100 protein-coding genes, 10 pseudogenes and 2 other annotated features (1 of these 112 running past the window's edge) are annotated in these 115343 nt (G+C 49.4%); of the genes and pseudogenes, 85 read left to right on the top strand and 25 right to left on the bottom strand.

What is annotated here, in order from left to right:
• Positions 1 to 713 precede the first annotated feature (713 nt).
• Complete coding sequence (locus tag O9H85_RS22625) at positions 714 to 2147, top strand: DHA2 family efflux MFS transporter permease subunit (RefSeq protein WP_269883694.1); 1434 nt, start codon at positions 714 to 716, stop codon at positions 2145 to 2147.
• Between the two features lie 199 nt (positions 2148 to 2346).
• On the opposite strand, the gene O9H85_RS22630 is transcribed toward O9H85_RS22625, so the two are convergent.
• Positions 2347 to 3417, bottom strand: coding sequence for a bifunctional 3-deoxy-7-phosphoheptulonate synthase/chorismate mutase (locus O9H85_RS22630; RefSeq protein WP_269883695.1), 1071 nt, complete (start codon positions 3415 to 3417; stop codon positions 2347 to 2349).
• 738 nt (positions 3418 to 4155) lie between these two features.
• Between O9H85_RS22630 and O9H85_RS22635 the strand changes: the two genes are divergently transcribed.
• Positions 4156 to 5892, top strand: a complete 1737-nt coding sequence (locus O9H85_RS22635; protein WP_269883696.1) for an ABC transporter ATP-binding protein — start codon at positions 4156 to 4158, stop codon at positions 5890 to 5892.
• A 116-nt stretch (positions 5893 to 6008) separates the two neighbouring features.
• Here the strand turns inward: O9H85_RS22635 and O9H85_RS22640 are convergent, their stop codons facing one another.
• Genes O9H85_RS22640 through O9H85_RS22650 form a run of 3 tightly spaced genes read right to left on the bottom strand, consistent with a single transcriptional unit; the run spans position 6009 to position 8298 of the window.
• Positions 6009 to 7211, bottom strand: coding sequence for an enolase C-terminal domain-like protein (locus O9H85_RS22640; RefSeq protein ID WP_269883697.1), 1203 nt, complete (start codon positions 7209 to 7211; stop codon positions 6009 to 6011).
• Between the two features lie 4 nt (positions 7212 to 7215).
• Complete coding sequence (locus O9H85_RS22645) at positions 7216 to 8046, bottom strand: SDR family NAD(P)-dependent oxidoreductase (RefSeq protein WP_269883699.1); 831 nt, start codon at positions 8044 to 8046, stop codon at positions 7216 to 7218.
• A 48-nt stretch (positions 8047 to 8094) separates the two neighbouring features.
• Complete coding sequence (locus O9H85_RS22650; protein WP_269883700.1) at positions 8095 to 8298, bottom strand: hypothetical protein; 204 nt, start codon at positions 8296 to 8298, stop codon at positions 8095 to 8097.
• 359 nt (positions 8299 to 8657) lie between these two features.
• On the opposite strand from O9H85_RS22650, the gene O9H85_RS22655 reads away from it, so the two are divergent.
• From O9H85_RS22655 to O9H85_RS37865, 4 genes and pseudogenes are all read left to right on the top strand, one after another.
• Positions 8658 to 10832, top strand: a complete 2175-nt coding sequence (locus tag O9H85_RS22655; protein ID WP_269883701.1) for an S-layer homology domain-containing protein — start codon at positions 8658 to 8660, stop codon at positions 10830 to 10832.
• Between the two features lie 417 nt (positions 10833 to 11249).
• Positions 11250 to 11654, top strand: coding sequence for an NUDIX hydrolase (locus O9H85_RS22660; protein WP_269883702.1), 405 nt, complete (start codon positions 11250 to 11252; stop codon positions 11652 to 11654).
• 974 nt (positions 11655 to 12628) lie between these two features.
• Entirely contained in the window at positions 12629 to 12775 is a 147-nt protein-coding gene (locus O9H85_RS37860) for a maltose acetyltransferase domain-containing protein (protein WP_409348185.1), read from the top strand.
• Positions 12776 to 12969: 194 nt separating this feature from the next.
• Positions 12970 to 13120, top strand: a pseudogene (locus tag O9H85_RS37865) (DapH/DapD/GlmU-related protein); the annotation flags it as partial.
• 178 nt (positions 13121 to 13298) lie between these two features.
• Here the strand turns inward: O9H85_RS37865 and O9H85_RS22670 are convergent.
• Positions 13299 to 13586: a DeoR/GlpR family DNA-binding transcription regulator gene (locus O9H85_RS22670; RefSeq protein WP_269883703.1), complete on the bottom strand. Its 288-nt coding sequence runs from the start codon at positions 13584 to 13586 to the stop codon at positions 13299 to 13301.
• A gap of 474 nt (positions 13587 to 14060) precedes the next feature.
• Here O9H85_RS22670 and O9H85_RS22675 point away from each other — a divergent pair, with 474 nt between their 5' ends.
• The 3 genes from O9H85_RS22675 (at position 14061) to O9H85_RS22685 (ending at position 17077) form a co-directional block, all read left to right on the top strand.
• Positions 14061 to 14972 (top strand): IS1595 family transposase, encoded by a 912-nt coding sequence (locus tag O9H85_RS22675; RefSeq protein WP_269883704.1) that lies wholly within the window; start codon positions 14061 to 14063, stop codon positions 14970 to 14972.
• Between the two features lie 84 nt (positions 14973 to 15056).
• A complete protein-coding gene (locus O9H85_RS22680; RefSeq protein WP_269883705.1) occupies positions 15057 to 16577 on the top strand; it encodes an NAD(P)H-hydrate dehydratase in 1521 nt (506 codons plus the stop codon).
• Positions 16578 to 16594: 17 nt separating this feature from the next.
• Positions 16595 to 17077, top strand: a complete 483-nt coding sequence (locus O9H85_RS22685) for a low molecular weight protein-tyrosine-phosphatase (RefSeq protein ID WP_269883706.1) — start codon at positions 16595 to 16597, stop codon at positions 17075 to 17077.
• A 51-nt stretch (positions 17078 to 17128) separates the two neighbouring features.
• On the opposite strand, the gene xerS is transcribed toward O9H85_RS22685, so the two are convergent.
• Positions 17129 to 18208 carry a tyrosine recombinase XerS gene (gene xerS / locus O9H85_RS22690; RefSeq protein WP_269883707.1) on the bottom strand — a complete coding sequence of 360 codons (1080 nt, stop codon included), beginning with the start codon at positions 18206 to 18208 and terminating at the stop codon, positions 17129 to 17131.
• 174 nt (positions 18209 to 18382) lie between these two features.
• Here xerS and O9H85_RS22695 point away from each other — a divergent pair, with 174 nt between their 5' ends.
• Positions 18383 to 18562: a hypothetical protein gene (locus O9H85_RS22695; RefSeq protein ID WP_269883708.1), complete on the top strand. Its 180-nt coding sequence runs from the start codon at positions 18383 to 18385 to the stop codon at positions 18560 to 18562.
• A gap of 786 nt (positions 18563 to 19348) precedes the next feature.
• Here O9H85_RS22695 and helD read toward each other — a convergent pair.
• Together helD and O9H85_RS22705 are read right to left on the bottom strand one after the other, a co-directional pair.
• Positions 19349 to 21718 carry an RNA polymerase recycling motor HelD gene (gene helD, locus O9H85_RS22700; RefSeq protein ID WP_269883709.1) on the bottom strand — a complete coding sequence of 790 codons (2370 nt, stop codon included), beginning with the start codon at positions 21716 to 21718 and terminating at the stop codon, positions 19349 to 19351.
• A 517-nt stretch (positions 21719 to 22235) separates the two neighbouring features.
• On the bottom strand, positions 22236 to 22376 hold the full coding sequence (locus tag O9H85_RS22705) for a hypothetical protein (RefSeq protein ID WP_269883710.1): 141 nt from the start codon (positions 22374 to 22376) through the stop codon (positions 22236 to 22238).
• Between the two features lie 64 nt (positions 22377 to 22440).
• Here O9H85_RS22705 and O9H85_RS22710 point away from each other — a divergent pair, with 64 nt between their 5' ends.
• From O9H85_RS22710 to O9H85_RS22775, 14 genes and pseudogenes are all read left to right on the top strand, one after another.
• Positions 22441 to 22944, top strand: a complete 504-nt coding sequence (locus tag O9H85_RS22710; protein ID WP_269883711.1) for a MarR family winged helix-turn-helix transcriptional regulator — start codon at positions 22441 to 22443, stop codon at positions 22942 to 22944.
• A 7-nt stretch (positions 22945 to 22951) separates the two neighbouring features.
• Positions 22952 to 23176 (top strand) — a binding site (T-box leader).
• A 53-nt stretch (positions 23177 to 23229) separates the two neighbouring features.
• A complete protein-coding gene (tyrS, locus tag O9H85_RS22715; protein WP_269883712.1) occupies positions 23230 to 24477 on the top strand; it encodes a tyrosine--tRNA ligase in 1248 nt (415 codons plus the stop codon).
• Positions 24478 to 24759: 282 nt separating this feature from the next.
• Positions 24760 to 26076: an extracellular solute-binding protein gene (locus O9H85_RS22720; protein WP_269883713.1), complete on the top strand. Its 1317-nt coding sequence runs from the start codon at positions 24760 to 24762 to the stop codon at positions 26074 to 26076.
• 44 nt (positions 26077 to 26120) lie between these two features.
• Complete coding sequence (locus O9H85_RS22725; RefSeq protein WP_269883714.1) at positions 26121 to 26918, top strand: sugar phosphate isomerase/epimerase family protein; 798 nt, start codon at positions 26121 to 26123, stop codon at positions 26916 to 26918.
• A 17-nt stretch (positions 26919 to 26935) separates the two neighbouring features.
• The gene (locus O9H85_RS22730; RefSeq protein WP_269883715.1) at positions 26936 to 28063 is read left to right on the top strand and encodes a Gfo/Idh/MocA family protein; all 1128 of its coding nucleotides are present in this window, start codon (positions 26936 to 26938) and stop codon (positions 28061 to 28063) included.
• 24 nt (positions 28064 to 28087) lie between these two features.
• Complete coding sequence (locus O9H85_RS22735; RefSeq protein WP_269883716.1) at positions 28088 to 28960, top strand: carbohydrate ABC transporter permease; 873 nt, start codon at positions 28088 to 28090, stop codon at positions 28958 to 28960.
• Between the two features lie 25 nt (positions 28961 to 28985).
• Complete coding sequence (locus tag O9H85_RS22740) at positions 28986 to 29813, top strand: carbohydrate ABC transporter permease (protein ID WP_269883717.1); 828 nt, start codon at positions 28986 to 28988, stop codon at positions 29811 to 29813.
• 88 nt (positions 29814 to 29901) lie between these two features.
• Positions 29902 to 31695, top strand: a complete 1794-nt coding sequence (locus tag O9H85_RS22745; protein WP_269883718.1) for a sensor histidine kinase — start codon at positions 29902 to 29904, stop codon at positions 31693 to 31695.
• The gene (locus tag O9H85_RS22750; protein WP_269883719.1) at positions 31692 to 33299 is read left to right on the top strand and encodes a response regulator transcription factor; all 1608 of its coding nucleotides are present in this window, start codon (positions 31692 to 31694) and stop codon (positions 33297 to 33299) included. The genes O9H85_RS22745 and O9H85_RS22750 overlap by 4 nt, the downstream gene beginning before the upstream one ends.
• A gap of 7 nt (positions 33300 to 33306) precedes the next feature.
• Positions 33307 to 34509 carry an MFS transporter gene (locus tag O9H85_RS22755; RefSeq protein ID WP_269883720.1) on the top strand — a complete coding sequence of 401 codons (1203 nt, stop codon included), beginning with the start codon at positions 33307 to 33309 and terminating at the stop codon, positions 34507 to 34509.
• A 29-nt stretch (positions 34510 to 34538) separates the two neighbouring features.
• Positions 34539 to 35609, top strand: a complete 1071-nt coding sequence (locus tag O9H85_RS22760) for a Gfo/Idh/MocA family protein (RefSeq protein WP_269883721.1) — start codon at positions 34539 to 34541, stop codon at positions 35607 to 35609.
• A gap of 21 nt (positions 35610 to 35630) precedes the next feature.
• Positions 35631 to 36506 (top strand): sugar phosphate isomerase/epimerase family protein, encoded by an 876-nt coding sequence (locus tag O9H85_RS22765; protein WP_269883722.1) that lies wholly within the window; start codon positions 35631 to 35633, stop codon positions 36504 to 36506.
• Positions 36507 to 36533: 27 nt separating this feature from the next.
• Positions 36534 to 37379, top strand: a complete 846-nt coding sequence (locus O9H85_RS22770) for a sugar phosphate isomerase/epimerase family protein (RefSeq protein ID WP_269883723.1) — start codon at positions 36534 to 36536, stop codon at positions 37377 to 37379.
• A gap of 328 nt (positions 37380 to 37707) precedes the next feature.
• Positions 37708 to 38826, top strand: a pseudogene (locus O9H85_RS22775) (aspartate aminotransferase family protein).
• Between the two features lie 54 nt (positions 38827 to 38880).
• Here the strand turns inward: O9H85_RS22775 and O9H85_RS22780 are convergent.
• From O9H85_RS22780 to O9H85_RS22790, 3 genes and pseudogenes are all read right to left on the bottom strand, one after another.
• Positions 38881 to 39499: pseudogene (locus O9H85_RS22780) on the bottom strand (LysE/ArgO family amino acid transporter).
• Between the two features lie 99 nt (positions 39500 to 39598).
• Positions 39599 to 40091 (bottom strand): annotated as a pseudogene (locus tag O9H85_RS22785) (dihydrofolate reductase).
• A gap of 273 nt (positions 40092 to 40364) precedes the next feature.
• On the bottom strand, positions 40365 to 41621 hold the full coding sequence (locus O9H85_RS22790) for a glycosyl hydrolase family 18 protein (protein WP_269883724.1): 1257 nt from the start codon (positions 41619 to 41621) through the stop codon (positions 40365 to 40367).
• A 288-nt stretch (positions 41622 to 41909) separates the two neighbouring features.
• Between O9H85_RS22790 and O9H85_RS22795 the strand changes: the two genes are divergently transcribed.
• The 19 genes from O9H85_RS22795 to O9H85_RS22885 all read left to right on the top strand — a co-directional run bounded on the left by O9H85_RS22795 (position 41910) and on the right by O9H85_RS22885 (position 57317).
• Positions 41910 to 42758, top strand: a complete 849-nt coding sequence (locus O9H85_RS22795; RefSeq protein ID WP_269883725.1) for a PHP domain-containing protein — start codon at positions 41910 to 41912, stop codon at positions 42756 to 42758.
• A 4-nt stretch (positions 42759 to 42762) separates the two neighbouring features.
• Complete coding sequence (locus O9H85_RS22800; RefSeq protein ID WP_269883726.1) at positions 42763 to 43395, top strand: DapH/DapD/GlmU-related protein; 633 nt, start codon at positions 42763 to 42765, stop codon at positions 43393 to 43395.
• A 23-nt stretch (positions 43396 to 43418) separates the two neighbouring features.
• Positions 43419 to 44120, top strand: coding sequence for a GntR family transcriptional regulator (locus O9H85_RS22805; RefSeq protein WP_269883727.1), 702 nt, complete (start codon positions 43419 to 43421; stop codon positions 44118 to 44120).
• An 11-nt stretch (positions 44121 to 44131) separates the two neighbouring features.
• Positions 44132 to 44557: a phosphonate C-P lyase system protein PhnG gene (phnG, locus tag O9H85_RS22810; protein ID WP_269883728.1), complete on the top strand. Its 426-nt coding sequence runs from the start codon at positions 44132 to 44134 to the stop codon at positions 44555 to 44557.
• A 14-nt stretch (positions 44558 to 44571) separates the two neighbouring features.
• Entirely contained in the window at positions 44572 to 45174 is a 603-nt protein-coding gene (gene phnH / locus O9H85_RS22815) for a phosphonate C-P lyase system protein PhnH (protein WP_269883729.1), read from the top strand.
• Positions 45175 to 46341: a carbon-phosphorus lyase complex subunit PhnI gene (locus tag O9H85_RS22820; RefSeq protein ID WP_269883730.1), complete on the top strand. Its 1167-nt coding sequence runs from the start codon at positions 45175 to 45177 to the stop codon at positions 46339 to 46341.
• A 5-nt stretch (positions 46342 to 46346) separates the two neighbouring features.
• A complete protein-coding gene (locus O9H85_RS22825; protein ID WP_269883731.1) occupies positions 46347 to 47189 on the top strand; it encodes an alpha-D-ribose 1-methylphosphonate 5-phosphate C-P-lyase PhnJ in 843 nt (280 codons plus the stop codon).
• A 15-nt stretch (positions 47190 to 47204) separates the two neighbouring features.
• Positions 47205 to 48050 carry an ATP-binding cassette domain-containing protein gene (locus O9H85_RS22830; RefSeq protein WP_269883732.1) on the top strand — a complete coding sequence of 282 codons (846 nt, stop codon included), beginning with the start codon at positions 47205 to 47207 and terminating at the stop codon, positions 48048 to 48050.
• Positions 48051 to 48074: 24 nt separating this feature from the next.
• A complete protein-coding gene (gene phnM, locus O9H85_RS22835) occupies positions 48075 to 49256 on the top strand; it encodes a phosphonate metabolism protein PhnM (RefSeq protein WP_269883733.1) in 1182 nt (393 codons plus the stop codon).
• A 13-nt stretch (positions 49257 to 49269) separates the two neighbouring features.
• The gene (locus O9H85_RS22840) at positions 49270 to 50025 is read left to right on the top strand and encodes a phosphonate C-P lyase system protein PhnL (protein ID WP_269883734.1); all 756 of its coding nucleotides are present in this window, start codon (positions 49270 to 49272) and stop codon (positions 50023 to 50025) included.
• A 59-nt stretch (positions 50026 to 50084) separates the two neighbouring features.
• Positions 50085 to 51146, top strand: a complete 1062-nt coding sequence (locus O9H85_RS22845; protein ID WP_269883735.1) for a PhnD/SsuA/transferrin family substrate-binding protein — start codon at positions 50085 to 50087, stop codon at positions 51144 to 51146.
• Positions 51147 to 51187: 41 nt separating this feature from the next.
• Positions 51188 to 51976, top strand: a complete 789-nt coding sequence (phnC, locus tag O9H85_RS22850; RefSeq protein WP_269883736.1) for a phosphonate ABC transporter ATP-binding protein — start codon at positions 51188 to 51190, stop codon at positions 51974 to 51976.
• Positions 51966 to 52751, top strand: a complete 786-nt coding sequence (locus O9H85_RS22855; protein ID WP_269883737.1) for a PhnE/PtxC family ABC transporter permease — start codon at positions 51966 to 51968, stop codon at positions 52749 to 52751. Before phnC ends, O9H85_RS22855 begins: the two co-directional genes overlap by 11 nt.
• 1 nt (position 52752) lies before the next feature.
• A complete protein-coding gene (locus O9H85_RS22860) occupies positions 52753 to 53622 on the top strand; it encodes a PhnE/PtxC family ABC transporter permease (RefSeq protein ID WP_269883738.1) in 870 nt (289 codons plus the stop codon).
• A gap of 315 nt (positions 53623 to 53937) precedes the next feature.
• Positions 53938 to 54360 (top strand): VOC family protein, encoded by a 423-nt coding sequence (locus O9H85_RS22865; protein ID WP_269883739.1) that lies wholly within the window; start codon positions 53938 to 53940, stop codon positions 54358 to 54360.
• Positions 54361 to 54715: 355 nt separating this feature from the next.
• Complete coding sequence (locus O9H85_RS22870) at positions 54716 to 55045, top strand: ArsR/SmtB family transcription factor (protein WP_269883740.1); 330 nt, start codon at positions 54716 to 54718, stop codon at positions 55043 to 55045.
• Positions 55046 to 55064: 19 nt separating this feature from the next.
• A complete protein-coding gene (locus O9H85_RS22875) occupies positions 55065 to 55574 on the top strand; it encodes an SRPBCC domain-containing protein (RefSeq protein ID WP_269883741.1) in 510 nt (169 codons plus the stop codon).
• Between the two features lie 215 nt (positions 55575 to 55789).
• The gene (locus O9H85_RS22880; RefSeq protein WP_269883742.1) at positions 55790 to 56227 is read left to right on the top strand and encodes a DoxX family protein; all 438 of its coding nucleotides are present in this window, start codon (positions 55790 to 55792) and stop codon (positions 56225 to 56227) included.
• Between the two features lie 124 nt (positions 56228 to 56351).
• On the top strand, positions 56352 to 57317 hold the full coding sequence (locus tag O9H85_RS22885; RefSeq protein ID WP_269883743.1) for an alkaline phosphatase family protein: 966 nt from the start codon (positions 56352 to 56354) through the stop codon (positions 57315 to 57317).
• A 39-nt stretch (positions 57318 to 57356) separates the two neighbouring features.
• Here the strand turns inward: O9H85_RS22885 and O9H85_RS22890 are convergent, their stop codons facing one another.
• On the bottom strand, positions 57357 to 57551 hold the full coding sequence (locus O9H85_RS22890) for a hypothetical protein (RefSeq protein WP_269883744.1): 195 nt from the start codon (positions 57549 to 57551) through the stop codon (positions 57357 to 57359).
• 323 nt (positions 57552 to 57874) lie between these two features.
• Here O9H85_RS22890 and O9H85_RS22895 point away from each other — a divergent pair, with 323 nt between their 5' ends.
• The gene (locus O9H85_RS22895) at positions 57875 to 59203 is read left to right on the top strand and encodes an ABC transporter substrate-binding protein (protein ID WP_269883745.1); all 1329 of its coding nucleotides are present in this window, start codon (positions 57875 to 57877) and stop codon (positions 59201 to 59203) included.
• A gap of 25 nt (positions 59204 to 59228) precedes the next feature.
• Here the strand turns inward: O9H85_RS22895 and O9H85_RS22900 are convergent, their stop codons facing one another.
• Positions 59229 to 60152 (bottom strand): AEC family transporter, encoded by a 924-nt coding sequence (locus O9H85_RS22900; RefSeq protein WP_269883746.1) that lies wholly within the window; start codon positions 60150 to 60152, stop codon positions 59229 to 59231.
• Between the two features lie 334 nt (positions 60153 to 60486).
• On the opposite strand from O9H85_RS22900, the gene O9H85_RS37870 reads away from it, so the two are divergent.
• The 4 genes from O9H85_RS37870 to O9H85_RS22915 all read left to right on the top strand — a co-directional run bounded on the left by O9H85_RS37870 (position 60487) and on the right by O9H85_RS22915 (position 64591).
• The gene (locus O9H85_RS37870; protein ID WP_409348186.1) at positions 60487 to 61011 is read left to right on the top strand and encodes a CBO0543 family protein; all 525 of its coding nucleotides are present in this window, start codon (positions 60487 to 60489) and stop codon (positions 61009 to 61011) included.
• Between the two features lie 310 nt (positions 61012 to 61321).
• Positions 61322 to 62623, top strand: coding sequence for an ABC transporter substrate-binding protein (locus tag O9H85_RS22905; RefSeq protein ID WP_269883747.1), 1302 nt, complete (start codon positions 61322 to 61324; stop codon positions 62621 to 62623).
• Positions 62624 to 62738: 115 nt separating this feature from the next.
• Positions 62739 to 63731, top strand: a complete 993-nt coding sequence (locus O9H85_RS22910) for a Gfo/Idh/MocA family protein (protein ID WP_269883748.1) — start codon at positions 62739 to 62741, stop codon at positions 63729 to 63731.
• Positions 63728 to 64591 carry a sugar phosphate isomerase/epimerase family protein gene (locus O9H85_RS22915; RefSeq protein ID WP_269883749.1) on the top strand — a complete coding sequence of 288 codons (864 nt, stop codon included), beginning with the start codon at positions 63728 to 63730 and terminating at the stop codon, positions 64589 to 64591. Before O9H85_RS22910 ends, O9H85_RS22915 begins: the two co-directional genes overlap by 4 nt.
• 157 nt (positions 64592 to 64748) lie before the next feature.
• Here the strand turns inward: O9H85_RS22915 and O9H85_RS22920 are convergent.
• The 3 genes and pseudogenes from O9H85_RS22920 to O9H85_RS22930 all read right to left on the bottom strand — a co-directional run.
• Positions 64749 to 64999, bottom strand: a pseudogene (locus tag O9H85_RS22920) (VOC family protein); the annotation flags it as partial.
• A complete protein-coding gene (locus O9H85_RS22925) occupies positions 64999 to 65499 on the bottom strand; it encodes a DinB family protein (protein WP_269883750.1) in 501 nt (166 codons plus the stop codon). The gene O9H85_RS22925 and the pseudogene O9H85_RS22920, both read right to left, overlap by 1 nt.
• 153 nt (positions 65500 to 65652) lie before the next feature.
• Positions 65653 to 65925, bottom strand: a pseudogene (locus tag O9H85_RS22930) (IS1595 family transposase); the annotation flags it as partial.
• A 151-nt stretch (positions 65926 to 66076) separates the two neighbouring features.
• Between O9H85_RS22930 and O9H85_RS22935 the strand changes: the two are divergent.
• Positions 66077 to 66439, top strand: coding sequence for a hypothetical protein (locus O9H85_RS22935; RefSeq protein WP_269883751.1), 363 nt, complete (start codon positions 66077 to 66079; stop codon positions 66437 to 66439).
• A 34-nt stretch (positions 66440 to 66473) separates the two neighbouring features.
• Positions 66474 to 66848 carry a hypothetical protein gene (locus O9H85_RS22940; protein ID WP_269883752.1) on the top strand — a complete coding sequence of 125 codons (375 nt, stop codon included), beginning with the start codon at positions 66474 to 66476 and terminating at the stop codon, positions 66846 to 66848.
• A 168-nt stretch (positions 66849 to 67016) separates the two neighbouring features.
• Here the strand turns inward: O9H85_RS22940 and O9H85_RS22945 are convergent, their stop codons facing one another.
• The gene (locus tag O9H85_RS22945) at positions 67017 to 68243 is read right to left on the bottom strand and encodes an acyltransferase (protein WP_269883858.1); all 1227 of its coding nucleotides are present in this window, start codon (positions 68241 to 68243) and stop codon (positions 67017 to 67019) included.
• 168 nt (positions 68244 to 68411) lie between these two features.
• Positions 68412 to 68665: a binding site (T-box leader), on the top strand.
• A 72-nt stretch (positions 68666 to 68737) separates the two neighbouring features.
• On the opposite strand from O9H85_RS22945, the gene O9H85_RS22950 reads away from it, so the two are divergent.
• From O9H85_RS22950 to rpoN, 11 genes are all read left to right on the top strand, one after another.
• Positions 68738 to 70417: a glutamine--tRNA ligase/YqeY domain fusion protein gene (locus O9H85_RS22950; RefSeq protein WP_269883753.1), complete on the top strand. Its 1680-nt coding sequence runs from the start codon at positions 68738 to 68740 to the stop codon at positions 70415 to 70417.
• Between the two features lie 126 nt (positions 70418 to 70543).
• On the top strand, positions 70544 to 70726 hold the full coding sequence (locus O9H85_RS22955; protein ID WP_269883754.1) for a hypothetical protein: 183 nt from the start codon (positions 70544 to 70546) through the stop codon (positions 70724 to 70726).
• A gap of 317 nt (positions 70727 to 71043) precedes the next feature.
• Entirely contained in the window at positions 71044 to 72006 is a 963-nt protein-coding gene (locus O9H85_RS22960) for an ABC transporter ATP-binding protein (RefSeq protein ID WP_269883755.1), read from the top strand.
• A 22-nt stretch (positions 72007 to 72028) separates the two neighbouring features.
• Positions 72029 to 72985 carry an ABC transporter ATP-binding protein gene (locus O9H85_RS22965; RefSeq protein ID WP_269883756.1) on the top strand — a complete coding sequence of 319 codons (957 nt, stop codon included), beginning with the start codon at positions 72029 to 72031 and terminating at the stop codon, positions 72983 to 72985.
• Positions 72986 to 73016: 31 nt separating this feature from the next.
• The gene (locus tag O9H85_RS22970) at positions 73017 to 74288 is read left to right on the top strand and encodes an ABC transporter substrate-binding protein (protein ID WP_269883757.1); all 1272 of its coding nucleotides are present in this window, start codon (positions 73017 to 73019) and stop codon (positions 74286 to 74288) included.
• Positions 74289 to 74305: 17 nt separating this feature from the next.
• A complete protein-coding gene (locus tag O9H85_RS22975; RefSeq protein WP_269883758.1) occupies positions 74306 to 74695 on the top strand; it encodes a periplasmic substrate-binding domain-containing protein in 390 nt (129 codons plus the stop codon).
• Positions 74696 to 74710: 15 nt separating this feature from the next.
• Positions 74711 to 75676 (top strand): ABC transporter permease, encoded by a 966-nt coding sequence (locus tag O9H85_RS22980; RefSeq protein ID WP_269883759.1) that lies wholly within the window; start codon positions 74711 to 74713, stop codon positions 75674 to 75676.
• A gap of 10 nt (positions 75677 to 75686) precedes the next feature.
• Positions 75687 to 76562, top strand: a complete 876-nt coding sequence (gene opp4C / locus O9H85_RS22985) for an oligopeptide ABC transporter permease (RefSeq protein ID WP_269883760.1) — start codon at positions 75687 to 75689, stop codon at positions 76560 to 76562.
• A 36-nt stretch (positions 76563 to 76598) separates the two neighbouring features.
• Complete coding sequence (gene pepF / locus O9H85_RS22990; protein ID WP_269883761.1) at positions 76599 to 78398, top strand: oligoendopeptidase F; 1800 nt, start codon at positions 76599 to 76601, stop codon at positions 78396 to 78398.
• A gap of 120 nt (positions 78399 to 78518) precedes the next feature.
• Positions 78519 to 79784 carry a M20/M25/M40 family metallo-hydrolase gene (locus O9H85_RS22995; RefSeq protein WP_269883763.1) on the top strand — a complete coding sequence of 422 codons (1266 nt, stop codon included), beginning with the start codon at positions 78519 to 78521 and terminating at the stop codon, positions 79782 to 79784.
• 81 nt (positions 79785 to 79865) lie between these two features.
• A complete protein-coding gene (rpoN, locus tag O9H85_RS23000; RefSeq protein ID WP_269883764.1) occupies positions 79866 to 81194 on the top strand; it encodes an RNA polymerase factor sigma-54 in 1329 nt (442 codons plus the stop codon).
• A gap of 489 nt (positions 81195 to 81683) precedes the next feature.
• Here rpoN and O9H85_RS23005 read toward each other — a convergent pair whose 3' ends face one another.
• Positions 81684 to 82985 carry a YncE family protein gene (locus O9H85_RS23005; RefSeq protein WP_269883765.1) on the bottom strand — a complete coding sequence of 434 codons (1302 nt, stop codon included), beginning with the start codon at positions 82983 to 82985 and terminating at the stop codon, positions 81684 to 81686.
• A gap of 338 nt (positions 82986 to 83323) precedes the next feature.
• The gene (locus O9H85_RS23010; RefSeq protein WP_269883859.1) at positions 83324 to 85111 is read right to left on the bottom strand and encodes a S9 family peptidase; all 1788 of its coding nucleotides are present in this window, start codon (positions 85109 to 85111) and stop codon (positions 83324 to 83326) included.
• Positions 85112 to 85427: 316 nt separating this feature from the next.
• On the opposite strand from O9H85_RS23010, the gene O9H85_RS23015 reads away from it, so the two are divergent.
• From O9H85_RS23015 to O9H85_RS23075, 13 genes are all read left to right on the top strand, one after another.
• On the top strand, positions 85428 to 86465 hold the full coding sequence (locus O9H85_RS23015) for an asparaginase (RefSeq protein ID WP_269883766.1): 1038 nt from the start codon (positions 85428 to 85430) through the stop codon (positions 86463 to 86465).
• 54 nt (positions 86466 to 86519) lie between these two features.
• Positions 86520 to 88220: a peptide-binding protein gene (locus tag O9H85_RS23020; protein WP_269883767.1), complete on the top strand. Its 1701-nt coding sequence runs from the start codon at positions 86520 to 86522 to the stop codon at positions 88218 to 88220.
• Positions 88201 to 89073, top strand: coding sequence for a succinylglutamate desuccinylase/aspartoacylase family protein (locus O9H85_RS23025; protein WP_269883768.1), 873 nt, complete (start codon positions 88201 to 88203; stop codon positions 89071 to 89073). Before O9H85_RS23020 ends, O9H85_RS23025 begins: the two co-directional genes overlap by 20 nt.
• A 74-nt stretch (positions 89074 to 89147) precedes the next feature.
• Positions 89148 to 90314, top strand: a complete 1167-nt coding sequence (iadA, locus tag O9H85_RS23030; RefSeq protein WP_269883769.1) for a beta-aspartyl-peptidase — start codon at positions 89148 to 89150, stop codon at positions 90312 to 90314.
• Between the two features lie 109 nt (positions 90315 to 90423).
• The gene (locus tag O9H85_RS23035; protein ID WP_269883770.1) at positions 90424 to 92496 is read left to right on the top strand and encodes a sigma-54 interaction domain-containing protein; all 2073 of its coding nucleotides are present in this window, start codon (positions 90424 to 90426) and stop codon (positions 92494 to 92496) included.
• 235 nt (positions 92497 to 92731) lie between these two features.
• Positions 92732 to 93016 (top strand): VOC family protein, encoded by a 285-nt coding sequence (locus O9H85_RS23040; protein ID WP_333474245.1) that lies wholly within the window; start codon positions 92732 to 92734, stop codon positions 93014 to 93016.
• Between the two features lie 163 nt (positions 93017 to 93179).
• A complete protein-coding gene (locus O9H85_RS23045; protein WP_269883771.1) occupies positions 93180 to 93599 on the top strand; it encodes a GNAT family N-acetyltransferase in 420 nt (139 codons plus the stop codon).
• A 253-nt stretch (positions 93600 to 93852) separates the two neighbouring features.
• Positions 93853 to 94848: a mandelate racemase/muconate lactonizing enzyme family protein gene (locus O9H85_RS23050; RefSeq protein WP_269883772.1), complete on the top strand. Its 996-nt coding sequence runs from the start codon at positions 93853 to 93855 to the stop codon at positions 94846 to 94848.
• Positions 94849 to 95228: 380 nt separating this feature from the next.
• The gene (locus O9H85_RS23055; RefSeq protein ID WP_269883773.1) at positions 95229 to 95921 is read left to right on the top strand and encodes a GntR family transcriptional regulator; all 693 of its coding nucleotides are present in this window, start codon (positions 95229 to 95231) and stop codon (positions 95919 to 95921) included.
• Between the two features lie 50 nt (positions 95922 to 95971).
• Positions 95972 to 97072, top strand: coding sequence for a mandelate racemase/muconate lactonizing enzyme family protein (locus O9H85_RS23060; protein WP_269883774.1), 1101 nt, complete (start codon positions 95972 to 95974; stop codon positions 97070 to 97072).
• Positions 97073 to 97243: 171 nt separating this feature from the next.
• On the top strand, positions 97244 to 98059 hold the full coding sequence (locus tag O9H85_RS23065) for an ABC transporter permease (RefSeq protein ID WP_409348188.1): 816 nt from the start codon (positions 97244 to 97246) through the stop codon (positions 98057 to 98059).
• Between the two features lie 18 nt (positions 98060 to 98077).
• On the top strand, positions 98078 to 98968 hold the full coding sequence (locus O9H85_RS23070; protein WP_269883775.1) for a carbohydrate ABC transporter permease: 891 nt from the start codon (positions 98078 to 98080) through the stop codon (positions 98966 to 98968).
• A 17-nt stretch (positions 98969 to 98985) separates the two neighbouring features.
• Positions 98986 to 100638 (top strand): ABC transporter substrate-binding protein, encoded by a 1653-nt coding sequence (locus O9H85_RS23075; RefSeq protein WP_269883776.1) that lies wholly within the window; start codon positions 98986 to 98988, stop codon positions 100636 to 100638.
• Between the two features lie 99 nt (positions 100639 to 100737).
• Here the strand turns inward: O9H85_RS23075 and O9H85_RS23080 are convergent, their stop codons facing one another.
• Positions 100738 to 101613 carry a helix-turn-helix domain-containing protein gene (locus tag O9H85_RS23080; RefSeq protein ID WP_269883777.1) on the bottom strand — a complete coding sequence of 292 codons (876 nt, stop codon included), beginning with the start codon at positions 101611 to 101613 and terminating at the stop codon, positions 100738 to 100740.
• Positions 101614 to 101850: 237 nt separating this feature from the next.
• On the opposite strand from O9H85_RS23080, the gene O9H85_RS23085 reads away from it, so the two are divergent.
• Entirely contained in the window at positions 101851 to 103407 is a 1557-nt protein-coding gene (locus O9H85_RS23085) for a HEAT repeat domain-containing protein (RefSeq protein ID WP_269883778.1), read from the top strand.
• Between the two features lie 191 nt (positions 103408 to 103598).
• Here O9H85_RS23085 and alr read toward each other — a convergent pair whose 3' ends face one another.
• A complete protein-coding gene (gene alr / locus O9H85_RS23090; RefSeq protein WP_269883779.1) occupies positions 103599 to 104807 on the bottom strand; it encodes an alanine racemase in 1209 nt (402 codons plus the stop codon).
• A 76-nt stretch (positions 104808 to 104883) separates the two neighbouring features.
• A complete protein-coding gene (gene ald / locus O9H85_RS23095) occupies positions 104884 to 106014 on the bottom strand; it encodes an alanine dehydrogenase (RefSeq protein ID WP_269883780.1) in 1131 nt (376 codons plus the stop codon).
• A 343-nt stretch (positions 106015 to 106357) separates the two neighbouring features.
• Here ald and O9H85_RS23100 point away from each other — a divergent pair, with 343 nt between their 5' ends.
• Entirely contained in the window at positions 106358 to 107770 is a 1413-nt protein-coding gene (locus O9H85_RS23100) for an amino acid permease (protein WP_269883781.1), read from the top strand.
• On the opposite strand, the gene O9H85_RS23105 is transcribed toward O9H85_RS23100, so the two are convergent.
• Positions 107767 to 108999, bottom strand: coding sequence for a PucR family transcriptional regulator (locus O9H85_RS23105; RefSeq protein WP_269883782.1), 1233 nt, complete (start codon positions 108997 to 108999; stop codon positions 107767 to 107769). The genes O9H85_RS23100 and O9H85_RS23105 overlap by 4 nt on opposite strands.
• Before the next feature lie 434 nt (positions 109000 to 109433).
• Between O9H85_RS23105 and O9H85_RS37500 the strand changes: the two are divergent.
• The 4 genes and pseudogenes from O9H85_RS37500 to O9H85_RS23120 all read left to right on the top strand — a co-directional run.
• A pseudogene (locus O9H85_RS37500) lies at positions 109434 to 109794 on the top strand (radical SAM protein); the annotation flags it as partial.
• Between the two features lie 99 nt (positions 109795 to 109893).
• Complete coding sequence (locus O9H85_RS37505; protein ID WP_333474250.1) at positions 109894 to 110322, top strand: GTP 3',8-cyclase MoaA family protein; 429 nt, start codon at positions 109894 to 109896, stop codon at positions 110320 to 110322.
• Positions 110323 to 110473: 151 nt separating this feature from the next.
• Positions 110474 to 111186: pseudogene (gene ric / locus O9H85_RS23115) on the top strand (iron-sulfur cluster repair di-iron protein).
• Positions 111187 to 111212: 26 nt separating this feature from the next.
• Complete coding sequence (locus O9H85_RS23120; protein ID WP_269883783.1) at positions 111213 to 111764, top strand: hemerythrin domain-containing protein; 552 nt, start codon at positions 111213 to 111215, stop codon at positions 111762 to 111764.
• A 67-nt stretch (positions 111765 to 111831) separates the two neighbouring features.
• On the opposite strand, the gene O9H85_RS23125 is transcribed toward O9H85_RS23120, so the two are convergent.
• Both O9H85_RS23125 and O9H85_RS23130 read right to left on the bottom strand, forming a co-directional pair.
• A complete protein-coding gene (locus O9H85_RS23125; protein ID WP_269883784.1) occupies positions 111832 to 112299 on the bottom strand; it encodes a Crp/Fnr family transcriptional regulator in 468 nt (155 codons plus the stop codon).
• A gap of 52 nt (positions 112300 to 112351) precedes the next feature.
• Positions 112352 to 112528: pseudogene (locus O9H85_RS23130) on the bottom strand (Crp/Fnr family transcriptional regulator); the annotation flags it as partial.
• A 205-nt stretch (positions 112529 to 112733) separates the two neighbouring features.
• Between O9H85_RS23130 and mobA the strand changes: the two are divergent.
• The 5 genes and pseudogenes from mobA to O9H85_RS23155 form a co-directional block, all read left to right on the top strand.
• A complete protein-coding gene (mobA, locus tag O9H85_RS23135) occupies positions 112734 to 113159 on the top strand; it encodes a molybdenum cofactor guanylyltransferase (RefSeq protein ID WP_269883785.1) in 426 nt (141 codons plus the stop codon).
• 244 nt (positions 113160 to 113403) lie between these two features.
• Positions 113404 to 114336 (top strand): molybdopterin molybdotransferase MoeA, encoded by a 933-nt coding sequence (locus O9H85_RS23140; protein ID WP_269883786.1) that lies wholly within the window; start codon positions 113404 to 113406, stop codon positions 114334 to 114336.
• Positions 114337 to 114348: 12 nt separating this feature from the next.
• A complete protein-coding gene (locus O9H85_RS23145) occupies positions 114349 to 114633 on the top strand; it encodes a MoeA family protein (RefSeq protein ID WP_269883787.1) in 285 nt (94 codons plus the stop codon).
• A gap of 16 nt (positions 114634 to 114649) precedes the next feature.
• A complete protein-coding gene (gene mobB / locus O9H85_RS23150) occupies positions 114650 to 115138 on the top strand; it encodes a molybdopterin-guanine dinucleotide biosynthesis protein B (RefSeq protein WP_269883788.1) in 489 nt (162 codons plus the stop codon).
• Positions 115139 to 115160: 22 nt separating this feature from the next.
• Positions 115161 to 115343: pseudogene (locus tag O9H85_RS23155) on the top strand (radical SAM protein); its annotated part runs 375 nt beyond the window's last position; the annotation flags it as partial.

Here is a 115343-nt window from a genome sequence, read left to right on the forward strand (position 1 = left end):
CATGTGAATGACAAAAGAGAAAGCCTTTCTCCCGCGCCTTCGCTTGGGCTACGTCCTCAACCTATGAACATCTTCTTCAGTGGTAATATCTTTCAATATTTCCATCACTGATCGATTAACTGCTTGCCCCTTCGGGGCAATTACAACAAACATTGTGCAAGATTTCACACCTTAAAAATCTAAAAAAACTGTCTTGACATCTTGTAGCACCATAAATGGCAATCTTATTGAATCAAGAATTGACATGGATGTGATGTATTCAGGATGTATTTCCGGGGCTTCCTCTATCGAAGAAGTAAAAACCGGATCTAACGTGCAAAATTACATTGCTTCGGCTGTGACCAAAGCTGCAAAACCATAATCGAACAGTCGAATACGGTCGATGGCCGTAAAAAAGGCTCCTGCAGAAACAGGAGCCTCTCCGCACCAAAAAATTGCCACACATAGGGTACCATCCCTCATTAGCTAATAATTACCCCAAAGAGATAGCGAAGCCGTAGGAAATGTTTATTTAAATAATTATTTATCAGCCTATGAGGTTAATTATGTAATATGCTTTTGTTGGCGATAATCAGGGAAGCGGTCTATCTTACAAATAAATTAGGTTCAATGTATTGACTTTAATAACTGTAAATATTATTGTAACAGATAGGCGGACCCGATTAGATGGTATCGCACATATAGAGATTAGTGGAGAGGGATGTGTTACCGAAATGAAGCAATACAATACTCGGGCCATCATGGCGTCGCTGCTTATATGTGGCTTCGTCGGTATGTTCAGCGAGACGGCCCTTAACATCGCGATCAGTAATTTGATGGATGTATTCCATATTTCGGCCGCGACCGCGCAGTGGTTGACCACAGGATTTTTGCTGACACTCGGCATTCTGATGCCGACGACCGGACTGCTGCTGCAATGGTTTACGACGAGACAGCTGTTTATCGGTTCGGTGATGAGTTCAATTGCCGGCACTCTCATTGCGGCCCTTGCTTTCAAATTCGAAATGCTGATGGTCGCCCGCGTGCTGCAGGCTGCCGGTATGGGTCTCTTGATTCCGCTCATGTTTAATACGATCCTGGTCGTCTACCCGCCGGAGAAGCGGGGGGCGGCTATGGGCTTCGTTGGTCTCGTCATCATGTTTGCGCCGGCTACCGGACCGACTGTGGCGGGTCTCCTGATCGAATATTTGTCGTGGCATTACATCTTCTGGCTCTCGCTTCCGTTCTTGGTCATTGGACTGTTTGTAGGACTGAAGTATTTGGAGAACGTTACGAACGTCACGAAACCGCGCATCGATCTGCAGTCTGTCGCGTTGTCCACAATCGGCTTTGGGGGCCTTGTCTTCGGCTTCAGCAAGGCGGGTGAAGGCGCGGAAGGCTGGACCAGCGCGGTAGTGATCACCTCCATCGTCATCGGGCTCATTGCGCTCACGCTGTTCATACTGCGTCAGATGTTTATGCGTGAGCCGATGATGAACCTGCGAGTCTTCAAGTACCCCATGTTCATCGTGGGACTGCTGCTGGTGCTGTCGTGTATGATGATTATCTTGTCGAGCATGATTATTTTGCCTATGTATCTGCAGAACGGCATGAGATTGTCCGCGTTTACCGCAGGGCTCATGCTGCTGCCGGGGAGCGCGCTGAACGGCCTCCTGTCACCGCGCATGGGGCGTTTATTCGACAGGTATGGGCCGAAGTGGCTAGTTATACCCGGTCTCGTTATCGTCGCTGCGATGTTATGGTTTTTCTCCGGTATTACAACGGCGTCTTCGATTGCGTTCATCGTCGCCCTGCATATCGGCCTCATGGTCGGGATTTCCATGGTGTGGATGCCATCGCAAACGAACGGACTGAACCAGTTGCCGCCGGAGCTGTATCCGCACGGGACGGCAGTCATGAACACGCTGCAGCAGGTCGCAGGTGCGGTCGGCACGGCGATTGCAATCAGCATCCTGACGAAGGGCATGGAGAAATACCTGCATAACTCACCTACACCGAATAATCTGGCCGAAAAAGCCAACGCCATGACCTTCGCCTCTCAGAACGTGTTCATGTTTGCAATGATCGTGACGCTGATCGGTTTGGCGATGGCGTTCTTTATCCGCCGCGTTGTTGTTAAACACGCGGCGATGAATCCGTCGCATTGATTTCTTGAAAGGGAGCCTCCGGGCTCTCTTTTTGCTGCTAGCCAGAAATCTATGTGTCCGCGAAGGCGCTTGAACGTTCTTTCTTATTGAACTAAAGTGCAGTTTAGTGCGTTGTAGGGACAAAGGGGAGGGGCAGTCGCTTTCATATAAGAATGAAAGCGACTGTCTTTTTGCACACATATATCGTATATTAAATGCGTTACAGTAACCCAGATTCTTTAACTCCGGAATAAAAACGGTTGAATTCGTCAATATTAAGCTGCTGTGCAGCATCGGATAGTGCCGTGGCAGGGTCGGGATGTACCTCAACCATAATACCATCAGCACCAGCCGCGAGAGCCGCTTTTGCACAGGGAACAAGTATGTCTTTTCGCCCTGTAGAATGGGTTACATCCACGAGGACAGGCAAATGACTTTCCTGCTTGAGAATTGGTACCGCAGAGATATCCAGAGTGTTGCGTGTCGCCTTTTCATAGGTGCGGATTCCACGTTCAATCAGCATAACCTGGGTGTTCCCGCGGGAAACGATATATTCTGCCGCATGCAAAAACTCATCAATCGTGGCTGCTAGCCCTCGTTTCAGGAGTATTGGTGTGCGAACCTCGCCTGCCGCTTTCAGCAATTCGAAATTCTGCATGTTGCGAGCCCCGATCTGAATAACGTCGATATATTCAGAAGCAAGTTCGATATGTCTCGGGTCTACGATTTCACTAATCGTCTTCAGACCGAATTCGCCTGCAACTTCCTTCAAAATCTTCAGACCTTCGATCCCCAGTCCCTGAAAATCATATGGCGATGTCCTTGGTTTGAACGCGCCTCCGCGCATGACGGATATGCCAGTATCCTTTATAGCTTTCGCCACGAGTCGAACCTGCTTATAGCTTTCGACAGAGCATGGTCCTGCGATCATTAATGGCTTCGATCCTCCTACGGCTACGTCACCTATATGGACGACGGTATCTTCCTTTTGCTTATTACGGCTGACCAGCAGATGTTTCTTATGCTCTGATTCTTGGAGATTCAGAGATGCCTGAAAAATTTGCTTAAACAGATGTTGAATGGTTTTGTCGTCGAACGGTCCCTTATTTGCGGCAACCAGCTCTGACAGCATTTCCTTTTCTCGAACAGGATCGAATTTGGGTGTGCCTTGGTTTTCCTTTACATCTCCGATTTCTTGGACGACGCGTGCCCGATCGGACAGAAGCTCCAAAAGGTGATGATTAATGATGTTCAGTTTGTTTCTTAATTGCTCTAAGCTGGGTGTTGTCATTTAGATCGCTCCTTGTTCCCGTATTTGAAAAACAAAAAGACTCCTGTCCGCAAGGGACGAGGAGCCGTGGTACCACCCTTATTAGAAATGAAGCATACTGAACAGTACGGCTCCATTTCTCACTTTCGTCTCTTTAACGCAGAGAAATACGGGTATGCCTAGCGAGCTCAGAAATTGGGCTTCGTTCAGCAACCGGCTCCGGAGTGAACTTCGGCGGACAGATCCATTCGGGTGCTCTCAGTCGGTCGGCACACCGTCCCTGTCAAGAACCTCGATCCGCTTACTCTCTCCATCATCGCTTTTGACTTAGTTGGATTGTATAGCAATGAAATGTATCTCGCAAGCACATTGTTTAACGCGTATTTGCTTTATTGCGGTGCAACATTTAAACATAAAACTACTGAACTGCCATGAAAGAACGAATTCACTTTCATTTTCTCTGATGCCGCCTTCGTGCGGCATGGATCGCTAACGGGAGACCTGACGTTTTGTAACACGACGATCCGCGTAAGATCAACACTTTCAGTTTTTCCCAAGACAAGTAACATCCTAAGTCGATAAGAAATGATTATAATCAATTGGTAAATTGCCGCTTCGAGGTAAAGGATCTATCATAAACTATATAACGACTGGAGGGGATCAAGATGAAATACTATGCCAACATGTATGCGAATAACCATGGGGTTGAAGAGAACGACAGGAGCCTTATAGGAGGCATTACGGGAGGTATATTATTTCGTGGAGACGTTAAAAAAATTTATAGCTTATTACAAGCCTTATAAAAAAGCATTGTTTGCGGACTTGTTTTTCGCATCGCTGGCTTCGGTGACCGTCCTAATCTATCCCTTGCTGGTGAATCAAATCACACGTAACGCCATAAACGACAAGGGGATCGCTACCGATTTAGTCTTGAAAATGGCCGGCATCTTTTTGTTCCTGATGGTCATCGAATATGTCAGCAATTTCTATACGGACTATTACGGGCATGCGATGGGGGCCCAGATAGAGTCCGATATGCGAAGCGAATTGTTCGGTCATGTTCAAAAGCTGAGCTTCCAATACCACGATAATGCCAGAACAGGCCAGCTGATGTCGCGCATCACAACGGATTTATTCGACATATCGGAGCTTGCACACCACGGGCCGGAAGACGCGATGATTTCCCTGGTGAGAATCATAGGGTCGTTTATTATTTTGGTTAATATTAACGGGCTGCTCGCCCTAACGATCTTCGCAATTCTGCCTTGCATGATTATTTTCGCCTATCATTACAGCATAAAGGTGAAAAACACCCTGAAAAAGAACAAGGAGCATATAGCGGACATCAATGCGCAAATCGAGGACAGCCTATCCGGAATCCGCATAGTCCAATCGTTTGCCAACGAAAAAGTCGAGATGGAGAAATTCAGAAGCAGCAACCGCCGTTTTCTGGAAAGCAGGAAAAACGGTTACCGGGTGGAGGCTTTGTTTTTCAACGGGTTAACCGCGTTTATTTCCTTTATTCTTATTGCTGTCGTTGTCGTAGGTGCCGTTCTGGTCAGCTATAACCGGCTGCAGCTCACCGAGCTGATTACCTTCCTGCTGATCTTAAACACCCTGATCGACCCGGTAAAAAGGCTGGTGAACTTTACCCAGAATTTGCAAAACGGCGCTGCCGGCTTCGAGCGTTTCATGGAAATCTTGGCCGTTCAGCCGGACATTACCGATGTCAAGGACGCTGCTGTAATCAGCCATGCAAAAGGAAGAGTGGAGTTTGAACATGTCGGCTTCCGGTACGCCGGCGAGTTGAATGATGTGTTCAAGAATATTAACTTGACGGTAAGCCCCGGTGAATATGTAGCCCTGGTAGGCTCCTCTGGTGTGGGAAAAACAACTCTTTGCAGCTTAATCCCGCGTTTCTACGAAGCCAGTGAAGGAACGATCCGAATCGATGGAACAGATATAAAAAACATCAAGCTGAAGTCGCTGCGGGAGCATATCGGAATCGTGCAGCAGGAAGTGTATCTCTTTTCCGGCACGATCAAAGAGAACATCATGTACGGGAAACCGGGGGCAACGGATGAAGAAATCATTAGCGCCGCCAAAAAGGCCAATGCGCACGAATTTATCATGGGTCTTCCGGGCGGATATCATGCCTATATCGGACAGCGCGGGGTCAAGCTTTCCGGCGGACAGAAGCAGCGCATCAGCATCGCACGGATCTTTCTGAAAAACCCTTCCATCCTTATACTGGACGAAGCCACCTCCGCCCTGGACAGCGAGAGCGAGAACGCGGTGCAGGAAAGCTTTGAAAGGCTGGCTGAGGACCGCACAAGTTTCGTCATCGCGCACAGGTTGTCCACGATTAAAAAAGCGGACCGCATCATTGTGCTTTCGGAGCAGGGCATTGCAGAGGAAGGCAACCATGCGACATTAATGGAAACGAACGGGATCTACGCGAAGTATTATAAAATGCAGTATAACCAAGCGACATGATAAGCTTATAGGCTCTGGTATTCATGGAAAAGGCAGCAAAGTATGTGAAGACTTTACTGCCTTTCTTCGTGCCCGTGACCCGAAAGCACTGACATTCCAAATTGCGGAAAAGCCGGTTACGGACGGGCCCATGTGCCGTCCGGCGTTCTTGCCAGCGTCCACTCGGGAAGGCGGTTCGTGCAGGGGAATTTGGCTGCTAACGTTTCATCAAGTTCAATCCCCAGACCGGGTTTGTCGTTCAGGTAAGCATAGCCGTTTCTAAGCTCAGGGCAGCCGGGAAACACTTCCCGGATCGTATCGGAAAAGCCGTACCATTCCTGCACTCCGAAGTTGGGAGTACATAAATCAAGATGCAGATTGGCGGCATGCCCAACTGGAGACACGTCCCCCGGTCCATGCCAGGCCGTTCGAACGCCGAAGGCTTCGCACAACGCCGCCAATTTTTTTGCGGGCGTCAAACCTCCGATGGCGCTGATGTGGACGCGGATAAAATCGATCAAGGCCCCGGCGATTAGCGGCGTCCATTCCCTCGGATGGGTGAAGAGCTCGCCCATCGCAAGCGGCGTCGCGCTTTGACTGCGGATCATCCCGAACCAATCGAGCTGTTCCGGCGGGAGCGGGTCTTCGAGAAAAAACAACCGGTATGGCTCCAGCTGCTTCGCTAGCCGCACCGCTTCGATTGGTGAGACACGCTCGTGAATATCGTGTAACAGCTCCGGCCCGAATCCGAGTTTATGGCGAAGATGATCAAACAGACGGGGGATGCCCCGGGCATAAGCATCCGGATCGTAGTAAACTCCGGGAAGCGCATTTTCCGGCGAGTGAACCAAGGCGCCCTTCCCCCCGTATCCGCCCATTTGGCAACGGATATACCGCACTCCCTGCTCCATAAATTTCCGTACGTTATCTTCCACTTCTTGCTCGTCTCTTCCGTCGGCGTGCCGGTAGACGGCTGCCGCTTCGCGGCATTTGCCGCCAAGAAGCTGGTAAACGGGCAGCCCCGTCGCTTTCCCCTTAATGTCCCATAACGCCATGTCGACGCCGGACAATGCGTTGTTAAGAACCGGACCGTTGCGCCAGTAGGAGCTTACCATCGCGGTTTGCCATAGATCCTCAATGCGATGAGCGTCTTTTCCGATCAGAAACGGCTTTAAATATTCTTCAATCGCATTGGCTACCGTCAAATAACGCTGCGTAAAGGTAGCGCACCCCAACCCGTAGAGGCCGGGCTCCGAAGTTTCGATCTTGACGACGACAAGATTGATTCCTTCCGGTGCCGTAAGTATTGTTTTTACATCGCGGATGGTTAAAGTCTCCATATTCTTACTCCTTTTTGTCCGCATTCGCGGGCGGTTTACCCCAGCCATAGCCGGCTTCTTTACGAATATCCTCGGGCATGCCAGGGAGAATCAGACCCCCATCCACCCGGATGGTCGAACCCGTAATATAAGCGGCCTCCTCGGAGACAAGCCACGCAACCGTTTCGCCGATATCGCGGGTGCTCCCCATTCGGCCCAAGGGGATTTTCCGGCCCAGCGCATGATAAAATTCGTTACGGTCGGCGCCTTCCCGTGATGCCGTCGCACCCGGGGCAACGCAGTTGACGCGGATTCCGTAAGGGGCAAGGTCGAGTGCAGCGGATTGCGACGCTCTGCCCAGGGCGGCCTTGGTTCCGCCGTAGCCTGAGTCTCCGGGATAAGCCCGTTCGCCCCGGGTGGAGGTAATGTTTACGATGCTTCCATGAATCTGTCGTTCAATCATATGCTTCGCGGCAGCCTGCATCATAAGCAGGGGAGCCCGGAAGTTGAGGAAGAGCATATAATCCAAATCGGAAGGCTTGAATTCAGTGATACTCCCCATGATCGTCAGTCCTGCGTTATTCACGAGAACGTTAAGCCCGCCAATCTCCCGTACGGCGGTTTCCACCAGCCGGGCAGGTGTATCCCCCTTTGTCAAATCACCTTGAACGGTGCAGCATACCCGGCCGAAGTCCCTCTCGATGGTTCGGGAGACTTCCATAGCCTCTTCTCTTTCAGTGTAGTAGCTGATGGCCAGATCATAACCACGCGAGGCCAGGGTGAACGCAATTCCTTTCCCGATTCCGACGGCAGCTCCCGTAATCAATGCGGTTTTCTCTGCGTTTTGGGCAGTCATACCTTAATACCTCCCGGAACAATTTTTCGTTAACACTTTAGGACTACTTCACGAGACGTCTGACCGCTTGCTGTCCTTGCTTCCGCCAATGCTCGAACCTGATACGATCCAGAACGAAGGGGCGAAGATCCCGTAAATTTGATTGATCAGCAATATGGGAACCGCTATATCCACACTTCCTTCCCGAACCCACGTGAACCGCCAGGCCAGCCTTCGTATCCGTTTTCCCGCCGAGCTGCCAGTCCACATCATCCAATTTATATTCCCTCGACCTAAAGCCTATTCCGCTAATCGCACGGCATCCATAGTTGCTTTCAATGAGCATACATTTTTGGAAAATTCATCTCAGCAAATCAGCCGTCAAGGGTGAATTTGCCGGAGTCGTAGATAGCGTTTGCCGATGATAAAAGCTGGCATGACTCCTTTTGAATGAGCACCTCTTACCGTAGTCCGGCGATTTGAAAGGGCTCATTTTCTTTTTTGCGTCCAATCAAAAAAAGTAAAAAAATGGTTCGATGAATCCCCCCAATTATTGGAAATAGCTCGAATGATTGTAGTATCCGTTCAGTAATACTTATTGCTCTTATTTTTGTTAAAGGGGAGATTTCGGAATGAAGCGCTTTCCCATGAAAAAGCTTGTAATTACCAGCCTGACTGCTGTAATGGTACTAGGTGGCGGCACCAGCGCATTTGCAAAAGATTCGAAGGATTGGAAAGAATCGAGGCAAAACGAGAATGACCACGATAACGGCAACGGCTGGCATGGGCAAAAAGGAAGAGTTGACTTTAAGGATATTCAAGGCAGGGACATGGAATGGGCTTTGCGCTATATTGCCAGCCTGGCGTCAAGAAATATATTTGACGGTTATTCGGACGGCACGTTCCGGCCATACGAAAAGGTGACCCGCATCGAGGCGATTACTGCGGCCGTGCGGTTGATGGGGCTGCGCGACCAGGCGGAATCCGCGGCGGAAATGCAAACCAAATTAAACTTCAAAGATGCGAATCAAGTACCTTCTTGGGCCGTTGGTTACGTATCGGTAGCCTTGAAAAACGATCTGTTCTCCGAATCGGAAACGATGGTTCAACCGAATCAGCCGTCCGACCGTTTATGGGCGACGACGCTGCTTGTCAAAGCGCTTAAGCTGGGAAGCGAAGCAAAGACGAAAATGAACGTGAAGCTGCCGTTCTCCGATGCCGGCAAAATTCCCGCCGGTTCGGTAGGCTATGTGGCTGTGGCCGTGGAGCAAGGGCTTGTCAATGGCTTCGAGGACAACACATTCCGTCCGATGCAGCCGGTTACGCGAGCGGAAATTGCGGCACTGCTCGACCGCGCGGGAGACCAGCTGTCTGATAGCAGCAGCGGACTTGTGGTGGGCACCGTAGCGACGCCGGTGGCCAATAATGTGTTGACCTTGAACAAAGGCGGCCAGATGGTGACGCTGACGCTGGATCCAGGCACATTCATTTACCGCGGAGGCGCGAAAGTGGGGGCATCGGCACTGCAGGTTGGAGATGTCGTAAGAACCCGTTCTTATAATAATGTCGTTATCTTCGTGGAAGTAACAAGCTATGTCGGGACTTGGCCGAACCAACCGACTCAGCCGACACTGCCGTCCGGAGTAAATACCGGCACGCTCACTTCCGTCGTGAACAACAATACGTTCACCGTAACGAACGGAAGTCAAACGGTAAGCTTGCCGCTTAACGCTGATGCGCTCTTTTTCCGCAACGGTACACAGGTGAACTCTTCGGCTCTGCAAATCGGAGATATCGTGAGCACACGCGCTTATAATAATGCGGTCATATATGTTGAAGTGACGCAGCCTGCAGGCAGTACAGGCACGCAACCGACGTACAGCAGACAGGTTACGGGTACAGTCGTTTCCACCGGCAGCAATGTGTTGACACTGGTAAACGGCGGGCAGTTGGAAAGCCTGGCTCTGAACAATGGCGCATTGATCTACCGCAGCGGCTCCAAGGTAAGCTCTTCCTCGCTGCAAGCGGGGGACATCGTGACCACGTATGCATATAACAATATGGTGGCCATCGCCGAAGTGACACGAACGGCCGTTCAACCGAGCACCACGAACGGGACGATTACGGGAACCGTCGCGGTGCCTTCCTACGGCAATGCTCTTATCGTTACAAGCGGAAGCCAGAATATCAGCCTAAATTTAGACTCGAATGCATTTATTTTCCGCGCCGGCGGGCAAAGCGGTCCGGGAGCGCTGCAGCCGGGAGACGTAATCACCGTCCGCTACTATAACAACAGCGTGATTTACGCAGAAGTGACGCAGTTGGCGGGTGGCTCGACCTCTCAACCTGCAGTCAGCGAGACGACTGGAACTTTGCTGACTACCCTGGGCAATAACACGCTGACGATACTTAACGGCGGTCAAACATCGACGCTGACGCTGTATACGAATGTATTTATTTTGCGGAACGGCGTAAAAGTGAACGCATCCGATCTGCAGATCGGAGATATCATTAATATCCGTTCGTACAATAATGCCGTTATTTTCGTTGAAGTGACGCAGAACGGCAGCAATTCCAATCAAAGCTTCACGGTGGTCGGGACATTCAGCAGCAAGACGCTGAACAGTCAAGGTCAGCTTTACACCATATCCATTAATCAGACGAATATGAACGGAACGACGCAGACAATTGTGTACAGCGTGGCGCCCTCGGTGACGATCTATGGAGACGCTTCGAGACTTGTCGCAAACCAACAAGTAGTCCTGCAAGGAACAGGCCAAACGGTGACGAAGATTTATATTCAATGAAATAGACCGGTTAAAACCGTAAGACAGAAACGTCCCTGAACATTTGATTCAGGGGCGTTTTTTTGATTAGTTGATAAAAATTTATAAGTTTTCGTAGCTCATAGCTTCGCATCAACTTTGGTAAACGCGCTGGTCCTTGTAAGACAAGGCGTAGCCGTTTATCCTGGTAGGCACTGAGGAGTTGCGCTTGTATGAAGTAACGGGTACGAGAGCGCAAAATACACCACGACAAGGCTGCCTCGAATGATCGGCACCCTTTGTTAACGGGCAGAATACGTGGTGGATCGTTGGAGGGTATAAGTAATTTATCATTAAAGTGTTGGCAATTATATACAGGTTTACATGGTAAAATTCATTAGGAGTCGTTCAGATTTATTGTTTTAAGGCATCTGAGATGGAAAAAGGGAGGACGATGAGGTGGTTCCAAAACATTTTGTTTCTGCGGCAGCAATTGTGCTTAATGAGCGTAACGAAATACTATTAATAAAAGGTCCTAGTCGAGGTTGGGAAATGCCAGGGGGGGTGGTTGAAGAAGGTGAATCATTGAAAGATGCAGCGGTCAGGGAAACAAAGGAAGAGAGCGGTATAGATATTGAGGTGACAAAATTTTGCGGAGTTTTTCAAAATGTAAGTGAGTCTATTTGTAACACTTTATTTTTAGGCAGACCAATCGGAGGAGAATTAACAACGACCCCTGAGTCTTTAGAAGTAGGATTTTTTCCAATCGAAGTAGCATTAGAGATGGTGACTTGGAAAAATTTCAGGCAAAGAATAGAGTTTTGTTTAAATGCAGAACTTCAGCCATTTTATGTTGAATTTTGACTATGTCATTCCGCTAACAGGTAACGTTAGGATAGTTATCACAGGATGGATTACCCAACCTCCCGGTATAAGCGAATTTAATACTAGTACTTCACAAGACGGCGGAGTAACATTCGGAATTGAAACCAAGGTTACACCGGTCGTTGTTGTACCTTCGCCGCTGCCTGGATACCAATTCAGGTGCCTGACTTACCCCTCCTTGGCAGGGGACATCTCAAACGCACCCGCGACGCGATGAAATGTATACGCCGTATGGCAAGACTTTCGGAAAGGTTATTCCGATATCTTTCTCTCGATCTCTACTAATTTTGGCGTAGACTGGAGTGCGCCTATGCCTATTGCAAACAGTCCGGTGGGATCACAGAACTTTTTCCCGGCAATTACCGTTTCCCCTTCGGATGGAGCCTTGTTTGTTTCCTATTACACCAATCGGGTAAATCCACCTAAGATTGACGTTTTTCTTGCTACATCCAGGGATGGCGGAAAAACATTTACAAACACTCGCATGACGACAACCTCGTTTAGTGTCGCAGGCCTTACTTTAATTGGGGACTACATTGGAAATGCGGTTGTCCCTCAGACAGACCGTCTTGTATGTGTTTGGACGGACACTCGGACAGGAACCGAAAACATCTGGTTTAGCGATAACCAATAAACTCCTGCAAGGCTCCTTGTAACCAGAGAGGAGCCCCAATCCGTCAAGTCACGTATTGCAGTTAATCCAAGTTGATCGGCTAGCGTCGCACGGTGTCCAAAAACTACCCTAACTGCCGACTTGATAAGAAAAATATAGCTTTTAAAAATAACAAGGAGCAGCTGCCGGTCTGCTCCTTATTTTCATTAAGGGATATTTCGAATACCAAAATATCCGGTATAAAGGTTAAAATTGAATAAGGAAAAGATAAAAGGGACAATAGGTGTAAAGGCACGTAGTAATAATTGAGAAAGAACTCTTGTACGAAAGGAATATCCTTGTGCAAACAAAAACCGAAAAAGAAAAGATGTTAAGCGGTGAGCTTTACCAGGCGGCCGATCCAGAGCTGGTGAAGGATCGTTTGAACGCACGCCGATTGACGCGACTGTTCAATCAGTCACTTGAAACAGAAAATGAACAAGAATAGAGCTCCTAAGGGAGTTGTTCGGCTCCACGGGAAATAATTATTACATCGAGCCGTCGTTCCGCTGCGATTATGGCTATAAAATTCGTATAGGCGACAACTGCTTCCTGGCTCCAGGCGTTCATATCTATACCGCGACTCATCCCTTAGAGGCTCAAGCTAGAATCTCAGGAGCGGAATTCGGCAAGTCGGTTACGATCGGCCACAACGTATGGATTGGTGGACGGGCGGCTATCAACCCCGGAGTAAAGATTAGGCAATAACGCGGTTATTGCTTCCGGATCGGTTGTTACAAAGGATGTCCCTGATAACGTGGTTGTAGGTGGTAACCCAGCTAAGGTCATCAAGCAAATTGATAATGGCTAGGCAAAAGAGGGTTGAGTCAATATGACCGCTTGTTAATGGAACAAGAATTCAATAACAACTCTACAGGGCTGCCGCGGGATCGATCGGCAGCATCACTATGCTAACGGGCAGGATAATTTGAGGATCATGTTCTTTAAGAGAAATTTGGTTTCATAGAGACTCAAATATTCCTCCTAGAAGTTCTAACCACTGTTCTTCCTAGTGCAGCAACTTCCGGAGTAGTAGTACTTATACCATTTTTCGAGATACCGCCTCCTGCAACAAAGCAAATGTCTATGGTGAACTGTTGAAGGAACTCGTTAGCTAGTGCATCTGTAATGTTACCGGTGCTTTTCACTTTGCCACCTACGAGGTAAACGTCTAGAGACTCCCGATCCTTTAAAGTGTCCGCAACTTTAATTGAGTTTGTTACAACGGTAAAGGATACATCAGGAAGAAACTTCAACATGCCATAGTGAATTCCATAACTTCCTATAAATACTGAACTAATCCATAAAAAGGATATTTTATGAAGTTCACGAATACAAATAATTTAACTGCTTAAAAATCTTAAGAATCGAGGATTCACACTCAATGAAGAAATTATTATTGAGTTATTTTCCTTTTTTATACAAATTGAGAGTCCAGCAACTTATATTGAAGAGACATTTTAAGAATCTAAATCCCAAAATAAAATATGCTTCTAAGAGACATTTTAAGAATCTAAATCCCAAAATAAAATATGCTTCTAATAGAAAGCCTGTTGAGTTTGGTTTTGTTTGTAAGAAGCATAAATCCGTTTTAAGAAGAGTCCTAGCTAATTCAGATCCAATATTACAAGAAAATAAAATAATTTGATTCTCCAGTTAGCTCAGGAACCTCTATAAATAAGAACTAATGTTTGGTATAATGATGTCAAACGCATGTTCGGGAGTGAGTGTTCATGGCTAAGCAGGAGTCTATCAGCCTGATTCAATTTCAAAAGATGTTTAAAACCGAAGCAGACTGCCATCAGCATTTGTTTAAGATGAAATGGCCCGAAGGATATCACTGTCCAAAGTGCAATCATACGAAAGCTTACGAAATCAAGACTCGCAAAATGCCTCTGTATGAGTGCGCGAGCTGCGAACACCAAACGACCGTGATTGCTGGTACCATCTTCGAAAAAACAAGAACGGACTTACTCAAATGGTTTTGGGCCATTTACTTGATCGCCCACGACAAGCGCGGCGTCTCGGCAACACAACTGTCTGAAGAACTGGAGATCGCCTATCAGACCGCCTGGACGATTGAACATAAAATTCGCAAGGCGATGAGTGAACGCGATGCTTCCTACACCCTAGCCGGCATTGTCGAACTAGACGAAGGTTTTTTCGGAGCGCCCACGGAAGGCGGGAAACGCGGGCGCGGAACGGAACAAACACCCGTGCTGGTCGCCTTATCACTAGACAAGAAGGGCTGCCCGAAATACCTGAAAATGCAAGTCATACCTGATGTCAAAGGTACTACACTTGTTGATTTTGCTCAAAAATATATTGAAGAAGGGGCTACGATCGCCAGCGATCGCTATCGCTCCTATAAAGCCTTAGCAAAGGAAGGCTTTCAACATGTAGCGAAGAAATACGACTTAGCTGAAAATCCGGATCACCTGAAGTGGCTTCACACCGTCATCTCCAACGCGAAAGCTTTTATTGGAGGAACCTTTCACGGCTTAGATCCTAAGCATCTTCAAGCTTATCTTGACGAATTCTGTTACCGATTTAACCGCCGCGAATTTAAAAGCGAGTTGTTCAATCGACTCGTACAATGCTGTATCTCGACTACCACGATTACCTATCCTGAGCTAGTTGGATAATCAAAAAAAAATATAATAACATAAAATATATTATGTAAACTAATGTTCGCCGCATACGAAGTATCCTTGAAAGGAGGTCCACCGATGTATGTTGTAACCGCTGAAGAGATGCGGGAGCTGGATCGCTTGACCATCGAGCAGATCGGCATTCCTTCTCTTGTACTGATGGAGAATGCCGGCCGCGCGGTAGCCGAAGAAGTCTTCCGGGCAGCCGGTACGGGAAGAACGCGTTGGGGCGTTCTTGTAGGGAAGGGCAATAACGGCGCCGATGGCGTTGTGGCGGCGAGACATTTGCAGGATGCAGGGTATGACGTACAGCTGCTCTATGTTGAAGATCCGTCGTTATGGAAGGGTGAATCGGCTGTCCAACGGGACATTGCGGTACATTATCCATTGCGGTCGGAAGTTTATGTGCCCGGAGCCGTGGATTGGAGCCGGTTCGACGGCTTGATCGACGCGCTTCTGGGAACAGGCAGCCGCGGCGCGCCGCGCGGACCTTATGCTGCCATCATCGAAGAGGCCAATGCCAGCGGGCTGCCCATTGCGGCGGTCGATATTCCGAGCGGCCTGAATGCGAATACCGGTTCGCTGAACAAGCCCTGCATTCATGCGTTTCTAACAGTGGCGCTCGCATTCACCAAGCGGGGATTGGAGCAGTTTCCCGGCGCGGAAGCGGCGGGGCAGGTGATTGTACGCAGGATCGGGATCCCGGGCGGCCTGGCGGACAAGCTTGGGGTAAGCACTTTCACTCTAACTGCGGAAGAAATGGATGAGAAACAAGGACTGGACGCATTTCGCAAACGGCGGTCGGACAGCCACAAAGGCAGCTTCGGCCATCTGCTGATTGCGGCAGGCAGCCGGACGATGAGCGGGGCGGGTGTTCTCTGTACTCGTGCGGCGATTCATGGGGGCTGCGGACTCGTCACGTGGGCGCTGCCCGACCGGATTTCGGGCCCGCTGACAGGCCTCGTGCCGGAAGCGATGCTTCAGCCGATGGAGGACAATGGGCATGGCGGATGGAGCGCGGTTGCAGCAGAGCAGCTGATTCCGTTAACCGAAGGCAAAGAAGCTATGGTGCTGGGGCCGGGTATGGGACGGTGGGACGGGGACACGCTATGGATGAGAGCGGTATGGGATCAAACCGATGTTCCGCTGGTCGTGGACGCCGACGGACTGAACATGATGGCTTCCTCCGGGACTAAGCCATGGCCGACCCGCAAAGCGCCCGTTATCTTGACGCCGCATCCCGGGGAGATGGCCAGGCTGGCAGGACTTACGACTGCGGAGGTGCAAGCCGACCGAATCGGACTAGTCCGTGCTTTCGCGGCGGAACGAGGAGTAACGCTTGTGCTCAAAGGAGCAAGAACCGTGATCGCTACGCCGGACGGGAAAGTATATATCAACCGGACCGGTAATTCCGGAATGGCCAAGGGCGGTTCTGGAGACGTACTGGCCGGCTTGATCGGCAGCTTGCTCGCTCAAGGGCTGCACCCGGAGCAAGCCGCGGTCATCGGCGTATTCCTGCACGGACAAGCGGGGGACCGGGCAGCGGCTGACAAGCCTTCATACGCGCTTACGGCCTCCGACCTTATTACTTACCTATAAAGGAGAATTGACTCAACATGATTCGCGTATTATTCGTATGCTTGGGCAACATCTGCCGCTCGCCGATGGCGGAAGCGATCTTCCGTCAGCAGGTGAAGGAGGCGGGTCTCGAAGATCAAATTCAAACCGATTCGGCCGGAACAGGCGACTGGCATGTCGGGAAGCCTCCTCACGAGGGAACGCGGAAGCTGCTCATGCAAAAAAACATCGATGCCGGCGGTCTTCTGGCGAGACAGCTCCACATCGATGACTTTGGTAAATTCGACTATATTGTCGCCATGGACGACAGCAACTACACGAGCATCGCGCAATTGTTCGAGAGGCATGGCAAGGGCAAACATCCACGTCTTGTAAAGATGCTGTTTTTCCACCCGACGCAATCGAACGGCGACGTTCCCGACCCTTATTACACCGGCAATTTCGAGGAAGTGTATGAGCTGCTGGACGCAAGCTGCAGGGAATTTTTGGAGCAAATCCGAAAGGATAATACACTACGTTAATAATTAATCACATTAATCAATAATATGGTTAATTATTAATGGATTCATTTATTATTCCTTCTTATGATCAATGGCTTGGGCCATCGTTTTGTCCGTCAAATGAGCATAAATTTGCGTCGTTTCCGGAGAGGCATGGCCCAGCTGCTCCTGCGTTTTGTACAAATCGTTCCGCAAATAATAATCCGTAGCGAACGAATGCCTCAATTTATGTACGGATAAATAAGGCTTGCCGAACCGTTTGGCGTACTTGACGACCATTTCTTGAATGGTGCGCTTGGTCATTCGCTCTCCCTCTTTTTTGCCGTTGGCAATGGCGACGAAGAGGGCTTTTTCCCTTTTGGCCGGTCGGTATCGAAGCGGTCGCAGCTCAAGGTATTGCATCAGATCCTCCACAGCCTCCTCCCGGAAATAAACGGGCGTTTTGAAGGTATCGTCGTTTTTCCCCTTGCGGTATACATACGCCAGCTTCTTCTTCAGATCCAGATCGTCGACATTCATATTATATACTTCCGATACCCGGAGACCGGAATTCAAGATGAAACTTACGATGCACACGTCGCGAACCTTGTTCAGCTCGTAGGAGTACAGCGCCTGCTTGTTCTTGGCTACGTCCACCGGATAGCCCGTCTTGATGTAATGGATGAATTCGCTGATTTCTTCCTCCTGCAGCAGCTTCCCTTCCAGCTTGGCGGCGGAGTCTTTAGGTCTATGGGTGCGTTTGATTTCGACCTTGGCCATGACATTGCGCTTCAGCAGCGGATAAAAGTTCTCGTCCTCCGCAATTTGGCTTAAATAGTGGAATAACGAGCGAAGTGAAGAGAGCTTGCGGGAAATCGTCGTTCGCGTATTGGCATTCTCCTTGCGGGAGGAGAGGTACATTTTAAAGTTGTCGATGCTCTCCATGTGCAGCCGTTCAAGATCCGTTAACGTCACTTCCTTCACCGAACCGGCCTCGGATAGGCCTTCCGCCAGCAGCCAGGATAGGAAGGTATCGTAATCACGGATATATTCCAGCAGGGAGGAGGGGGACAGATCGGGAAGCTTATAGTTAATAAATTGCTCGACATACCAAGGCATCGAGGGCAGCTTCTTTTCCAACTCATTACGGTCTTTTACTTTGATCAGATTCATGCGCTGTTCCTCCGTTCACGTTCAATCAAATCTTTCCAGGTTTACTAAGATGATACCCGGCCCGCGGGCGATAGTAAAGAGCAGGCTCCCATCCGGCATAAAAGCGGAAGATAAGGTCAATCCTAAAGACGATTGACATTCCCATTCGAGTAAAATAAAGAAAGGCGGGTCCTCATGACAAAGAACAAAGACGTCTATAATGATACCTCATACACCGCGGCAGGCATTAATACGCCTCCGGATCAGGAGAATTGCACGGCTACGGATCTCATCAGCGGCGGGGTGGAGCAGATGATGGATGAGTTGGAGCATACCTTCATGGGAGATGACAGCAAGCCGCAGAAGAAAAAATGATATTGAGTTAGCGGAGCGGATAAGTAGTCAACGGGCTAGTTATGTTAACATAATATTATATATGTAAACAAATTAACTTCAAATGCCGTACCCGATCCTGCAATCCTTGACAACCTACCTAATTTTTGATAACATTCTTAATGTATTGTTCAAGCAACCCCATCGGTGCAGCAGCACGACAAGCTTTTATAACCTTTTATGATGATGATAACTGACGATATACAGCATAGAGTTCGGGTAAGTGCGGTTAGTTTCGGATAAGATGAATGTGTCGGGTTATGAAGGCTGCTTGATGATAAGCGGTCTTTTCGTTTTGTATAGCATTGTGAAAAGATCCAGGCCTGGAAGGCCTCGTAATTATATTACCGGATCGAAGCATCCGGAATGCGCGGACAAAGGATATAGATCAGAGAGGCTGCCGCTTATGTCCGGCGGCTGACTGATGGAACCTTAAGAGTGATGGGGATCTATCCGCTTTTTAGGGAATGCGGCTCGAGAAAGAGCCGGAGCGCGTGTCTTTGGAGCACCGCGGCGCAGGTTGGCCCTGCCTTCCCGATCCAGTTTGCGAAGCTTAAGGTAAGCGTCCCGAGCGATACACTCCGGGAGTGATGGTTCGATTCCATCCGCAAGCATACATAGAGCAAGCCATTCCTACCGGAATGGCTTGTTCTTTTGCGTTGATAAGAATTTATAATTTTTCGTAGCTTATAGCTTCGCATCAACCTTGGTAAACGCGCTGGTCCTTGTAAGACAAGGATGGCGTAGCCGTTTATCCTGGGTATTTTGCTATGCGTAAATGGAACGGCCGATCTCTTCCTTCACAAACAACCCAGGGTCCACGACGCGGACAAAAGGGGATAGCTCCCCAACGGCATACAGTCGCAGCCGGTGCATCGCTCTCGTGCAGGCAGTGTAAAACAGCTTCCGCTCGTTTTCCCGCCGATACGTCTTATCGGAGGCGTCGTACAAGAGAACGGCGTCAAATTCGACTCCCTTGGCCAGGTAGGCAGGAATCACGTGAATGCCCCGTTCGAAGGTGGCGGTGTCTTTCGTGATCAGGCGCAGCTCCAAACGCTCCATCAGCGCTTCGTACGCCGCCTGACTCTCCGCCGCCGTCTTGCAAATGATCGCGACCGAATTCATCCCTTCCGCCTGAAGCGCCTGCACATCTTGAACGATTCGATGGATGCGGGCTTCGGCGCTGGAGGCGATCAGGACGACCGGCTTGCCGCCCGTGCGTTGAAACGGCTCGATCGATTGCATGCCGGGGAGCATGGCTTTGGTGAATTCCACAATCTCCAAGGTGGAACGGTAGCTTCGCGTCAGAACGATCGTTTCGGTTTCCTCCTCTCCGAACAACCGGGCCACAGGCGTATCCTCCACCAGCGACGTCGCATGTGCGAAGATCGCTTGGTTGAAATCGCCGAGCACCGTCAGCCGGCTCCGGGGGAACAGCCGCTTGATGAATTCGTATTGGAAAGCCGAGAAATCCTGGGCTTCGTCGATAACCACGTGCCTAACGATTCGGTTCGTCCGGAAGCCTTCGACAAGCTCCTGCAAATACAGGTAAGGCGTAGCGTCCTCATAGGCCAGTGCTTTCCGGCTGAGTCGTTCCAGCGTTTGCGAGCAAACGTCATCCCAATGCTCGGGAACGCCTCCGGGTCCGGCCAATTCCTCAAAGAGCTCTCTGCGTTCGAATAACTGGCCGTACAGGGCCGGGGCGTCGACGAACCGAAGCTGTTTGATCCGGATGCGCAGCGGCTTAAACTGCTCCTGCACGATCATTTTCCGCAGCACCTCTTCTTCATGAACGCTGTCGTTGAACGTGGGATCCTGCTCCTTCAGCCGCTTTCGCGCCCGGTTATATGCTTTCTGATACTGCTCGGTATCCAAATAATCCATTTCCTCCCTAACCCAGTCCGCCTGCCGTTCGACCGCTTCCAGAGCAACAAGCTCGGAGCGAAGCCATTCCTGCAGAAGAATGACGCGATTGGCCAAACGAATGGAGGAGTCGTAGCTGTAAAACTGTTCCTTCATACGATCCTTGGAGATCAGGACTCGGCCGCGGAAGCGCAGATTGCGGAACAGCATGCCTTCTCGTTCCAATGAGGCCTTATAATTCAGGATAACCTGCAAGAATGCGGATGAAGCTTTATATTGAATGCCGCTGACTCGTCCTACGTATCCCGGCTCTTCCTCGGCCGTCAATAAATATTCGATTTGCTCGAACGGATCTTCCAGCTGAAACAGTCGGCTGAGGCGATGCTCCAAATATTCCTGGAACGTCGTTTGCTGCATATTCTCCTCGCCCAGCTCCGGAAGTACGGTCGATACGTAGCTGTTGAACATCGGGTTAGGGGAGAAGAGCACCATCTGGTCCGCCTTCAGCGTTTCCCGGTATTTGTAGAGCAAATAGGCTACCCGCTGGAGTGCGGCGGAAGTCTTGCCGCTGCCGGCGGCGCCCTGTACGATCAGCATCCGGCTGCGGTCGTTCCGGATGATTCGGTTCTGCTCTTTCTGGATCGTAGCCACGATTGTCTTCATTTGGGAATCGCTGCCCTGGCTTAGCACTTGCTGAAGAAGGTCGTCGCCAATCGTCACCCCCGTATCGAATATAAAACGCAGCGAGCCGTCCCGGATGACGAATTGGCGCTTAAGCTCCATCGTTCCTTGAACAAGCCCGCCCGGCGTATCGTATTCGGCGGGGCCCGGCGGATAGTCGTAGTATAAGCTGGCTATCGGAGTGCGCCAATCGTAGATCAAGAAGGTCTCGCCATCGTCCTCCAGGAAAGAGGCCACACCGATATAAACCTTCTCCGTAGGCAAACCGGCTTCTTTAAAATCAATCCGGCCGAAGTAAGGGGAGGGGACCAGCCGCTTCATCCGCTTCAATTGATTCGATAAATGCCGGTGGGTCCGCTCCCGCTCAGACAAGAGATCAGCCTGCTGCTTCATGCTCAAATAAGTCTCGACTGCGTCATCCTCGGTACTAAAGTTGACTGTCACATCATCCCAAAAGTGAGTGCGGATGTCGACGACTTGATCTCTCAACGAGCCTACTGACGGTTCAATGTCCGCAATGCGCTCCTGCAGCTTACGAATGACCAGAGCTATGCGTTCAAGTTCCAAATCACGTTCCTTTGGTGCAATAGACATACCATACCGCTCCTCTTCAAAAGGGATAACGTCTTGAACTTGCGTTTGACAATGGTTCAGGGAAATGATACAATGAAGGTACAAAAGAAATAAGTCGACCCAATTCCTTATTTTTTGAAGGAAGTCGATAATTTCTTCATTTTAGCATTTAGTTACATATAATGCAATTGCAGACCGATCCGTGCGGATCGGTTTTTTTGTGTTGAGCAGGGAGGGCTATTCGCCAAAAAAAAGTTAACATAACATATTATATGTAAACTATGGACAAGGAGTGGGAGCCGCGAACGCAGCTCCCTTGCCGGTAATACATACGATCATTGCGGATCATGCGCATGGATGGTCGATAACTCGGCAATTCAATAATTTTTGATCAGGAACTGAGTGATGTCGTTATTCATTCATGATCCGCAAAGCAACCATCGTTTAGCCGGTAACACGCCCTTAGGGCCGTCCGATCATTTCTCGGGCGGCCTTCGCCCTATGCGGACCCGCATTCAAGGCGGATGAGAGGATGGGGCTAACCGCCCCCGCTTGCCCGATTACGGCTTGCGATGCTTGAGCCGATATCGGTTCGGGTGAAGTTGTCGTAACCGGACAGCTCGGGGACATAAGGAACTTTAAATGACGTGTCGAAAGCTTGCGTTCCCGAATGCTTCATGCTATATTCATTTCATAGCTAACGATTAGTAAGCTAACGAAGCGGGAGGCTGGCAACAACGAAAATGCGCAATCACGACAACCCTCCGACAGGGGAGGAGCTGGATATTCTTCAGCGGCTCTCCAACATCCCGTTAGGACCGCTCAACTTGAGCGCCATCTCTATTGCGACGAACTTATACCGCGCAGGTCAATGCTTGAGGGTGAAGATGGAGCGGGAACGGCTCGCGAGGCATAACTTGTCGTGGACGGCATTCTCCATGCTGTATGATCTATGGATTTGGGGAACGCTGGAAACTAGAGAGCTCGCTATTTCCGCCGGTGTGACGACGGCTACGGTAAGCAATGTGACCAATACGCTGGAACGAAGAGAGCTCTGCGTGAGACGTACGGATCCGAACGACCGCAGGCTCGTTCAGGTGAGCATCACCGAGAAGGGCACCGGCATTATGCAGGAGCTGTATCCGGACTTTCACCGCGGCGAAGTGGAAATCATCGAAGGCTTAAGCGAACGGGAGCAGGAGCTCCTTGCTGAGCTATTAAGAAAAGTGATTCGAAACATGTCTTAAATCCGAATAATAAGCGTTGACGGGAATGAGTAAAGTGGGATCTCCCTGTGACAGAGAGCCGGTGGCAGGTGCGAATCGGTACACAGATCCGCTTGAATTACGTCCCTGAGCTTTCTTTGCGAAACGATGCCGAAGTAGCAAAGAACGGAGCGAACCGTTACATTCGAAGAGCGGAAGAAATCGGATTTCTTCAATTAGGGTGGTACCGCGTGCTGTAAACCACGTCCCTTGTATAGGGGCGTGGTTTTGTTTTTTCTCAAATCTCGAAGCAAAGGGAGGATTACGATGACATCCGTGTTTGACACATTGACGAAGGAGCAGCATAGGGAAGTAAACCGTCAATTTTCTTTATTTTCCATGGGGGCGGCCGTCATTATACCTGAGGAGGAGCTGAAGGCGAAGATTGCTGGCTCCATCCTAACGAACAAGCCGCTGAGAATCAAGCTGGGGCTGGACCCCTCTGCTCCTGACGTCCATCTCGGACATACGGTGGTGCTCAATAAGCTGCGCCAATTCCAGGAGAACGGCCACCTCATTCAATTAATCATCGGCGATTTTACAGGAAGGATCGGGGATCCGACGGGGAAGTCGGCAGCCAGAAAGCAGCTTACGGATGAGGAGGTACGGAGGAATGCCGAAACCTACTTCCGCCAGTTCGGCAAAGTGCTGGATATGAGCAAGGTCGAGCTGCATTACAATTCGAAATGGCTTGCTCCCATGCAGTTTGAGGACATTATCCGGCTGTCCGGACAAATTACGGTTGCCCGATTGATGGAACGGGACGATTTTGAAGCGCGGCTGGCTCAAGGGAAACCGATTTCGCTGCATGAATTTTTTTACCCGCTCATGCAGGGCTACGATTCGGTCGTACTGGAAAGCGATATTGAGCTCGGCGGAACGGATCAGCAGTTCAACATTCTTATGGGGCGGCATTTTCAAGAGAAATTCGGCAAAGAGAAGCAAGTGGCTCTCTTGATGCCGCTGCTGGAGGGACTCGACGGGATAGAGAAAATGTCCAAGTCGAAGAACAATTACATCGGCATCGACGAGCATCCGAACGAGATGTACGGGAAGGCGATGTCGGTGCCGGATGCGCTGATGCACAAGTTTTTTGAGCTGGCAACGAATTTGCCTGCTGACCAACTGCAGAAGCTTAAGCGGGACATGGAGGATGGCGTACTTCATCCCCGGGACGCGAAGATGCTCCTCAGCCGGACGATTGTCGAAATGTACCATGGCGCAGAAGCGGCCGGAATGGCCGAGCATCGGTTCCAATCCATCTTTCAGCAAGGAGCGCTACCGGAGGATATGCCGGAGGTGCGGTGGCCAGGCGGGAAGCCGGTGAGCGTCGTCGAGCTGCTGACGGCCTTGAAGCTGGCCCCTTCCAAGAGCGAGGCGCGGCGGTTGATCCAGCAGGGCGGCGTGAAGCTGAACGGGGCCAAGGTCACCGATACGCAGCTGGAATGCACGATCGGGGAGGAGCTGATCGTGCAAGTGGGCAAGCGCAGCTTCATGAAGCTGAGGGCGGACTAAGGCGTTACCGCCGCCGGGTGAATAGCAAGACCTGTGATCGTGTCACAGGTCTTTTCTCTTTTGGGCCAAGGATGAACGGAGGATGTGGATTGAACGATTTCCTAGAACAGGGAAATTATATGTCCGGTAACATAACATAAATCTCTAAAAATTCGATTCAGATTAAAAATTTGAACTTTATTATATTTCTGTGGGATGGTGAAGCGCATTCATTCGGAGGTATAATAAACATGTGAGATTTGATGTTACAATTGATAACATATGGAAAAGGGGAATGTCCTTGTGAAAAAAGCAGTTCGCACCTCGATGTTAATCACCGCCTCCGCTGCGCTGGTCGCTGCTATGTCCGGATGCGGCAGCGCCGCTCCCGAGCAAGCCAAGAGCCCGAAGGAAACGAAGGGTCCGGTTACACTGACGATGGAATACAACTGGTCAACCCCGAATGTGGACAATCTGCTGTACAAGGAACGAATCAAGAAGTTCGAAGAGCTGAATCCCGACATCAAGATCGAAGCGCAGGACATTCCTTCCGCCCAATACCGGACCAAGCTTCGGACGGAAGCCGCAGGCAACAGCATGCCGGACATGTTCATTCTTTTTCCCGCGATCGAGATGGAGCCGTATATCGCGGCCGATGTGCTGATGCCGATCGACGAGATTATGGATACGTGGAAAGGCATCCTTCCCCAGCAGGCTCTGGCAGGCTACAACGTGGGCGGAAAGCAGTACGCCATCCCTACGAAAATGACGTTCGTCGATATCATTTATTACCATAAGGACCTTCTCGCCAAGGCCGGGTATAACGAGTTCCCGAAAACGTACGCCAGCTTCCTGGATCTGGTGAAGAAATTGAAGGAGTCCGGAGTAACTCCGATGGCCATCGGCAATAAGAATAAATGGCCGATGCAATCGACATTTATGTCGGCGGTTGAGGACCGCGTCACGGGCAGTGACTTCCTGCCTAATGTAAATAAAGGCGAAGCGAAGTTTACCGACCCGGATTATGTCAAATCGCTTAGCGTCATCTCCGATCTGGTCAAGCTGGATGCGTTCAACGCGGACATCAATACGATGGACGAGGTCCAGCAGCAGGATTATTTCCTGCAGAAGAAGGCCGCCATGACGATGACCAGCTCGACCATCGATACGAAATTCCGCGGCGGCAATCCGGATAAAGCGATGGCGGACAATATCGGCATTGCCTTATTCCCGGCTATCGAAGGGGGCAAGGGCGACCCTAGCAAGAGCGCCGGCGTCATCCAGTACGGCATCGGGCTCAGCAAGAGCTTGACCGGGGCGAAGAAGGAGGCCGCACTGAAGTTCCTCAAATATTTCTACGCGCCGGAGCTGTATCAGAATTTGATGGGTAAAGGGATCGTCGTTCCGGCGAAGGTGGAAGCACCGTCCGATACGACCAAGTATTTGAAGGAAATGCTTCAGCTGACGCAAAACGGTTCCGCGCTTGTATTTGACAGCGTGATGCAGCCTACGGTGAAGGATGTCATCGAGAACGGCATTCAAGCGATCACGACGAAGCAGAAGACGGCCGAGCAGCTTGCCAAAGAAATGCAGGATGCCGTCGACAAGACGAAAAAATAACGGTTCCCGCCGGGGAACCGTGATATGCATAGGAGGGCCGGGGCATGAATGTTTCACTTGGAGGGTTTTCCTTTTATCAGCTGCTGAGCGAAAGCGAGATGGATATTTTCGGTTATTTGGAAACTGCGCGTCACCGCTACGGATTGCAGGGGGTCGATCTGTGGAACGGATTTATCGCCGATCGCAGCGTTCCATACTGGACTGTTGCAAACGACGATAAGCTGAGGAAGATTAAACGTTCGCTGGAGGAAAAGGGCTTGACCGTAGCGAATTTCGCCGTGGACCGCGCTCACCTGTGGGACCCGGATCCCTTAGCCCGCGAATCGCTGCATAAGAATGCGCTCGATCATCTGCGGGCAGCCGAGCTGCTCGGCGCCCGGACGGTCAGGATCGATGCGAACCGCGGAGAGGTGGAGGAATCCAGGGAACAGTTCGAGTATACGGTCATGCGGTATAAGGAATACGCGCAGCGGGCTGCGGACGGCGGCTACACCGTCGGTCCCGAGAATCATACGGGTATATCGCTGGACCCGAACTGGTTGAAACGGCTGGCGGAAGCGGTCGATCATCCGGGCTTCGGCATTCTGCTTCACATCGGGCGATGGAAGGAAGGAGCGGCCCAGGGAGACCGGATCGTTGCACCATGGGTGAACCATGTTCACTTCGATGTCCGGGCGATCGGATCGGCGGATGCTGAGGATACTGTCCGGCTGCTGACGGAGAACGGATACGGCGGTCACTGGGCCGTCGAATACAATGCGCCAACCCATCCTTATATTGAAATCGAATGGGCGCTCGCCTCGATGAAACGAATATTAGCCAAGACGATGACGGTGCACTAGACGGGAGGATGAACATTATGGAACGCGTAAGGATCGCGGTGATCGGCACAGGTATCATCGGCAAGGCGCATTTGCAGGAATATGCGGCAATTCCAGGCGCCGAGGTCGTAGCGGTATGCGATATTAACGAGTGGGAAGCGCGCCTGGAGGCTGAAAAATACGGCATTCCCCACATATACACGGATTACAGAGAGCTGCTCGCCCGTGACGACATTGACGCGGTGGATGTATGTCTGCACAACAATTTCCACGCTCCGCTCACCATCGCGGCGCTTCATGCGGGCAAGCACGTCTACTGCGAGAAACCGATCGCCGGCTCGTATTATGACGGCGTGAAGATGCTGGAGGCGGCCCGGGAAACCGGCAGGCTGCTGCATATCCAGCTTGGCACGCTTTACAAGAAGGAAACGAAGGCGGCTAAGGCTTTGATCGACGATGGCCAGCTTGGCCGATTGGTTCACGCCCGATCGAACGGCTTTCGGCGCCGCGGCCGGCCTTATGTGGACGGCTTCGGCACCGTCCATTTTACGAAGAAATCCAGCGCGGGAGGCGGGGCGCTGCTCGACATGGGAGTGTATCACATCGCTCAAATGCTGTATCTGCTGGGAGCGACCGATGTCGATCGGATGATCGGCAAGCTCGTTCAGGCTATGGATATGGATGCAGAGCGGAGGGCGGCCAGCGGCTTTGACGTGGAAGAGCTTGCCCTCGGGTTCGTCACCTTCCGGAGCGGGATGACGCTCGATATTTTCGAAGCTTGGGCGGTTCATCTCGGAAGCGTGGAGGGAAGCTGCATCGTCGGTTCCAAGGGAGGCATCCGCATGCCGGCCTATCACTCGGGAGAGCAAACGTCCGACTTCAGCTACCATACGACCGTAGCGGATCTCGATCTGAACAGCACGGTGGATTTGAACCGGATGGATGTCCGCTTGCACCGGATGAGAACGAATGAGGACGCTTTCGATTCCTCGCAGCAGCATTGGATTGCCGCCCTGCAGGGCCGGGTGGAGCTTCTGCCGACGGCGGAAATTGCACTGGCTACCCTTCTGATCAGCGAGGGGATCTATTTGTCCGACGCGCTGGGCAGGGAAGTGACGGCGGACGAAATTGCAGCCGGCTCCCGATCGCTTGCCGTGCCGATTTAACCTCGAAGAGAAGGGATGCTGCTTATGCATGTATTGAAACGAACCGGATGGACCGTATTACTCGGAATGCTGCCCGCTCTGGTGATTTATATCGGAGTTGCGCTCGTTCCCATCGGTATGTCGTTCTATTATTCTTTCTTCCAGTGGGACGGCTTATCTCCGATGAAATTTCTCGGACTTGATAATTTCGTATCGACCTTAAAGGACGGCGTCTTCTGGAAAGGCGTTCAAAATAATCTGTTCATGATGGCGACCGGCATACTGGGCCAGCTGCCGCTGGGACTCTTCTTCGCCCTGCTGCTGAACCGCTCACTAAGAGGGATCAAGGCTTACCGCTCCATGCTGTTTCTCCCCGTCGTCATCTCCGCCGTTATCGTATCGCTGATTTGGGGGATGGTATTCAAAATCGAGTCGGGTCTCTTGAACGGTCTGCTCGGACTCGCCGGTCTCGGTTCCTGGAAGCAGGATTGGCTAGGGAGCCCGCGGCTCGGAATGCTGTCGGTCAGCATTACCTATATTTGGCAAAACTACGGCTTCTACATGGTGATTTTTTTGGCCGCTCTGCAAAATATATCCGTGGAGCTCAAGGAAGCCGCGGTTATGGACGGCGCGACGGGCTGGAAGCATTTCTGGTATATTACGCTTCCTCTGCTGAAGGAAACGATCTGGGTTACGCTCATCTTTGCCATCAGCAACAGCTTCCGCGTCTTCGACCTGGTCTATGTCATGACGGCAGGGGGGCCGGCGCACAATACCGAGGTCATGACCATCTATATGTACAACAGTGCCTTCCAGAACATGAACTTCGGCTACGGCAGCGCCGTATCCATCCTGATTCTGCTCTTCAGCTTGATCGCCATCTATGCTGCGAACATCCTGACCCGCAGAAGTGCATAAGCGGATAGCGGCGGGAGGAGGAACTATGCAAACCGTAACTTGGAAAAAAACAATTCTTCATATCTTTCTGACAGTGCTATGTCTTGCGAACATCCTTCCGATTCTATGGATGCTTGTCAGCTCCTTCAAATCGGAGGAGGAATTCTCCGTTAATCCGATGGGCTGGCCCAAGCTGTGGGACGCAAGCAATTACACTAAGGCTTGGAAGGTCGCTCATTTGGGCACTTATTTCTGGAACAGTCTATTCGTGACGGTAGGCGCCATCCTGCTGACGGTCTTTCTCGGCGCACTGGCCTCCTATTTCATATCTCGATTCGAATTCCGCCTGTCCAAGTGGGTGTACGGTCTGTTCATCATCGGCATGACCATCCCAATCCATGCGACACTCGTCCCGATTTTCATTCTGATGAAAAAGCTCAGCCTGCTCAATACGCATCTGTCGCTGGTGCTGCCTTATACGGCTTTTCATTTGTCCATTACGATCTTTATCCTGGTCGGCTTTATGAAATCATTCCCGAAGGATATCGAGGAATCGGCCATTATCGACGGCGGCGGGGTGTACCGGATCTTCTGGTCGATCATTCTGCCCATGACGCGTCCCGCGCTGGCAACGGTTGTCATCATTAATTTCATATACAATTGGAATGAATTTTTGTTCGCACTCGTATTGATCAGTAAGACGGGCCTGAAGACGCTGCCGCTGGGACTTGCCAATTTTGCCGGTACGGAGACGAAATTTCAAACGATGCAAATGGCGGCACTGACGATGGCGCTGCTGCCGGTGCTCGCATTCTATCTTTTGCTGGAGAAGCAGCTGGTGCAGGGGATGACGGCAGGGGCCGTGAAAGGGTAGACGGAAGTCAAGACCGAAATTTGCAGTAGATTCTTTCGTGACCTCTCCATTATTATAGAAAGAAACGGCTTACCGGGGAGCGCTCAACATGAAACTAAACCCATTCCGGCTCTACAGCGTAAGTTTGAGAAAAAAATCGATCGGCATCTTTCTCCTGTTGGTAACGCTTCCTTCCTTGCTGGTCGGATCTGCGGTGCTGACGAGGTATGATGCGATCCTGCGTCAGCAGTTCGCCGATTCGATGGAGAAAAATTTGAATACGATCGAGATGAACTTGTACGAGAAAATCAAAGCGGTAGACGACATTACCGATTATATGATTTACCAAAAGGATTTCCGCGATTTCATGCAAACGACGGAGACACCCGCCACGATGGATCAGCTGAATAACGACCGGACGGCGATTGAAGGCTTCGCTGCTTTTCAGCTGATGTCCAAGAGCTATATCAAGTCGATCTCGCTGCTGGGGCAGAGCGGGAACCGGATGCATCTCGGGGAACCGGTCGAAGGACCCGAGCAGCAATGGATCGATCAGGCGAAGGCGAATAAAGGCGGCATCGTCTGGTCGGATTCATACCCGCTTGTCAGCGGCTGGACCGGTCCGAAGCGGGTCGTCTCCCTGTTCCGGATGATCAATTCGTTCGACGATCTGACGAAGTCGGTCGGGATGGTGGTCATTCGTTTGAACGAATCGGAAATATCGGCTCTGCTGTCCGCGGCCGTGCCCGAGGAGCAGGGCTCCATCTTCATCCTGCGGCCGGACGGCAAGGTATTGCTGGACCGGAATACGCAGCGGGTCGGACAGCCTTACCCGGACGCGAAGCTGCTGGGGGCCATCCGGAATTCGCCGGATAAAGTGATCTCGTTCAATACAAACGGATCGTCTTACCTGGTGTTCAACCAGCAGATGAGATTGACGCATTGGAATATCGTGACGATGATTAAGGATGAGACCATCGTAGCGAAGACGAACGCGCTCAAGGTTTCCTTGCAGATTCTTCTGCTGGTGGTAGTGATCTTCGGTCTCGTTGCACTCATCGGCTTCGAGCTGACGATCATACGTCCCATGCTGGAGCTGAAGAAGGAAACGAGCCGGCTGAAGACGGGGGATTTCTCGGCGAGGGTGACGGTCCGCTCCCGCGACGAAATCGGCGAACTGGGCCGTCAGTTTAACAATATGGTGCAGACCATCAAGGATTTGATCGATAACAAATACCGGCTGGAGCTTCGGCAGAAGGAGTCCGAGCTGCGAATCCTGCAGAGCCAGATGGACCCGCATTTCCTATACAATACGCTGGACATGATCCGCTGGACCGCCAGATTGGAGAAAGCGCCGGAGACCAGTCAGCTGATTGAAGCGCTCTCGGGCTTCTTCCGGAGCAGCATGAATCGGGAGAAGCGGTATACCACCTTGGCCGACGAGCTGGAATTCGTCCGCTCTTATCTGAATTTGCAGCAAAAACGGATGGGCGACAAGCTCGCCTTCAGCTTGTTTATGGAGTCCTCCCTTGAAGCCGCCGTAGTGCCGAGACGTTTGATCCAGCCGCTCGTGGAGAACAGCATCAAGCACGGATTCCATCGCAAGCGGAAGGCCCAAATCGCCGTTCGCTGCTATCGGGAAGGGCAATCGGATTTGATCATTGACGTCACGGATACGGGCACCGGCTTCCCTGAGGAGCGTTTGCGGGCGATTCGCCTTGCGCTGGAAGAGAAGAAGAGCGACCCGACGATTATGGGCCATGCCATATTTAACATCCACGAGCTTATCACGATTGTATACGGCAGCGGCTACGGCGTTGACATTCCGATTGAGCTTAACCGTTCGGGCGCATGCGTTCGGCTAAGAATCTCGATCCAATCGATCGGACAGGAGGCCATATGACCATCAATATGCTGATTGTTGACGATGAACCGATCATTTGCCGGGGGCTGAGGGAAACGATTCCTTGGGAAACGATCGGAGTGGAGGTTGTGGGCGAAGCAGGCGACGGAGCCGAGGCGCTTGAGCTGATCGGGCGGCAGAGCGTCGATATCGTATTAACGGACATTCATATGGATGGGATGGACGGCATTGCGCTTTCCAGGGAATTGAAGAAGCGGCTGCCGCAGGTTCGAATTATTATCCTAAGCGGCTATGACCATTTCGAGTACGCACGTCAGGCGATCCGGATCGGCGTGGAGGATTACTTGCTGAAGCCGGTCAATGTCTCCGAGCTCATGGGGATGGTGCAGCGAATCGGCGGGGAAATCGCGAGTGAGGCGGAAGGGCGGAGGAACCGGCAAAGAGAGAGCTGGCTGAACTGGCTGACCCGGCTTCTGCAGGGAGGAGGCGCAATGCCCGATCCGGAGCTGTTGCCGGGCGATTCCGATGAAATGCGTACGTATCAGATTGTGGCAAGCCAGCTTCAGGATTACGCCCTATGGATTCAACATGTTACTGAAGGGGAAAGGCAGTCCGCCCGGAAGGCATGGGAGCAAGAAGTACAGGCTGCGCTGTCGCATTCCAGACAGGAGGCTATCTCGCTGTTTCATCACCCGAACTTGCTGTTAACCTTATGTATTCAGAGGACTCCGGTGCCCCGTTCCAGCTGGGAGGAGGCGCTGAGGGACGTAAAGGGACCGGCGCCGGACGGACACCCTCTCCATTTCGGCGTCTCGCGTGCCTTTCAGCCATTATCCGAGGTTTACGCCTGCTGTGAGGAAGCCGTCTCGCTCGTTCAGCAGAACGCCGTTGCGGAAGGGAAGCTTCTGAGATTCCATGAAGAAGGGCTGAGAGAACATAACCCTGCAATCGCGACGCCTGCGGAATGGGAGAAGCAGCTGGTCAATTTATTATTTAACGGAAGCTACGAGGAATTGGACGAAGTGCTGGGGCGGTTAGCCGGGCACATCCAATCCAACGGATACCTCTTGACGGAAGTCGTCCGGATGTATAAGGAGCTGCGGGTCGTTGTCCTTAGAAGGCTGCGTACGAGCGGCATTGAAGTGTCAGGGGAAATCGACGGCATGCTTACTCGTGACATCGATCAGAATGTGCATAACTGCTACCGGGCGCTCGAGGCACTGATCCGCAGCGAGCTGATGTTACTCTTTTCCTTGATCCATTCCTCCCTCGGGGCGCGGAATCATTGGACGATCGAACGGGTCAAGAAATATATCGATTCCCGGTTCAGCACCGACCTGAAGGCGTCCGATGTAGCGGCCTGGCTGAAGATTACGCCGAATTATTTCAGCATGATTTTCAAGCAGCATTTCGGCAAAGGCTTCGCGGAATATTTGAACGAGGTGCGGATCGAGCACGCCAAAGCTTTCCTAAGCGATACGCACGATCGGGTGTTCGAGATCGCGGATAAGGTTGGGTATAAGGAATACAAATATTTTTGCTCCATCTTCAAGACGTACACCGGCGTTACGCCGACACAGTACCGTAAGCTAGCGGAAGTGAGCCCGGGCTACTCCTTGCTCCCGGCTCGGAAGGGAGGATAGTTGGAACATGGCCCAAAATGCAGCAGCGAAGGGCCAGCGCTTCGGGGCGATGAAGAGTTTCAACTTCTTCGTCTATGGCACCATCGCCATTTACAGCACATTCTTTCCGATCTATCTCCAATCGATCGGCGTATCGAAGCTAGAAATCGGCATGCTGCTCGCCGGCGGTCCGTTCATCGCCGTTCTCTCGAACTCCTTCTGGGGCTATTGGAGCGACCGTTGGAACAACATCAGGCGGGTGTTAATCATCCTGCTTATCGGCAACGGGATCGTGATGCAGACGGTGTTCTTCGTCCATTCCCAAGCAAATCTTTTGGGGCTGATGCTGGCTTTTTTCTTCTTCCAGAGTCCGTTGTTCTCGCAGAGCAACAGCTACATTCTGGATGCGGTTGAACCGGCGGGACGCCGTTTCGGCGAATTCCGCTTATGGGGCTCGTTGGGCTGGGCCATAATGGCCGTGTCCGCCGGACCGGTTCTTGCCGGGCTGGGAATCGGCAAGCTATGGGTCGTCTACGGCAGTATGATGCTCGTGTCTATTGCGTTAGCGTGCAATCTGCCGCGTGCGGATAGGCGTCAACAGGAGGCAGGCCGTCGCGGGAATTATTTGACCATCTTCCGAAACAAACGGTTCATCGCCTTTCTCATTATCGGCGTGTTGATCTCGATTCCTAACGGGATGAACAACACCTTCGTCTCCATTTATATCTCCGATCTCGGAGGGAAGGAAGGGCTGATTGGCCTGTCCGCCTTTCTGACATCGATCTTCGAGATACCGGTGTTTCTGCTATTTGATCGTTTGCTGCCCCGAAATCAGCGCACGATGATTGCCTGTCTTATCGTCGTCAGTCTGCTCTATGCCTTGCGATGGTCGCTGATGTCCTTGGCGACGGGGCCATATGAAATCATCGCGATTCAAATCTTGCATTGCGTTACGTTCGGAGGCTACTACTACATCGGAACGCAGCTTACGAGCAGCCTGATCCCGTGGCGGTATAAAGCATCGGGCCAAGCCCTGTATGCGCTGAGCTGGGGCGGTTTGTCCGGCATCGTTGCCGGCGTCGCCGGCGGCTGGGCATTTCAGCATTTGGGAGCCGCCGCGACGTACCGGATCGGGGCGGCTTTTGCCCTGCTGGGCGGGGCGGGTTTTGCCGCCATGCTCATTTGGATGGTCCGGGTGAAGGAAGCTTCCGGCGTAACGCGCGAAATCTAATAGAAAATATTTCAGGAGGCGAACTGAAAATGAAAAAAGTAAAGATCGGCGTTATTGGCGCAGGCTCGATTTCAAGCATGCATCTGGATGCTTACGCGAGCCATCCGGAGGTTGAGCTGGTTGCCATTTGCGATATGAATCGGACTAGAGCGGAGGAGCAAGCGGCCAAATACGGGATCCCGAACGTATATTCCCAAGCTTCGGAGCTGCTGGCGAACAGCGAGGTCGATGCCGTCAGCATCTGTACCTGGAACAATACGCATGCCGAGTTCAGCATAGCTGCACTTGAAGCCGGCAAGCATGTGCTGTGCGAGAAGCCCTTGTGCCAGACGGTGGAGCAGGCGCTCGAGGTTGAGGCGGCCGTCAAGCGCAGCGGACGCGTATTCCAGGTCGGCTTCGTGCGCCGGTACGGAGAAACGACCCGAATACTGCGCAAATTCATAGATGCCGGCGATTTGGGTGACATTTATTACGCCAAGGCCAGCTACCTTCGCCGTCTCGGCAATCCCGGCGGCTGGTTTGCGGATAAGGAACGCTCCGGAGGAGGTCCGTTGATCGATATCGGCGTTCATGTCATCGACCTGTGCTGGTATTTGATGGGTCGTCCGAAGGTTCGATCCGTATTGGGCAGCACGTATTACAAGCTGGGCAACCGTTCGAACGTCAAGCATTTGTCGTTCTACCAAGCGGCGGACTACGATGCAAGCAAGAACGATGTCGAGGATATGGCGAACGCCTTGATCCGTTTCGAGAATGGGGCGACGCTGATGGTCGATGTCAGCTTTACGCTCCACGCGATCAAGAACGATACGACCATCTCGATCTATGGAACCAAAGGCGGCGCACAGGTAGAGCCGGAACTGCAGATCGCAACGGAAAAGCATGACGTTATGCTGAACCTGCTTCCGCAGGCGGATCGTCTATCCTTCGATTTCGCCTCCGGGTTCCGCAGCGAGATCGCACACTTCGTCAGCTGCTGCCTTGGCCGGGCCGAAACGCTCAGCCCCGTCGAGGACGGCGTAGAGATGATGAAGATACTATGCGGCATTTATGAATCGGCGGCAGCGGGCAAAGAAATCCGCTTCGACGATAACCTTTAACCCATAGAGGAGGCTAAGTATATGAAGCTTACGAATAAGATTGGAGTCATGGTCGACAGCTTCGGTATCGGCGTGAGGGAGGGGCTTCTGAAGGCGCGGGAAGTTGGAGCGGAAGGGGTTCAGATCTACGCCGTTAAGGGGGAGATGGCTCCGGAGGGACTTGATACGGCTGCCCGCCGCGAGCTTCGCAGCCGCATCGAAGGGCTCGGACTTGAAATATCCGCCCTGTGCGGCGATCTTGGCGGCCACGGCTTTCAGGACCGCAAAGCGAACCCGGCGAAGATCGAGAAGTCCAAACGCATCATGGAGCTGGGACTTGAGCTCGGCACGAATATCGTTACGACCCATATCGGCATCGTGCCGGATGATCCGAACAGCGAAATCTACGAAACGATGCAGCAGGCTTGCGAGGAGATGGGGCGATTCGCCATGAGCATGAACGCGTATTTCGCCATTGAGACCGGCCCGGAAACGGCCGCCCATCTTCGTGCGTTCCTGGATAGCTTGAGCACGAACGGCGTATCCGTGAACTTCGATCCGGCCAATATGGTCATGGTGACCGGGGACGACCCGGTGCAAGGCGTCCATCTGCTCAAGGAGTATATTGTCCATACGCATGTAAAGGACGGCATCCGGAACCGGGAGGTGGATCCGCGCTTCGTGTATGGGGCGCTCGGCTTCGATCCGATGGCGCATGAGAAGATTGCCGATCTGGCGGAGAACGGGGAATATTTCAATGAGGTTCCGCTTGGGGAAGGGAAGGTCGATTTCGACCGTTATTTTTCGGCGCTTCAAGATATCGGTTATAAAGGATATTTAACGATCGAGCGAGAGGTCGGTTCGAATCCGGAGTCCGATATCCGCAAGGCTGTGGAATTTATTCGCAATTATCGCTGACGGAAGGCGAACCTTAAGGAGTAACCGATGAGAACGAGCTTAAGCGTATGGAGCTGCCATAAATATTTTTATAATGGAACGTGGAAGAACGCCGATTTCATCCGGTTTGCCGGTCGGGAAACGGATGCGGACGGAATCGAGCTGCTGCACCGTTTCTGGTACCCGGATACGGAGAGCCTGTCGCAGCTGGAGCAAGCGCTGCAGCAGGAATCGTTGGAAGTGGCCTGCGTGGGAGCAAGCAACAACCTTGCCCTGCCGGATGCCGCAAGCCGTCAGGAGCAGCTCCGGCAAATGACCGAATCGGTTGATATCGCTTCGAATTTCGGTGCAAAGATCGTGAGGGTCTTTTCCGGCAACGGTCAGGAAGGAACTTCTTACGATGAAGCGCGCGGCTGGATCGTCGAAGGCTTGAAGGCGGCTGCGGACTATGCCGGCAGCAAAAATGTCGTGCTGTGTCTGGAGAATCACGGCCTGTTTGCTGGCAAATCCGATCAAGTGATGGATCTGATCCGGGACGTCGATTCAGAGGCGCTGCAAAGCACGTTCGACATGGGAAATTTCCTCCTGGTAGACGAACAGCCCCTTGATGCGCTTAGTACTCTGCTGCCGGTCATTCGTCATGTTCATTGCAAGGATTTCGTTAAGGTGGAAGACCATTACCCTGGAGAAAGTTATGTAGCCTTAAGCGGCGGGCGTTTTGCCGGTAAAATCATCGGGGAAGGCAGCGTTCAGGTCAACGAGCTCCTTGCAGGGTTGAATCGTTTCGGTTATGACGGATGGGTGTCCGTCGAATACGAGGGCGAGGAAGAGCAGCGGCATGGATCGATTCGTTCCGTCCGGCAGGTACAGCAGTTTCTGGAGGATTTGCATTGATGGACCGCGTCGTCTGAGTAGTCAAAGTGCCGGGCTTCGTTAACAGCGCTCCCGGCTTCGGCGATCAGCCGTATATTGTGATTCCGAATAAAAACCGGGTATACGAACTAGGAACGGACTGCGATTAGCGCCGTTCCTTTTTATTTATGAAACCTAAGTATTGCCAAACCATTCCACATCCGATAATGTATAAATAAACATTAAAATGTATATTTATTATTTGATTGGGAGTGATGGAATGAACATGCAGTACACGACGGAAACATCTGAGCTTCTGTCCGAAGCAAAAAAGTCTGTATTATTTACAGCAGAACTGCCTTCCGTGGTGATGGAACGCGGGGAAGGCATGTTTTTGTGGGATACGAAAGGGAAACGTTATTTGGATTTTATCGGGGGATGGGCGGTCACCTGTTTGGGGCATTCGCCAACCATCCTCCAAGACGCTTTGCATCAGCAAGCCTCAACCTTGGTTAACTGCAGTCCATCGTTCTTTAATAAACCGATGATCGAATTTGCTTCGCTGCTGACCCAAGTCTCTTGTTATGACCGGGTATTCTTTACAAGCACCGGAGCCGAAGCGAATGAAGGTGCGATTAAGCTGGCCCGAAAACACGGATCGATAAATCTTGGCGGAGCATATGAAATCATTACGGTCATCAACGGCTTCCATGGACGAACGCTTGCCATGATGTCAGCTACCGGAAAGAAGCATTGGGAGAAGCTGTTCGCACCGAAAGTTTCGGGCTTTCGGCATGTCCCTTTGAACGATATCCCGTCCGCCTTGGCTGCCGTCAACCCCAATACATGTGCGATCATGCTGGAGCTCGTCCAGGGCGAGGGCGGGGTTCACGCGGCCGATCCCGAGTATGTATACCAGCTTCGCAAGGCATGCGATGCGCACGGCCTAATGCTGATATTTGACGAGATCCAAACCGGAATCGGAAGGACGGGTAAGCTGTTCGCTTACGAGCATTATGGGATTGAGGCGGATGTCATGACGTTAGGAAAAGGGCTGGGAGGCGGCTTCCCGTTGTCGGCCATGCTGACCAAGGAGCCGTTTAACTTATTCGAACCGGGGGATCAGGGAGGGACGTATTCAGGATAGCCGCTTGCAATGGCGGTAGGACACGCGATCGTACGAGAGGTGCTTCGTCGTAACCTTCCCCTGAATGCTGAAATCCAGGGAAAAGACATGGTGGAAAGGCTGAATCGGATAGCAGACATGTACGGATTAAGCCGAATTCGCGGGATGGGACTGCTGCTTGCCTTTGACCTTCCAACGGACAAAGGAGCTGAGCTCGTCTCCGAATGCTTAAACGAAGGGCTGTTGATAAATTCCCCTCATCCGCGAACGATTCGGCTCATGCCGCCCCTAATTGTTTCAAACCAAGAGATCGATTTGATGTTCAATATTTTGACCGGTGTTATGGATAAAATGTTGAGCTGAGTCATGGTTTGAGGCAGATGCTATGAGCGCTGGAATCCGGACTTCCGCATAGATCTATCCGTTCTTCATCAAAGTGAAGGCAAGATAAAAGGCGGTTCCCCACATCAGGATGGCGGACACCCGATTGAGCAGTGAAATCATACGTCCCGACGCGTCCATTCGGCCGATGGCTCTTCAGGCCCAGGCCAGCTCTGCAAACCATAGCCACGATACGCTGATGCATGCTATGGCAAAAGCGGCCTTATCCCATCCGGCGTACCTTAGAGAGCTCGTGCCGACGACACCGATCGTATCCAGGATCGCGTGAGGATTTAAATAACGAAACGGAAACGGCAAACGAAATTTGCTGTCTCGAAGTCATCTGCGGGGCTGTGTTGCCGGATCTTTGCCCAGCGCTGTTCCAGGTAACCCAGCCCATATAAATCAAGAACAAAATACCTGCGGTCGAAAGCAGCAACTTTACCCAACCGATGCCTAATGTGATGGCGGAAAGTCCATAGACCGCTAAAACAATCAACAGCGTATCACAGACGGCCGCCGTTACAACAACCGGCAGCGCTTTGTAGTAACGGGACTGGGCAGCCCCTTGATTGAAAACAAACAAGTTTTGTACGCCGAGAGGCAATATCAAGCCTAATGCAAGAATAAATCCGTTCAGCACTGCGCCTATCATATTGCGGCGATTTCTCCCTTCGTTGATCTAGAGTCACGGAATTTTTATTCTAATCCGTTTCCAGGATTCGGTCAAGCGAAGGGGGGATCACCATAATAATTACTTATTCCGTTCATATATATGAAAATGGTAAGTATACGGGTTTTCATTATCGGTAATCCCTTTTTGAACAGAAACCTCCGTCCGTCCGTTCATCATCATTGATTTCCGGAAAATAAGTGTCTCCATCGAATTCATATTCAATTTTGGTAATGTACATTTTATCGGCATAAGGTAAGAATAGTTTGTAAATTTGTTCGCCGCCGAATATAAAAATCTCTTCTTCCTGCCGGCAGGACAGTATTGCCTGCTCAGCCGAATGAACAATTTCGCAATGCTCGGCACAATAAGCCGTATCTCTTGTTAAAATAATATTTCGTCTTCCGGGTAATGCCCTGCCAATCGATTCGAAATTTTTTCTTCCTAAAATAATAGGATGGCCCATTGTCGTTTTCCTCACATACTGCCAATCTCTCGGCAATCTCCACGGAAGATCGTTATTTTTACCAATGACTCGGTTAAGATCCATAGCGGCAATTAATGAGATAAGCATGATACAAGCGTCCTCCGTTATTTAACATTGTTAATCTTTCAACCTGTCCAGTCTTCTGTTATTATTCGATGCCGGGTTCTCTCAATCCTTGCCGATGCGGTTAAAATAGCAATCGATACGAAGATGCGTCATCGATATATTGCCATAACAAAATGTTAATAATAAACCAGGGAAAAAATAAGCCTTTTCCCTTACGGGTTTGGTTTCAGTCCAAAAAGCTTGGCTCACACGCCAAGCTTTTTTTGCTTCTTTTTCTGGGTTTTAGCGGTTACATCAAAGGACTTTCTTCACGGTAAAAAAATGGGATACCAAAAAGACGGATTGCGGGAAATTCAGTCCGAGCTGCCAGGCGCCGACACCCCTTAGCTTATAATCTATAAATAATTGAAATTTAGCCGCACGCGCGCGGGCGTCTTCGAACCAAACGATGTGTCTGCGACCGTCCAGATCCCAATAGGAGAAATAAGGCTGCTGGTATTGAATGGAATAAAGAATGGGTACCTCGTACTTCGAAGCCGTTTCGGTAGCCGTCGCTACCGAGACGGCTTTACCGCTAATTACGGAACCGTTAGCTATGGTCCAGTCATACCCATATCTTGGTACGCCAACTATAATTTTATGCGAGCTCATTTTTTGAATGGCATAATCAAGTGTCTTTCGGATTTCATCGATAGGAGCGACTGGACCGGGATCGGAGTGCGCTTCGTGAAAATCGTATGCCATGATGAAAACAAAATCGACGACCGAGCCGATTCCTCCGTAATCGTATCCGCGATATTCATTCTCGGTTCTTTTTACCGGAAGGGCAACCGAAATGTAATAGTCCTCCGGTTTCAATCGTTCACTTAATTGTTTTAAAAAGCCGGTGTACAGATCTCGTTCATCTTCGGATACGCGTTCAAAATCAATATTCACTCCAGCAAAATTTTTGTCCTTCACCAATGTGTATATATTGTTAATGAGCTCATTCCGTAAAGTCGGGGAATTTAGTACTTGTCTAGTTAATTCAGGACTGAACCCGGCCGGAGTCAAGTTTGTAATTGTTGCCAGAGGAGCAACATGGTATTTTCGGGATGCGCGTATTGCCGATTCATCGTTGTCTAATGTGCTTAAGTTTCCTCCCTCGGTTATGTGGTATTCGAATATTCCATAATAAGTGTTATAGGTTGAAAAATTACGGGCCGTTTCTTCCGTCTGTTCCGGTGTTGCAGGAAGCAGATAACTCAAACCTTCTGACGGATATTTGATGCGGGAAGGCAGAACAAGCCTCATTCCGACGGTTAATACGTCACTCTGAAGCCGGTTCGCGCTTCGCAAGGATGGAATTGGTATGAAGCTGATCTGTGAGATCGCGTACAAAGAATCGCCCGGTTGAACAATGTAGTATGAAGCAGGCACAATTAAAGCTTCCCCCGGTACGATCGTCGAATCGGTTAACCCGTTTACGTTCCGGATAGACTCCATGGATACCTGATATTTTGACGAGATGCGAAATAAAGAATCGCCGTATTTAACGGTATAAATGAACATGAGGAAATTGTCCTCCTAAGTGGGGATACTTTATCTTATACCTTATATTCAAAAGGCGGCATGTATAAGAACCGTTTTCTTCGTCGAGCTTCATTTTTCAGGAGGACTACGGCCATAAGCAAACGACTTTAGATAAATCCCCTTACGGCAGACAGTGAGCAGCTGTTTACCGTAAGGGATTTTTTTGCATCCTTACATTATCTTAACATCCATTTTACACTGGGTTAACCCTTGCAACTTGGCATCAAGTTAGACTAGGTCCGAGGTTACGAAGAGGAGGGGATTCCGATGAAAGCGGAATTGCATTGTCATACGAAGCTGTCCGACGGTTCTTTTACGTTTGACGAAATCGTGGATATGGCCATACAGGAAGGTGTCAGCCATCTGGCCGTCACCAATCACGATACGACTCGCGAGCTTGAGGAGATGGTATCCGAGGGGCGTAGCAAGGGAATAGAAGTGATCCCCGGCATTGAAATCTCGGCCTATGATTATAGTCGGAACCGGAGAGTTCACATTCTCGGCTATTATATTGAGCCCGGCAGCTCCGCAATTGAAGCAGTGTGCGCACCGCTATTGGAGCAGCGGCATGAGGGCTGCCGCGTGGCCGTTAACCGGCTGATTGATGCGGGCTATGACATCCGCTGGGAGGATGTATTGAAATACGCCGAAGGCGGCACAGGCGTCTACAAACAGCACATCATGCATGTGCTGATCGACAAGGGCTACACCGCAACCATTTACGGCGATCTGTATAAAAAGCTGTTTTCCCGCGGGCAGAACGGCGAACGTCCCGGGGTGGCGTACATCCCGACGGAATATGTCAAGGCAACCGACGCGATTCAAGCGATTCTGCAGGCGGGCGGCGTTCCGGTATTAGCGCATCCCGGCCAATACAGGAATTTTGAAGCCGTACCGGAGCTTGCTGCATGTGGACTGCAAGGGATTGAAGTTTGGCATCCGCTGCACGGGCCGGACGATGAGGTTCGGGCGCAGGAGCTCGCGCTCCAATTCGATTTGGTGATGACCGGAGGATCGGATTTTCACGGCTTCTATGGAGAGGTCGACGTGAAGCTGGGCAGTAAGAGCCCAGGACTGGCCGCCGTTCAGGCCATTCAAGCGCGCAAAAGGAGCTGAAGCCATGAAGCCTATCGAGCAAACCCAACTTGAGGCGCCGTTATCTCCCGAGCCCAGCATTCACCCAAGCAGCCACATTATGGACAGTTATGCCGGAGAATGGACCTCGATCGGTGCCAATAACAAGCTGATCGAATCCCGAGTCGGGGACTATACTTATACGATGGACGATGTGACGATCAACTACGCCGAGGTAGGTAAGTTTACTTCCATCGCCTCTCACGTCTGCATCAATCCGGTCGATCATCCGATGAACCGTGTTTCGCAGCACCATATGACTTACCGCCGGGCCGCTTACGGGTTTGCCGAGTCGGACGACGAGGAAATTTTCAATTGGCGAAGGGGCAGCCGCGTTTCGATCGGACACGATGTCTGGATCGGGCACGGAGCGATTATCATGAAAGGCGTCCATATCGGAACCGGTGCGGTTGTCGGCTCCGGCTCCATCGTTACGAAAGACGTTGAGCCCTACACCGTCGTGGTCGGAGTCACTGCGAAACCGATCAAGACCCGGTTCTCCCGGGAGATCGCGGACCGGCTGCTGGAGATAGCCTGGTGGGACTGGCCCCGCGAGACACTGCAGGAGCGGTTCCACGAACTGAACGATATTTACGGCTTTATTAAAAAATACGGTTGAATTCGGTGCAGGAGGTGACAGTCATGCCTGAAGAGCTGGATATCATGGATCATCTGATCGCATCCATCCAATCCGGCAAATACGAACCGGACGATAAATTGCCGTCGGAGAATGAGCTGGCGGAACGGTTCAAGGTCCCCCGGATGACGGCCCGCAAAGCTTACGAACGGCTTCAGGAGCTGGGCTATATTTACTCCAAGCAGGGCAAAGGCAGCTTTGTGCGGGACAGGCAGCAGCGCATTCCATTGATGCTGTCCGCCAATGAAAGCTTCAGCCAAAAAATGATCGATCTGGGATATGACTACGAATCCCGGAATATTTTCTGTGATCCGATCGAGTACAACCATAAAATTTATGAGTCGCTGGGCGCACAAGAGGGGGAGCGGGTGTTTAAAGTGGGCCGGCTGCGGATCATCGATAAACAGCCGATCGCTCTGCATATTTCTTACGTAGCGGAATCGAGGTTTCCCGATATCGGCAGTACCGGAAGAGAAATCACTTCGATCTTCCAATATTATATGAGCCGGGACTACCGCCATTTCAAGTCGAGTCAAACCTTGCTCAGTGTGACTTATCCCTCCAAATATGAGCGGGAGCTGCTCTCTTGCTCCGCCCTCATTCCGCTATTGGTTCTGGAAACCGATTGTATGGACGCCGAATCGGACTTAACGCTGGAATACAGCAAAATCTTGTATCGCGCCGACTTTTTTACTTATGTGATCTAGGGAGGCCAGCTATGAAACGTAAACAAAGAACGGAAATCCTCATTAACGGATCCCCAGAAATCGCGGCCGCCTTGGCCGGGGACATCAAGAACCGTTACGAAGTCCATGTGATCGAAGAGCCCAATCACGGGCTGGTCATGGTCAAGGTGAGGGAAACCGCTCAGCAAAGCTTGTTTTACCTGGGCGAAGTGCTCGTGACCGAATGCAAGGTGCAGATTGAGGGAGCTATGGGTGTCGGAATCATCAAGGGCGATGAACCGGAACGGGCCTATCATCTGGCTGTCATCGATGCGACTTATGAAGCCCGGTTGAAAGAAACGGAGGAATGGGCCGGCATCCTCCAAACGGAACACGAGCGGATTGCGGCGGAGCGTGCCGCGATCCATGCCCAGGTACTGCGGACCAAGGTCGATTTTGAAACGATGGACACGGATTGAAAGGAGCGGAACCGATGAAGCTGGATCTGGTTCACGACATACAAAGTGCTTATCGCAAATTGCTCGACTCCCTGTCAAGACCAGGCATGATCTCCGATCTCTCTGTAGAAGCAGAAAAGCTGGAGCCGGACGAAGACAGCCTCTGCCTGCCGGCGACCCTGGTCTTGGCGCAAATGCTATTGGATACCGAGGTCACCTTCAAAGTATTCTCCGAACGGGAAGCCCGCGTCACTCACGGGTTCAGCCGGTTGACCTATGCCCGTGAGGCGGAAGCGGGCGAGGCGGATTTCATCTTTGTTCTGAATGATGCGGCTCCGGGCGATCTGACTCGCGCGCTCGAAGCGGCCAAAATCGGAGATCTGATGGACCCGCACCACTCCGCCATCTTGATTATCGAAACGAATGGCTTAACCGGAGGTTCGAAGCTGCTTTTAACCGGTCCGGGCATCCGGACGACAGCAGGCGCAGAGGTCGTGTCGCAAGAGGATTGGGTCCGGGTGCGGGCGGAGAAAAATGCCGAATACCCGATGGGGCTGGATCTGATCTTTGTGGATGCCGATCACCGCCTCCTCGCGCTGCCGAGAACGACTCAGGTTGCACAAGAGGAGGTCAGGTAGATGGGATACGTTGCAGTCAAGGGCGGTACACGCGCCATTGAAGAATCGCTGAAACGGATTCAATTCGAAAGATTAAAATACGGCAAGGTATTGGACGCCCTGGAAATCGAGGCCGGGCTTAGAGGGCTCGTCGACCAGGTCATGTCCGAAAGCAGCTTGTATAGCGAGCAGCTCGCGGCACTGGCTATCAAGCAGGCGGAAGGCAATCCGGAGGAAGCCGTCTTTCTACTGCGGGCCTACCGGTCCACGCTCCCCCGGAAGCACTACTCGCGTACGGTACATTCCGAGGAGATGCGGGTGGAACGGCGGATTTCCGCATCGTTTAAGGATATCCCCGGCGGGCAAATCCTGGGTGCGTCTACGGATTACTCCCACCGTCTGCTCGATTTCGACCTGATCGATGAAACGGAAGAAACCGCAAGAGAATGGCTGCAGGCCTTCGAACGAGAGGGGCTTACTCTCCAAGCTCTCCAAGGCGTAAACTCGGAATCGGATGGATCGCCCGCATCTGTTAAGACTGAGGAAGCACGGTTTCCGAAAGTTTTGGACTATCTTCGGCAGGAAGGGCTGATCGCAGGCTGTCCCCTCGATCCTGCCGAGCCGGACGATGTGACGCGAACGAGCTTGACCTTTCCCGCGAGCCGGAGTGAGAAGCTCCAAATCTTGACCCGGGGACAGACGGGAGCCGTTACCGCTCTGGCCTATGCCGTAATTCGCGGCTACGGCATGGTCCACCCGACCGTAGGAGAGCTGCGCGTCGGATGGCTTCCCGTTTATGTAAGCTCCCCTCTGCAGCCTGCGGGCGATGAGGATGATGCTTTCTATATCGGGGAAATCCGGGTTACGGAAGTGGAAATGCTGGTCCCCGCGACCGTAGAGAGGGAGAACGGAAGGAAAGAGCTGAATCTTGAGTTCGGCTACGGACTGTGCTATGGGCAGAATGAAACAAAGGCGATCGCCATGAGCATCCTGGACAAAAGCCTGGAACAGGGCGACAAGTCGGTTCCGACACAGAACGAGGAATTCGTCCTATACCATATCGATTCGGTGGAAGCTACGGGGTTCATTTCTCACTTGAAAATGCCGCACTACGTTACCTTCCAATCGAAGCTGAGCGATGTGCGCAAGACAAGGCAAGTCCAAACCGAGGAAAGTGGGGAGGTGTAAATCGTATGCAGATCCAATACAACTTCGCTTTTTTTGATGAAGGGTCCAAAAGAGAGATCCGCCGGGCCACGCTGAAGGCGATTGCGATCCCCGGATATCAGGTTCCGTTCGCTTCAAGGGAGATGCCGATCGGACGCGGCTGGGGAACCGGGGGACTGCAGCTGACCCTCTCCCTGATCGGGAAGACGGACGTGCTCAAAATCATCGACCAAGGGTCCGATGAATCGGTCAATGCGGTCAGCATCAAGAAGCTCATTCACAAGACGACCGGAGTTGAAGCCGTGGACGAGACGGACCGGGCTACCCTCATTCAATCCCGGCACCGCATTCCGGAAATTCCGCTGAAGCAAGGGCAAATCCTGGTTTTGCAAGTTCCGATGCCGGAGCCGCTGCGCATGTACGAATCCAGCGAGCTGGAAACGAAGCGGCTGCATGGGGAAAAAGACTACAGCGGGGCGTGGCTGATGCTGTTCGAGCAGATCATGAAATACCGCAGCGTATCGACCGGAGCCGATCATCCCGTCATGGTTCATGACCGCTACGTCATGGCCCCGAGCCCGATTCCGAAGTTCGACAATCCGAAGATGAATTTCTCGGAAGCGTTGATTCTGCTAGGCGCAGGCCGGGAGAAGAAGATTTACGCCGTTCCGCCCTATACGAAGGTCGTATCCATGGCGTTCGAGGATGTTCCCTTTGAACCGGAGACTTTCCCGAATCAGAGCTGCAGACAATGCGGGGCCCGGGATGTGTTTATGGATGAGCTGTTCGATCCGGCAACGGCCGCCGTTTACTACCAATGCAACGATACGAGCTACTGCCTGACCCGCATGAATCAGCAGTCTTCCTAAAGAGGTGACGTAACGATGGGTACAATGGAAGCCCCGATCTTGACGGTAAACAATCTGAACAAACAATTCGGCAGCGGCTGCGATCAATGCAGCAATCCGGCAGACCGCCGGTTGGATAAAAATTACTGCCCGGCCTGCGGCACCGTTTATTCGTGCCAGAACATTACGTTCGACCTGCATCCCGGCGAAGTGCTGGGAATCGTAGGCGAAAGCGGAAGCGGCAAATCGACGCTGATGAGGTGCCTATACTTCGATCAGGAAGTGACGAGCGGAGAGGCGTACCTGGGGCCCTATAAAGAAGGACGAAGCAACCTGTTCCGGGAATCGTCCCAGCAAAAAAGATACATCCGCAACCACCTGATGGGCAAGGTATATCAGAATCCGGTCTTGGGTCTCAGGATGAATTTCTCCTCGATCGGCAACATCGCGGAGAAAATGATTGCCGCCGGCAACCGGAACGTAGCGGCGATGGAAGCCCGCGGAAGCGAGCTGCTGGAGCGGGTCCATATTCCCGTCTACCGGATGAAGGAAGCTCCGAAGAACTTCTCCGGCGGCATGCAGCAGAGAGTGCAGATCGCCAAGGCGCTGTCCAATCATCCGCCGATCCTTTTGCTGGATGAAGTAACGACCGGGCTCGACTTGTCCGTTCAGGCGAACGTGCTGGATTTGATCAAGCATCTGCAAAGGGAGCTCAGTATCAGCATTCTGCTAGTATCGCACGACCTCGGCGTCATCCGGATGCTGGCGAACCGCACTATGGTCATGCTGGACGGCCGGGTGGTAGAGCAGGGGCTCACGGATCAAATTCTTGAAGACCCCCATCATGCTTATACCCAGCAGCTCGTTCATTCCCTGCTTTAGAAATTCACAATAGGAGGTCGTCCGGTGTATTTAATCACGAACGGCAACATCATTACCGAAGAGACGATTTTGGAAGGCTTTGACCTTCTGATTCAAAATGATCGAATCGCCAAGATTGTATGCAAAGGCGAGCATGTGCCGGATGCGGGCACCGAAGTCATTGATGCGGGAGGGGGATTCATCACCCCGGGCATGATCGATATTCACTCGGATTATATCGAGCATATGACGGCTCCACGGCCCACATCCTTAATCGACTTTCGCCTGAGTTTGCGCGAAACGGAGAAGGAGCTGATCGCTCACGGCATAACGACGATGTATCATTCCTTGTCTATATTCAAATCCATCGACTATAAATACCGTCCGATCCGCGAGCCGGAAAATGTGCGCAAGCTGATCGACCTGATTGATGAGACGCACTCCAGCAAGCATTTGGTCCGTCACCGGTTTCATGCGAGGTTCGAGATCGACAATCTCGATGAGGTTGATAACTTAAAGAGTTACATCGCCGAAGAGAAGGTTCATCTCGTTTCCTTCATGGATCATACTCCCGGACAAGGGCAATACCGGGACCTTGAAGTATACAAGAAAACGATCCGGGGCTACAACGATATTACGGACGAGAACATCGATCTCATTATATCCGAGCACCAGACGAAGCAGAAATTGACCGTGGAGGCGATCCGCGAGATCGCGGAGATGGCCAAAGCCAGAAACATCGCCATCGCTTCCCACGACGACGATTCGCTGGAGAAGGTGGACCTGGTGCAAAGCTTCGGAACCGCCATCAGCGAATTTCCCATCACACTCGAGATCGCACGGAAGGCGAAGGAGAAAGGAATGTTCACGGTCGCCGGAGCGCCCAACGTCATCTTGGGAGGCTCGCACAGCGGGAATTTGTCCGCTGAGGAAGCCGTGAAGGACGGCTGCATCGATATTCTGTGCAGCGACTATTATCCGGCCTCCATGCTCCATGCCGTATTCCAGTTGGCCGGGCCGCGCAGGGAAGACTTGGCGGAGATGTTCAAGCTCGTCACTCTGCACCCTGCCAGGGCCGTGAACATCGACTCAGAGATCGGCTCCATCAGGGAAGGGAAGAAGGCGGATCTCCTGATCATTGAACGGCTCGAGCCCGATCAATTCCCGGTCATTACGGCCGTGATGGTCGACGGCAAGCTCATACAGAAGACGAACTACAGGATCTAACGGGGGTGATGGGATGGAGAACCTGCTGTCGATAGAACATTTGTCCAAATCGTTCACTTTGCACAATTTGAACAAGCACATTAAAGCGGTGGAGGACGTGAATCTGCATCTGAAAGAAGGCGAGTTCGTCGGGATTACCGGGAAGAGCGGAAGCGGCAAGTCCACAGTACTCAAATGTATCTACCGCACGTACCTGCCAGAGTCCGGCAGCATCTGGTACGAGTCGAAGCGGTTCGGCCGTATCGATTTGGCTGCCGCTCCCGAGCGGACAATCATCGAGCTCCGCAAATATGAGATCGGCTATGTGTCCCAATTCTTGAACGTCATGCCGCGCACGACGGCCAAGGAGCTCGTCCGGCATGCCACACTGGAGATGGGGCATGGTGCGGCTTTTGCCGAAGAGGAAACGGTGAAGATGCTGGAGCATTTTGAGCTCGACCGCAGCTTATGGGACAGCTACCCCGCAACCTTCTCGGGCGGCGAGAAGCTTCGGTTGAACATTGCCAGAGCCATGGTCAAGCGCCCGAGACTGCTGCTTCTGGATGAGCCGACGGCAAGCTTGGATCAAGCGTCTAAGGAAAAAGTAAAGGTGTTGATCGAGCAGCTGATGAGTGAGGGCACAACCATGCTCGGTATTTTTCACGACCTCGAGTTTATGCAGAATCTGTGCAGCCGGGAGTATCAAATAAGGGGAGGCAGGATATTTATGAAAGAACCACAAGAAAACATTACAACAACTTCATATTATCCTGACATTCCGTTGATATAGAGCGTGTACATTAAAGGTTGTGGAAATCAATATATTCGAAAATATGGAGGAGTTAAAGTATGAAGAAGTCCTTGGTTCTGATTTCCTTGATCCTTACGCTTGTCACGGCAGGCTGCGGTTCGAAAACAGGCGATGTCCAAAACACTGCCGCACCCGCTAAAGCAAAAACGAAGGATACCATCACGATGGTTTGGTATCCTAACGAATCCGCCGCCGATTTGAAGGATGCGCGTGATGAGATTGGCAAAGTGGTTGAGAAAGCAACGGGCAAGAAAGTCGAACACAAGACGACTACGGATTATATCATTGCCATTGAGGCCATTGCCAACGGAAACGGCGACCTAGCGTTTATGGGAGCTCAAGGTTATATTGAAGCGAATACCAAAAACAAGAAGGTTCAACCGCTTGTCGTCAACAGCGGCGAATCAGGCACTCTGGACGACGCCATCTACTACAGTTGGCTGAATGTAAGAAAAGGGGAGGAAGACGCCTATAAAAGCGGCAATGGCTTCGCTATCGACAACATTGTCGGCAAAAAATTTTCCTTCGTCTCCAATAGCTCCACCTCCGGATTTAAAGTGCCTTCTACCGGGATTGTCAGCTACTTCAGCAAAAAAGACAAATACAAGAGCCTGACGGCCGAGGACCTGCTTCAAGGCGGCAAGGACAAATTCTTCAGTGAAGTGCTGTTCGGAGGCTCGCATCAAGGCTCCGCAGTCAACCTGTTGACCGGCAAAGCCGATGTAGCGGCCTTCTGCGATACTTGTGTCAGCAACTATGTGGAGCTGTCTTCCGGTACGGCCAACAAGCCGGGGGCGGTTTACAAGGTGAAACAAGGCGCAGCCGAGCCGTTCAATACGCTGATCGGCAAAGAATTTTCGCTTATTTCCGTAACGCCGGTTCTGAACGGACCTTTTGCCGTCAATACGGGAACGCTGGGTGCGGAAGATATCAAGAAGCTTAAAGATGCATTCACTTCCGCTGATGTAAAAAACAATGAGAAAATTTTCCTTCCGAAGGGTTCCAAGGCTACCGGCTTGTTCAAGCAAAATACAGGCAAAGAGCAATTCGTGACAGTAGAAGACGCTTGGTTCAATCCGATCCGAGAGCTTTCCAAATAACCAAGCAGACGCAGGACAAAAACAAATTAAGGGAGTTAACCGTGACAACGTTATTGGAATTCAAGCAGGTATCGAAACAATACGGTGCGGATACAAAAGCGTTATCAAATGTTAACTTCGCTGTGAACGAAGGAGAGTTCGTCTCGATCATCGGACCTTCCGGTGCGGGGAAATCGACTCTTCTTCGCTGCATTAACCGCATGATTGACGCAAGCAGCGGAGAGATCATTTTTGATGGCGCCAACGTCATGGATTTTAAGAAACGCGAACTGAAAACACTTCGTACCCGGATCGGCATGATCTTTCAGCATTATAACCTGGTTAACCGGCTGAGCGTCATCGAGAACGTGCTCCACGGCCGGCTCGGCTACAAGTCCACCTTGGCTGGAGCGCTCGGCCTCTACTCCGAGGCAGAGAAGAGGCAGGCTTACGCCATCTTGAAAACTCTCGGCCTGGAAGAGCAGATTTATAAGCGCTGCGACCAGCTTAGCGGCGGTCAAAAGCAGCGGGTCGGCATTGCCCGAGCTCTGGTACAGAATCCTAAAATGCTGCTGTGCGACGAGCCGATTGCATCACTGGATCCGAACGCCTCCAAGATTATTATGGATCATCTGCGCGGCATCTCGAAGTCGATGGGCATCACCGTCGTCGTCAATTTACACCAGGTGGATGTGGCTCTGAAATATTCGGACCGCATCATCGGTGTGAACAAGGGCTCCATCGTGTATGACGGTCCTCCGTCCGGCATCAATCCGGAGCAGCTCCGCAGCATCTACGGCTCTGAGCTGGAAGAGCTGATGATCGAAGCGGGAGGCCAGCATGCCATCTAATTTTTTTGCAAGGAAAAGAATGAATACGCTCGTCTTCTGTGTCTTGCTGGTCGTGTTAACCTTGACCGCCATTACGATAACGGAATATAACGTAGTCAAGGGCTTTACCTCGATACCGAAAGCGGCGGAATGGGCGATCAGCAATTTCTATCCGAACGAAAAAGCGATGAAGAGGTTGCCCGCCATTGCGAACTCGCTGATCGAGACCTTATTGGTTTCCATTGCGGCAACGACGGTCTCCGCCGTATTCGCACTGCTGTTCGCAATCCTGGGCTCCCAGACGACAGGTGTGGGCGGACCGATCAGCGCGGTCAGCCGCTCGGTCGCGACCTTGTTCCGCAACATCGATGTCGCCGCATGGTCGATGATTCTGCTGTTTTCCTTCGGCCAAAATGTGCTGACGGGGTATTTTGCCCTTTTCTTCGGTTCGTTCGGGTTTCTGACTCGAGCATTTATGGAAACGATTGACGAAGTCAGTTCCTCCTCCGTGGAGGCGCTGAGGGCAACGGGCGCGAGCTATTTCGCCATCATTTTTCAATCGGTAATTCCATCCAGCATTCCACAGCTGCTCAGCTGGATCTTGTTCATGGTGGAAACGAACATCCGCCAAGCGACATTGATCGGAATATTGACAGGTACGGGCATCGGCTTCTTGTTCAACTTGTATTACAAGAGCTTGAATTACAGCGCCGCTTCCTTGGTTGTCATCGTCATTGTAGCTGCGATCCTACTGATTGAAACGGCTTCCAACTCTGTGAGGAGGGTGATTTTGTAACATGGAACTCCAAGAATCCGTCAAAGCCGCTTATGACAGAACCGGAGACCAGGTCACGCTTCCCGATAAACCGATCTCGGCGAAGCCCTTAAACAAGGCGTCGATCGTCATCGGGCTCACATTGGCGGTGCTTGTGCTGCTGACCATCTACGGCTTCGCTACCTTCGATTACAAGAATATTAATTTCGCAGGAGCGATTTATTCCACGGCCGTTACCGTAAAAACGATGTTTCTGGAGCCGCACTTCAAGCATTTCACGTTCGGCGAAGCGTTAATGCAGGTGCTGATCACGCTTGGACTGGCGTTCCTGACAACGTTGTTCGGGGCTATCATCGCTCTGTTGCTCGGACTGCTTGCGGCCCGGAATTTATCCTCGAACACGGTTTCGGTCATCATAAAAAGCGGAGTCGCTTTTATTCGAGCCGTTCCAACGGTACTATGGGTACTGATCTTTGCGGTGGCGGCGGGTCTCGGCAGCGTGGCGGCCGTCATCGGCATGACGTTCCACTCCGTCAGTTACTTGGTGAAGGCGTACTCGGAGTCGTTCGAAGAGCTGGATGAGGGCGTTATTGAAGCATTGAAAGCGAGCGGCGCCAATTGGTGGCAGATCGTATTTCAGGCGGTCATCCCGTCGTCGAGTACTTATCTTATTTCGTGGACATTCATGCGCTTCGAAATCAATTTCGCCGTGGCGGTGGCGATGGGAGCGGCAGCCGGCGCAGGCGGCATCGGGTTTGATATGTTTATGGCCAGCTCATTTTATTATGACGTGAGAGAGGTTGGAATCATTACCTACTTCATCCTCTTCTTCGCCATCCTGCTCGAGATTATGGCCACTCGGATTAAAAGGAAGCTGAGAGCAAGGGCGTAAATCATAGTCCAGGAGAAAAGCCGCAGGCGTATGCTTGCGGCTTTTTATCCCCCTGGAATGGGCTCATCTTATGTATCAAATGCCGCATGGCGATTGAACTGGAAGCGAAGAGGAAACTTGGTCGCTAAATAATTAATGATAAAAATATTTAATGTACTAAATAAGATGGGGTTTATATGTGCAAACAGGCATTGCTTGTCATTGACGCCCAGTTCGGTCTCCTCTTGAAGCAGACATCAGCCGCAAGTATAATTAGAGTTTCCTATTGAGATGATATAGAATTGAATTAACATCTTAAATAAAGGAGTTACCCCAATGGCTGTAGATGTTTATTTGAATTTTAACGGAAATTGTCGTGAAGCGGTAGAATATTATGTACAGGTCTTTGGTACGGAAAAACCGAAATGGATGACTTTTGGAGATATGCCTCCTAATCCGGAATTTCCGCTTCCGGAGGAAGCGAAAAACTTGATTATGCATACCCGGCTTGACATTTTTGGCAGCAATGTTATGTTTTCCGATGTTTTCCCCGGTATGCCTTTTGTGATTGGCAATAATATAAGTCTTGCCGTTGTAATCGACAGTAAGGAAGCCTTGGAATCCGCCTTTAACAAGCTAAAAGAGGACGGCAAAGTAGGCATGGAGCTGCAAGAAACCTTTTGGAGCAAATGCTACGGTAATTTGACGGACAAGTTCGGCGTACAGTGGCAATTCAACCTTGGATTGGGAGGATGGTGACAGCTTACGTACGGCGCCCACGGTCGTGAACATGAAAGTGGTATAATGGAATTGAGAGAGACGAACAATAGACCTTAGCCCATAGGCTTCGGTCTATTTGTTTATGCCATAAAATGAGTTAAAGTCTTATTCCGTTAATTATGAACCGTTCGGCCGAGTAGATCGCGGTTTTTCGTTTCAGGAGAAATTTATTTATCAATATTCATTGACAGGAATATTCCTTATACGGTATATTTTAAATGCGAGTACGGTAACTATCTTAAGAAACGAGGTGGTCCCGATATGACTGGAGCTGATAGTAGAGCCCGAGCCGTACCCTATGTAAACACCAGCTCATTAAAGGAACATTGGCACCATGGATATAACGACGTTTAGCGCACTGGCCGAACCGAGCCGCATCCGCATTGTGGAGCTCCTGATCGATGGTCCCTTGACCGTAGGGGATATTGCTGAACAGCTTCAGCTCCGTCAGCCTCAAGCCTCGAAGCATCTGCGTGTCCTGCTGGAGGCCGGTCTGGTCGAGGTTCAGGCCATCGCCAACCGCCGAAGCTATAAGCTCCGATTGGAGCCGTTCCAGGCACTGGACGCATGGCTTGAAACTTATCGCGGCGTTTGGGATGAACGACTCGACGTTTTGGGTAATTACTTGCAGAAGCTGCGTACAAGAGAAAATAATCAAAATTAAATTTCAGGAGGAATATTCAATGTCGAACAAAATGAATGTCAAGGTAGAGGGTCAGGAACTTATCCTAGAGCGTATATTTCATGCGCCGCGCGAGCTTGTATTCAAAGCGTTCTCCGAAGCTGAACATCTGAAGCACTGGTGGGGGCCTCGCGGTTGGACGCTTACGGTTTGCAACGTCGATTTTCGTCCTGGCGGCATCTGGCATTATTGTATGAAGTGCATCGATGAGAACCAAGGGGATTTCTTCGGATTCGAATCTTGGGGCAAAGCCGTTTACGGAGAAATCATTGAGGCGGAGAAGATCGTTTACGTTGATTACTTCTCGGATGCTGAAGGCAATGAAAAGGAAGGGATGCCTTCAGCTCAGGTTACAATGATTTTTGAAGAATACGAAGGCAAGACAAGACTCATAAATCGGGGTCGATACGCTTCCGCCGAAGCGCTCAAAGCTGTGCTGGATATGGGGATGGAGCAAGGAATTTCCGAAACATGGGATCGCCTTGACGAGCATCTGCAATCGATTCAGTAAGTTCTTCATAAGCATTTTACAAAGACACGCGGAACTAAAAGACGTTCAAACAAGAGAGCCCGGTTATGAGGCTTTTTTGTTTTCTATCATCCTGCTGAAGTCATGTCCATGGGCGAGCATAGACATTGGTAACAATAGAGCAATCTAGAAGAAACCCTGCCACCTTGCTTATGTTAATATGGTTTCATCAATAAATTTAAAAAGGCGGGCATCCCATGACGACTAATATTTCGAAAGGCCGGCTTTGGACGGCAAGGATTATGAGCGGCATCATCATTTTATTTATGTTGTTTGACAGTATAATGAAACTGATTAAACCTGCCCCCGTCGTAGAAGGAACCGTGACGCTCGGATATGCAGAGCACCATATTGTGGTGATTGGAATTCTCGGTCTGCTTTCTACTATTCTGTATGCGGTTCCCCGCACATCTTTTTTAGGCGCACTGCTGCTAACCGGTTATTTCGGCGGCGTGGTTGCTACACACGTTCGAATGGATAATCCGCTATTTACTCACATTCTATTTCCGGTCTATCTTGCCGTTTTGACCTGGGGAGGCGTATGGTTGAGGGATGAAAACGTGCGCAGGCTCATTCCATTCCAAAACAACAGGTTGGATAGGCGAGAAAATTCAGAGCAATCAATCGTTAAATAACCGATGTATCCAGGACCGTCCGGGCAACCGAACGGTCCTTTGACTTGAGAAGAGATGAGCACTAATAATGAGAGATTTGGGTAAAATAGTCAATAGTTCAAACTGTAAGGAGGGACCCGGAGCGATGATAAAGAAAAAAAATGTTACGCTCGTTTTCATCATGGTTGGTCTAGCTATTGGGACGTTGGCTTGCGGGACCAATAAAGCTGTACCGCAACAACCGCAGCAGCCAGTCCCTTCAACCGGACAAACGACTAGCTCTCCCGATGAGAATCCTGGAGGAAGCCGTACAGGAACCCCGCCTGCCGCAGTGCCCGCAGAAGGAGACAAACTGATATTTCCCCATATTCCGGTTGACCATATCGTTGTGGTGATTGAAGAAAATCACTCCTACAATCAGATTGTCGGCAACACGCAAGCCCCCTTCCTGCAGTCTTTGATTGGGCGCGGCGCCTTGTTTACGAACGCACACGGGATCGGAAATCCTAGCCAGCCGAACTATTTTGCGTTATTTTCCGGGTCCACGCAGAACGTGAAGGATGATTCCTGCAAAGGACCTTTTTCCGCCGATAATTTGGCGACCGAGCTGATGAAGGCGAATCTCTCTTTCGCCGGATATTCGGAGGGTTTGCCGTCGGCTGGTTTCACGGGATGCTCCTCAGGCGGATACGCCCGAAAGCACAATCCTTGGGCTCAATTCACGAATGTTCCTAAAGAAATGAACAAACCGATGACGGAATTTCCATCCGATTATACAAAGCTGCCTACCGTATCCATCGTTGTGCCTACACTCCAGAATGACATGCACGACGGTACCATCCAGGAAGCGGATAGCTGGTTGAAAAAGTATATGGAAGCTTATGTTTCATGGGCGGATAAGAACCGAAGCCTGTTCATCATTACGTGGGATGAGGATAATTCCAACAAAAATCACATTCCGGTCATTATGGTGGGTCCGATGATCAAGGCGGGCGCTTATCCCGACCCGATCAATCATTATCATGTGCTTCGCACGATCGAGGATTTATATCAACTCCATCCTCTTGGAGAAACCAAGAAGGTGCAGGCGCAGTCTGCGATTTGGAAATAATGAGACATGCCCTCCTATAAGGAAGGGCATGATTTTTTCTTAAGAGAAGGTGTCTTGATTGTTCGCTTCATTTTGTAGCTGACGGGCTCTGGAGAGTTGTTCGTGGGCCGATTGAGTCGCACCGCGATCATTGAGATGCGTTGCTTCATTCAATTCGCTTAAGGCATGGTTAACTGCGTTTTGCGCTTCCGTTGCCGAATTTTGCTCTTGATTATCGGATGGTTGGTTTGGCATGAAATCGTCCTCCTAAGTAAGATTTATTGCTTTCAGCAAGGATAATATGTTCTTAATATTCCAATTTTATACATACCTCAGGCAGCTGAAATGTCGTAAATTTATAATCGCGCTGTCATCTTATCGGATTACAAATATGGTAAATATATGCTAATCTTTTTCTCAAACTAAAGATTTTTTTAAGAGGGAGGAGGCGAGACGATTAATAAAAGCTGCAGGCGTTTTCTTTTTATCCAGAATTGTAAGCGCTTTATATTTTGCTGGAGGCGACTTCCTAATGAACGATCCATTTGAAACCATCAATAAGCAGGGGTGAAATCGACATGGTAAAAACGCATTCGATGTCTTGTATCTGTCTTATCTTAGCTAGCTTAACGCTAACGGCAGGCTGCAGCTCCAGCGGTACTTCTCCGAAAAGCAATACAACATCGGTTTCCAATGAGCCGGTAACGATACGCGTATATAAATATGCTCTCGGCTTTGCGGATTGGGAGTTTGACCGCTATTTCGTTCAAGAAATAAAGAAGAAATATCCGAATATTACGTTGGAATTCGTCAAAGACGGCACGGGAAACGGACCTCAGGATTTATTGACGGCCGGGAACTTTCCCGACATTATATTGACCAGCAATACTTCCATCAATAAATTAATGAACCTGGATGTCATTGAGGATTTGAATGCAATGGTGAAGAAGGACAATTTCGACTTAAGTCAAATCAAGCCCGTTGTTTTGGACTCCTTGAAATTATATTCGGGCAAAGGCGAACTGCTGGCGCTACCCTTCTCCGTGAATATGGCGGCTCTTGCATATAATAAAGATATATTCGATAAATTCGGCGTGCCTTACCCTAAAGATCTCATAACATGGGATGAGGCTATCGATCTCGCGCGAAAATTAACCAGGCAAGCGGACGGCATTCAATATATCGGCTTGGATGTCGATAATCCCGACCGGGTCGGCGGAGGGTTGTCTCTGCAGCTGGTAGATCCGAATACCAAGAAAGCCAGCGTGAATAATGATGCCTGGAAGCGGGTCATGGAGGTGCTTCGGCAGATTTATTCGATTCCGAATTTCGTGAACGGAAACTCTTACCAATATCGGGGAGATTCATTCTTTAAACAGCAAAAGGTCGCGATGATGTCAGAGTGGATCGACAATATTATCGGTCCGGCAGAGGATTTGAATAAGAAGGGTCAGCCCATGAATTGGGACTTCGTCAGCAATCCCAATTTTAAGGAACAACTGGGTACAGGAAGGGAAGTGGATATCCATCTCATGATGGTGTCCAAAACAAGCACGCACAAAGAACAGGCGTTCCAAGTCATGAAACATATGCTCTCAAACGATGTGCAAACCTTGATTACGAGGATGGGCCGGGTTAGCGCATTGAACAATCCGGAGCTGGAGAAGCAATTCGGAGCGGAGCTCGAAAGCTTGAAAGGGAAAAATATCGAAGGGCTGTTTAAAGCCAAGCCGCGTCAGCTTCATATTCCGTCCGAATATGATAAGGACATTGTAAAGGCGAAGCTCTCGAAGGCGGCCAAGGATATGGCGATTTCCGGGAAGGATATCAATACTGCCCTAAGAGAAGCGGAAGATACGGCGAATCAGGCCATTGCAGATGAAGAAGCGAAGAAGGCGGTCAAATAGGTTATTATCATTAGTCCGGCATCCTTTATTTTACTACAGCAATAAGCACAGGCAGTATGATGAACGAAGCCAGTGTTGTCCATAAGATGCATTTGGAAACCAGTTTTGGCGAAGCGTCGAATCTTTCCGCCAAAACTACCGCATTCACCGCGACAGGCATCGAAGACAGTATAAAGAGAACCGAATAGAGGATCCCCTTGATATTTAATAAATATAAACCGAAACATGCGATTAACGGCGATACTAACAAACGGATTGTGACCCCCATCCAAAAACCAGTCTGAACCTTTTGTTCCAACTCCGCATTGTTCACACCTACCATCTGTGCGCCTAGAATCGTTAATACGACAGGAGAGTATGCACCTGCAACCATTGCGACTCCCGTTTGAACGCCAACAGGCAAATGAAGGTTAAAAGTTCGAAGCAGAACAGCCAGTATTGCCGTATAGATAGCGGGAAGCGAGAATACGGATTTCAGGGCATTTTTCACGGAAAACTGTGAACGGGCCGCAAAGTACACTCCTATCGTATTCACGATGATCATTTGGATAACGACATATACCGATGCTTTATCCAAGCCAAGTTTGCCGAAAGCAAGCAAAACAAGCGGCAGTCCATAATTAACGCTGTTCGTTAAGCACGATATCAGAGTGAGACCAGCCGTCTCCGGGGAAGGCAGTTTGAGTATTTTCCCAGATGCTTGGGCTGCTATCCACAATAGGAGCAGATTTAACAGACAGAAGGCAATCGTCATATACACGTCGTCATATGAAATTTCTGCAGTGGTTAAGGTTTCCAAAATGATAGCCGGACTCAAAAAATATAAGTAGAGCATCGTTAAAGCCTTCGTATCCAGATTCCGGTACCGCTTTAGGAGAGCACCCACAATGACAGGGATGGATAGTGGTACAACGACTTGAAACAAGGTAGAGAAAACGGTCTGAATCATAGGAAGAATTCCTTTCTACTCGACACATTTATTTAAAATATAATGCCATTAGAAACGGCTCGTCTAAGATGAATAACCAATAAACATCATAGACACTGCCTATTAAAAAACAAAAACGCGAAATACATACGGAAGGAGCTGCCGCGGCAGCTCCTTTTGATTTTAGTTGATAGGAATTTATAAGTTGTCGTAACTTATAGCTTCGCATCAACCTTGATAAACGCGCTGGTCCTTGTGAGACAAGGACGGCGTAGCCGTTTATCCTGGTTACCAGGTTATTAAATGCAATTTATGGCAAAAATATAAAATTATAACCATTTGCAGAGGTGTTCAAATGCACGTAATCTTACACCTAGTTTTTGTATTGGCTGCTTGGAGGTGGGGGGATTGGAGAAATTGGAGGAAGTATTATTCTACGATCTTGTATTTAATCGTCGTCGATCTGCTTTATAATTTTCTTACTTATAATTATCCGCTTTGGAAGTTTAATCCTGTATCATTTGACAAGTATATTTATTCAAATCACACGTTGATTACACTCGGGATTGATTTTGTTAATTTCCCTGCCATCGTTTTAATGTATCTCGGAAATTTTCCTAAAGGGAAAGTAAAACGACTGTTTTATGTATTAGCATGGGTATCGCTCAATTCAATCATCGAGTTCGCTAGTTTAATCACCATTAAAGGGATATCGCATTATAATGGCTGGAGTCTGTGGTGGTCCCTTGTATTGAATCTTATTTTTTATTTCATGCTGTGGGTGCATTATCTTCGTCCTTTACTTGCATGGGGTATTTCGATTGGGTTATTAGTAATCTTCATTCTTTATTTCGGGGTTCCAATCCAAGCGATGAAGTAACCTTATGTAAAATAAATCCACTTAAGTTCACTCGATTCAAAGAAGGAATTAAACGGGGGGAGACCGGTTTGAGAAGAAACGTATGTCGCGAAATTATATTGAGCTTGTCATTTAATTGGATTTCAAAAAAAGCCATTTTATGGTATGCTCGTTTCAAACTTGGTTGTCTTAAGGGAGGGTCAGGGGATTGTAAATAACCGGTTGAGGTCCGTACACAAAGCATCCGAATGATAAAAGCAGACATTTAACGACAGGATTGTAAGCGCTTACCTAATTTTCTGATTGTATTTATCTGAAGGAGTTGGTGTTGTTGATTAAGAAAGTAACCGTTCTTGCCTCATTAAGTACCCTTGCTTTCTCGTCGTTACTCATTAGCTGTGCGAAGCAGACATCAGCTCCGGGAAATTCCGATGATTTGAAACCGGTAACGCTTAAAGTGTACCAAACCGTTGCGGCTCTTAGCGACGCCGAGTTCCAGGATTATTTCGTGGACCCGGTCAAGAAGAAATACCCGAATATTACGTTGGAGCTGGTCCGAGATAACGGCAAAGATACGAATATGGACAATCTCATTGCTGCAAATAATGTACCGGATATCATTTTTACGGCAAGCAATTTCCTTTTCAATGTAATCACAAAAAATGTTGTGTATGATCTGAACGATTTCGTGAAAAAGAGCAATATGGATCTTTCCCGCTTTGACCCAACCGCTATCTCGGATATTAAAGCGTTTAGCAATAAAGGCGAGCTGCTTGCGATTCCCTTCTCCGTGAATTCCTCCGTCTTGGTATATAACAAAGAAATTTTCAATAAATTCGGAGTGCCTTTTCCGAAAGACAATATGACATGGGAAGAAACGATCGGGCTTGCCAAACAAGTATCGAAAACGGTGGACGGCACGAATTATAATGGAATCGATGTGAACGGAGTAAGAAAGTTCGCTACCGCTTTGTCTTTACCGTTGGTCGATCCGGCTTCACAAAAGGCCGTTCTGGCAAACGACGGATGGAAGAAAGCGTTTCAGACGGCAAAAGCGATCACGGATGTGCTAGTGGACAAAAAAATCGGGTCCAGCACGTTAGGAAGATTTTTCGACCAGAGCTTAGCGATGTTTACCTATTATGTTGACGTATTCGGAGACATTGAGAAAAGGACGAAGGACGGCAGCATGTCATTTGACTGGGATATCGTCTCGATGCCGAGCTTTCCGGAAGCCCAGGGGTACGGCTTAAGAAGCCTCTCTCATGATTTATCGATCACCTCGACAACCCCGCATAAAGAAGAAGCGTTTAAAGTCATTCAATTCTTAACAGGCGATGAGGTACAAACGGCATTAACAAAAAGAGGGATTCGTCTGCCGGCCCTTAAGGATCAAAAGATCAGGGATTCGTTCGGCGCGGATAACCCGGTCTTGAAAGGTAAAAATATTCCCGCCGTATTCCTAACGAAGCCCGCCAAAAATCCCCAGCCTACTATTTATGACTCCTATGCGGAATCGGAAATAGGGAAGGCGTTCGATAAAGTGCTACAAGGCACGGATATCAATACAGCGCTGCGGGAAGCAGAGGATGCAGCAAATCAACGGATTACAACGGAAAAAGCAAAAAATTAACACGTCATAACAATCTAATCCGCGCTTAAATAAAATGCATTTCTATTTCCGCAAGCAAATAGAATATAAAGGATGCACAATCCGAAGGCTATTCTAATTTGAAGGAGATAAGCAAATGGGTAAATTAAAAGTAGGGATCATCGGGACCGGGGGCATCTCCCATCTGCATGCTAGGCAGCTGCTCGAACTGGCCGATGAGGTTGAAATTACCGCCATAGCGGATACCAGCGCCAGTAACCGGGAGAAGTTCATAGCCAAATTCAAGCTGGACGATATCCTGCAGTTCCAGGATTACAAAGATATGCTGAATCAGGCGTCTTTGGACGCCGTTGTGATCTGTTCCCCTCATACCCTTCATTTCGGACAAGCTACCGATGCCTTAAACCACGGATGTCATGTATTGATCGAGAAACCGATGACCTGCTCATCACAGGAAGCATATGAGCTGATTGAGACCGCAGAACTTACCGGTAAAGTGCTTCAGGTATCTTACCAGCGTCATTTTCAACCGGAATTCGTGTTCATTCGCCAAGCAATAGCAGAAGGAAAGATCGGCCGATTGACTTCTGTTACGGCCTCCCTTTATCAAGAATGGAAGCAGGGTACCACCGGTTTGTGGCGCCAGGTTCCGCAGCTTTCGGGTGGCGGAATGCTGATGGACTCCGGCAGCCATATCGTGGACGTGCTGCTGTGGACAACCGGACTTACGCCGGCGGAGGTAAAGAGCTATCTGCACAACCAAGGCACACCGGTCGAAATCGATTCCTTCACGTCCATTCGTTTCGAGGAGGGGCCGGTTGCCGGACTGAATATCGTCGGTTTTTCGCCATGCTGGCATGAAACCTATGTGTTCTGCGGTGAGGAAGGCGGCATTTTTTACACGGATGGCCGTATTGCGATACGCCGAAAGGGACAAGAACCCGAAATTCCCGAATTGCCCAAGCAAACCACCAATCAGGATAAGAGCTTTATCGATGCCGTGCTGGGCAGGCATGAAATCCTGGTTCCGGGAAGCTTTGCGCTGAAGGTCGTTAAGCTGACGGAAATGATTTATCAGGCCGGAGCCTATAAGCCGTATGAGTTGGATGTAACAGGAGGAGCGATATGAGAATAGGCATGCGAATTCCGCCCAAGATGGGCAGTGAAGGAATAGAAAGCGTAGCTGTTTGGGCCGCCGGGTCAGGCTTGGACGTTCTCGATGTCCCACGGTTAACGCCCGAGGTCAAACAAATTTGCGAGAAAGCCGGACTTGAAATCGGGTCCGTCGATGCGCAGCAAACGGGCGGATTGCTCAGCAGCAGCGAACAGCGGAGATCCGATGCGCTGGATGCCGTGAAAAAGCAAATGGATGACATGTCAAGCCTTGGAGCAAGAGTATTGTTCATGTGTTTAGTGCCTGAAGATAAGAATCAGCCCCGGAAAGAAAGCTTTGCGATCTGGAAGGATACGTTTCCCGATTTAGTAAAGCATGCGGAGCAAACCGGCGTATATATTGCGATCGAGGGCTGGCCTGGTCCTGCGCCCCAATATCCGACCATCGGTTGTACGCCGGAGATGTGGCGCGCCATGTTCGAAGCTATTCCATCCAAGCATTTCGGACTGAATTATGATCCGTCTCACCTTGTCAGACTTGGTATTGATTACGCCAGAGCGCTTTCGGAATTCGGCGACAGAATTAACCACGTTCATGGTAAGGATACGGAAATCCTGCATGATGAGCTGTATGAATGCGGCGTGCTCCCGGCAACCTTCGGCGCTAAATATGGTTTTTCCGAGGGCTCTTGGAGATATACGATACCGGGTCATGGGCAGGTGGAATGGAATAAAGTGGCCGTAAGGTTAGATCGATTAGGTTATCAAGGGGCAATCAGCATCGAATTGGAGGATCACCGGTTTTGGGGTACGGCCGAGAAGGAAAGGGAAGGTATTAAAAAAGCGGCGGAACATTTATCATTATATTTTAAATAAAAACGTAAAGCGCCTTTCGATTTTTGATCGAAGGGCGCTTTTCTTCTGACAAGAAGTAGTGAAAATATTTAAAGTTTTTTTAAGCTAATCCCCCGAGAGTGCAACACCGACTACGAATCAAGGCAGTACAGATCGGAGGTAGGTGTCTACATAACTATTATAGCTGCTGAGCAATCTCCCAGACATGTCCTCCTGGATCAGTAAAAGTAATCTGCGTACTCCCCAAGGTCGGTTGATTGGACCGTTAAGTAGCGCGACGCCTCTTTCTTTCAATTCACTACAAACTGCGTCCACGTCATCCACGCGAATGGTAAATTGGAAACGCGATCCCGATTTTTGGCTTGCAACTTTTCCTGGATCGATCAATCCGTGAGCCTGAGTAATTTTCAAGAGGTTACTGCTCAAATTTAATATCCAATCCTTTGATTCAGTTCAGCTTTCTGACGCAGATGATGGCGAAAATGCATACCGACCATTTCGAACCACTCCTTTGCGTTGAGCCACCCAAAACCATCATGTCTGACTTTGTAATTTGGGTTTATCGTTCTAACTTTCCCCTCCCATTGAGACATTCTCTCGAGCACAAAATCAAGTCCTCGCATGAGGTCATCGATTGTTCCCGCATTGCTTGGGTTGTTCGCTGGACCGTCCGGCAATTTGATTTTTATAGGCGGGAATGAATGATTATTGAACACATCTTCACCAGCCTCTGTCTTGCTCTCATGCTGTTCTTCACTTGCGGACGCACATCGTTGCACTTGGTCTAGATAGTCAAGCGCAGTCAGGATCATATGATCATACATCTGGGCGATAGACCAAACCCCTTTCTCGGATATATGCCGTAATTGTTCGAGTGAATAACGCTTGAGATCCGTCTTGTATAAATCAATTATTTCTGCATACTGCATGTAGGGTCACATCCATTCCATGAATTGTGCACGTTTTGACTAGCATACTACACCGAATGTTTTGATATTTCTTTTTATTTGCTATTCTCAGCGATTTTGTTTTAAGAATTCTTAGTGATAAATCTTGGTTAATAATCTTCATTCTCCTGCGTGCTTCCGTTCGACGATGCTCCGCCTGCTCTTCTCCGAGTGTAGGAAGTATGTCTCGTCCATTTCAACGATACCTTGGAACGCTTCGATTGGAATTTGCTTCAATGCCGAGAGAATCTTATGCCGCCAGAAAAACAAAGTTACAAACGAGACATCATCGTACATCAGTTCTGCACATTTGCGAAGCGAAAAGCCTTCAATCATGAGTTCGATAAACCGAACCCACAGGTGAGGTCTCCGTGTCCGCTGAAGAGGCGAATTCGTGAGGTCATAAAATCAACAGCTGAGTTTAACATAGCCTATTTTTTTAAAAATGGGGGTTTTAGTACATATCCAGTAGTGCTAGTTATTTCATACAAGCATATTCATTGATGATTACATATAAGTGAGAGTAAGGAAAAAATTTAGTAGAAAGATGGTGAACAAAATGGCAAGTTCAACCGGCCCCTTGCAGAATAATGTGCCAAATCCTGCTACGATGATCCATGTTTTGATAAGTAATGATGATCTTAGCGCCACAGGTATAGTTGAACTTGAAATATTTATTAATCTTGGAGGTACATTATCGCCAATTGTACATGAGCTTTTTTCGATATCTCCACTTATTACTGAGATTAAGTCATATAATGTAGCTGGAGCTATCGGGTTTGAAGTTCAATATAGTGTCTCAGCCACTACGAACGTAGTAATAAATGTATTCTCTACAGATGCAATGGGCAATATCCTTGGAGCCCAAGGAGTTCTTAGTAGTGAGACCCAAATGATATCACAGTTAACCCCTGTTCCTTAAGTCATCATATTAAAGTTACTGGAGGTGAGTTATTATGCCAAGAACAACTGGACCTATACTAAATAATGGCTTGGCTGCCACAATAGATTTGGTTATAACCAATGATAGTGAAGTACTAACCGTTATATTTGATCTTGAAGTGTTCATTATTAATGGAAGCGGGATTGCAAAAACACCTATTGTGCATGAACTTTTTTCGATACCCCCGCTTGCTAATATTAATAAGACCTTTAGCATTGCTGGCGCTCAAGCTTTTGAATTACAAGCTGATGCAACTGCAACTGATGGAACAGGTGGACATGCTACAGCTAACATATTCTCGACAGATACACTTGGAAACCTTATTTTTGCTGGGCGAGTACTCGGCAGCGAAACAGAACAAATTACTGCATTAACGCCTGTACCTTGATTTTATGGGGACCCAATTCGCGACCTGGAACGAAGACGATTGTCGCCGGAATAACTTATGAGAGTTAAATAAAAAAGCGGCCCTTGCTCGTCATCCTTTGCGAGAGGGCCGATTCATAAATAGGGGAAGACTATTTCGTTTGTTTATGCATGCGGAATGTTCGATTCTTTAAACCGGCTTACGTCTAAGATGGATTTTCTTTGTTTCAATGTAAGGTAATGTTTTAGGTTTAGACCCGAAAAGCATCCACGAATATTTTACATATTTATGCGACAGTTCAACAATAACCCACGATAAGAGAAGGGTAACGGCATAACCTACGGCAACGTATAAATAGTAAGTAGCTGGAGTATAGCTGACCGGTAAACGGAAGTAATAAAAGAGAACTGCAGCATGTATAATGTAAATTCCGAAAGAAGCCACGCCAAGGTTAATGATCGTATTGATGAGTTTGGTATTTAGCTTTCGGTACAACAAGCTCGATAATTGAAGCAAAATCAGCGGAGAAGTATATGTATGAATGAACCAGTAGCACTCGTATATTAACGAATTTGCGCTGAAATCATTCACACGGGTTTGATACCAGAGGTTCACATCTCCGAAGCTTGAAACGATCCATACAGTCCAAAGAGGTATCCAGAGCAACGCTTTTTTTGAAAAAAGCTTGCTCCACGTAACGGTAATCCAATCTTTTAACGAATGATAATAGATACCCCAGAATGCGCCCATAAAGTAATAAGAAATAAAACTGATGGCCAGCTGCCCTTTATCCGCGTATTGCAAAAAGAAATGGTTATAAAGGACAAAGGCCCATTGCAATACAAACCCGCTCCAGATCAGATGCTTTGTTACACGAGGGTTTCGTTGTAGGAACCACAATAGAGCAGGAAACAGGATGTACAGCTGTGCGTTGATGAACACAAAATAAAGATGGTAAAATGTATTGCCGTAAAGAACCTTTTCAAAAAAATCGGTCAAGGAAGCATGCTGAAAAAACTGCGCCCACGTTTCTCCGAACGAGTAATAAGTCTGGATAACGTAGTAAAAAACAGAGAATATGAGATAGGGCGTTAAAATATACAGGAATCGACGCTGATAGAAGCGAACGATTATTTTTCCATCCAAAGGCCGATCATAATAACTGTAAAACAGGACAAGGGCGCTTAAGAAAATAAATGTCGGCGTTCCGAATTTGTTAAAAACGTTTAAAAAATTAAAATAAAAGAACATGGAAGAGCTTTTATCTACAATTTCTCCGATGGGAATCGAAGTAATATGGACAAAAATGACGCCGAGAATGGCTAGAGCACGAACGATGTATATGATATTCAGCTGTTCTTTGCTTGTTTTTGCAGCTACCCCATTGGAACATTTCCTCCTTGTGTTCTTGTTCACATAAACCAAGTATAGGAGTCTTTAATTAATAAACTGTGAACCCAAACTTAAATTTAGCTGAAAATCCTTTCGGACCATGCCGCCATCTTTGTAGCTTCATTATGGAGCCTTTGTCAAAGTATAGTTGTTTACAAAAAAGGGAATGATTTGTTATCATAGTAGCAATATTAAAACGCGATGATGAGAAGAGTAGGGTAAAACGTTCTTGTACAGAGAGCTCCGGCAGCTGAAAAGGAGCAAAGAGCTTTTCCTCGAACCAAGCCTCTGAGCAGCATGTCGGAACCGTGGGCGGGGATGGCGTGACGGGAGCTCCCGTTATAGAGCTAGGGTATAAGCATTGCCTGCAATGCCGTACTTGAAGAGGTTAATATGGCGACATATTAATGAAGCTGGGGTGGTACCGCGAAAATTTCGTCCCCAAGACAAGAGGTCTTGGAGGTGAAATTTTTTTTGTTCCGAATACCACTTATCAAGTTCATTAGGAGGAGTCGACCTTGGTTAACGAAAAAGAGCATCAAACCGAACATTTTTTATTTAGGCTGATTAGTGAGGAGCTTGAGGAGAGAGGATTTAGCAGGGAGATGTGCACGCGATTTCCTCCCGAGCCTAACGGCTATCTTCATATCGGAAGCGCCTACGCTATACACACGAATTATACGATGGCGCAAAGGTTTAACGGAACGTTTCATTTACGTTTTGACGATACGAATCCGCTTAAGGAGAATATCGAGTATGTGAACGCGATTATCGAGGATATCAAGTGGCTCGGCTATGATCCAGGAAATCACATCTACTTCGGCTCGGATTATTCGGACGAAATCTATAACGCCGCAGTCACCTTGATCAAGCTGGGGAAGGCCTATGTCTGTGATTTGACGCCGGAGGAAGTAACGGAGTATCGGGGGACTTTGACGGAGCCAGGCAGGAACAGCCCTTATCGAAACCGATCAGTCGAGGAGAATCTGGAGCTTTTTGCAAAAATGAAAAATGGCCGCTACCCAGCCTCCTCCAAGGTTGTTCGCGCCAAAATCGATATGGGCTCGCCCAATGTAAATCTGCGTGATCCTGTCATTTATCGAATTATCTATGCAGAGCATTACAGGACGGGAAATGACTGGTGCATCTATCCGATGTATGATTTTGCTCATCCCATTCAAGATGCGATTGAGGGCATCACCTACTCCTTATGCTCAATCGAATTCAAAGACCATCGACCCTTGTACGAATGGGTCTTGAAGGAGCTTGATAGCCATGAGCCTCCGCGGCAAAGGGAGTTCGGCCGGCTGAGTTTAACGGGTGTTGTGACAAGCAAACGGTTTTTGAGGCAGCTGGTAGAAGGGGGCTACGTAGACGGCTGGGATGATCCTAGGCTTCCCACGCTCCGAGGTTTAAGAAGAAGAGGCTTTACGCCGGAAAGCATACGCAGCTTTATTGAAGAGATCGGGAGCATCAGAACCCAGAGTTCAGTTGACATCTCGCTCTTGGATCATTGCCTCAGGCAGGATCTGAAGGAAAAAACGATTAGCGTCATGGCCGTTTTGCAGCCTTTAAAGGTCGTCATTACCAACTACCCGGAGAATGACGTGGAGCTGTTAATGATTGAAAACAACAGCGAAAACGACTCATTGGGGAAAAGAGAAGTTCCATTTTCCAAAACGATTTATATCGAGCGGGACGATTTTATGGAGCAGCCGCCCAAGGGCTTTCACCGGCTGAGTCTGAATGCCGAGGTAAGGCTGAAGGGGGCGTATTTCATCAGGTGCGAGGAAGTGATCAAGAACCGGGAAACAGGTGAGATTACGGAGCTTCGCTGTACCTACGACCCGCTCACTAAGAGCGGCACCGGGTTTACCGGGCGTAAGGTGAAGGGGACGATTCATTGGGTCTCAGCAGAACACGCCGTAAAAGCAGACGTTCATCTATACGAGAAGCTGCTGCTTGAGCCGAACATTCCGAAGGAGGACAGCGGGGATTGGACCGATACGATCAATCCGGACTCGCTCGTAATCTTAAAGGATGTTTTGATGGAACCTATTGTTGAACATGCCCGCCCGGAACAAAAATTCCAATTCTTGCGTCATGGCTATTTTTGCGTAGACAAGAAGTTCACTACCGGCGGCCGGCATGTATTTAACCGCATCGTACCGTTGAAGGATACCTGGAATAAGAGATGAACATTGTGCAAAAATTAGAAAGTAAAATTTACAATAAATATAAAATGATTTCGTTCTAACCATTCATTCACCCAATATAATTTTAGTACACTTGGGTTGAACCTGAGTGAAATGGGAGGGATTAGAATGGCAGATTTTGAAAAAGAAGAATTGTTGTCTGATGATGAGACGGTTGAAGAAGTAACTGAAAATGAAGCAGTAGAAGAAACCGAAGAAGAATCAGAAGAAGAAGTATCCGAAGAATCGGAAGAATCGGAAGCTTCAGAAGAAGAAGCTGAAGAAGAACAAGACGAAGAAACAACAGAGTAATATCTTTTAAAATCCCTTCTCCTCCATATTAAAAAACAATTGACCTGTTCATTTTTAAAAAATGAACGGGTTTATTTATTTGATAAGAAGTTATGAGTTTTCGTAACTTATAGCTTTTTACATCAACCTTCCTCTCTTTATTTTGGGTTACCCAGAAAATCAATTAATCAACCCTATTTATTACAATAGGTTACTGCAGTGAATGTTTAGATGAGCGGAAATATATGGAATACAAAGATTTAAACCACTGGATTAACATTGGCATGGATATTGCAAGTAACTATTTCAAATTATTGGACTAAAGTGAAGGTGAGCCCATGTCTGAAGCGATCTTGGAAGTAAAAGACCTGAAAACGGTGATTCGAGACAAGCAGACCGAAAAAACCATTATCGACGTCATCAATTTCGAGATTGGGCCGAAGGAAGTGGTGGCGCTGGTTGGCGAATCGGGCTGCGGCAAGAGCATGACTTCGCTGTCGATTATGCAGCTGCTGCCCAAAACGGGAGCCATCGCCGAAGGAGAAATTCGATTTCGCGGGCGCAATTTGGTTGGGCTCCATGACCGCGACATGTCGCAAATCCGCGGACGCCAAATTGCGATGATCTTTCAGGAGCCGATGACCTCGCTGAACCCGGTGCTGACGATCGGTCTGCAGCTGATCGAATCGATCCTTCGTCATTTGAACGTTTCTAAAGCGGAGGCGGTCGCCATTGCGGACGACTGGCTGCGGCGGGTCGGGTTTCCCGAGCCGGCGAGAATCCGGAAAGAATTTCCCCACCGGCTGTCCGGCGGGATGCGGCAGCGAATCATGCTGGCGATGGCCATGTGCTGCAAGCCGGAGCTGCTGATTGCCGACGAGCCGACGACTGCGCTGGATGTGACGATCCAAGCCCAGGTGCTCGATCTGATCCGGCAGCTGCTGAACGAATCCGACATGTCCGTGCTGTTTATTACGCACGACCTTGGGGTGGTGGCCGAAATGGCGACCCGGGTGATCGTCATGTATGCCGGACAGATGGTGGAGACGGCCGATGTCCGAACCTTGTTTACATCGCCGCTGCACCCGTATACGAAGGGGCTGCTGAATTCGACGCCCCGAATGCATGGAGCCATTGAGAAACTGCTCCCGATTCCGGGTACGGTCCCTGCTGCGGGAGCTTACCCGGACGGGTGCCGGTTCGCTGATCGCTGCCCGAAGGCAGCGGCGGTATGCCGCGAGAAAGCGCCGGAGCTTCGGGAGATCCACCCAGGCCACCAAGTCCGGTGCACGCTTGTCTAGCTAGCAAAGGGGGATAAACCGCTTGACTACTCCGCTTCTGGAAGTAAAAGGACTCAAAAAGTATTTTCCGGTGGGACAAAGCTTCAAAAAAGGCTCCGTCAAGGCAGTAGACGATGTGAACTTCAACGTGCATGAAGGCGAAACGCTGGGCATCGTCGGTGAGTCAGGCTGCGGGAAGTCGACGGTGGGACGGCTGATTTTGCGGCTGCTGGATCCAACCGCAGGCGAAATCCTCTTTAACGGCGTTGCGATCGGAGCGATGAATCAACGAGAGCTTCGACCTTTTCGGAAAAACCTGCAGTGTGTGTTTCAAGATCCGTTCGCTTCGCTGAACCCTCGGATGTCAGTTGGGGAAGCCATTGCCGAACCGATGATCGTTCAGGAAGGAATGAAGCGTGCAGAGGCAATGCAGCGAACGGAGGAGCTGCTGGAAAAAGTAGGGCTGAGCCGACTTGCACTCCGATTGTATCCGCACGAGTTTTCCGGAGGACAGCGGCAGCGAATCGCCATCGCCCGGGCGATCTCCTTAAGACCGAAGCTGATCGTAGCCGACGAAGCCGTATCGGCTTTGGATGTGTCCATTCAGGCGCAAATCGTCAATCTGCTCGGTGATTTGCAGCAAGAATCGAACATGTCCTACGTATTCATCTCCCATAACTTAAGCGTTGTGCGCAACATTTCAGATCGCGTGGCTGTGATGTACTTAGGACGTATCGTAGAGACGGCTAGCAGAAACCAGCTGTTCGAGCAGCCGAAGCATCCGTATACCCAGGCGCTGCTGTCGTCGGTGCCGGAGCCTGACGTTGATTTCAAGCAAGAGCGAATCGTGCTGCGCGGCGAAGTTCCGAATGCGGCGCATCCGCCGTCGGGCTGTCCGTTTCACCCCCGCTGCCCGCACGCCGTCGACCGCTGCGCGTCCGAGCCGCCTGCCTTCAAGGAAGTCGGGCCGGGGCATCATGCCTCGTGCCATTTCATATAAAATCCATGAAATATGGAGGGTGAACAATCTAATGCCGAACAAACCGTACCGGAAATTAGGTTCCGCCTTACTTGCTATTGTAATGGGCGCTGCCGTCGTCTTATCCGGCTGTACAGGAGAGGCGGCGGGTACTGACGGCAAGGCCGCCTCCAAAGACCCGTCGAAATCACCCGCAGGCACTACCGCCTCTAAGAAGGAAAAAGTCGACGGCGGCGAAATCATTACCTTTAACTTGACCGAGCATCAGGGCTGGATCAAGCTCTATACGACTACATTAGTATCCAGCGAAATTCAGGAGCTTGTGTTCAACGGTCTGTACCGCTTAACCGATCTTCAGGATATTGTGCCAGATTTGGCGGAAGACATGCCGAAATCCTCATCTGATTTCAAGGAACTGACGGTCAAGCTTCGCAAAGACATCAAGTTCTCCGACGGACATCTGCTGACGGCCGACGACGTCGTATTCAGCTATAACATCCCGATTAGCAAGGACTATGTCGGTTCGCGTAAAAGCACCTTCGAGAAACTGCAAAAAGTCGACAAAATCGATGAAACAACAGTGAAATTTACGTTCTCCGAGCCCTACATCGGATATTACGGGATGCTGACCCACCAGATTATGCCGCAGCATGTGCTGAAAGACGTACCGGTCAAGGAGCTGGAAAAGTCGCCGTTTTTCAAGCAGCAGCCGATCGGTTCCGGCCCGTATAAGCTGACGGAGTGGAAGCAGGGACAATATTTATCGTTTACACGCAACGAAACATATTTCAAAGGCAAGCCATCGGTCGAGAAAGTCACCATTAAGGTGATCCCGAATTCGAACGTAGCGATGGCGCAGCTGCAAACCGGCGAAATCAACGCCGGCAGTGTGGATGGCGAGAACTTGGCGGTGGTCAAGGATTACGCGAAGAAATCGGGCAAAATCAAGCTTCATGAAGGCATCGCAACTACCTCATACACCTATATAGGCTGGAACAACATTCACCCGTTATTCAAGGACAAATTAGTACGACAGGCACTCACGACGGCGATTGACCGCCAAGGGATCATCGACAACGTCATCGAAGGACAAGGGGTCATCATTCACAGCCAGACGCCTCCGCCATTCTGGAATTATACCGATAAAGTGCCAAAATTCAATTATAACGAAGCCAAAGCTAAGCAAATGCTGGTTGAAGCGGGCTGGAAGCCAGGCAGCGACGGGGTGCTGGTCAAAGACGGCATGCAATTTGCTTTTGAGCTGCTCGTTAGCCAAGGGAACAAAGCGCGTGAGAAAATCGCCACCGTCGTACAGCGCAATTGAAAAAAGTCGGCATAGCCGTGACACCGCGCCTTGTGGAGAGCTCCGCCTACTCGCAAACCGTACGCGACAAAAAATACGATGCGACGATTTATGGCTGGAACCGCAGCGGCGACCCTAACCCGAAGGGCACCTGGCACTCCACTTCGAACTGTACGGGCTGCAACAACTCCCATTCCTACAGCAATCCGGATGTCGATAAGCTGATCGATGAAGATTTGAAAACACTCGACATCAACAAACGCAAAGAGCTGCTCGCCAAAATCGACGCGCTGATTGCAGAGGATCAAGGGTACACGTTCCTGTTTGCGACAACCGCTACGATGGCATTTCCGGCGAATTTGGAAGGATACAATCCGAAATGGTCCAACCTGAAAGAAATTGAAGGCTGGTACTTTACAAAACAATGAAAGTAGTGACTACCGATGGGTAACTACGCGCTGAGGCGTATTCTGAACGCCGTCCCTATATTGCTGGGCATCACGATGATTTCATTTTTAATCATCCATATGGCGCCGGGCAGCCCTCTGTCGCATCTGCTGGACGATCCGTCCATCACGGCGGCCGATCGGGAAAATATGATGCAAGCGTACGGATTGGATCAACCGCTCTATATACAATACTGGCAGTGGCTTAGCGGCATGGTGCGGGGGGACTTCGGCACCTCGTTTATCAAGCATGAACCGGTAATCGAGATCATATTGAGCCGGCTGCCGTATACGCTTCTGCTCACGTTGTCAGCGTTCCTCGTGGCGATCGTCATCGCGGTTCCACTTGGCGTCCTGTGCGCGGTGAAGGCGCACTCCCGGCTGGATCAGATCGTTTCGGCGATCACGTTTGTGGGGACTTCCACTCCCGTCTTTTGGTTTGGGCTCTTGCTCATCATGTTTTTCTCCGTCAAACTGGGGTGGCTGCCGTCAGGAGGCTTGATGACGATTAACGCGCCCTTCAGTCTATCGGATCGTATCCTTCACCTCATCATGCCGGTGTGCGCGTTAGCGTCGCACGAAATCGCCTATTGGCTCAGATATGTTCGTTCCAGCATGCTCGAGGTCATCAACCAGGATTACGTGCGGACGGCAAGAGCCAAAGGGCTGCTGAACGGGCGGGTGCTTATGCTGCATGGTCTCAGAAACGCGTTGATCCCGCTGGCCACCTTGCTAGGCTTGTCGCTTCCGACGTTTTTCGCTGGAGCTTTAATTACGGAATCGATCTTCAGCATACCCGGCATGGGGCGGCTATTTATCGAAGCGGCCTTTCAGCGGGACTATCCGGTCATTTTCGGGATTACGACGATCGGAGCTTTTCTGCATGTGTTCGGTAATCTGCTGGCTGACCTGCTTTACGCCGTATTGGATCCACGGGTGAGCTTTAGCCAAAAGGGAGTATAGGGGTGAGCCGATGAATGTAGCTGTTACTGCCAACAAAGGATTGCCTGCGGCCGCGTCTCAAAACCGGGCGTGGGAACGATTCAAGCGCAACAGGCTGGCGCTGATCAGCTTGTTCATTATAGGAGGTCTTATTGTGCTGGCGCTGCTGGCGCCGGTGATCGCGCCGTTCGATCCGGCGGAGCAAAATTTGCTCCAAAAGCTGAAGCCGCCGAGCAAGGAACATTGGTTCGGAACCGACGATCTGGGCCGGGATTTATTGAGCCGCGTTCTCTACGGAGCCCGGGGTTCCTTATCCGTAGGAATATTCGCAGTCGTGTTTAATGTGCTGATCGGAGTTGTTGTCGGAGCGACGGCCGGCTATTATGGCGGCAAAATCGACGGGATTTTGATGCGGTTTACGGACATTATGCTCTCCTTCCCGCAAAAATTTGTCCTGATCACCGTCGTCACGATATTAAAGCCGAGCCTGCTGAATATTATCGCCGTGCTGATCGTCTTCGGATGGATGTCTAAAGCAAGGCTGTTGCGGGGCCAGATCCTGTCGGTGAAAAACCGCGAATTCGTGGATGCAGCCCGGACGATCGGGATGTCCGATTTCCGGATCATATTCCGGCACATTTTACCGAACGCCTTGGCGCCGGTGATCGTGTCCGCCACGTTGCAGGTGGGGGGCATGATTTTGACGGAATCGACGTTAAGTTTTCTGGGTCTTGGAATTCAGCCGCCGACAGCGAGCTGGGGGAACCTGCTGCAGTCCGCGCAAAGCTTGACCATCATGACCAAAGCGCCGTGGTACCCGTTCATTCCGGGATTTATGATTTTTCTGACGATCATGTGCTTCAATTTTATCGGCGACGGGCTGCGCACCGCATTTGATTCGCGTTAACAATCTGAACGCTTTTAAGGAGATGAAGAAACAACGATGAAAGAGAGAAAGCCGCGCGACCAAGTCATGTTGGAACAACAATGGAACCTTGATGATTTGTATTCGAATGCAGAGGCATGGGAAACGGAATTGCAACGTATACAAGAGATGGTTGCTTCCGTTACGCAATATGAGGGGAAGCTTGATGAAGGGGCGGACAAACTGCTTGCCTGCTTGGAAGCGGAGGAAGCCATTCAAATTCGGATTCAGCTTGCGGCGACGTATGCACGACTCAGGCTCTCCGAAGACGGAACGAACCCGATTCATCAAGCAAATTCGGTAAGAGCAGGGGATCTCCAAGCGAAAGTGAGCGCAGCGCTCTCATTTATTCAATCGGAATTGCTGGCTTTGCCCGACGGGACGATCGAAAACTACCTGGAAGCAGAGCCGGCTTTGGAAGTGTTTCGGAAGAGCTTAACGGATATGCTGGAAGCCAAACCGCACAGACTGTCGGCAGAAACGGAAGCAGCTCTGGCATCGCTGGAAGAAGTATTGGGGGCGCCGTATACGATTTATCAGCGAAGCAAGCTGGCGGATATGTCATTTTCCCCTGTGGAGGACGGTAAAGGCGTAACATGGCCTATGTCATTTGCATTGTATGAGACGGACTACGCGCTGTCAGCGGACACGGTGCTTCGCCGCGCCGCCTACCAATCGTTTACAACGACGCTAGGGTCATACAAGAATACGTTTGCTTCCATTTATGCTGCAGAAGTGAAAAAGCAAACGGTGCTGTCGCGACTGCGAGGTTATGAATCGGTGACTCACATGCTGCTTCAGCCTCAACAGGTTACCACCCGGGTATACTTCAACATACTGGATATTATCCGTACGGAGCTGGCCCCTCATATGCGCCGGTTTGCGCAGCTCAAGCAGCAGGTATTAGGCCTTAATCAAATGATGTTCTGCGATTTGAAGGCTCCTCTCGATCCGGACTTCAGCCCGCCGATTTCTTTTGAAGAGGCCGGACGGACCGTAGTGGACGCCTTAAAGATTTTGGGGCCGGAATATACGGCAATCATGGAACAAGCGCTGGCGGAAAGATGGGTTGACTATGCGGACAACATCGGGAAATCTACCGGCGCGTTTTGCTCCACTCCATACGGAGCCCATTCTTACATTCTAATCACTTGGTCAGGCAATATGCGGAGTGCATTTACACTGGCGCATGAATTAGGGCATGCCGGGCATCTGATGCTTGCCGGCCGCAACCAGCGGCTTGCGAATTTCAGGCCTACCATGTTCTGCATCGAAGCGCCTTCGACCATGAATGAGCTGCTATTGGCACAGCATATTATGGATCAATCCGACGATCTGCGTTTGAAGCGCTGGGTGATCATGCAGCTCATGAATACTTACTATCACAATTTTGTCACCCATTTGCTTGAAGGCGACATGCAGAGAAGAGTGTATGAGGCGGCCGAGAGAAATGAACCGCTTACCGCCCAAAAGCTTTTCGAACTGAATGGACAAGCGCTTTCAGACTTTTGGGGCGATGCCGTTGTGCTGGATCCGGGGGCAAGCCTGACGTGGATGCGACAGCCGCACTACTATAGGGGACTTTACCCGTATACGTACGCCGCCGGCTTGACGGTCTCAACGGCTGTTGCCTCCCTTATTCGTACGGAAGGGCAGCCTGTGATCGATCGTTGGCTGGAAGTGCTGAAGGCCGGTGGTACGTTGCGGCCGTTAGAGCTGATGAAGCTGGCGGGTGTCGATATGTCGGAGCCGCAGCCGATTCGGAGCGCTGTTGCATATGTCGGTTCCTTGGTGGACGAATTGGAAAAGCTTTTCTAGTTTAAGATGAAGGGCGGAGGAGTCGCATTGTGCACTCCTCTTTAAAATTTGCATGGGTTTTGGGGAAAATTCCAACGGGTTACATCATTTTAAGGAGGGTATTCGATTGAGTATTGAAAAATGAATCAGCCCAATGAAACGGCTCATGTTATCTCGGGCGATGTGAAGAAAGTGTTTGAGCATCTTCTGGCGGATCCATATGTAAACTCAGGGCTGGAGTTTATTCAATCAGACAATGATCAAACCTTGGCAGATCAAATTGAAATTACTGAAATCCCGGCTCCTCCCTTTAAGGAAGAGGTTCGTGCGGAATACTTTAAAAAACGTTTGGAAGCACTTGGCTTATTGGATGCCCGAATGGACCGCGAAGGGAATGTATACGGAATTCGGCCGGGGACGGGGGAAGGTCCCAAGCTTTTTATTTCCGCCCATCTGGATACTGTTTTTCCAGAAGGTACGGATACGTCGGTGAGAAAGGAAGGCGGAAGATACATCGGACCCGGAATTACGGATGACGGCAGAGGCTTAGCCGCCCTCCTGTCGCTTGTCAGAGCGTTCCATTTCGCGAATATACAAACCAAAGGAGACATCTTGTTCGGTGCTGTTGTAGGAGAGGAAGGCTTGGGAGATTTACGGGGAATTAAGGCGATATTTAGAGAGCGGCATGATATCGACGGATTTATATCCATCGAACCGGGCAAGCCGTCCCGTACGATTTATTTGGCGACGGGGTCGCGAAGGTACAGATTTACTTATAAAGGGCCGGGGGGCCATAGCTACGGAGCCTTCGGCATTCCCAGCGCTATTCATGCTCTGGGCAGAGCGATTGCTAAAATATCCGATTTATGCCCCCCGGAGATTCCAAAAACAACCTTTACCGTCGGTACGATCAATGGAGGCACTTCCGTCAATACGATAGCGGCAGAGGCCATTATGCTAATCGATTTGCGATCCACTTCGCCGGAAGAGCTGCTGAAGATCGAGGAGCAGGTGTTCGCCATTGTAAAAGACGCGGCAGTGGAAGAGAATACGCGCTGGAAAAGCGATGCGATTCAAGTGGATATTGCCATTGTAGGAGACCGCCCGGCGGGTTCCCAGCCTTCCGAGGCAATCATTGTTCAAGCCGCATTGGCATCGACGGAGGCGCTAGGCTTCGAACCGCTTTTGAGCCAACCTAGCAGCACAGATGCCAATGTACCCATCAGTTTAGGAATCCCTGCAGTTACTTTAGGCGGTGGCGGTTCGAACGGAGGTGCGCATACGCTGGATGAATGGTTTGATCCGACTGACGCGCATTACGGAGTGCAGAGAATATTTTTGACGATGCTCGGACTCGTAGGGGTGGACAACGCTACGGAGCCTCTTTTACAAAGGAATGGAAGATAGTCAGATGGCAATTTTTTTGTTAAGATGGTGTTAAGCTTCGAAAATGTCATAATTAAAACATGATGCAAAGTGGGTGGACATATGCAATTGCAAAATACCCTGGCTCAGGGTCAATACATGAAATTGAATATTACACCACAACTCATCCAATCAATGAACATTTTGCAAATGTCTATGGCGGATTTAGCCCATTATATCCAGGAGCATGCGCTGGAAAATCCTTTCTTGGACGTTGTAGTAAATCATGAGACATTTTATACTCGAAGAAAAAAGTGCGGTTTAAAGGCTAATTCGGCAAAATCATTACCGTACGACATGGTTGAACTCGCCGGCGGTGAAGCCGAGACGCTGGAAGCTGCGCTTCTTAGCCAATTGAGGACCAGCAAATTGAATGAAAAAACGTATAAAATCGCCAAATATTTAGTCGGAAATTTAAATGACGATGGTTTCCTGCTAGTGCCGTTAGAGGAGGTAAGCGAATATTTCCGCGAGCCGATGGCTGAAATAATGAATGCGCTTACCAGCTTGCAATCGCTCGACCCGGCCGGGGTTGGTGCGAGATCGCTGCAGGAATGCCTATGTATCCAAATCTTAAGAGATCCTAACTCCGATCCATGGGCGTATCGGATCATTACCGACTATTTTAATGAATTGGCGTGCGGCAAGCTGCAGCATATTGCGAATGGACTGAACATTGCCAAAGAACAAGTTGTCCAATCGCTAGAATACATTCGAACCCTCAAGCCTCGTCCGGGACTTATGTACAACAACCACCGTCCTAATTATATCGTTCCCGATGCCGTCATACAAAAAGAGCATGATCGCTACGTTGTTCTCGTCAATGAAATGTGTATGCCCAAAGTTTCTGTAAACCGTTATTATTACCGGCATTTGGTCAAAGGGAGCGAAAATAAAGAGGCGAAATCCTATATTCATCATAACTTGCGCGAAGCTCACTGGTTGATCGATAGTTTAGAGCAAAGAAAAGCGACTCTCCTCAGAGTGATCGAAGCGATTCTGCAAGAACAGCTTCTTTTCCTCGAAAAGGGCATTTCATACTTAAAGCCAATGATTTTGAAAACGATCGCCATGAAATTGAATGTCGACGAATCCACGGTCAGTCGGGCGATTCGGAACAAGTTTATCTTGACGCCACGCGGCATGTTCGAACTGAAATTTTTCTTTACCAACGGACTGCTGACATATAACGGAGAAGCCGCATCCGCCAAAAGCATAAAAGCCCAAATTCGCAGCTTAATTGACAGCGAAAAAAAAGCGAAGCCGCTATCCGATCAGCAGATTACAGACATGTTGGCTCAAAAAGGTTTGCAAATATCGCGCAGAACCGTCATGAAATATAGAGAAGAGATGCATATATTATCTTCCCGGTTGCGGGTGCTGTCTCAATAAAAAAACGGGTCTTCGGATTTTGTGGTGGACTAGCAAGAATTTTTATTTATGAATATGGATAAATACTCATTATGATGCATGTTTATTTGGTTTTTTAAATTGTTCTTCTTAAACTAATGTTCTCTGTTAGTCTAATGAGCAGTCTTCCCTGCCTAGGATTATGCGTCCATGTTGGAGTCCAATTATGCGCATATTGTGTCCTGACGCCGCGACATAAACATATGCGCATTGAAATTAAAAATCCCCAATCTTCGGGGATCCTAAAGTACCTAGTTTGTGTCGTCGGACAAATAGAAAAAATAAGATAATCCGCGACATTTTCTACATCGTCGGCGTTTTCCAACCTGGAATATGCAGCCACATAAACCGCATTTCGCGTAACGTCCTATCAGACAACTTAATGCCTCCGTATTACCCCGAACCGTTTGCCGTACCAGAACGTGCCGTTCTTAAAATCGATTCTAATTAAATTAAACCTGCGCTTCCAGCTTAAAATAACAGAATCGGCGTAATCGCGATGACCCCAGGACTCATCCCAACAGGTAAGGTTGCAACAACAGTATTATTTTCCGTGTTAATCACCGAAACCGTGGAATTACCATTATTTGTAACATAGGCACGTGAGCCGTCGGGGGTGATCGCGATTCCAATAGGATTACTTCCTGCTGGTAAGGTCACCGTAGCCATGATCGTATTCGTTCCCGTATTAATCACCGAAACCGTAGAATTACCCGTATTTGCAACATAGGCGCGTGAACCGTCGGGGGTGATCGCGATTTCAGAAGGATTACTTCCTGCTGGTAAGGTCACCGTAGCCATGATCGTATTCGTTCCCGTATTAATCACCGAAATCGTAGAATTATTAAAATTTACAACATAGGCGCGTGAACCGTCGGGAGTAATCGCGATTCCAACAGGACCACTTCCGGCGGGTAAGGGCACCGTTGCCACGACCGTATTCGTTCCCGTGTTAATCACCGAAACCGTAGAATTACCCTGATTTGCAACATAGGCGAGTGAGCCGTCGGGGGTGATCGCGATTCCAACAGGAAGACTTCCGGCAGGTAAGGTCACCGTAGCCACGACCGTATTCGTTCCCGTATTAATCACCGAAACCGTAGAATTACTAACATTTGTAACATAGGCGCGTGAGCCGTCGGGGGTGATCGCGATTAAATTAGGACCACTTCCGGCAGGTAAGATCACCGTTGCCGCGACCGTATTCGTTCCCGTGTTAATCACCGAAACCGTATTATTATTAAAATTTGTAACATAGGCGCGTGAACCGTCGGGGGTGATCGCGATTCCAACAGAACCACTTCCGGCAGGCAAGGTCACCGTAGCCACGACTGTATTCGTTCCCGTGTTAATCACCGAAACCGTAGAATTACCTTGAATTGCGTAGGCAAATAGAAGCTCCTCTATTCGGGAAAGTTCCCCTTCCAGCACATGCTCATGGATGATTTGCCCAGTAGATCCTCTTTCCAAAACCGTTGCGGCAATATCGTTAGCCCCAAGCCCACTGGTAATCACGCGTACACCGAACACGTCCAGGTTTGCAAAGATGTTGTCGACGGTAAAACCAGAACCAGGTGTACCGAACGGATTTAGTGATACCAGATTGACAGCATAAAGGGTTTGACTATTAAATCCATTACTCGTTGGATCAACATGATAAACCTCAATACCTGCAATCGCAGGCGTTCGTCCAGTATTTAAAAGGCGAATAGCGAGCTGTGTTGTTCGTGGGTTATCTCGATTGTCTAATGGACCCGTATCCAAAATTGCCATAAATCGTCCCCTCCCTGTAAGTCATATTCATACCCAATATATGACTTTAGAGGACGCTTCGAATGGGTTACTTCACCACCTTACAACACCCAATTTGTACGTTGTATATTTAACGAAAAATGTACTCCGCTAATCCTAACATCCACCACGCTCTACTGCCCGTTAACGACATAACTAATGTTGTCGTATAACGTATGTTTATGCAAAATTGACGAGTGGCTGTAAGTCTGATTCCACCATAAGATCCGAATACCCAAAAAAACAAACACTCCTTGCTTACATCAACGTAATCAAGGAGTGTTTGTTTTTCATCTGAATGGAGGACATCTTAGTTCCCATCAAAGATTCAAATGCTGTTGGAAAAAAGAAAAGACTTTTTCGTTCATCCGGATATGGTTCTCAAGCTTCTCCGTCTTATGTCCTTCATCTTCAAAAACAATCAGTTCAACGTCCTGTCCTCTAGCAGTCATGTCCCGAAACATTTGCTCCGCTTCGCTGACCGGCACTCTCGTATCATTCTTACCGTGGAAAATGAGCAGCGGTGTTTTGATTTGATGGGACAGGTTTAAAGGAGCAATCTCTTCAAAGAAGTCGGTGTCATCCGCCAACGTGCCATATTCCACCTCTCTTAATTTCCTTCGCCATGGCCCGGTATTCTCCAGAAATGTCTGAAAATGCGAAATGCCGACGATGTCAACACCTGCCGCCCATAAATCCGGGTAGTGCGTTAAGGAGGCCAGCACCATAAATCCGCCGTAGCTTCTTCCGATGATTCCGATTTTTGCGCTGTCAATGGAATCGATTCGGGCAATATCTTGGACCAGCCAAGCCAGGTCAGCGACGGAATCCATTCGTTTTCTGCCGTTATCCAAATTCATATATTCATTACCGTATCCTTTGCTCCCCCGAACGTTCGGAATGAAGACGGCAAACCCTTGACTAGACAAATATTGAATGACCGCATTAAATTCGTACTTCGCTTGCGATTCCGGTCCGCCGTGCACGTACACAACTGCGGGTGACTTCTTTCCTTCCTGCTTGTAATAAAAATAAGGGACCTCCAGCCCGTCGAACGATGCGAAGGTACGCAATTCCGGCTCACGCCATGGAGGACTTGTTCCTTCGGTTTGACTGAAGTAAGTAAGTCTTTCCAAAGAGCTGGTATCTAGATGATAGCCGAATATTTCTCCCGGAAGCAAGGGGCTCTTCAGCCCGAAAATCAACATCGTATCGTTGAACAACGCAATCGAATCGATGACCCCTCGAGGGATATTCGTCGCCGCCTCGGATGCCCCGGTCAACACATTGTAAACATGCAGGGTAGAAATACCGCCTTCGTTAACCGTATAAGCAATCCGGGTTTCGTCCGGTGACAATTCGGCTTCCTCAATATCCCAATCAGGAGAGTGTATTAGTTTATTCAGTTCCCCTTCCGGCGTAAATCGATATAATGCCATCGTATTCTCCGAAGCGTCGGACAGCAGATAACCCAAGCCTCCATTGTTCTCCATTAGCAAGCTTTCGTAGCGGCCTAACGTCTCAAACCCGATCCTTGTCATGCCGCCTGTGCTCAAATCGAGTACGTACAAGGATTGCAAATTGTTTCCTTCGAGGCATCTCACCACCAGGCTCCGGCCATCCGGCAACCACCGATCGGGGGTGCATCGGCCATCGAAACGGTAAACGACCTCCGTCTGCTTGGTCTCTACATCTTGCACAAATACATCGAAATATGCAGGGTTTCTGCGATTGCTGGACCAGGCAATTTTCGTCCCGGAAGGGGACCAGCCACCTAAGTGATGGAAGTGATCTGGCGATACCATCAATGGTTCAACCGATCGCGTTGCATGATCGACAAGATAAAGCTGCTGTTTTTCATTTCCTTTCGAATCCATACCGACGATCGTTTTTTCTCCGGTCGGGGAATGGCTAACATGCAAGACGGAGTCGGGCATAACGACGAACTGCTCACAGCGGGATTCTGCTGCATTCCAGCACCATAGCTGGGGAAGCCCGGATTTTTTCGATATAAATGTGACCTGGTTCTTGTTTGGTACAATCTTCGGGCTATAGGCCGACCCCACGTTCAGATAAGCTTGAAATGAGTGAATGTCTTCCGTTTTCATTGTCAAATGTTTCCCGCTCCTTCTCTCGAAAATGTTGTTACATACTGACATGCAATTTTCATACCAACCATGATGCAATAGATATCCTTAAAAAACTTCAGCTGCAAGAGCTATAAGGTGACCCTATTCATCATTATTTATCACTTAAATGTAACCCATTGTTTCATTGCAGGTCGGCATCCCATATCCTTTTTGAACCAACTGTCTTTGCTTTTCAGCACAAAAAAATTTTCTCAAAATAAAAAGATTGGCAAGGATATTGCTAAATACTGAAGTGTACCGGTTTAACATGATTTGCCGAAGGAGTGAAGGATAGATGGCTGTTGCTGTCAATGTTTACCGTGGTGACGCGGTTGAAAGCTCTCACCAAGGCCATATTGCTGTTGTAGATGTAAAGGGGCGTCTGCTGTACGCGTATGGGGATCCTTATAGACTTACGTTCGCCAGGTCAGCGATGAAGCCGTTTCAAGCGATTCCGGTCGTAGAGACAGGAACGGCGGACCGGTTTCACTTCGAGCCGGCGGATTTATCTTTATGCTGTGCCTCCCACAGCGGAGAGGAACGCCATCGATCCCGGGCGTTATCCATCCTGAACCGGGCGGGACTAGGGGAAGAAACGCTTGTATGCGGAACACATGTGCCAAGAGATAGTGACAGCTACAAGCAATTGATTCGAGAAGGCCGCGAGTTAACTCCGATTTATAGCAATTGCTCCGGGAAGCATGCGGGCATGGTGGCGACAGCGTCACACATGGGCGAGCAAGTAGAAACATATCATCTGCTCGACCATCCGGTGCAGCAGCGGATTATGGATGCGGTAGCCGATATGACCTGCTACCCACAAGAGAATATTTATACCGGAGTGGACGGCTGCGGAGTTCCCGTTCATCGCATCCCGCTGGCCAACATGGCATGGGGGTATGCTCGTCTGGCGTCCCCCGGCTGCATGGATAACCCCCTCCGGCAGCAGGCGGTCCGTCGTATTGCTGAAGCTATGGTCGCATTTCCGGAAATGGTGGGGGGAAACGAGCGATACTGCACGGACCTGATGCGCGCTTTTAAAGGCCGAATTATTGGCAAGTCAGGGGCGGAAGGGGTGTATTGTATCGGTGATCGCGATCTGGGGTGGGGCATTGCTCTGAAAATAGAAGACGGGGGCGCACGCGCCGCCTATGCAGTAATGAGCGAGGTATTGCGGCAATTAGGGATTGGAAACGGCGGTCCGTTGGATGATCTGAAGCCGTATGCAAATCCGGTCATTAGAACGATGAGAGGAGAAATGGCCGGCCGTATACAAGCGGAGTTTGTTCTTGACAAGATAGAATCAACACAGCTTAGTCGAAGCACGCATTAGATTCCGTACATTTTATATAAAATTCAGGACCTATGAGGGAGGAGAACAGGCATAATGTCAAATAAACCGTATCGGAATTGGGCAGCCGTCGTCGTTTCAATCGTAATGGGGGCCACCGTAATGTTGGCCGGCTGCACAGGAGGAGGAAGCAGCTCATCTCCCAAAGCCCCGTCGGTTCCAACCGCTAACACAGCCGCATCCAAAAAGGAAAAGGTTGACGGCGGCGAAGTCATTACCTCTTATACCAGCGAGCATCAGGGCTGGATCAAGCTCTATACTACCTCGTTAGTATCCAGCGAGATTCAGGAGCTTGTGTTCAACGGCCTGTACCGCTTAACCGACCTTCAAGATATTGTACCGGATTTGGCGGAAGGCATGCCGAAATCCTCCACTGATTTCAAGGAACTGACGGTCAAGCTGCGCAAAGACATCAAGTTTTCCGACGGACATCCGCTGACGGCCGACGACGTCGTATTCAGCTATAACATCCCGATTAACAAGGACTATGTCGGTTCGCGTAAAAGCACCTTCGAGAAACTGCAAAAAGTCGACAAAATCGATGAAACAACAGTGAAATTTACGTTCTCCGAGCCCTACATCGGATATTACGGGATGCTGACCCACCAGATTATGCCGCAGCATGTGCTGAAAGACGTACCGGTCAAGGAGCTGGAAAAGTCGCCGTTTTTCAAGCAGCAGCCGATCGGTTCCGGCCCGTATAAGCTGACGGAGTGGAAGCAGGGACAATATTTATCGTTCACGCGCAACGAAACATATTTCAAAGGCAAGCCATCGGTCGAGAAAGTCACCATTAAGGTGATCCCGAATTCGAACGTAGCGATGGCGCAGCTGCAAACCGGCGAAATCAACGTTGGCAGCATAACCGGTGAAAATTTATCTACAATCAAGGAGTACGCGAAGAAATCGGGCAAAATCAAGCTGAATGAAGGCATCGCCACCACCTCGTACACATCGATCACCTGGAACAACATTCACCCGCTATTTAAAGACAAATTAGTCCGACAGGCACTCACGACGGCGATCGACCGCCAAGGGATTATCGACAACGTCATCGAAGGACAGGGGATCATCATTCACAGCCAGACGCCTCCGCCATTCTGGAGTTATTCCGATAAATTGCCGAAGTTTAATTACAACGAAGCGAAGGCGAAGCAAATGCTGGCCGAAGCGGGTTGGAAACCAGGCAGCGACGGGATTTTGACCAAGGATGGCAAATCTTTCGCCTTCGAGCTGCTCGTCAGTCAAGGAAATATAACCCGCGAGAAAATCGCCACGGTTGTTCAACAGCAGTTGAAAAAAGTCGGTATTGCCGTGACACCGCGACTTGTAGAGAGCTCCGCCTTCTCGCAAACCGTCCGTGACAAAAAATACGAAGCGATTGTATATGGCTGGAACCGAAACGGTGACCCGAACCCGAAAGGCACATGGCATTCCACGTCGAATTGTGTGGGCTGCAATAATCATCATTCCTACAGTAATCCGGAAGTGGATAAGCTGATTGAGGAAGATTTGAGAGCACTCGACATCAATAAACGGAAAGAGCTGCTGGCCAAGATCGATGCGCTGATTGCAGAGGATCAAGGGTATACGTTCCTGTACGCGTCGACTGATACGATGGCTTACCCGGCGAATTTGGAAGGATACAATCCGAAATGGTCCAATCTGAAAGAAATTGAAGGCTGGTACTTTACAAAATATTGGGAGGAATTTGCATATGAGAGAGGTTCATTTTGAACAAACAAGTGTCACCAGTTTTTCTGTTTACGAATTCGGCACGGGTGATGGACCTGCTGTCGCGATTACAGCCGGTGTCCACGGAGACGAGCAAACAGCTATTCATACGGCTTTTCTTTTGCGTAAAGCATTGGGCGAGCAGACCGTCTTGGGACGGATCAAGCTTATTCCTATTTGCAACCCGGCCGCTTACCGGAACCGGTCCCGCCGTTCTCCCTTTGACGGTCTCGACATGAACCGGAGCTTCCCGGGAAGCGCACAAGGCAGCCCGACGATGCAATTGGCCAATGCGCTGTGGCAGGAAACACGTGACGCTCAGTATATCGTTGACCTTCACTGCTGCGGTGTGGAAGGCTCGACTTATACGCTTGCCCAGTATGAGGAGTACCCGGATCTGCGAGAACTGGCAGAGGCGATTGGAATACCCGTCGTTATCCAATCCGGCGGCACTTCCGGACAATTATTTACCGAATCCTGCAAGGTGGGGCAGAAGGCGCTGATCATCGAGCTGCCGGGAGGGCAGCCAGGCGGAATGATTGATGTGGAGGCTGCGGAACAATGCTGCGAAGCTTTAATCGGATATTTGCGTTACCTGGGTGTGCTGCAAGGGAAAACGCAGCCCCAGGAGGTAACCTTTTACGGTAAAATCGTTACCATGGCCGCACCGCATCCAGGCTTGTTCCTGCCTGAAGCCACACCTGGAATGAGGTGCAAAGCAGGCGAATACCTTGGAAGCTTTGAAGGGACTCCGGTAACGGCTCCTTTCGACGGAGTGATTTCTACGATTAGTAAGGTCCGTTATTGCTTTGCCGGTGAGCGTATGGCGGCGGTTGCGCCGCACAAGACAGAATGACAAGTACACCCCAGGCTACCGGCTGATGAAAGAGGCAGTTTATTGACTGAATATACTGGGAGGATAAGTCATTTATGAAAGCGACCTTAATCAAGAATGGTACCGTTTATGCACCTGAGTATTTGGGTGAGCAAGATGTACTCATGATCGGAAGCAGCATTGCGAAAATTGAAAAAGAAATACCTATTTCCGGCAGCGTACTGGATGTGGAAGTGATTAATGCCAAAGGAAAATGGGTCGTACCCGGTCTTATCGATCAGCATGTCCACATCATTGGAGGAGGGGGGGAGACCGGATTTGCCAGCCGTACCCCGGAGCTCGTCTTATCTGCTGTTATCCGGGCAGGGGTAACCACTATCGTAGGTTTGCTGGGTACGGACGGTGCCACAAGGCATATCGAATCGTTGTACGCGAAAGCGAAAGGGCTGGAGGAAGAAGGGATAACCACCTTTATTCATACTGGATCTTATTCGGTGCCGAGTGTTACCCTTACAGGCGGCATTACGAGAGACATTATGTTTATTGATAAAGTGATCGGAGTCAAGGTGGCCATATCGGATCATCGCGATTCCAACTGTACGAGAGAGGAGCTTGCCCGGATGGCTTCCGAAGCCCGAGTAGCAGGCATGCTCAGCGGCAAGCCCGGCATGGTTCACGTTCATCTGGGACGGGGCAAGGATATGCTGGATATGATTATGAACATTGTCGAAAATACAGATATTCCGATCGATCAATTCGTTCCTACGCATGTAACAAGAACGAGAGAATTGTTCGAGCAGGCGAAGCAATTTGCGAAAATGGGCGGACGCATCGACATCACCTCATTTTCCGAATTAACGCCGGGCAGTAAATTTAAGCCAAGCCAAGCATTGGCGGAATGTATTCAGGATGGGGTTCCGATACAAAATGTGACGGTAAGCTCGGATGGTAACGGAAGCATTCCTAAATATAATAACGAAGGCAAAATTATCGGGATGAGTGTAGGCGTATTGGACGCATCGCACCTGGTACTAATAAATTTGGTTAAAAATGAAGGTGTAGCGGTCGAACAGGCGATCCAATTTTTCACTTCCAACGTAGCGCGCGTGCTTGACATTTACCCTAAAAAAGGTTGCCTGCAGGCGGACAGCGATGCCGATATTTTGATCATGGACACGGATATGAAGATTGAGACCGTGTTTGCCAAAGGCAATAAAATGATGGAGCATGGCAAGGTCATCGTTAAAGGGGCTTTTGAATAGGGAAAAAATAATCGGGTCTTAAGTGGGAAGTGGACATGAGGATGCCACACCATTCATAATAGGAATATATCCGATCCGGGTGAGTTCCATAAAGAAGGTGGGCAGGCATATGCACAAAAACACGATAACGTTTATTTCCAAACTAAACGATACTCTCCAATCTTTTGTGAATCAGTGTTACGAGCTTGGCGTTCCGGAGGATTTTCATATTGAAGGGCGCACCGTCAGCCAACTTTCTTACCACCCGATCCCAGAGCATTCCTTAATCGTGTTGTCCAGTTCAAACATATTACCTGCAGTTCAGCCCTATCTGCCCCAAGAAGCTGATGTGATCATTGCCAATAGAACGATTAATTTCATGCATATCCGCAAGATGCTTGAACTGCCCAGAGGCATGAAGGTGCTGCTCGTCACCGACGGAAAAAAGAGGGCGATTGAGACCATTGCGCTTTTGAAGGACTCAGGCGTTGATTTGCAATTTTATCCGTATGATCCGGAAGGAACATACCCCGAGGATATTGAGGTCGCCATAACATCTGGTGAAGCCATGCATGTACCGCCTCATATTGATAGAGTTATCGATATCGGAGCACGGGTCATCGATTTATCTACTTGGATAGAGATGTATGCCCACTTCGATTATGAAAGCAAAGATCTTCGAAAGCTGACAGCCCGCTACGTCCAATCCATAGTTTACATAACGAATGATTTGAGCAATGAAATTCAAAAAGCCAACGTTCTCTCCAAGCAATTGGAGGCGATCGTCGACCGGATTGAAGACGCTGTCATTGCGATAGATGAGAAAGATTATTTGCGCAATATGAATCATAAGGCTTTGGAAATATTGCATTTGCAGGGCAGAAAAATAATGGATCAGAGAGCGGAAAGCTGCCTGCCGTTACAGTTCTATCAAATCATTTGCAAGATGCCTTTTGATAATGAAGAAGTCATGAATTGGGAAAATCAAACCTTCTTTTTCCGTAAAACGAATATTCGAATCGAAGGAAACCACTTTGGGTATTTGGTTCTATTTCGGAGAGCTTCCGAGATTAACAAGCTCGAGCACGATTATCGGAGAAAGCTGCTGACCAAGGGGCTTGTTGCCAAATACACCTTCGATCATCTTACAGGGACAAGCAGCAGCTTTAAAAAGATATTAGCGATCGCTAAAAAAATAGCCAAAAGCAATTCCACTATTTTATTGCTTGGCGAGTCGGGGACAGGGAAGGAGCTGCTTGCTCAAGCCATTCATAACGAATCGGCCAGGCGCTGGGAACCGTTTGTAGGCGCTAATTTTGCGGCTATATCGGAAACGCTGTTGGAAAGCGAATTGTTCGGCTATGAAGAGGGCGCTTTTACCGGCGCAAGAAAAGGGGGGCACGTCGGTTTATTTGAGCGGGCGCATAATGGAACTGTATTTCTCGATGAAATCGGCGATGCCTCGGGTATCATTCAAAATAGGCTGTTAAGGGTGCTGCAGGAAAGAGAAATCATGAAAGTAGGCGGCAATCGGGTCATTCCGATTGATATACGCGTCATAGCAGCCACTAATCGAAATTTGGAGCAAATGGTACGGGACGGGGAGTTTCGTACGGATCTATTTTACAGGCTGAACGTATTGCCCTTATTTATTCCTCCTCTCCGTGATCGAAAGGAAGACATCGTCTTACTTATTTCGCGATTTATTAAAAAAATATGCCATGAACTTAAGCGGCCGCTCTTCACGATTTCTCGGGAAGCACAGCAGCAAATGCTGGATTATCACTGGCCAGGAAATATCAGGGAGCTGGAGAACGCAATTGAATATTTGGCTCATATCGCCGAAGATGTAGTTTATCCGGAGCATCTTTTTTTTAAAGGGAAGGTCTATGAATACAAAGAGGCGGAGCATACGAAGCGCCACGAGCTGGAAATCATTTATCAATCGTATGGCAGTAAAGGCTTTATAGATGAGATCAAGCTCATTCTGACGATTCTGAAAGAGGCTAATGACGCTGTCGGAAGGAATTTTATCGTTCGCCAAATGCAAGCCCTTGGTTACCATATTACCGAACAGCAGCTCCGATACCGTCTGAAAATACTAAAGCAGGATCATCTGCTGAATGTTGGCCGAGGAAGGCAAGGCAGCGCTTTAACGAAAAAAGGGATGGATTTCCTGCAATTGATATTAAAATTGCAATGAGGATAATTGATTATAATAAAATATTCTCAGGCCAACTTTGGATATTTTGATACTATTATAGTGATATACAAAGATAGTATTTCATTTTAACGATTTGGAGGGATGGAAGCATTCGTGAACGGGAAAAAATCAATCCAACCGCCCATGAACTGATGGAATTCCATGTTGAACATGTGCAAATATTGTAAAATTAGCTTGATCGTTCTAAAACTCAAATTGGAAGGATGTTTAATCAATGGGACATTTGAGGCCTTTTCTTTTATCGGAGGATGCGAGATCTCAAGCTGAGTTCTATACGCAATCACTCGGTGGTGAGATAGTGTCTGTAATGACGCATGAACAAGCAACGGGTGCACAGCATGAGCTTAAGGACAAAGTCATACATTTATGTCTGGTTGTTGCCGGAGGAAATTCGATTTTCATGGCTGATTCATTTGAACCATTTACTCAAGGATCTGGTGTATCATTAAATATGCGTACAAAACAGAATCTGAAGCTAGGGAAGCATTTGCAAAGCTAGCATCAGGTGGTATTGTGAAAAATCCTTTTGAACTGCAGCCTTTTGGCTTGTATTATGGAGACCTTACTGATAAATATGGTGTAGCATGGATGATCACTGCCGAACCGAAAGCGGACAATCCTGATTAAAACACCTAGTTGAAAACGAAAGTGAGAGTGAACATTTGAATATTAGAGTAGCAAATGAATTCGATTACCCTGATCTGCGAATGATATACCTAGAATCACGCCGTAATAATTTTCACTGGGCGAATATAGAAAAAATGTCTCTTGATGATTTTGATAACCATACTGTAGATGAGTATATACTTTTAGCGGAGGAAAATACTCGCATTCTTGGATTTGCTTCTTTATACTTACCGGATAACTTTATTCATAATTTATTTGTTCATCCCGATTTCTTTGGTAAGGGTGTTGGTGGACAACTGCTTGCTGCCTCTATAGAGAAAATGAATAAACCAATAAGATTGAAGTGCGTATCTGAGAATCACAAAGCGTTGAAATTTTATGAGAGTAAGGGTTGGAAGAAAGTTGTTGAAGAAGATAAAGGGGGAGGAAAATATTGGGTTATGGAGTTTGAATAAATAGTAGTGGTGCAGAGCAAGCGGTTGGCGGAGCGAAATAGGGTTGGGTGAAAGAGTAAAAGCTTGAGAAATCAGGCTTTTATTTTTTTGTAGAAGCATTTTGCGCCGCAGCGAAATGAATAGTACCAACGCTTAGAGAATTGTATTCAACACCTAAAAATATGTGGGAATATACCCAAAATATGTGTATCGATCCCCATGCTCGATTGCTATAATCAACTTTAACTGAGAGACAATTCCGGGAGGAACACACATGGTAAGCACATATAACGACTTGTCCTATTTACATTTGGATAGCGCGCTTACCCAAGCAAAAAGCAACGTCACCGTTGCAGATTTGGAAAAAGCGGCGAATTCCGCCGTTTTAAATGTGGAAGGTATTACTTCACCGGTGATCATACAGTCCATTGAGCTGTTGTTCAACAACGGATTATATTTCTTGCGGACACGATCGAAGGATGGCTCAGAAGGAGTTGCTGTGGCAAGCGAACGTGCAGCTTATCTACATCCTCTGCTCAAGCAGCTGATCATCCCTTACTTTATAGATAAGGATGCCAGAGATTTGGAAAAGCTTTTGGATGGTGTTTATGTGTACCAAAGCAACTATAAACTGTCCGGCCTTGCTCTGTGGTGCTGCATATCATGGGTGGAGGCAAGCATGCTTGATAACGAGATTCCTATTTACGTGGCAAGCGGCATTAGGGGCACAACGCCTGAAGAGGAGATTGAAGTGCTGCAGCAGAAGATCGCTGAGACGGGTGCCAGGGCTGTTAAATTCAAAGTAGGCGGACGGATGAGCAAAAATGCCGATTCCATCGAAGGGCGCTCCGAAACGCTCATCTATTTGGCGCGCAAAACGTTCGGTGATGAGTTCACCATACATGCTGACGGAAATGGTTCTTATGATCCTCCTGAAGCTATCAAATACGGCAAAATGTTGGAGGAAATCGGCGCCTTCTTCTATGAAGAGCCTTGTCCATTCGAGCATCTTGAAGATACCAGGGAGGTTGCGGATGCGCTTCAAATTCCGCTGGCCTTCGGAGAACAAGAAACCAGTATAAGACGGTTCCGATGGATTATAGATCATGATACCGCTCAAGTGGTACAGCCTGATTTGCAGTACAACGGAGGGTTTATAAGGAATACCCGTGTTGCCAGAATGGCTGCGCTAAAAGGCATACCTGTCACACCGCACATTTCCGGCGGATTTGGATTTATCTATATTTGGTATGGATTATTCGGTGATTGACAAGGTTCTTCGTAAAGCATACCTCTTTTAGCCAGGGACAAGTATTCGCTCCCAAAGAGCGGATGAAGCATGTATGATAATGTAACCTCACGAGACTGACCGAACAAAAGAGTTCTACCGTTGCCACCCGAAGCTATAGCTCAATAATCAACCAGGACGAAGCTGCCGGCATGAAACCGGCAGCTTACCTGCGGTTAAACGGGAGGGTTAATTAAGAAGGAAAAAAACCAAGTTTTTTAAGTTATATTAAACATTAAGGGTTTTTCGACAAAAAGTTATCTGAATATTCAAAACCTTTCATTGACGCCTTGGCGCTGTCTTTGTAAGATAAGACATATAATAAATCGTGTATGATAAATTCAAGAGAAAAGGTGTGGGGATTGAAAAAACTAAAGCGCCATCTTCTTACTGAAGAGATTTACTCGATCGTCAAGGAAGAGATCATGAACCGTTCGCTTGTGCCCGGTGAGAAGGTGAATATTGACCAGCTGGCGCGGGAGCTCCAGGTTTCCAATATTCCCGTACGCGAGGCTTTATCCCGCCTTGCCGCCGAAGGGTTAGTGAAGACCGTACCCTTCAAGGGCATGTTCGTGATGCACATGAGTCTCCAGGAGCTGGATGAGATTTTTGAGCTCCGGATTGAACTGGAAAGTCTGGCGGTCCGCAAATCGGTGAAGGAGATGGGCGAGCAGGAGCTGCAGAAGCTCTACGACCATATGCTTCAATGGAAAAGCGCTAAGCTGGATACTCTGGATGAGAAATTGTCCTACGTGCATCTGATGAATGAGGGTCTGCATGGTTTAATCCTGAAGCATTGCGGCAATGAAATGCTGATGCAGCTGGTCAAAATGTATATCGAGCGGATCAATCGGTACTTGACGCTCTTGAATCCGGAGATGCATCTCCAGTTGGTGGAGCAGGAATGGGAAGAGCATTGGGATGTGATCCTCGCGTTGAAAAAACGAAATGTCGAGCAATCGGTCGAGAAAATGCAGATTCACCTGCGTCAATCGCATCTCCGGAATCGGGAGCTAATCCTTCAGAAGGATCATCCGTTACTCGATCCATTTTAAGCATCAAATGAAAACGTATTCATACGTGCGAGGAGGAGGACTTTATACAGATGAAGATCACCCGTGCGGAAAGCTTTATACTTCATGTACCGATCACGCCGCCTATTACGGATGCGATCAATGCGGCTTCCCATTGGGGACTGGCAGGCGTGCGTATTTTTACAGACGAGGGCATTGTCGGCTGCGGATATACCGGGACCTGCGCGGAGGGCGACGATCTGATCACCCGAACGATTGACAGATATTATGCACCTCTACTGATCGGGAAGGATCCATTCTTGGTCAAAGAGCTGTGGGATGAGATGCGCTATGGCAAAATGCATTGGATCGGGCGGGCCGGCGTGACCCATATGGCGCTGGCTGCAGTGGATATCGCCCTTTGGGACATTATGGCCAAAGCGGCGGGCAAACCGTTATGGCAATATCTCGGCGGTCATAAATCCAAACGGATCAAAGCCTACAATACGAACGGCGGATGGCTCAATTGGAGCAAGGACCGACTGCTGAAGGATGTTGCGGATATCGTCGAGCAGGGCTTTACAGGTGTGAAGATGAAGGTCGGAAAGCCGGATTCCCGGGAGGATTACGAGCGTGTCAAGGCCGTACGTCAAACGATCGGTGACGAGATTATACTAATGATCGACGTCAATCAGCAGTGGAACATCAATACGGCGATGACATGGGCGAAGAAAATGGAGGAGTTCGACCTCTACTGGCTGGAGGAGCCGCTGAATCCTGATGATATTCTGGGGCACAAGAAGCTGGCGGAGGAGCTTAACATCCCGATCGCGCTCGGTGAACACGTGTACACCAAGTATGCTTTCCGCGATTATATCCATCAAGGCGCCGTAGAATACGTGCAGGCGGACGTCACCCGGGTTGGGGGAATCACGGAATGGCTTCAGGTGGCTGGTCTGGCTGCGGCGTACGATCTTCCGATCTGCCCGCATGTCGGCGATATGGGGCAAATCCACCAGCATTTGGTCGCTTCGACCCCGGGTGCGTTGATGCTGGAGTACATCCCGTGGATCCGGCATATTTTCGCCGAACCGGCTACGGTCAAGGACGGTTATTATATTTTGCCTCAAAGGCCTGGCGCTTCTACGGATATTTTGCCGGAATATTTTGAAGCCTATCGTGTGAAATCGTAAAGAGGTGAGGTGATTACGCTGGAAGCGGTAAAAGAAGCAAATGCGGTCAAAGCCATCGGTAATGTGAAAGCAAACCGGATCTCGCCGCTTAAGAAAATGCGGAAGGTCTGGCAGCTGTACGTGCTGATTGCGCTGCCGGTCATTTATATCCTGATCTTTAAATACATACCGATGTACGGAGCCCAAATCGCATTCAAAAATTACATCGTAACCAAAGGGATCTGGGGCAGCGAGTGGGTAGGGTTAAAGCATTTTACGCGGTTCTTTAATTCGTACGATTTTTGGCGTCTGATGAATAATACAATCGTACTTAGCTTTTACAGCCTGCTGGCCGGGTTTCCGTTCCCGATCATATTGGCCTTAAGTCTCAATTATGTGAAGAACAAGCTCTTCAAGCAATCGGTGCAAATGATTACCTACGCGCCGCATTTCATCTCTGTAGTCGTCATGGTCGGGATTATTCTTGAGCTGCTCGACCCGCGAAGGGGCATCGTCAATATCGTCATTAAAGCGCTTGGACTTGAAGCGATCAACTTCATGGGCGTCCCCGAATATTTCAAATCCATCTATGTTTGGTCAGGTATTTGGCAGAGCGTCGGCTTCTCCTGCATCATTTATTTGGCGGCCTTGTCCAGTATCGACCCGGCCTTGCACGAATCGGCGGTAGTGGACGGTGCGAGCAAGCTGCGGCGGATGTGGCACATCGATCTTCCGGGGATTATGCCGATTGCCATCATCATGCTGATCATGAATACGGGCCATGTGCTTGACGTCGGGTTCGAGAAAGTGTTATTGATGCAAAATCCGCTCAATTTAAGGACCTCCGAAGTCATCGACACTTATGTATATAAAGTGGGCCTTGCTTCCCAGGCTATGAATTACTCGTATTCCTCGGCGATCGGTTTATTCAAATCGGTGATCAACCTCATCCTTCTGGTAATCGTGAATAAGATAGCCCAAAAGACGAAACAAAACAGTCTATGGTAAAGGAGGGAGGAGCACCGAATGGATTCCGTTAGAGAATCAAGAGGCGACCGGCTGTTTTCCGTTATCAATTACACGGTCCTAACCTTATTTTTGATCACTATCCTGTATCCCTTGATCTATATTGCAAGCGCTTCAATCAGCGACTCGCAAGCGGTCATTGCCGGTAAAGTGTGGCTCTGGCCCATTCAGCCGACTCTTGACGGGTACAGCGCCGTATTCAAGCATAAGCTCATTTGGATCGGGTTCCGGAATTCGCTTTATTATACGGTCGTCGGCACGATCATCAATGTCGTTATGACCATTCTGGCGGCGTACCCTTTGGCGAGAAAAGATTTTTACGGTAAAAATGTGTTCATGTTCTTCTTCGTGTTTACGATGATGTTCTCCGGTGGCCTCATTCCGACGTATTTGATCGTCAAGGATCTCGGACTGCTGAATACGACTTGGGCGATGCTGCTGCCTGGAGCGCTCGGCGTGTGGAATATGATCATTACCCGGACCTATTTTCAAACGACCATTCCCGATGAACTGCTAGAGGCTTCACAACTGGACGGGTGCAGCGACTTTAATTTCGTCTGGAGGATTATTCTTCCGCTGTCCGGACCCATTATCGCCGTCATCACGTTGTTCTATGCCGTAGGCCATTGGAATTCTTTCTTCAATGCGTTCATCTACTTGAAGAATCAGAACTTGTATCCGCTCCAGCTCGTGCTTCGGGATATTCTCGTACAAAACGACGTAGACCTCACGATGCTGACGGATGTGCAAGAAATCGCCAGAAGGGAGGGACTCCGGGAGCTGCTCAAATACTCGCTCATTATCGTTGCAACGCTGCCTTTGCTGGTTGCGTACCCGTTTGTGCAGAAGTATTTCGTCAAAGGCATCATGATCGGCTCTTTGAAAGGATAATACGAGGAGGGTTCCATTTGAAAAGATGGTCAATGCTAATCTTGTCCGTTCTTCTCTTTGCCGTAGTCGTCTTAAGCGGGTGTTCTTCGGACTCGGGCAAAGGCGGCGAGACGGCCGGCTCGAAAAGCAAAAGCGCCGTTAATCCGGCCGGGCAGTTTCCTATCGTAAATGAGAAGGTCAACCTGAAGGTGCTGGTGAAGGGCAACAGTTCGGTTGAGGATTTTGCCACGAACGAGTTTACCAAATGGCTGGAGGAAAAGACGAATATTCATATCCAATGGGAGGTAGCTCCGGAGAAATCGGCAACGGAAAAGCTGAATCTGGTTCTCTCCAGCGGCGACTACCCGGATGTCATCATGGGCTTCGGCGTGTCTCCGACCCAAATGATGATTTTCGGCACTCAAGGGGTCTTTCTTCCGCTCAACAAATTGATCGATCAGTACGGTGTGGAGACCAAGCGTATGTTTCAAGAAACGCCGAGCTCCAAGGATCTGATCACAGCGCCGGACGGCAACATTTACGCGCTGCCGCAGGTGAACGAGTGCTACCACTGCTTCTTGTCCCAAAGAATGTGGATTTACAAGCCGTGGCTGGATAAGCTCGGACTCCAGATGCCGACGACGACAGAGGAATTTTATCAGGTACTGAAGGCCTTCAAGACGAAGGACCCGAACGGAAACGGCAAGGCCGATGAAATTCCGATGGCCGGCGACCCGATCAACTTCCGGGACGGCGTGGATTCGTTCCTGATGAACTCGTTCATCTACAACCCGGCTGACAAACGGCTGTATCTGGATAACGGGAAAGTGGATGTTTCCTTCAATAAACCGGCATTTAAGGAAGGCTTGAAATATTTGCGGATGCTTTATTCCGAAGGCTTAATCAGTCCGCTGTCCTTCACGCAGGATGCGAACCAATTGAAGCAGATGGGGGAGAGCGAGGTTCCGATTCTGGGTGCATCCTCCGGGCATAATATGGGTGCGGTAGCCACGCTCAACGGTAAAAGCGGACGCTGGCTGCAATATGTCGCCGTACCTCCGTTAAAAGGGCCGAATGGCGTTCAGATCGCCGCCTATAATCCTTATTCCGTGAGCAACGGCCAGTATGTTATTACCAAATCCGCCAAAAATCCTGAAGCGGCTTTCCGTTTAGCCGACTTTTTGTATAACCAGGAAACGACGTTGCGATCCGTGCAGGGACGCATCGGCAATGAAATCCGCTGGGCTGAGAAGGGTGAAATCGGAATCAACGGCAAGCCGGCGATCTGGAAGCAACTGGTAGGCTGGGGACAGGTGCAAAACGTGCACTGGAGCCAAACCGGCCCGAGCTACCGCACAAGCGACCTTCGTTTGGGCGAAGCGGCCAGTCCCGACCAACCTCTTGAGCCGACACTGTACAAGGAAACGAAGGAAAAGATGGAGCCATATAAGGTTTCGGTGGATAAGGTGCTGCCGCCTCTGTTCTTCACAGCGGATCAAGCCTCGGAGCTGGCCGATCTCGATAAGGTCATCAACGATCACGTGAAGGAGATGATCGCGCGCTTCGTCACTGGAGACGCCGATCTCGATAAAGGCTGGGACGCTTACGTGAAGAATCTGGATAACATGAACTTGAAACGTTATCTGGAGATTTACCAAACCGCTTACGATGCCAAGTTTAAGAAAAAGTAAGGTATTCTGAAGGGGGGAGCCGAGTTCTCCCTTTTTGCTGGCTCCGGACGATATACCTAAGCACTCTTGCAAGAAAATCAGTGCTCGGCAACGCACACGTTACCTGTTTCTCGCCCGGTACTCCGTCGGCGTCTCCCCGGTCATTTTGTGAAACAGCCTGGATAAGTAGTGAATCGAGGCAAAATGGTGCTTTTCCGCAAGTTCCGTAACGGAGAGGTCCGTCTGGAGCAGATCCGCTTGAATCAAGCTGATCCGATAAACCTGCACATACTGCGTAGGTGTGAAGCCGGTGGCTTTCTTGAAAATTTCATGGAAATAACCTCTGCTAAGCTGCAGCTCCTCCTGGTAGGCTTGGGTTGTCCTCAGCTGTCCGTTGAGAATATCCTGCTCCATCCGGTCGAGCAGCTTGAAGATCCTTGGGTCAATTCGGTGACGTGCGCTGAGGGTGTGCTCCAGAAAATGCTCAAGAAACAGCTGAAAATACCCCTGTACCTTCAGATCCCGGCGAAATTGGTGGGAATCGCCCAGCTCGTTCGACTTATAAAACCCTTCGAACAGATGAACCCACACCTGGATTTTGTCGATGTAAGTGATTTCGTGGATCTCCAGAGGATAGGCTGGTCCGACGTATTCACTCTGAAGCTTGGGCAGGTCAAAGCAAATAGGCGCCGCAAGAGGCGACAGGCTGGAGCGATCGACATATCTCCAGTCAAAATAACAGCAGACATGTACCATCGGGCTTGAGCTATCCGCTTCCCACCGGTGGACTTTTCCTGCTGGGATATATATGAGAGTACCCGGTTTCATCATATAAGTTATACCGTTCATCCCGAGCTTTCCGGTTCCTTGCTCGATGAGGTAGATGGAGGCGCTGTAGCAAATTCGCGGACCGCTGATCTGACCGGGCTGGAATGGATACCGGGTGGCGTAGTAAACAAAAGGGTGAAGCGGTATATGGGACGTCATCTTAGGCATGGGCAGAGTTCACCTCCTACAGTATTTGTAAGTCCAAAGACGCCGAGTCGGGCCAAGGTGCACTTTCTAAGTTTACCATACATTTGTGCAAATAGATGATTCGGCTTCAAATACACAAAAGAACTGCTGTGTTAGATTGAAGTTACAGAAACAGCTGACACAGAAGGGTAACGAGGCATGCAGGCTGCTTACAGAAGAACAAATCCATTAAGCGACGACGAAAGGTGTGGATTAAGCATGGAAACACAGCATTTGTTAACCGACGAGCAGGTGGCCCATTTTATTACGAGGGGATATTTGGTGCTGGAAAACGATCTCCCTCCCGGCTTTCATCAATCTATTCTGGAAAACATTGCGAAGGTTTACGCCGAAGAGGGGAACCCGGGCAACAATATATTGCCGAGAATCCCCCAGATCGAGAAATGCTTAACCACTCCGAAGGTCAAGGGAGCGCTGACGAGCCTGCTAGGCGAAGACTATTATATGCATCCCCACCGCCACTGCCATTATAATCGCCCGGGCCAGCCCACTCCGCAGGCCTGGCATAAGGACGGGTACTGGAGCCCCATGCGTAGCCACCGTCCCTGGTGGGCGATCATCTTCTACTACACGCAAGACGTGACTGAAGAGATGGGACCGACGGGGATTATGCCGGGCTCGCAGTATTATGAGTCCTATCCGGGAGACGATAGTGAAATGCGAATGCCCTGCGGAAAAGCGGGGACGATGGTGCTGGTGCATTTTGATTTGTGGCATCGGGCTTCCCACAATTTGTCCGGCATCGACCGGTACATGCTAAAGTTTCAGTTCGTCCGGCTTCAGGCGCCGGTATATCCAAGCTGGAATCATCAAAAACCGGAGTTGGTACTTCCGGAAGGCGTCGACACCCTTCATCCTCATCGGGTCATCTGGAATGATGTATGGAACTGGATGAGGGGACGGGAGGGGGCTGCACCAAATTCGGCAGCCTCAGAGGCTGAGCCGGATGCACAGGTCGATGCCTTCATCGTGCAGTTGGGCCATGAGGACTCGAAAGTAAGAACGCATGCCGCTGATCGGCTGGGGCTATTGGGGGGATCCGCACGTAGAGCGGTAGGGCCGTTAGCAAAAGCGATCGATGATCCGGCTGAACCGGCGGCGCTCAATGCCGCTTATGCATTAGCCCGAATCGGACACGAAGGCATTCCTTCCCTGCTGGAGGTGCTTAGACAGGGCGGGGAGGCGTCGGCGAAGCGGGCGGCGTACGGGCTGGCTGCGGCCGGGGAGCCGGCGGTTCCCGGGCTTATTCAGGAGCTGGATTCGGAGAATGAGCTCAGAGCAGGGTACGCGGCTTTTGCTCTCGGGATGATGAGTTACTCTGCCAGAGCAGCTGTACCTGCTCTCATCAAGCAACTAGAGCATCGCTCCCCGTGGGTCCGGCGCAATGCGGTCGAGGCTCTCGGCATGATCCGTCAGCCGTCGAGTGTCGTTGTACCGGCGCTGATTCGTGCCTTGGAGCAGGACGATACGGTTGAAGAAGGGGATACAGATGCTTATGTAAAAAGTCAAAAATATATCCGGCATAAAATACGATATACTGCAGCCTTGTCTTTATTAAGAGTAGGCCAGGAGCAGGAAGCGAGAAAGGCGGTACCCGCATTGAGCAGAGCGCTGGAGGACGAAGATCGATACGTAAGGGCTTACGCTGCCGAGGCGCTGACCCACATACGATCGGATGAGGCCGTTCAAGTCATGATCGATTATTTCCGAAAGTCCCGTTGGTGTCCCTCTACCCATAAAGCCAGTACATTCTAATGTGCAATTCCCTCCTCTTATCCGGATCAACCGCGCGAATCAGACGCGCGGTTTTTTTGGTTTATAAGAATTTATAAGTTTTCGTAGCTTATAGCTTCGCATCAACCTTGGTAAACGCGCTGGTCCTTGTAAGACAAGGACGGCGAAGCCGTTTATCCTGGCTTGGAATAGGGGGATGAGCCATGGTCATGTCATATGAAGTTCGTGGAAATGATCCGGTCTTGCTTTACATAAACCCTGGGAACGCGTGTGCTGATACCGCAAACGACCTCGTAATGGATCGTTTGGGCGATGCGTGCGATATCGTCGACGGTTACTTGATCTTTATTCGAGCCGAACAAAAGGACCTCATCCCCGACCTGTACATTCGGCACGCCCGTAACATCCAGCATCAGCTGGTCCATGCAGATCCTGCCGGCAATCGGTGCTTGTCGGCCGCGTACAATAGCAGTTCCGGTGTTAGAGAGCACCCTCGGCAAGCCGTCTGCGTACCCGATCGGGATGGTCGCAATAAGCGCATCCGTTTTCGGAGTATACGTACACCCATAGCCGATGGGTTGGGACTGGGGCACCGTTTTGAGCGAAACGACTTGAGAGATTAACCGCATGGCAGGCTTCAGCGGAACGTTCGAAAACATGTCGTTTCCGGACGGCTTCAATCCGAACAGGCTGATACCTACACGAACCATGTCCAAATGCATATGAGGATAGGCGATTGCAGCTGCCGAATTGCAGCAATGCCACAATGGCAGATTGATGCCTGCATCCCGGAATGCCTCGCGGTAGGCAAGGAACTTGGAAAATTGCTGTTCCGTATAGGCCGGATCGGAATGGTCCGAATTCGCAAAATGCGTAAAAGCGCCTTCCAGTATCGTATACCTGCTATCGGCGGTTTTACGGGCAAGGTGCAAAGCGTCGTTAACCGAAGTAACTCCGAGACGGTTCATCCCGGTTTCGATTTTCAGATGAATTCGAGCTTCCACTTGCAAGGCTTCCGCTTCACGGATAACCGTATCCATCACATCATCCTCATAAACAGTCAATGTGATCCCGTTTACGATGGCGGTTCGTAAGGCTTCCTTAGGAGTAAAACCAAGCAAAAGAATCGGTGCCGCGATTCCACTAACACGAAGCCGGAGCGCCTCATCCAAAAAAGCGACGCCCAAATAATCGGCGCCAACCTCTAAAGCCGCTTTTGCCGTCTCTATTGCGCCATGTCCGTATCCGTTCGCTTTTACAACCGCCATCCATTTGCAAGGACGCTGCAGCAGCGATTGGAAGTACGCTGCATTCGAAGCAATGGCATCGAGCGATATTTCCGCCTTGGTAGGTCTATAGCTATTGTGGAACAAGTCTCCTGCAGGTATTAGCTGTTTCGGTTTTGGATTTACGGTCTGCATTGCGGATCTCCTTTTCAGGCAAGAAATTCGATATTAATAAACTCCCCCCCTGTAGAGGGGGAGAGGCGTGATCCTGTTATAGAGCGGCCACTGTTTCCAGCGCTTTCTCGGCAGGGACATAATTATATTGCAGATCCTTGGCGACTGCTTCATACGTGATCGCGCCGCCGGCGGTTGTAACTCCTTTAGCCAAAGATTGATTTTCGGCGATGGCACGTCTAACGCCCTTGTTGGCTATTTGCAGCGCATACGGAATCGTAACGTTCGTTAAAGCGATGGTGGATGTGCGCGGCACTGCCCCCGGCATATTGGCTACGGCATAATGGACAACACCGTGCTTGACATAAGTAGGTTGATCGTGTGTTGTAATCCGGTCCACCGTCTCAAAAATACCGCCTTGGTCAATGGCCACATCGATGACCACCGAACCAGGCGACATCGAGCGGATTATGTCTTCATTAACCAGCTTAGGCGCTTTAGCGCCTGGGATAAGAACAGCGCCGATCACCAGATCGGAATGCTGAACAGCTTCGAAAATATTGAACGGATTGGACATGAGCGTTTGAATTTGCGGTCCGAATTGATCGTCCAGCTGGCGAAGCCGCTCTGCGCTCAAATCAATGACCGTGACGTCGGCGCCTAAGCCTACCGCTATTTTAGCTGCATTCGTCCCTACAACTCCGCCCCCGATGATGGTTACTTTTGCGCGTCTTACGCCAGGAACGCCGGCAAGCAGCACTCCTTTTCCGCCATAAGGCTTTTCCAGGAACTGTGCCCCGATTTGCGTTGCCATTCTGCCGGCAACCTCGCTCATCGGTGTCAAAAGAGGAAGCGTGCGATTGACTTCCACCGTCTCATAGGCAATGGAAACAACGCCTGATTTCGTTAATGCCTCCGCCAATTCCGGGTCAGCCGCCAAGTGCAGATACGTGAACAAGATGAGACCTTCGCGGAAGTAACCGTATTCGGATGCGATCGGTTCCTTTACTTTCATGATCATTTGGGATTTTTCCCAAACCTGGCCAGCCTGATCCAAGATGATAGCGCCGGTTGCAGCATATTGTTCATTCGTGAAGCCGCTTCCCAAACCTGCACCGGTTTCAATATACACCGTGTGTCCGGCTTGTACAAGTGCGGATACGCCGGCAGGCGTCATTGCGACCCGGTTTTCGTTGTTTTTTATTTCTTTGGGTACACCAATAATCATTGAAAGCCCTCCTAATATTTTATGTTTATCGATTTGATAAGTTGAGTATATAAAATTTTGTAACCGCTTTTCTTCGTGAAAGAAGATGAAACGAATCGAGGAGGTTTGTGTTTTTCAACAAATAAGAGACATGACAGGCGGAAAGCATGTCAACGCTTTTCGATTAGTAAAGCAACCCCAGAAGAAGACCTTGTTTTGTGAAACAACACAAAAAGTGGATCCTATTTTTGAGGTTTAAAACAAACATCGTTAAAACCAATCATGATATGATCAATTTGTCTGGTAGATCAACCGCAAAAATGAAAGCGCATACCAAGTTTAGACTATGGGAGGAGGAACATTCATGCAAAGCAACAATGAATTAAAGAGAGGACTCGAACAAAAGCATATTACGCTTATGTCGCTCGGGGCTGCAATCGGAGTAGGATTGTTTCTTGGTTCCGCATCCGCAATTAAAGTAGCGGGTCCGGCCATTTTGCTTGGTTATTTGATCGGCGGCGTGGCCATGTTCTTTATTATGCGGGCTTTGGGAGAGATGGCTGTACAACAACCTGTCGCCGGATCGTTCAGCCGCTATGCGCGGGATTATATCGGACCTGTTTATGGATATTTGACCGGCTGGAGCTATTGGTTTATATGGGTCGTTACTTGTATGGCAGAAATTACGGCGGTCGGCATTTACATGGAATTCTGGTTTCCCGGGGTGCCGCGTTGGATTTGGGCATTAGCGGCTTTGGTGATCATGAGCTTGGTTAACATGATTGCCGTAAAGGCTTACGGGGAACTTGAGTTTTGGTTCGCACTTATCAAAATCGTTACAGTCTTGTTTATGATAGCCATTGGTATTGCGATGATCGCATTCGGTTTCGGCAACGGGGGAGTGGCCCTCGGATTCAGTAACCTGTGGAAGCATGGAGGCTTTTTCGCCCATGGGGCAACGGGCGTTTTGATGTCGCTGCAGATGGTCATGTTCGCATATCTTGGAATTGAGATGATCGGAGTCACGGCCGGTGAAGTCAAAAATCCGACGAAAACGCTTACTCGTGCCATTAACAATGTGTTCTGGCGTATCTTGATATTTTACGTAGGCGCATTAACAATAATCATGTCGATTTACCCTTGGAGTGAAATTGGGTTGACCGGAAGCCCTTTCGTCATGACCTTTGAAAAAATCGGCATTCCTTATGCCGGAGGGATCATCAACTTTGTCGTTGTGACCGCTGCGCTTTCCTCTTGCAACAGCGGCATATTCAGCAATGGCCGGATGCTGTATAATCTGGCCCAACAAGGCGAAGCCCCGGCAGGTTTTAAGAAGCTATCCCGTTCGGGCGTTCCTTCTCGGGCGATCATTGTATCCGCTTTCTTCCTGCTTATCGGCGTCGGGTTAAATTATGTCGTGCCTGAAAAAGTGTTTACTTGGGTAACCAGTATCGCCACCTTTGCGGTCATATGGGTATGGGCCGTAATCTTGATCTCGCAGATTCGTTTTCGCAAACGGCAGAACCCGGAGGAACAGAAAAAGCTTGCGTACAAGATGCCGTTTGCTCCTTACAGTTCGTACGCCGTGCTTGCTTTCTTAGTGATGGTTGTCGGGCTGATGGCATATAACCCGGACACCCGGATTGCATTAATTATCGGTCCGGTGTGGTTTGCAATATTGCTCGTCGTGTATTACGTAAGACGGAAAAAAGGCTCTGCAAATACCGTCAACACGCTTATAACAACGGGGCAGCTTGAGGATCAATCCTCAGTTTAAGAGGAAATCAATTTGTTAGTTTTTAAATCAATATAAAGCGCCACTTTCTGATCCATGTTTTTCAAATCGATATCTCCGATCTCGGCGATGCGGGCCAGGCGGTAATTCATTGTATTCGTATGTATGTGAAGTGCGGCAGCAGCGTCTTTAGCGTTGCTGTCGCAGGAAAGAAACGCTTCCAACGTCTCGGTCAAATTCGCATTATGGTCTCGGTCGTATTCGTATAAGCGCTGCAAATGCCGGTTTACCATTCGGTGGGTTTGCTTGTATTCGTAAATGGGAGGGAGGAAGCGGTAAAATCCCAGATCTTCATAATGATGAACGCCAGCTTGAGCCGGAAAAATCTTTTTCAGTCGCAGCAGGGTTAACGCCTCGCGATAGCTTGTTTCTACCCGGCTATAGTCCTCGAACAAGGATCCGCACGCTCCAGTAATGGATGAAACCCGAAAACGGTCATTTATCTGTTTGGTAAAGCTTTCGATGAATGCAGCCGCGTGTTGTTTCCAGGACGTGGATGCCGCCGGGGAAGCAAGGAGAATAAAATAGCGGTGATCCACGGCATGACATACCGCCATAATGCGCTGCGTGACGGACATGGAATAACGAATATGCTGAAGCTGCTGATCGTCTATGGGTTCGGGAAATTCGAATACCATGACGTAAAAAGCAGGTGGCAGTACAAGACGAATTTGTTCGGCTTTTTCCTTAATAGCCTCTGGTCTGGTCAGATGACCGATTAACAGCTGCCAGAAAAAATCGCGAAATCCTTCCTCTTGTTTACGTTTTCGATTTTGGATTTGAAGCAGCTTTTGCTTCGCGATTTGAGCGGCTTTCTTCAGAAGTTCCAAACCGGCCGCATCTATATGGTTGTTGGCCTCAATTGCCCAAATATATCCAAGCACTTCTCCGTCTTTGCGGATCGTTATCGCTACACGGTCATTGAGACCGATTTCAGAAATCGAGGCGATATGCAGCGGTTCGTCCGATTTCATCAACTTGGGGATAATGCCCTGCCGCCATAAGTTCTGGACTACTTTCTCCGGGACTTGCCGACCGATAATGGTTGCAATGCGGGCTTCATCCGCTTCTCGGTTATGTGCGCTATAAGCAACCAGCCGATGGTTGGCATCCTCTATGGTTATAGGACAGCGCAGCACTTCGCTGATCGCTTCTGCCAACGTCTCCAAATTATCAAAATGCTGGTCAAGCGGCCCTTTACCGGTGGTCATGCTTCATTTCTCCCTTAATTAAATCAAACTCATAGGCTTCCATCTAAATATAAACAAAATTAATCGCAATGGAAACCCCTTTTCTGTTCTAAAGTAACACGGTATGGTTCAATCTGAGTGTACCCATAAATTAGCATAACGATTCAGATGATGAATCTTCATTCCACCTGAGAAGTAGGTTACCACAACATCTCGAAAAGAGTGATGATCGTCACAGCTATAAGCTTCGAGTGTCATTATACTGAATCGAGCGAAGGTATTTTAGCACTAAAAAATGAAGCAGGTTCTTGATCAATGGAAAAACCAAGCAAAAGGGAGGGGCGCGGATGGCGAAGCATCTCGTTGACAAGTACGGCTGAATTCACGATTATTTGCGTATTTCCGTGACGGATCGCTGCAATTTGCGCTGTGTATACTGCATGCCTGAGGAAGGGATGCAATTTGAACCGGATGATCGCATTTTGACTTATGAAGAGATAACGGAAGTCGTTAAGGTGTTAGCCCCTCTAGGCGTCAGAAAGCTGCGGATCACCGGAGGAGAACCGTTGGTCAGGAAAGACTTGGATCGGCTGATCGCCATGCTGTCAGGAATACCAGGGATTGAAGATATCGCTTTGTCCACCAATGGGATCTATGTTTGCCGATGCTTTGAAGGATGCCGGTCTCACCAGGGTTAATATCAGTCTTGATTCTCTCATACCGGAGAAATTCGCCAAGATCACAAGAGGCGGTGATGTTAGGAAGGTGCTGAACGGATTGAAAGCAAGCCGTCTTGTTGGTTTCGATCCAATCAAGCTGAATGTGGTGTTGATGAAGGGGATGAACGACGACGAGGTAGAGCAATTTTTACGCATGACGTACGAGAAGCCGATTCATATCCGGTTCATCGAGTACATGCCAATCGGAAATGAAGGGAATGGATGGAAGGCGGGATATTTGCCGCTTACGCACGTCCTGGATACTTGCAAGCGATTGAAATGGAGCTTTGCGTCTTGCAAAGACGTATATGGCAACGGTCCGGCGGAAAGCTACCGGCTTGAGGGAGCAGCCGGTACGTTTGGACTGATTCATCCGGTCAGCGATCATTTTTGCGGCAGCTGCAACCGCCTGCGTTTGACGGCGGACGGGAACATCAAACCTTGCTTATATTGGTCGGAAGAATACAATGTACGAAAGCATTTGGGCGACGCTTCTGCGATCGAAGCTTTGTTTTTCAAAGCATTGGATGCGAAACCTGAAACCCATGAAATGGCCAGGGAGCTTTCCGGGGAACAGCAAACCCATATCCCAACCGCCCGGCGTATGTCGCAAATCGGCGGGTAAATCGATTTCCCAAAAGCGGATGACTCTTATAAAGGAGTAGTCCGCTTTTTTGTCTTAAGCCATTTGCTTCAAGTGTGTGCTGCATCACAGTGAGCAGAGGACATCAGACATATACTGTAAGGGAAGTTAAGGCAGAGAGGATGGATTCGATATGGATCAACATTTTAGCGGTGAAGAAAAAATCGGCTCTATTGTTTCCGAATTCCCTGGAGCCAGCAATTTATTCAAGGAAGTCCGGATCGATTTCTGCTGCGGAGGAGACCGTAGCCTCTTAGAAGCGATCCGCCAAAAAAATTTGGATGAGAATGAGATTTTGCGCCGGTTGAATGAAGGCTTTTCAGAAATGAAAATCAAAGATGAAAAGGGAGAAACGGATTGGCGAGAAGCGCCGATTGCCGATTTAATCGACTACGTCATTCATCATCATCAGCCTATTTGCGAAAAGAGCTGCCGTTGCTGAGCGAATTCGTCACGAAAATTCTACACGTTCATGGTAGTGCTCACGTTGAGCTATCAGCATTGCATAAACGTTTCCACCAAATGAAGATGGAATTGGATCAGCACTTGATTACGGAGGAAGAGGTGCTCTTTCCCCTGTTAAAGCAATATGCGAGCCAACCGACTGTCGAAATGTATGAGCAGGCCATAAAAGGTTTACATGAGCTGGAGTCGGACCATAGTGCCGTCGGGGACTATTTGAAGGAGATGAGGGCGATCACAAACGAGTATACTTTACCGCCGGAAGCATGCAGAACGTTTACTCTCACTTATCATAAATTAGGCGAGCTGGAGTCGGATCTCTTTCAACATATTCATTTGGAAAACAATATCTTATTCCCGCGAATTGAAGAACAACAAGTATAATAACGCTAAAATGGAGGTTGAGGAAAATGAATCCTACAACATTCGGTTGTGGAGGAATGAACAGGGGGGCAAGTATGCCGGATATGCCGTTGTGCGCTCCACTGCGACAATTAAAGCAGGAGCACCTACCCTTGAGGAAAGCAATGGATATTTTTTATTCGACTGCCGAGAGGCTTTTTGAAGGTTCGGGAACTGAACGCTACGACATCTTTCATACGCTCCGTGATCAAGTCGCCGATTTTACTGAACAGTTGAAGAAGCATTCGAGGAAGGAAGATGACGGTTTATTTCCGATGATGGCTAGATATATTGGCAGAGAAGTCGGCCCGATTGCCGTCATGGAATACGAGCACGAGCAAGCGGAACAACATTTGCTGCGATTTTTGGATGCTGCCGATCAAGATGACTCGGGGATAAAAGTCGAAGATGTCAAAACCATCACCGGATACGCCGTTCAAGCCTACTCCATTTTGACCGAGCATTTCAGCAAAGAGGAAAATGTGCTCTTTCCAATGGCGGAAAACATGCTGTCTCTCAAGGAGAAGGAGCAGTTAAACAACATGATACAGGAATTGTAATGATGCCCTTGAAAGCCCCGAAACAGCTTCTGCGTTACGGGGCTTTCAAAATGAATCCTTTTGCGGACTATTTAAGCTCTCTCTGCTGCTTCAGCACTTCTAAATCGATAATGACAATTCGATTGCGATCGATCTTAAGCAGCTCATCCTTGTTAAGCTGATTCAGCAGACGATTAATGCTTTCTCTTGTTGTGCCAATCGCATTGGCAAATTCCTGATGGGTCATCGGCAGGTTGATGGTAATCTTGTTCTCTTTCATATCTCCGTGTTGTTCAGCAAGCTGCAGCAGGAAAGACAGCACTCTATGCTTGACATCCTGCCCGGACAACACTTGAAGCTTTTCCTTCAGCTCCCGGATTTTATCTCCCATAACGCGCATCATCTTGATCGCGATCGAAGGGGTGCTCATCATCAATCGTTCGAACAACTGGACGGGAATGGCAAGTAGGTTGGCATCGATGATCGCTTCGGCCGTCGCGGGATAAGGATTTTGATTGAAGAAGCCGGTATGAGGGAACATTTCGCCGGTTTTCAAAAAATGAAACGATTTGCTCGTGTCCGTTTTCGTCCGTCTTGTAGATTTTGACTAATCCATCCCGGATGAAGTAGACCGCTTCCTTCTCGCTGCCTTCCGTAAAAATGGTTGATCTTCTGGAAACAAAACGGGATATTGCGATTTCCTCTACACGTTCCAATTCCTGTGTGTTCAGATCGTGGAACAATGGCACTTGGTGCAGAAACTCGGACGCCCTTTCCTTTTTCATCGAAATCCTCCATTCGATCCCGGTTGCTATCTTAATCTTCTATTTTACCCGAAGTCGTGATGTTTTGTCCTCATTAATCACATTAATATTTAACATAATACTGAACATATACTTTCAAATGTGAGCTATGTCATTGAGCAGAAATAGGGAGAGGATGATAATGGGGATGTAACTCATTATTCCTTTGATGATATGGGGGTCTACTATGTTGGACATTGCCAATCGATTGCTGAATGAAGAGAAGGTCAGCCTTTCCGGAGTGATCCTTGCCGGCGGGAAGAATCGAAGAATGGGCGGTTCCCACAAAGCCTTGCTTCCTTTTCATCAGGAGAAGTTGGTTCATCGGCAAATCCGTCGCTTGAAGCAGGTATGTACGGAAATTATCCTTGTTACGAACGATCCGAAGACATTTCTTCCGCTCGTAGACAGCGATGTAAGAATCATCACCGATTATTATTCAGGCAAAGGTCCGCTCGGCGGGATGCATGCGGGATTGTCACTAGCCAATCATGTGAATGTGTGGCTGATTGGGTGCGATATGCCGTTCATCTCTCCCCAGGCGGCAAAGCTTACATCGATGATCGGCTTCATCCCCTGCACGGCATCTACGATAAGAGATGTGTCGACTTGATCCCTGCCATGTTAAACAAGGGGCGGTATAGTATTGGCGTTTTTTTGCAAAAGATAGCGTGTGAGAGGGTAACGAATTCGACCTTTCAGCGCAATGGAATCGATTCTAGGTTCGTCCTCAACGTTAACACGCCGGAAGAATATGAACGTTCATTGGATATGGACAATCAAGTGGAAGAGGGTAATTCATATTGGAAGCAAACGGAAATCTCAAAGACGCAAAATTCCATAGAAGGGCTCTAAGTGTGGAGGAAGCCAGAAGAGCTGCATTGAATCGGGTACGTCCTATAGAGACGGAGGAGATCGGGCTGATGGAATCCATCGGCCGCAGGTTGGCGGAAGAGGTTCGAACGAAGGAGCCGATTCCCCATTTCAGGCGATCCGGCATGGATGGTTTCGCGGTTCGATTCGAAGACGTAGCTCATGCCTCTCCATCGAAACCTGTCGAATTAGAGATCATCGAGCAAATTCCATGCGGGAAAGAGCCCGTAAAACAAATCACAAAAGGAAAGGCTTCGAGAATTATGACCGGCGGAATGGTGCCTGATGGCGCGGATGCCGTGATTATGCTGGAAATGACGGAGGAAATAACCAGAGGTGACCGAGCCTATGTCAACATACGAAAGGCGGATACCCGCGGCGCCAATATTACCCCGATCGGCGAGGAAGCTGATGGAGGAGCCAAGGTGCTGGAGAAAGGGCAGGTGATCGGAGCCGGCCAGACGGCGATCCTTGCTGCCTTGGGCTATTCCCGCATTAAGGTATTCCGGAAACCGAAAGTTGCGGTGATCTCTACCGGAACGGAATTGCTGCAGGTTGCTGAGCCTCTTCTAATGGGGAAAATTAGAAACAGCAACGCGTATATGCTTTCAGCTCAAATCCTTTCAGCCGGAGGAGAGCCGCTGCTCGTCGGTCAAATTCCCGATGATTACACTCGAGCGGAACGGATGATATACGAATTACTATCGTCGGATGCCGATCTCATCCTTACGACCGGCGGTGTTTCCGTAGGCGACTATGACATCATGGCCGATTTCTTCATGAAATGGGGAGGAGCAACGCTATTTAATAAAATCGCGATGCGGCCGGGTAGTCCGACAACTGCAGGGTTTTGGAGAGATAAGCTCGTGTTCGGGCTGTCAGGAAATCCTTCCGCCTGCTTCGTCGGCTTCGAGTAGTTTGTTCGCCCCGTGCTGCTGGGGATGCAGGAAGCCTCCGACGATGCCGTTCAAGAGTTCACCGTTTATCTGGCGGAAGATTACTTGAAATTGAATGCTTACACACGATATGTTCGAGGGTATTGGCAGAACCGAAACGGCAAGCTCGAGGTCAAGCCGGTTGGATTGGATAAATCGAGCGCCGTGATATCCATTAAGGATGCCAATTGCCTTATCGTGATTCCACCGACAAAAACAGGAATCAAGGCGGGAGAAATCGTGAAAGCCATTCCTTTGGGGGGAGCGATATTCCCGTGAAGAAGGTGCCCGAAAGATGACGTCCGTTCTCCAGATCGTCGGATATAAAAATTCAGGCAAGACAACATTAGTGGAGCATTTGATCAGAGGGTTCGCGAAGGCGGGTTACAGGGTCGGAACGGTAAAGCATGACGCACATCAATTCGATGTAGATCATGACGGAACAGATACTTGGCGTCATCGCCATGCGGGAGCGTGGATGACGGCCATTACCTCCGATCATCGAACGGCGGTTATGGAAGAAAGGCACACCCCGTTAAATGAAATCCTGCAACGAATGACGGATATGGATATTGTGCTGGTCGAGGAATTCAAGCAAGAAAAGCATCCTAAAATCGTAATGGTCAGGACAGAAGAAGACGATAAGCTAGTTCGGCAATTGGTTAATGTGGCAGCTGTAGTCTCCTGGATACCGGAGCTGAAGCATGATGTTCCCGTCTTTTCTATTGGAGATGCTGACAGATTGACGGAATGGATTTTGAAGGGGATAGGTTCAACAAGTTGAAAAACACGAGAGGAGGGACTCTATATCATCCTTTATAAAGGAACGAGATTATAACGAAAATCCGTTTATCGTGATTTGGGAAGTAACCCGGGCTTGCACCTTGAAATGTCTTCATTGCCGGGCAGAAGCCCAGTATAAGGCAGAACCTCGGCAGCTTACGTTCGAAGAAGGGAAAAGGCTGATTGACAGCATAGCGGAAATGGAC

The sequence above is a fragment of the Paenibacillus gyeongsangnamensis genome (genome assembly GCF_027533625.1).
Classification (GTDB): Bacteria; Bacillota; Bacilli; order Paenibacillales; family NBRC-103111; genus Paenibacillus_G; species Paenibacillus_G gyeongsangnamensis.

Coding starts and splice junctions, on each gene's coding strand:
- O9H85_RS22625 (WP_269883694.1), top strand. CDS start 714: ATGAAGCAATACAATACTCGGGCCATCATGGCGTCGCTGCTTATATGT.
- O9H85_RS22630 (WP_269883695.1), bottom strand. CDS start 3,417: ATGACAACACCCAGCTTAGAGCAATTAAGAAACAAACTGAACATCATT.
- O9H85_RS22640 (WP_269883697.1), bottom strand. CDS start 7,211: ATGGAGACTTTAACCATCCGCGATGTAAAAACAATACTTACGGCACCG.
- O9H85_RS22645 (WP_269883699.1), bottom strand. CDS start 8,046: ATGACTGCCCAAAACGCAGAGAAAACCGCATTGATTACGGGAGCTGCC.
- O9H85_RS22650 (WP_269883700.1), bottom strand. CDS start 8,298: ATGATGTGGACTGGCAGCTCGGCGGGAAAACGGATACGAAGGCTGGCC.
- O9H85_RS22655 (WP_269883701.1), top strand. CDS start 8,658: ATGAAGCGCTTTCCCATGAAAAAGCTTGTAATTACCAGCCTGACTGCT.
- O9H85_RS22670 (WP_269883703.1), bottom strand. CDS start 13,586: ATGTTGAAGTTTCTTCCTGATGTATCCTTTACCGTTGTAACAAACTCA.
- O9H85_RS22675 (WP_269883704.1), top strand. CDS start 14,061: ATGGCTAAGCAGGAGTCTATCAGCCTGATTCAATTTCAAAAGATGTTT.
- O9H85_RS22680 (WP_269883705.1), top strand. CDS start 15,057: ATGTATGTTGTAACCGCTGAAGAGATGCGGGAGCTGGATCGCTTGACC.
- O9H85_RS22685 (WP_269883706.1), top strand. CDS start 16,595: ATGATTCGCGTATTATTCGTATGCTTGGGCAACATCTGCCGCTCGCCG.
- xerS (WP_269883707.1), bottom strand. CDS start 18,208: ATGAATCTGATCAAAGTAAAAGACCGTAATGAGTTGGAAAAGAAGCTG.
- O9H85_RS22695 (WP_269883708.1), top strand. CDS start 18,383: ATGACAAAGAACAAAGACGTCTATAATGATACCTCATACACCGCGGCA.
- helD (WP_269883709.1), bottom strand. CDS start 21,718: ATGTCTATTGCACCAAAGGAACGTGATTTGGAACTTGAACGCATAGCT.
- O9H85_RS22705 (WP_269883710.1), bottom strand. CDS start 22,376: ATGAAGCATTCGGGAACGCAAGCTTTCGACACGTCATTTAAAGTTCCT.
- O9H85_RS22710 (WP_269883711.1), top strand. CDS start 22,441: ATGCGCAATCACGACAACCCTCCGACAGGGGAGGAGCTGGATATTCTT.
- tyrS (WP_269883712.1), top strand. CDS start 23,230: ATGACATCCGTGTTTGACACATTGACGAAGGAGCAGCATAGGGAAGTA.
- O9H85_RS22725 (WP_269883714.1), top strand. CDS start 26,121: ATGAATGTTTCACTTGGAGGGTTTTCCTTTTATCAGCTGCTGAGCGAA.
- O9H85_RS22730 (WP_269883715.1), top strand. CDS start 26,936: ATGGAACGCGTAAGGATCGCGGTGATCGGCACAGGTATCATCGGCAAG.
- O9H85_RS22735 (WP_269883716.1), top strand. CDS start 28,088: ATGCATGTATTGAAACGAACCGGATGGACCGTATTACTCGGAATGCTG.
- O9H85_RS22740 (WP_269883717.1), top strand. CDS start 28,986: ATGCAAACCGTAACTTGGAAAAAAACAATTCTTCATATCTTTCTGACA.
- O9H85_RS22745 (WP_269883718.1), top strand. CDS start 29,902: ATGAAACTAAACCCATTCCGGCTCTACAGCGTAAGTTTGAGAAAAAAA.
- O9H85_RS22750 (WP_269883719.1), top strand. CDS start 31,692: ATGACCATCAATATGCTGATTGTTGACGATGAACCGATCATTTGCCGG.
- O9H85_RS22755 (WP_269883720.1), top strand. CDS start 33,307: ATGGCCCAAAATGCAGCAGCGAAGGGCCAGCGCTTCGGGGCGATGAAG.
- O9H85_RS22760 (WP_269883721.1), top strand. CDS start 34,539: ATGAAAAAAGTAAAGATCGGCGTTATTGGCGCAGGCTCGATTTCAAGC.
- O9H85_RS22765 (WP_269883722.1), top strand. CDS start 35,631: ATGAAGCTTACGAATAAGATTGGAGTCATGGTCGACAGCTTCGGTATC.
- O9H85_RS22770 (WP_269883723.1), top strand. CDS start 36,534: ATGAGAACGAGCTTAAGCGTATGGAGCTGCCATAAATATTTTTATAAT.
- O9H85_RS22790 (WP_269883724.1), bottom strand. CDS start 41,621: ATGTTCATTTATACCGTTAAATACGGCGATTCTTTATTTCGCATCTCG.
- O9H85_RS22795 (WP_269883725.1), top strand. CDS start 41,910: ATGAAAGCGGAATTGCATTGTCATACGAAGCTGTCCGACGGTTCTTTT.
- O9H85_RS22800 (WP_269883726.1), top strand. CDS start 42,763: ATGAAGCCTATCGAGCAAACCCAACTTGAGGCGCCGTTATCTCCCGAG.
- O9H85_RS22805 (WP_269883727.1), top strand. CDS start 43,419: ATGCCTGAAGAGCTGGATATCATGGATCATCTGATCGCATCCATCCAA.
- phnG (WP_269883728.1), top strand. CDS start 44,132: ATGAAACGTAAACAAAGAACGGAAATCCTCATTAACGGATCCCCAGAA.
- phnH (WP_269883729.1), top strand. CDS start 44,572: ATGAAGCTGGATCTGGTTCACGACATACAAAGTGCTTATCGCAAATTG.
- O9H85_RS22820 (WP_269883730.1), top strand. CDS start 45,175: ATGGGATACGTTGCAGTCAAGGGCGGTACACGCGCCATTGAAGAATCG.
- O9H85_RS22825 (WP_269883731.1), top strand. CDS start 46,347: ATGCAGATCCAATACAACTTCGCTTTTTTTGATGAAGGGTCCAAAAGA.
- O9H85_RS22830 (WP_269883732.1), top strand. CDS start 47,205: ATGGGTACAATGGAAGCCCCGATCTTGACGGTAAACAATCTGAACAAA.
- O9H85_RS22840 (WP_269883734.1), top strand. CDS start 49,270: ATGGAGAACCTGCTGTCGATAGAACATTTGTCCAAATCGTTCACTTTG.
- O9H85_RS22845 (WP_269883735.1), top strand. CDS start 50,085: ATGAAGAAGTCCTTGGTTCTGATTTCCTTGATCCTTACGCTTGTCACG.
- O9H85_RS22855 (WP_269883737.1), top strand. CDS start 51,966: ATGCCATCTAATTTTTTTGCAAGGAAAAGAATGAATACGCTCGTCTTC.
- O9H85_RS22860 (WP_269883738.1), top strand. CDS start 52,753: ATGGAACTCCAAGAATCCGTCAAAGCCGCTTATGACAGAACCGGAGAC.
- O9H85_RS22865 (WP_269883739.1), top strand. CDS start 53,938: ATGGCTGTAGATGTTTATTTGAATTTTAACGGAAATTGTCGTGAAGCG.
- O9H85_RS22870 (WP_269883740.1), top strand. CDS start 54,716: ATGGATATAACGACGTTTAGCGCACTGGCCGAACCGAGCCGCATCCGC.
- O9H85_RS22875 (WP_269883741.1), top strand. CDS start 55,065: ATGTCGAACAAAATGAATGTCAAGGTAGAGGGTCAGGAACTTATCCTA.
- O9H85_RS22880 (WP_269883742.1), top strand. CDS start 55,790: ATGACGACTAATATTTCGAAAGGCCGGCTTTGGACGGCAAGGATTATG.
- O9H85_RS22885 (WP_269883743.1), top strand. CDS start 56,352: ATGATAAAGAAAAAAAATGTTACGCTCGTTTTCATCATGGTTGGTCTA.
- O9H85_RS22890 (WP_269883744.1), bottom strand. CDS start 57,551: ATGCCAAACCAACCATCCGATAATCAAGAGCAAAATTCGGCAACGGAA.
- O9H85_RS22895 (WP_269883745.1), top strand. CDS start 57,875: ATGGTAAAAACGCATTCGATGTCTTGTATCTGTCTTATCTTAGCTAGC.
- O9H85_RS22900 (WP_269883746.1), bottom strand. CDS start 60,152: ATGATTCAGACCGTTTTCTCTACCTTGTTTCAAGTCGTTGTACCACTA.
- O9H85_RS37870 (WP_409348186.1), top strand. CDS start 60,487: ATGCACGTAATCTTACACCTAGTTTTTGTATTGGCTGCTTGGAGGTGG.
- O9H85_RS22910 (WP_269883748.1), top strand. CDS start 62,739: ATGGGTAAATTAAAAGTAGGGATCATCGGGACCGGGGGCATCTCCCAT.
- O9H85_RS22915 (WP_269883749.1), top strand. CDS start 63,728: ATGAGAATAGGCATGCGAATTCCGCCCAAGATGGGCAGTGAAGGAATA.
- O9H85_RS22925 (WP_269883750.1), bottom strand. CDS start 65,499: ATGCAGTATGCAGAAATAATTGATTTATACAAGACGGATCTCAAGCGT.
- O9H85_RS22935 (WP_269883751.1), top strand. CDS start 66,077: ATGGCAAGTTCAACCGGCCCCTTGCAGAATAATGTGCCAAATCCTGCT.
- O9H85_RS22940 (WP_269883752.1), top strand. CDS start 66,474: ATGCCAAGAACAACTGGACCTATACTAAATAATGGCTTGGCTGCCACA.
- O9H85_RS22955 (WP_269883754.1), top strand. CDS start 70,544: ATGGCAGATTTTGAAAAAGAAGAATTGTTGTCTGATGATGAGACGGTT.
- O9H85_RS22960 (WP_269883755.1), top strand. CDS start 71,044: ATGTCTGAAGCGATCTTGGAAGTAAAAGACCTGAAAACGGTGATTCGA.
- O9H85_RS22970 (WP_269883757.1), top strand. CDS start 73,017: ATGCCGAACAAACCGTACCGGAAATTAGGTTCCGCCTTACTTGCTATT.
- O9H85_RS22980 (WP_269883759.1), top strand. CDS start 74,711: ATGGGTAACTACGCGCTGAGGCGTATTCTGAACGCCGTCCCTATATTG.
- opp4C (WP_269883760.1), top strand. CDS start 75,687: ATGAATGTAGCTGTTACTGCCAACAAAGGATTGCCTGCGGCCGCGTCT.
- pepF (WP_269883761.1), top strand. CDS start 76,599: ATGAAAGAGAGAAAGCCGCGCGACCAAGTCATGTTGGAACAACAATGG.
- O9H85_RS22995 (WP_269883763.1), top strand. CDS start 78,519: ATGAATCAGCCCAATGAAACGGCTCATGTTATCTCGGGCGATGTGAAG.
- rpoN (WP_269883764.1), top strand. CDS start 79,866: ATGCAATTGCAAAATACCCTGGCTCAGGGTCAATACATGAAATTGAAT.
- O9H85_RS23005 (WP_269883765.1), bottom strand. CDS start 82,985: ATGGCAATTTTGGATACGGGTCCATTAGACAATCGAGATAACCCACGA.
- O9H85_RS23010 (WP_269883859.1), bottom strand. CDS start 85,111: ATGAAAACGGAAGACATTCACTCATTTCAAGCTTATCTGAACGTGGGG.
- O9H85_RS23015 (WP_269883766.1), top strand. CDS start 85,428: ATGGCTGTTGCTGTCAATGTTTACCGTGGTGACGCGGTTGAAAGCTCT.
- O9H85_RS23020 (WP_269883767.1), top strand. CDS start 86,520: ATGTCAAATAAACCGTATCGGAATTGGGCAGCCGTCGTCGTTTCAATC.
- O9H85_RS23025 (WP_269883768.1), top strand. CDS start 88,201: ATGAGAGAGGTTCATTTTGAACAAACAAGTGTCACCAGTTTTTCTGTT.
- iadA (WP_269883769.1), top strand. CDS start 89,148: ATGAAAGCGACCTTAATCAAGAATGGTACCGTTTATGCACCTGAGTAT.
- O9H85_RS23035 (WP_269883770.1), top strand. CDS start 90,424: ATGCACAAAAACACGATAACGTTTATTTCCAAACTAAACGATACTCTC.
- O9H85_RS23040 (WP_333474245.1), top strand. CDS start 92,732: ATGGGACATTTGAGGCCTTTTCTTTTATCGGAGGATGCGAGATCTCAA.
- O9H85_RS23050 (WP_269883772.1), top strand. CDS start 93,853: ATGGTAAGCACATATAACGACTTGTCCTATTTACATTTGGATAGCGCG.
- O9H85_RS23060 (WP_269883774.1), top strand. CDS start 95,972: ATGAAGATCACCCGTGCGGAAAGCTTTATACTTCATGTACCGATCACG.
- O9H85_RS23065 (WP_409348188.1), top strand. CDS start 97,244: ATGTACGGAGCCCAAATCGCATTCAAAAATTACATCGTAACCAAAGGG.
- O9H85_RS23070 (WP_269883775.1), top strand. CDS start 98,078: ATGGATTCCGTTAGAGAATCAAGAGGCGACCGGCTGTTTTCCGTTATC.
- O9H85_RS23080 (WP_269883777.1), bottom strand. CDS start 101,613: ATGCCTAAGATGACGTCCCATATACCGCTTCACCCTTTTGTTTACTAC.
- O9H85_RS23085 (WP_269883778.1), top strand. CDS start 101,851: ATGGAAACACAGCATTTGTTAACCGACGAGCAGGTGGCCCATTTTATT.
- alr (WP_269883779.1), bottom strand. CDS start 104,807: ATGCAGACCGTAAATCCAAAACCGAAACAGCTAATACCTGCAGGAGAC.
- ald (WP_269883780.1), bottom strand. CDS start 106,014: ATGATTATTGGTGTACCCAAAGAAATAAAAAACAACGAAAACCGGGTC.
- O9H85_RS23100 (WP_269883781.1), top strand. CDS start 106,358: ATGCAAAGCAACAATGAATTAAAGAGAGGACTCGAACAAAAGCATATT.
- O9H85_RS23105 (WP_269883782.1), bottom strand. CDS start 108,999: ATGACCACCGGTAAAGGGCCGCTTGACCAGCATTTTGATAATTTGGAG.
- O9H85_RS37505 (WP_333474250.1), top strand. CDS start 109,894: ATGCCAATCGGAAATGAAGGGAATGGATGGAAGGCGGGATATTTGCCG.
- O9H85_RS23120 (WP_269883783.1), top strand. CDS start 111,213: ATGAATCCTACAACATTCGGTTGTGGAGGAATGAACAGGGGGGCAAGT.
- mobA (WP_269883785.1), top strand. CDS start 112,734: ATGTTGGACATTGCCAATCGATTGCTGAATGAAGAGAAGGTCAGCCTT.
- mobB (WP_269883788.1), top strand. CDS start 114,650: ATGACGTCCGTTCTCCAGATCGTCGGATATAAAAATTCAGGCAAGACA.